The following is a 115,343-nucleotide window of genomic DNA, read 5'->3' as shown; positions in this document are numbered from 1 at the left end:
GCAAATCGCCAGGGCTCGTTTGGGGGTCAAACAGGTGATCAGCGACTTGGAAACCACGGCTGCGGAAGAGGCTGCCGACGAAGCGGCCGAAGCCGGTGCGGTTGACGTTGCTGCCGTAGCGGCCGGCACCAGCGAGGTGGAGATGGTGGAGGCCAAGCAGGGCTTGTTGGAAGATGTCAATGTGCTTCAGGAGGAGCGGACGGCTTTGAGCGACCGCTTGGAAGTCGTCTTGAATTCTCTTGAACGCAAGGGGGGCGAGGCCGAGGAGTATCGCATTTACATCGCCGCGGTCTCGGGAATCGAACTGGATACGTCCGATGTGCAAACCGCGTGGTCCGGATTTGTGGGCTGGTTGATGTCACGGGAGGGAGGTCAGCGTTGGGCTTGGAATCTGGCCAAGTTTGTTGCCATCTTGGTGATCACGTCCATCATCGCGCGGATCATCGCCAAAATCGTCAACTGGTTGCTCGATCGGAAAGTCAGACTCTCTCAGCTGGCCGAACGGATGATTTCCAATTCGATCAAGAACGTGGTGTTTGTGGTCGGTTTCGCCGTCGCGCTGACGGCCTTGGAGATCGACATCACGCCGATCGTGGCGGCGATCGGGGCGACCGGTTTGGTCATCGGTCTGGCCTTGCAAGGGACACTCAGTAACTTTGCCAGTGGATTGATGATCCTGGTCAATCGACCCTTCGATATCGGCAACGTGGTCACCGCCGGCGGTATCACGGGGACCGTCGACAAGATGAATCTGATTTCCACGACGTTTCGGACGTTCGACAATCAAACGATCCATGTGCCCAATAACTCGATCTGGAACAACGTCATCACCAACATCACGGCCAACGAGAACCGACGCGTCGACATGGAGTTTGGAATCGGCTACGGCGATGATTTCGAGCAAGCCGAACAGATCATTCTGGAGGTCGTCAAGTCGCACGAGTTGGTCTTAGAGGATCCCGCGCCGGTCGTCGTGACTCACGCGTTGGCGGATTCGTCGGTCAACATCGTCTGCCGACCCTGGGCCAAGACGAGCGATTGGTGGCAGGTCAAAACCGACGTCACGCGAGCGGTCAAACAACGCTTTGACGAAGCCGGCATCTCGATCCCGTTCCCCCAACGCGATATCTACGTGCATCAAGTCGGTGCGCCGGCGGAGAAGTCGTGAGAGCTGATCGGCCGGATGGTGCAATCAGAAACGGTTGAGTCAACGGTGAGCCGCTGGCCGTAAGGCCTCGGGCGGGCGCCGAAGTGCCCGGCCGCTTACGCGCCCGCGGCCCACTCAATCAACGGGGGTACGCATCGGGCCCGTTCCAAGCCGACATCATCGGATCCGGTTACATCGAATCGACGGCGCTAAGGAAATGACCCTCAGGCGAAATCTGGGTGGCAAGCTCGGGATACGCTCTCGTTTTCAATTGCGTGTAAACGGAATCATTGTCATCAACCAACGAATTCAAAAACGTCTGCCGCGTTGATTCAAAAACATCCTGAGTCCCGTCGGTGACCGACCAGCCGGACCTGATGAACATGTAGTAGCGAGCCAGTAATCGAAGGTTTTTCAATTGGGCTCGCGTCAGTTGACTATTCGAGACGTCAGAGCCTTGTTGATGGATTCGCGCAATCCATTTCAATCGTTTCGCGTCCTTTCCAAACCGAACGATGTCACGGCGCAACGTGTAGTTGACGCCGTCGGCTTCCTCGCGTCCCCAAATGTCGAACCGTTGGTCAGACCGATCAGGGCGAATCCGCTGTTTCAGCAAGGCACCGGTGATCTCTGTTGCAAGTCGAACGAAATCCGACGCCTGTTGTGCGGTCACCGAATCGGGGGACACTCGCACAATGGCTTGGAGTGCGATTCTTGCACCGCGCGGATCATCGGCGACACCGTCGTATCCGCTCTCGCCACCGTCGGCATAGTCCTTCAAGTGGACCACTAGCTGATCAGTCGTCAATCGAGACAGATCGTGATGGGCACGCTGGAGCGCGACGTCGACAAACCAATCGATGCCGGGGCCATCGGGCACCGACTGTTCGTATTCCCGCAACACATGCATGATTCGTTGGCTGCCGGCGAGTTCGGGTTGATCGGTCAGTTGCACCAGCGCGTTGGGAAGCATGCTCATCAGATGACGCGCCGTTTCGGCCTGATCTTCACGGGGGTTTTTGGCGGCATACTCGCTGACCGCGTCTTTCAGCGTCAGCCCAAAGCATCGCTGACGCAGTGCCACCAAGTCGTCGCCGGCGATCGGCGGCGCAACATACGGCCGGCTGCCGGAGATCGCGGCCCGGTAGAACGCGTCGTCGCTAGACAATTGCCACGACGCCGTTTCGCCGTCGACGGTCGCATCGACATGATGGAAGATCTCGTGATGAAACGTCAGCGCCAACTGTCCCTCGCTGTACAGCGCCGCGGCGATCGCGTCGGTGCCGTTGTAGACGCCAAAGTATCGGTAGCCCCCAAGCTGTTTGTCATAGGGTCGATTTCGGTCCGACGTTCTCTTCGACGCACAGGCGGCAAAGACCCCGACGGTCTTGAGACCGACTTCTTCCAGATACCTCGGCGGATACATCTTTGCTTCCTGCAGACAAATCGCCGCGGCGAGTGCCTTCCCGGACTCGTCGAGCGGTTTGAGCACGTCGTGGTAGCGTCCGGGAGGGAGTTCGTCGCGGTGAAAGACGAGGGTCGCGCCGGAGTACTCGTGGAACGTTTGCAGCAGAGTATCGAGCGTTGGTTCGCTCGCGATCGTCGACTGAAACGTCAGCAATGCAATCAGGATCACAAGAAAACAGCGTCGCATCATCGTTGTCTCGGCAGCCGGAATCCAACAGGTCACTTCAAGTTTCCAATGCATGCACCCTCAGTCCGCTGAAAATTATAGCCGATCTTTGATGCTCCAAACCGTGCATCAGGCAGCTGTTACGTCGACGTGCTGAATCGATTTGGACATTGCCGCTGGATTATTGGCCGCACACAGTCGATAAGTGTTATAGTGAATCGTGTCGTGATTTATGGCGAAGCGCGAAGTGCGGTTTGCACTGACTTCCCTCCGCGACCCAGGAAGATTGAGAGAGCTTTGGAAAAGTAGTTTCGGATAGTTGTTGTTACGGATGAGTTGGATTTTCGTTCCGGGCCGAGCTTTTTAAAGTTCTCTGTGATTGATCCTTTCGATTCTTCTGGCGCTCGCGGCTGGAAATATTTGGTGCCTCGCACCACCTTGCGTCCCCGATCCATCGATCGTGGGCCTCTCTTTTGACTCCTGTTTTGTTTCCGTGAACACGGAATCACCTCAAAAAGGAGTTCAATTATGAACATTTATGTTGGAAATCTAAGCTTTGACGCGACCGAAAATGACGTCGAAACCGCCTTCGGCGAGTACGGCGACGTGAAGTCGGTCAACGTGATCAAAGACCGCGACACCGGTCGTTCACGCGGATTCGGGTTTGTCGAAATGAGAGACCGTGAAGCCGGCCTGGAAGCGATCAGCGGAATCGACCAAAAATCGATCTGCGGCCGCGACGTGACGGTCAACGAAGCCAAACCGCGCGAAGAGCGTAGCAATGGCGGTGGCGGACGTTGGTAACGACCGCTGTAGGAAAATTGAACGCGATTTGAACGTCGCGTGGCATTCACGTTTTGGGCGCCGCTGGCGAAAGCCGCCGCCCACCACGTGTGCCGACCGCCTGATCACAACGGTGTGCATCGGCGGATTTCTTTTGTCAGCCCCGGTGCCGCCTTGGTGCACCGTCGCGACAACGAACGATCGCCGAGCCCGTCGTCCATCGACGCCTCCATCGCGACGTTTGACGGGCGTCTCCGATCGATCGCCCGCGACTTTTCCGTCATGGCTCGTGAGCCGGCGGATCTACCCGAACGAGAATCTTGGTCATGGCAAAATACCGCCACCGAACGTTTGAAATGTTTGAGTTCCACGACGAGGCCGCCGCCGCCCTGGCGCTTAAGCCGCGTGAACCGGTGCGTCCCCTGGGAAATCTGGATGGAGACCATCTGGAGAGCCTGAACATCACGGTGCTGGAGCAGATTCTCCATGTCCGTTTCGATCCCGACGTTTTGGGCGGCGAAGAAGAATCGGAGAGCCAATTGCGCGGCGACCTGACGCGGCTTGCCAAATGGCTGCAGAACGACAGCCGCGTGATCGTTGATTTTGAAGGGATCAGCCAATTCACTCCCGGGTCGATCGAAGCCCTGGAAACGTTTTATCAACGGCTGAAAGCCAAGGGCAGCCGACTGGTGCTCTGCAATCTGGACGCCGACGTGAAAGCCTCGTTTTATCCATCGCGTCTCCCACGCTGATGTCGATCCCGATCGAGTTGCCGGCGCGGCTGAGAAGGGTCTGCTAAAATCGGTTCTTGCTTTGAGTCCGATTTCCTTCGATTTGCTGTCCGTTATGGCAACTGGTACCCCATCCCAGGCGTTACTGTGTTTCAGGCTGCGAGATTTCTGGAATACTGCCGCGTGTCTTCTGCTCTGGTGCGTCTCGACACTCGGTGCCGCCGACGTCGTCGCCCAGGGACCCTCGATTCCCCAAGCACAGATCGTTCTGTTTACGCCGAGCGATGTTCAGCCGCCACCGCGGGCAGGCTATTTGGATCGGCTGAATCAATTCGGTTTATACGCCGAACAGTTTTTTCATGACGGGCTGACCGATTGGGGGTATTCGCCGGCTCGGAAGGAAATCTTTCATCGCGGTGACGACGGCAACCTCTCGGTGATTCACGTCAAAGGCGATCTGCCGGCCGCCGGTGGCGCCTACAAGAAGCAGTGGATCAGCCGGCAGGTGCACGACAAGCTGAAACGTGATCATGGCATCAAGATTGCCGGCAACCTGTATTGGATCTTTGTCTACGTTGGTGATCCGCCCGTCAGGCATGACAGCTATCGCGGTTCGGGGAACTCCAAAGACGGCGGCTGGGCCGTGCTGAACTACACCAACCTGCCGGGGAAAATTTCACCGCGCAGCCAAATGGTCACGCCGCTCAACGACAAGCTGACGCTGAAGGGGTGTATCCACGAGTTCGGTCATGGACTGGGCTTGCCGCACATCGGACCAAAAGTGGAACTGGGCAAGGGGAATACGTTGATGGGACCGGTCAATCGGATTTATCGATTTCACAAGATGCCCGACAGGACGAAGGCGTATCTGTCCGAAGCCAGCGCCGCAATTCTTTCCGCCCATCCAGTCTTTACCGGGGACCCGACGGCACGAAACAAGCTGCCCACGACGAGTTTCCGGCAAGTGACGGCGGACTACGATCGTAAGTCCCACGCGATCATCGTTCGCGGGAAACTGGAAATCGATTTCCCGGTTCACCGTGTCGTGGTGATCGATGATCGTGATGACAAAATTGGCGGCTACTGGGTCAAGGGCTTTGTCGCCCAAGTCGACTCGCAATCGCGTTTCTCACTCTCGATTCCCAATCCGGGTCGCAAGGGACAACTGAAGATCCTGGCCGTTTACAAAAATGGGGCCTTCACCGGTAACGGGACCAAACGCGGGATCGACAGCGCAACGCTCGTGCCCTATCGCTTTTAGCAACGCACGGAAACGAAGTGGGATAGGCTTCCAGCCTGTCGACGCTGGAATGACGAGCCTGGAAGCCTATCCCACTCGCTAGGTTGATTGGATCGGTCGATGGACGCGAGCCGAGTGCACCCGGCAGGTTGCAAGCTTGTCATCTCGCACGTTGTAGACGAAGTGTCTTGATCGTCGGTCGTGGAGCGGGTAGGTTGAGTTTCGAGCCGTCTGACTCTTGAATCAGAATTTTTCTATCCAGCCGGAGTTACGCATGCATCAAACACTATCGCCGTGGTTCGTGTCGGCCGGAGGTGTGGGGACTGGGCTGTGGGTCTTGGTCTTGGCGGTTTGCACGACTGGTCCTGTGAAAGCGGAAAATCCGAACAGCGATGCATCGGGGACCGAGGATCGCGTTGCCGATGCGCTGCAGATCACCACGGACGCGGCTCGCCAGTACGACTTTCAGGTCGCCGGGACGCCGCCGCGGAGCTTGCGATTGCATGACGAGTCAATTTTGAAATGGTCGAATCCGATTGCCGGAGAGGTCTACGGCAATGTGTTTCTGTGGACCGATCAAGGGCGTCCGCAGGTGATCGGGTCGATTTTTCAGTGGTACTCGCCGATGACGCACGGTTCTCACGAGTTTCATTCACTTGCGAGCGAGCCGCTCACGGGTGCGCGCGACGGGACCCTTGTTTGGAAGTCGCCGGGCGCGGGCATTCGCTGGCAACCGGTACCCGATTCAACCCCGCCGGCGGAATCAGCGGCGGTGCGTTTGCGGCAAGCTCGGGCGATTTCCCGCGCCGTGCAAATTGAAAAGACCGATCGGGCGGGCGTGTCGCGACGTTTGCGACTACTCGCCCAGCCCCTGTTCCGTTACAGCGATGCGAGTTCCAACGTTCGTGACGGCATGCTGTTTGTGTTCGTCCAAGGCACCGATCCGGAAGTGTTTTTGATGGTCGAGGCGATCGAGGCCAAAGCAAAACTGCAGTGGCAGTTTGCTCTCGTGCGAATGAACAGCGTGAAGTTTGTTGCGACCTATCGAGACCAGGAAGTCTGGCGGACTGAGATTTGGCCGTGGAACAAGGTCCGGAACAGGCGAGAAACGTACACCAGTCTCGGTCCCTTTGAACGTGAAACCGCCGGCAGGTGAGCGGACGCGGGAATACGAGGGGGCGCGGATCGACTTGGCGACGTCTGCGATCGGTTGTCGTTTCGTGCCGTTGTCGCCGCGCATGCGGAATTCGCATTCGGTATCGCCGTGCGTTAGATTGAAAGCGAGTCGCGGCTTTCTCTGGCTGCGAAAACTGCTGTTGCGAGACGGGTTTCGAACTCATTCCGGAGAAGAACGATGCAGTGCAACGATCGCCGTCGGTTTTTGGCCAAGGTTGGAAGCGGGATGTTGGTGGGCAGCCTGGGAGCGTCGCTCGCCGGGGACTTGGGGATCTCGTCGGCCTATGCGGAGGACCGCGATGACCGTCTGACCTTCGGCGACATGGAGCCGTTGGTCGCACTGATGCAGGAGACGCCGCTGAATCGATTGCAACGCGTGCTCCTTGATCGGATCAACGGGGGAACGGATTTGCCGACGTTGATTGCGGCGGGATCACTGGCCAATGCGCGCACGTTTGGCGGTCACGACTACGTCGGTTTTCATACCTTCATGGCGCTCTCACCGGCGCTTGAAATGTCGGCGGAGTTGGCTTCGGAACGACGTGCACTGCCGATTTTGAAAGTTCTGTATCGCAATACGGATCGGATTCAACAATTCGGAGGATCAAGCCGCGAAGTGCTCAAGCGTCTCGATGCAGTCAAGCACGAAGGGGCACGCGTTTCGGCAAAGGCATTGCAAGCGGCGACGCGGCAGGCGGACGTAGTGAACGCGGAGCGGATCATGGCATCGATCTCGGATCAGCCTGCCAAACAAATCTTCAACAAGGTCCAGTTCCCTGTCCAAGACGACGCAAACGTTCACCGCGTGGTGTTGGCGTGGCGGGCGTGGCTTGCAATTGATCTGCTTGGCCAGCAACATGCCGGCACACTACTGCGACAGTCGGTGCGATTCTGTTTGCAGGACTCAAAGAATCGTCTCGAAAAAGGGCGACCCGATCCTGAACTGTGGACATTGCTGCCGAAGTTACTCGACCAGTACAAGCTGCCTGGCAAAGCGATCGGAGCGCGTCAAGGAGACGACCAGTGGATCGACGAAATGGCGTGGACGTTGTTCCGAAGCGATCGTCGTCAGGCTGCCGATGCCGCCGCCCAAGCGCTGGCCGACGGATACGCGCCGGACCAGATTGGTGAAGCGATGTCGATCGCCGCCAACTTGCTGTTGCTGCACGACCCGGGGCGGTCCAACGATCAAGACGGCGACAAAGTCAAGGGCTCGGTGCACGGCGCATCGGTCGGAGTCCACGCGTCGGATGCCGCCAACGCATGGCGCAACATTGCCGCGGTCAGCAATCGTCGCAATACGGTCGCCAGTGTGATCGTCGGTGCCTACCACACCGCCGGTCAGAGCCCGCATGTTCGGCCCGATCGATGGCCGCTTGAGAACGACGCGGTGGAAGCGATCAATGATCCGTCAGAGCTTTTAAAAACGGCCGAGGCTGCGGTCCGCGACCGTGATCAGGCACTCGCGGCCGCTGCCACACAACGGTACGGAGAACTTGGCGGTTCCCCGCGGCCGATGTTCGATGTGCTGCTCTCCTTCGCAACCAGCCAAGACGGAGCGTTGCATGCGGAAAAGTATTATCGCACGGTGACCGAAGAGTTTGCGAAGACGCGACCGTCGATGCGGTGGCGTCACTTGGTGGGGTTGGCCAGGGTCTCAGCCAGCGAATACGGGACACCCGCACCGGGCTATCAGGAAGCTTGTGAACTGATGAATGTCGACGCCTGATGCTTTGTGGCCAGGGATTCAGCAAACGTTGGTGTATAGCCTTGAGGCGAGTTCGGGTCGCTGCCAAGCAGCGGCACTGGGCGGCTAAAGCCTGCACACCAACACTTACACCTGTGCCGCTTGGGCCTGACCCCAATTCAGCGACGCGTTGGTGTTGTCGCAATCCTACCAGTCGCAATGCGGCATTCCGAAGGCGTTGGCGACGGCCGCGTTGGTGATGGTGCGTTGGTGGACATTGACGGACTCTCGCAACGGGCCGGCGGCGTCGATCGCCCCCTGGCCGCCCAGTTCGGCCAATCGGATCACCCAGGGCGTCGTCGCGTTGCACAGGGCGAACGTGCTGGTGCGGCCCACGGCGCCGGGCATGTTGGCGACGCAGTAGTGGACGACGTCATCGACGATGAAGGTCGGGTTGCCGTGGGTCGTCGGGCGAGTGGTTTCGATGCAGCCGCCCTGATCGACGGCGACATCGATCACCACGCTTCCCGGTTTCATCAGTCGCAGGTCTTCCTTGCGCACCAGTTGCGGTGCTTTGGCGCCCGGGATCAGCACCGAACCGACGACCAGATCGGCCCGTTGGATTTGCTCCAGGATCGTGTGGCGATCGCTGTACAACGTGTTGACGTTGGCCGGCATGATGTCATCGAGATAACGCAACCGGTCCAGGTCGACATCCAGAATCGCGACGTCGGCTTGGAAGCCAGCCGCGATCTTTGCCGCGTTGGATCCGACGATCCCGCCGCCGAGAATCGTGATGTGTGCCGGCGGAACACCGGGCACTCCGCCGAGCAAAATCCCGCGGCCCATCTGGGGGCGTTCCAGGTACTTGGCACCTTGCTGAATACTCATCCGCCCGGCCACTTCGCTCATCGGCGTCAACAGCGGCAACCGCCCTTTCGCGTCACGCAAGGTTTCGTACGCGAAGCACGTCGCGCCGGAGTCGATCATCGCATCGGTCAACTCGCGGCTGGCGGCGAGGTGAAAGTAGGTGAACAGCAATTGGCCCGAGCGAATCAGTGCAAACTCTTCCGGTTGCGGTTCCTTGACTTTCACGATCAGGTCGGCCTGCTCGAACACGTCCGCACCCGACGCGGCCAATTCCGCTCCGGCCCGAAGGTAGTCTTCATCGGGCAGACCCGACCCGACTCCCGCAGACGATTCCACGATCACACGGTGACCGCGGGCTACCAGTTCTTCGACGCCGACCGGCAGCAGGGCGACACGGTATTCATCGGATTTCACTTCCTTGGGAACGCCAATAATCATCTATCGTCTCTGGAAAGAGTTGTCCATCACGCACGCCGCTACGAAAGGGGATCGCGGCAAGTAGTTTACACGACCCCAACCTCGTTCCCAGGCGGGAGCCTGGGAACAAGACCGCAGTGGGGTAAGCATCTTGCTTGCCACCCTCGACGGCTTCGCCGGCGACCTTTTGAGGCGGGAGCCTCCGAGGCAGTGTGTTCCCAGGCGGGAGCCTGGGAACAAGATCGCAGTGGGGTAAGCATCTTGCTTGCCACCCTCGACGGCTTCGCCGGCGACCTATTGCGGCGGGAGCCTCCATGGCAGTGTGTTCTCAGGCGGGAGCCTGGGAACAAGATCGCAGTGGGGTAAGCATCTTGCTTGCCACCCTCGACGGCTTCGCCGGCAACCTTTTGAGGCAGGAGCCTCCATGGCAGTGTGTTCCCAGGCGGGAGCCTGGGAACAAGACCGCAGTGGGGTAAGCATCTTGCTTGCCACCCTCGACGGCTTCGCCGGCGACCTATTGAGGCAGGAGCCTCCATGGCAGTGTGTTCTCAGGCGGGAGCCTGGGAACAAGATCGCAGTGGGGTAAGCATCTTGCTTGCCACCCTCGACGGCTTCGCCGGCGACCTTTTGAGGCAGGAGCCTCCGAGCCAGTGTGTTCCCAGGCGGGAGCCTGGGAACAAGATCGCAGTGGGGTAAGCATCTTGCTTGCCACCCTCGACGGCTTCGCCGGCGACCTTTTGAGGCAGGAGCCTCCATGGCAGTGTGTTCCCAGGCGGGAGCCTGGGAACAAGGCCGCAGTGGGGTAAGCATCTTGCTTGCCACCCTCGACGGCTTCGCCGGCGACCTTTTGAGGCGGGAGCCTCCATGGCAGTGTGTTCTCAGGCGGGAGCCTGGGAACAAGATCGCAGTGGGGTAAGCATCTTGCTTGCCACCCTCGACGGCTCCGCCGGCGACCTTTTGAGGCGGGAGCCTCCATGGCAGTGTGTTCCCAGGCGGGAGCCTGGGAACAAGATCGCTGCGTGATGTACGGCAAGCTGGAAGCTTACCCCACACTTCACTCCACCACTTGCCAGCGGACGAGCATGGCCAGGTGCGGCAGGGCTTCGCCGGAGGTGATGCTGGAGGTGGGACTGGTGACGGCCACGCTTCCGGCCAAGGTCCACTTGTCGGCAACGGTGGCGATGGATGTGGCGAGCTGGGCGGTTTCCAGCTCCACGCGGTCCATCGACTGTCCGGTGCCGAACGTCGCCGCGACGACTTCTTCGGGGCCCGAGGCGAGTTGGATTCCCAGGTGCAGTCGTCCTTTCTTGCCCTCCGCATCGATCTCCGGTTTGATTCTCCCGAACAGTCCCAGCAGCGGCGAATAGGTCTCGGGACGGTAGGCCGTCTGATTGCCGGTGTTGACGTCGATGGTTCCGTTGGACCCCACCACGGGAGTCAGTGAGACAACGTAGCTACGGCGCAATCCCGAGGAAACCTTGGCAACACGATGGTTATCGCAGCGGAGTGACAAACGTGCGGCGGAGGGATCATTGGCAAGTTTTTCCAGCGACGCTGCGTCCGAGGCGAGCGACGAGGCCGACTGGTCGGACGCGACTTCCACGATCCGCACGTCGACTTGAACCGTCGGGCTGGTGTTGTTGCCGACGCGTAACAGGTCCAGCAGCTGTGTCACCCTGGTGTGGACCGCTTGCGTGTGCGTGACGATCATCATTGAGGCGACGATCGACAGCTTGCCCCCTTCGCCGTCAAGGTGCAGCCACCGGGTGTCATCATCGGACAGATGGTCTAGCACCACTTGTTCCAGCGCTTCGCGGGTCATGCGGCTGGGGAGATACGTTTGCGCGGCTCCCGCAAGCCCTTCGCCCATGCCACCCATCCCTCCGTCGAGTTGCGGAAGGATATTGTCGGGGATTCGGAAGAAGCCCCCCATGCCTCCGGCTGCACCGCCCATGCCACCCATGCCACCGCCCATGCCACCCATGCCGCCACCAAAACCACCGGCGGACGTCCGGATGGTCTTGCCGGCTTCTTCCGCGTCATCGTCCAGCATGCTGGGGGCGTCCAGCAAATCGGCGATGTTGTAGACCTTGGTCACCAACGGTGCCGAGGGGCCATCCCCAACCGGTTGGGCGTCAGCCGATGTCGTTGCGAGTGTCAGCCCGGCGAGCACAGCGGTAGCTGTCCAGAGCATCCGTGAAGCGTTGTTGCGAAGTGTCAGAGCGTTCATGAGGGGTTCCTTTGGAATCTGCGATCCATTGTTGAAGAGTGGGTTGAATGTTGGCAAAGTGCATGCGGGCCGAAACCAACGCCGGGGTCAAATCCTGACGCGATGCGGCTTGTGCCAGAAACGCTCGGGCTTGCGGCGTATTTCGCGACAGCAGCACCAGGTAGGCGGGCTGGCGAAACCGGCCGCGCAAGATCATGGATGCGAGGACTTGATCGAGTTGCTCGCCCGGGACCGACGCCAAAACGAAGGCCGCTGCGGTTCGTACCGGCGCGTTTCGGTCTCGCATGCGCATGATCAATGTTTGGATGTGCGACGGGTTCAGTTCTCTCGATGCCGACCCGATCGCGGCCCTCCAACGTGCGTTGTGGGCCAGTTCCAGCAGTACCTCGACGCTTTGGGAGTCCGGCGAGGCCGCAAGCTGACGGCACAACAACGTTCGTTCGGGATCGTTCTGTGCACGTTGAATCAACTCGATGGTTTGTTCCAAGGTTGCCTCGGCGGCCAAGCGTTCGAATGCCATCGCACGGAGCGACGGATGCGAAAGCCAATGCAGCAGAACCGTTCGTTGCGAATCGGCGGCCGCGGCGCACACCAAGTCGAACGCCTTTTTCTTTTGCTGCGGGTCGGCCAGTTGTGGCACCAGCATGATCACCGTGCGCTGCGAGCGGGGATCTTGACGTGCCAGATAGTCGCATGATTGACGCCAAGTATTGCTATCGACCTTCCCTGCACGATCGACGAACGCGGCCAACTCGGCCAGTTGCTCAGCGTGATCGATGACGGGCTGGCTGGGGCGAGCGGTCGGACGAGCGAGTTTTGCAGGTGCCGGCACCGGTTTCGGTCGGGGCGGGACCGAGTCAGCCAGTTTGCCTGTGGGGCGCGGTGACTGAGACGGTGAAACCATGTCAGCTTCTGCCTTGGGTTCGTTCGGCACGACGATCGGACTCGGCCGTCGCTGCCGGGGCGCCGCGTCGGCCAAGTTCTTCGGGGCGCGATCGGTCGTCGAATCCGCCGCGGTGACGACGGCGAAGTGGGCGTCGTTTTGCCGGGGATGCATCTGGACCCACATCGCCGATCCACCCAGGATGGCAAACAGACCGATCGCGGCCAAGCAGAGTGTGAGACGCTTTCGCAGCACGACACGCCGCCGGGACAATACCGACCATTGTTGTTCGAATTGATCCAGCAACGGATCGACACTGTCGGATCGGTTGGGGGCGTCTGCCGGATCGCTGCCCCGAATCAGCTGGTCAAGTTTATCTGGATTCATGGTGGTCAATCCTGATCATCGCTAACGAAGGGGCCGAGCAATTCACGCAGTCGTTTTCGCGCGGCATGCAGATTGGCGTGAACGGTTTGCGGCGTGATGTCCAGCAACTGGCCGACGTCTCGCGCCGTCATGCTTTGCCAAATCATCAAACTAAAAACTTCCCGTTGTCGATCCGGAAGCTCTCGCACCGCCGCCGCGACGGCGTTTCGGATTTCTGCATCGAGCACTTGCTGGGACGGCCCGCGTTCCGGATCAACCAGGTTTTCGCACTGCCGCTCCGATGGGGCCTGTGGTTTGGGTTCGTTGTGTTCCAAATGCCGTCGCTGGGATGCCATTCCATCGCGAACGGCGTGAATCACGATTTTGGTGAGCCACGTGTCGACATGCGATTGGCCTCGAAACTTTCGCCATGATTTGGATGCTTTCAGCAATGCGTTTTGGACCGCCTCGGCCGCGATGTCCTCATCTCCGGACAACCGCCGTGCGATCGCGATCAGTTTTGGCAGCCCCGCCGAGACCGCTCGGGCAAATTCGGGTTGGGTCAATGATTTTTCCATCGACGCCCGCCGCGTGGATGTGCGTTGATAGACCCGACGATCTTCGAACAGACTGTCAAACGCGGCATCCATCATGAAACTCGGTGGTTAGCGACATACCCTTAGACCGGTCCGGGCGGGGAAACCTCAAAAAGAAAATCGACAACTCTGAATTTTATCGGATCTCCACGGCGAACGGATCCAACCAACGATCCCCGGTATCTCAGCAACGGGGAACACCCACGGATGGCAGCGCGAACCCACGGATGAAATGCAGCCAGGGATCCGTGGGTTCGCGCTGCCATCGGTGGGGTCATTCGAATCGGGCACGGCTAGGTAGGGCATGCTGTGCATGCCAACCGGGCTTTCCCTCTGAAGCTGTTAGCGGAACGACGCGAGCCGTCCGGTTTCACCGTGAAAGACCGGAGGGCTCGCGCCCTACCGCTAATAAAAAACATCCCGCTTGGCATCAAAGCAAGTGGCGTTGGGCGTGCGCCCCACCTTCAAACGTCAACCACTCTGGGCCAAACGCCGCCAGATCAGTACGACCAGCCAGAACGAAAAGACAACGGTCGGGGCGTCCCATTCGGACGTCAGGAGGTTGATCTTGCCGCGGCGGGTCAAGGGATGATTGGGCCGCATCGTGGCGATCGATTCTTCGCCGCGACGTAGCGTGTAGCAGCGAGTAAACGGCGTATCCGTGGCCAGCAACAGCGGACCGCCGGGCGCATCGATGTCAAAGGTTCGCCAGAAGACCGATTGCTTTTGCGCCGACGCGACTTCGTTTCCACCATGCTCCAAGGTCCACTGTCCGCTGAACACGCCCTGTTTCTTGACCGTGAATGCGATGCCGTCGACGACGATTGAACCCTGCTCGCTGGACACTCTCAGTGCGGTTTCACCATTGAAGGCTTCTCCCGATAGATGGTAGTTCCACGAGCAAATGCCTTGCGGCAGACATTGAATCATCGTGCTCGTCTGGTTTGAAATCGTGCTGGACATGGGCAACGCGCCGGCAGGGATGGATAACAAATGAGATTCAATATCGAGTTTTTGTCGACCGGCTGTTCTCGCTGGGGCCGATTCCGATCGGAAAGGGGGCGCAACATCGCAATGTAGCCGGGAATTCACTGCGCGATCAACCGCAGCGTGCAAGGCTGCGCCGGCACGCTCACGCCGTTAGAATGGTTCGGATACCAATCTATCGAATCGACCGTCGCAAAGCTGGTTGCCCCCATGGCGTCTGACGCATCACCAAAGTCATCATCAACAAGCAATCGAACCTTCATGGTGCTGATGGTCTGTCTCGGACTCGGCGTCTTGTTGTGCGGCGGTCCGCTGACGTGGTGGGCCGCACGACGTTCGGCCGCCAGCGGCGAGGTCGCCGATCGCCGTGAGGCAATCCGCGCGCGGGGGCTGCCGATTGACGACGCATCGATGGAAGCCTTTCGCGTCCAAACGATGGGGCACGAAAAATCGGAGCGTTGGATGAACGTCTTGGAGGAAATCGAGTCGACGGCGTTTCAGAATTCCTGTCGTGGCGTCCCCGTGGTTGGCGTCACCGAAGACGACGCCGATTACGTTTATGGGCAACCCTATCGGTATGACGATGAAGTGCGACAGTTTCTTGACCGGTGGGCGCCGCTACGTGAAGAGATTCACGACATCACCGAAGGCACGGGCCCGATTTGGACCGAAGTCCAGATGGACTCCTTCAACACCCTGTTGCCCTATGTCCAGTCATCGCGCAGCGTGGCGAGATTGCTGTCACTGGAGTTCGAAGATGCGCTGCGGCGCGATGATCGCCGCCAAGCGTTCGGCAGCCTGATGGCCATGCTCGGCGTCGCTCGGGCGCTCGAAAAAGAGCCGCTCATCATTTCGCAACTCGTCGTGACGGCGATTCATTCGATGACACTCAAACACCTGAAAGTGGCGGTCGAGCAGGATCTCTTCGATGATGTCCAACTGAAGTCAATGCTTGAGCAATTGCGCGCCCTGGACGACTTCGGGACTCGCTACCGGCTTGCGATCGTGGGGGAACGCGCCATGTCGCAACCGGTGTTCGATGATTTTCAGCGTATCGGGGAAGACATCAAGGTGCCCGCAGGAGTATTTCGTCAACGGCCGATCGATGCCCTCGCCTCTTTGGAGATCATGGAAAAAGCCGAATCGGTCACGACCGAGAACCTGTCTGACTTCTTTATTCAAACGGCCGCACTCGATTCGGATTTCAATCAGCAAATCCAACAGGCCGGCTGGCTGAAAAAGCTGGAAACGGTTGTGACCAGCTTGACCGTTCCGGCGCTCGGTGCGGCCGGCAAAGCGTTCGTGCGGTCGGCGATGGAAAATCGGATCGCCAAGATCGGCATCGGGCTTCGACTGTTCGAAAAACGTCATGATCGCTGGCCCGCCAGCTTGGACGAACTGACTGACGCGGACTCAGACGCGAGCTTGGGCCCGATCGATCCGGCCGGCAACCTGCCCTTCGGCTACCGTGTGGTCGACGGCAAGGCACAGGTTTGGGGCTTTGACCCGCAAAGCCCCGGCGACAGCACGCCGTCCGAGCCGATCGACGTCGACCAACTCGGTGAGCATGAGCAACACCTGAAATACTGGTCTTGGGAATTGCCCCCGGCCGAGTCACCTTAAATGCTGGGTGTTGATCCCATAGACTCGGATCGCATTGTCTCGCATGCCCTTCTTGAGCGCCGAGTCTCCCTTGGACGCTAAGAACTCTTTCACGATCCGAACCACATCGTCGACGCTGCCGAAGTGCGTGCTGACGCCCCAGTTGGTCGCAAAGATCACACGGTCTTCTCCGAAAGCCGCAAAGCAGGGTTCCAGCACCGGCAGATACGTTTTCAGGTCCGACGGTGCGGTTTCGACGAACGGCTTGGTGCCGGCGAAGTTGACGATACTGGAAATCTTCATGAAGACGTTCTCAAACTTTGCACAACTGGCAACCGCCTGTGTCCATTGTTCGCTCACCTTGCCGTCGACCATCGTCGCGCGAAAGCAATGATTGATCACGATCTTTAGCCGTGGAAATGCGGCGGCCAACTCGGCGACATCGTCTGCGTGGCTCGGTTCGATCAGCAGATCAACGACCATGCCATCCGTTTGAAGCGTTGCAAGGTTCTTTCGGGCGGTGGCATTGTCGAGGTAGCCGGCGAGTTCATCGAACCGAAACCGGTAACCGTTCAGGTAGCCCGTCTGTTTGTAGCGTTGATAGTGCGTTTGGAAATCATCGGACGCCAAATCGCCGCGCGCAACATAGCCGCAAACCAGATCCGATTGGGCTTGGTCGAGCAGCCAATCGTTGAATTGCGGCTGGTCCTGGTCGACGGCCTCGACGACCAAGGTGGATTGGATGCCCAGTCGATCGGCCAGTTCACGGTAGTCCTCGGGAACGACGACATGTCCGAGCGTGTTCTGGGGTTCGCGTTTGACCGTTTGGTTCTCCAAGGCGATCTGTTCGCGACCCTTGAAGTGCGTGTGCGGGTCGATGATCCAAGGCTGTTCGGCGATTGCAATGGTCGAAGCAAAGGTCAGCAGGAGTGCCGTGATTTTCGGTCGCAGAGATTTCATGGGAGGGCCCAGTTTTCGGATACATGCAAGACAATTGAGTTGTGACAGACGTCATCGTCACGCGAATTCGATGACGACTTGTCGACTCGTCAGCCGGACGCAATTCTACGGAACCTCAGCAGACCTATGGTGTTCTATCTTTAGAAGACCGCCTATCCAAACGAGCATGAAATGACTGTTTTGAGCCGATATTTAGGTTGTTCAACACTGATTCTGGCGTTGATTGCCGGATCGGGCATGGATTGCAACAAGGCTTGGGCGGAGGACCAGCGGCAGCCTTCGTCGACGGTTGCCAAGCTGCAAACACACCGGATTCCCGACGGATTCCCCGAGGACGTCTTGGCCCAATTTGGATCTGTCGTCCCTACCGAGAAAATGATGTATTTTCCCGAACGACGCCAATTGGTGGTCTATGGGAAACCAGAATTGCACTTGCAGGTGATGAAACGGATCGTTGCCGTTCCCCTCCAACAGCGTGCGCCGATGGTTGCCGCTGCGGAGCCTCGTGGTCATGTCAGGCCGCTGCCGCTGCCGCGCCGCCCCGTGAAAATCGTCCATCTGAAAGAACTGGATCTCTTGCTGATTCGTTTCGGTCGTTGACCACTCGCACCACCGGAGGGCTTGCGCCCGGCCGCTAAGGACCGTCTGAAGAATAAGTGGCGGGGATTGAATGTGGGATAGGCTTCCAGCCTGTCGTTTTCGCCATGACAGGCTGGAAGCCTATCCCACTTGTTCTTCCGATGGTCCTAAACGATCGTTCACGGCGTAGTGACAGCGGCATGCACAGCATGCCCTACTCGACTAGCCGCCCGATCGGCGATCGTTCACAATTGCGTTCATGCACGAAACATTTCGAATTGATCCGGATGTGTCCGAACAGGGACTCTGTGAGCAGATCGCCGCCGCTTGCGAGCAGATGGAGGAAACCTATGCCGACGGTTTCTATTCCAAGTTGACCGTTTATCGGCATTGGTCCAAGCACAATCCGGAGTTGTCCGGCAAGATCGCCAGGCCGCGCGCCTATCGCTGGTACTTGCGCCGCGAGCTTTTAAAACTGGCCCGCCGTGGTGCGGAGATCACGATCGCGCGGTCACGACCGCGGGTCGATCTGAATTCTCCACAGTTGTTGGAGATGATCGACGAGACCGATTTCGATTTGACTCGCAAGAAAGTCTTTTTGTTCGGCCCCGAACGCAGCGAGCTTTCGATCAAGCGGCTAGAGCATTACACCGGGACCGACGCGGAGGATTTCCAACGGTATGTGTTGTTGACCAATTACAACATGCACATCGCGGCGTTCATTCGCCAGTTTCCCGATTGCGAGCGGTCCAAGCGTGACGACGTGCAGATGCCGACGTTGCATCATCGGGAACCAGACAATCGCGGCATCAGCATCGTCAACATCGGGGTCGGGCCGTCCAACGCCAAGAACCTGACCGATCATTTGGCGGTCCTGCGGCCGGATGCGATGTTGATGGTGGGGCACTGTGCGGGCGTGCGGAACCATCAAGAGATCGGTGATTTTGTGTTGGCATCGGGCTACATGCGCGGCGATCACTTGTTGGACGAAGCCTTGCCGCCGTCGGTGCCGATCACGCCCAGCTTTTTGCTCAATCGCGCGCTCGCCAGCGCGCTCGGCGAAGCGGAATTGCCTTACCGGATCGGTGCGGTCTACACGACGGCGGATCGGAATTGGGAGCTTTCGCTGCGCAAAGCGGTGGAACATTTGCGGGTCAGCCGCAGCATCGCCGTCGACATGGAATCGGCCACGGTCGCCGCCAACGGTTTTCGATACCGAATTCCCAATGCCACGCTGTTGTGCGTTTCTGATAAACCCCTGCACGGCCAACCCAAATTGCCCGGCGCGGCGAGGGCCTTTTATGACGAGACGAAAAAGCAGCACTTGGCCGTCGCAACCCATGCCATCACCCGGATCAAGCAGGACTATCCCGATGGGTTGCCCAACAGTGACATCCGCGCGCCCGAAGAGTCGTTGCTGGAAGGTCCCGACGGGAATTCCAAGGAATGCTGGTGAGGAAGCCGCTCACTTGCGATTCTGGGCGACGGCCAAGTAACCCGCTGCGACCTGCAGACCGATGATGCTCCAGTTGAAATTCCGAAACGCTCGGGCCAGCGGGACACCGCTGTCTTGCGCGACCGATTGAACGACACCGTAGACCGGCAGCAGTCCGACCAGCAGCCCCAGTCCGCCGATCAACAGACCGCGTTGGGTGGTCGGCATCGCAAACGCGGCGGTGACGGGGACGCACATCAACGTCCAGTAGAACGCGACCACGGCGGCGGCAAACCAGCCGCCGATCGCGATCGAGTAAATCGCACCGCCGCCGGCGCAGATCAAACACGATGCCACCAGATTGGATCGCCAGATCATGCGGGACGTCAGCAGGTGGCGTCCGAAATGGTGGAAACGCAGCAACGTGTTGAAGATCGCGTCAGAGGTCCACGTCAGGACGGCAAAGACCATGTACGCCATCAAGATCAGCGGAATGAACGGCCGAATCCAGGGCACGCTGTCCCCGGCACCGCTGAGCACTTGGATCAACAGCCAGGCACCGAAGATGATCGCGAATTGATGTTTCCGTGAAAGTCGGCTGAGCGCGATGTGGAATTTCCGAACCGAGCGAAACAGCAGGCTGCGGCTGCTGATCGCGTCGATCATGCCTTCGCGGGCAAGTTCGTTGCTGGGGTCCAGTCGCAGCGCTTCGCGGAACGCATTTTGGGCTTCCTGGTATTTGCCGGAATTCAGCAGTGCCCAGCCGTGCGATGAATGCGCATAAGAATCTTCGGGGCTGTTCTGCAGGTTTTTGGCGGCCGATTGAAGCGCTTCCCCGGTGCGGCCCAGGCGTTCCAGCGCGATCGTGCGGATGTTGTTGCAGCCGGCAGCTTCCGGGTCGATGGCAAGGCCCTGTTCAGACAGACGCAGCGCGGTCGGCCAGTCGCGGATTGCCAATTTGATTTGTGCGGCTTGTGCGAAATAGTCGGCGTCGTAGGGATCCAGTCGAATGGCTTGGGAGATCGCCTCGTAGGCTTCGTCGAAATGGTTGCGTTTCCAAAGCACGCGGCTGCGGACGAAATGAACGAACGGGGCGTCCGGTTCGGCCGCGACGGCCAACTCGGCTTCGCGGGTTGCTTCCTCGTAGCGTGATTCGTCGGTGGCGGCGCAGATCGCCAACAATGCATGGGCGAGTCCGTCATCGGGATTGTCGGCCAGCACCTGACGGATCTCACGCTCGGCCATTTCAAATCGCCCTTGGCCGATCAGCAGTTGGGCGCGGTCGTAGCGTTGTGTCATCGCTTGATCTTCAGGTAATCCAGAATCGGGTCGTACGCACCGCCTTCGTTGGAATACAGCGCGTGGTTCCGTGCGGTGGAAAACCATTCGCCGGTGCTCGGTCGACAGCGTTTGACGGCCGTCATCAGATCACTCGTTGTGATCGGTTTGGGCAATCCCGTTTTCACCGCGTCCTTCAATTTGGTTTCGACCGCGGTGTCGACGACCGAGTTCAAATCTGCACCGGAAAAGTCGACGGTTTTCGCGGCGAGTTTTTCCAGGTTGATCTTCTCGGTCGGCTTTCCGGCGAGTGCCAGTTTCAAAATTTCGATGCGGGCTTCCGCGTCCGGCGGCGGGACAAACACGATTCGATCGAATCGACCGGGGCGGCGAAACGCGCTATCCAAATGCCACGGTGCGTTCGTGGCGGCCAGAAACAAGACGCCGTCATTGTCCGTCTCCACACCGTCTAGCTCGGACAAAAACTGGTTGATCAAGTGTCGACCGCTGCTGCGACGCATGTCCGATCGGCTGGCACCGAGCGCGTCGACTTCGTCAAAAAACACGACACAGGGGCGGTTGCGGCGGGCTTGTTGGAACAGGTTGTGGAGGTTCTTTTCGCTGTTGCCGACCCACATGTCCAAGACATCGCTGATTCCGACACTCAAGAACCCCGCCTCGATTTCTCCGGCCGTTGCCCGCGCGAGCATCGTCTTGCCACAGCCGGGCGGTCCGTACATCAAAATGCCTCCGCCGACTTTTTTCCCATAGGCGGCGAACATCTCGGCATGTTGCAGCGGATAGATGATTTTGACGCGGATGTCCTCTTTCACCTCGGTCATGCCACCGACATCGTCGAACTTGATCGACGGGGTTTCCAGATCCGCGAACGAATCGTCGTCGTCCATGTCCTGCTGGTCGAACCCCGATTCGGGAGCGTCTTCCATCCAACTGGCCGGTGTGCGCTCGGCGAAGTCGTCGGACTCGGATTCGAAATTCAATCCGAGCAGGCTTTCGAAGGCCGCATCGGATAGATCGGGGTTGGCATCGATCGCGTCTTTGTATTGATTGATGGCCGAACGGGTCTCGCCCTGGCCGTGCAGCACACGGGCGTGCAGCAGCAACGCCTCGGCGGGCGGTTTTTTCTCAGCGACCAACGTTTCAAGGATCGCCAGGGCGTGCGAGAGCCGATTGGCGCGTCGGTAGCTGTCGGCCAGCCCCAGTTGCAGCGGGGTGTTGCCGGGATGGTGATGGAGCGCATCCCGATAGACCTGGGCGGCTTCCTCGGGCCGAGACATTTGCAGCAGCGTTTTGGCAAGGTGGTCGGCCAACGCAATGTTCTCCGGTGCCAAGCCGACGGCTTGACGCAAGGCATCCAATGCGACTTGGTTGGGGTCATTCATGACGGTTTCCTTTGTGGTAGCGACGAAAGGAATATAACTGTCGGATCTCTTGAAGTGGGATCGGCTTCCGGACTGTCATTTCCGCATCGACAGGCTGGAAGCCCTATCCCACTTCGTTTCCGTGCGTTGCTCATTCACCCAGGCCGGCGATCGAGTGCACACAGGCGATCGTGGCAATCAATCCGATCAGGGACAGCACGATGATCGGCAGCCATGACGGGCCGGCTTTTTCGAATCGATCGAAGAGTCTTTGGGAAGCGTTCATGGATCGTCAGCGTCGGGAAGTTGCCGAGGAAAGGAAACTCGGTCCACGACATGCTATCAGTTGAGGATGCCAAGGACGACCGGCGGATCGCGGGATCGTCGATCCCAGGCGACGGTTCGACCGTTTTCCAGCTGCTGCCCATTTCGCGCTTGAGGGCGGCGGTTAGAATGACACGCCGGCAGTGCCCTTTCACTCGGTCCTGAAGTCTTCGAAGCGGCGCTGCGAACCAAGGTCGCTGATCGCCCCATGATTTATCAACGTCTCGTTCGTCCGCTGTTGTTTCGCTTCGATCCGGAGTGGACGCACGATCAGGCGATCGCCTGGGGGGCGGCGGCAACGCGAATCCCCGGTTTGCTTCGCTGGGCGTCACGGATGCATGGCGTCGATGACACGCGGCTGAACATCGACGTTGCCGGCATCCCGTTCAAGAATCCTCTCGGTCTGGCTGCCGGGTACGACAAATCGGGACGCGCGGTCGCGGCGATGGCGTCCTTGGGGTTCGGCCACGTCGAAATCGGTTCGGTCTCGGCGATGCCCTCGGCGGGAAATCCTAAACCGCGTTTATGGCGACTGCCGATCGATGATGCGATTTGCGTGCACTACGGATTGCCCAACGAGGGTGCCGCCGCGGTCGCGAAACGATTGCAGGGGCAGCGGATCGACGTGCCGCTGGGGATCAACTTGGTGAACACCAATCATGGCGTGTGTTCAGATGCGATCAGCCCCGATGAGATTCTCCAGGACTACGTCACCGCGGCCGAAACGCTGCGAGGGTGTGCGTCGTATTTCATGCTGAATCTGAGCTGTCCCAACACTTCCGACGGCCGCGAATTTTTTGATGCGCCGGGACACCTCGGCGAGCTGCTTGAGCGACTGGCATCGATTCCCATCGACGTTCCACTGTTGCTGAAGCTCTCGCCGGATTGGGACGACGCGGCGATCGATCGAATGTTGCAGACGGTGGATGGCTACGCATCGGTCGCCGGGTTCATGTTCAACCTATCGTCGCGGCGTCGGTCGGGGTTGGCAACGCCATGTGAGATTTGGAACGATTGGCCCGGCGCGATTTCGGGATCGCCGACGAAGGATTGGATGGACCGGCGAATCGTCAGCTTGTACCGGCAAATGGATCGTCGGCGTTATCGGATCATCGCAGCCGGCGGAGTGGCGACCGCCGAGGACGCCTACCGCAAACTTCGCGCGGGCGCGTCGTTGGTTCAATTGCTGACCGCGCTGGTGTACCAGGGCCCGCGCGTGGTCCGCCGGATCAATCGCGGACTGTTGGAATTGTTGGAGCGGGACGGCGTCTCACACGTGCAAGACATCGTGGGGGCGGATGTCAGCGGTGTGTAGAAGCTATGAAAAGCCGCGGCGATTAAGCTCTGAGAGTCAACATCACTCAACTTCAGAGGCTTAATCATGACCGCGACCGGTATTCAGTCTACTTCAATTTCCTCCACTTTGTTTGTCGCTTTGGAACTCAGCAAATCCGTTTGGAAGCTTGGTTTTGCTTGCGCCGAGCATCCGAGCCTTCGGATTCGAAATGTTGCCGCCGGCGACCTCCGGCAATTTGAATCCGAATTATTAGCCGCAAAACGCAAGTTCGCACTCGAGGACGACGCAGGGACCGTAACCTGCTACGAAGCCGGACGCGATGGTTTCTGGATTCATCGGGCGTTGGAAGCGATTGGGCTGACCAATCACGTGATCGAATCGGCATCTCTTGAAGTCGATCGACGCAGCAAGCAGCGCAAGACCGATCGTCTGGACGTCCAAAAAATGGTCCACGCGTTGCTACGGTATTACCGTGGCGAACGTGGAGCACTACGGCCGATTCACGTCCCGTTGATGGAAGACGAAGACATTCGCAATCTGCAGCGAGGCCTGCAGTCAATCCGCAAGGACAAACGGCGATTAACCAACCGGATCAAAGGTCTGCTGTTCGCCCAAGGCATTGTGCTCGGAACGATCGATTCTGAGTTCGAAGCAATACTTGAAACGCTAAAAACGGGTGACGGTCAACCGATCGGAGCGTATCTCCGAAAACGATTGCAGCTGGAGTTCACTCGGCTGAAGCTTTGTGTTTGCCAGATTCGAGAATTGGAAGAGCAACGAGCCGAGTTGTTTCGTCAGGCGAACGCTGCGGCCGATCAATGTGCCTCGCGTCAACAGATTGCAGATCGCCTGGTCGAACTCTGCGGGATCGGAGTGGAATGTGCGTGGACGCTTTCGACGGAGCTGTTTTCATGGCGTGAATTCCGGAATCGTCGTCAACTCGGAGCGGTCGTTGGACTCGCGCCAACGCCTTACAGCAGCGGTGCACTGAATCGTGAGCAGGGCATCAGCAAGGCGGGTCGCGGTGATGTGCGAAGCTTACTTGTTGAGGTTGGATGGTTGTGGCTGCGTTATCAACCTCAAAGCGACTTAGCTCGGTGGTTCCGGGAAAAAGCGGGGGGACAGAGCAGCCGCATGCGTCGAATCGCGATTGTGGCATTGGCCCGCAAGTTGGTCATCGCGCTTTGGAAGTATGCGATGCAAGGGGAACTACCACGCGGAGCGAAATTCAAATCACCCGCACAAAAACGTCGTCTGCGTAAGACCGCAAGTCTAGGCGCAGTGAACTTGCAGGAGGTTGCGATGGCATAATTTTCAATTCAGGCTCTCGTTGCTCTATTTGCGGGTGTCGACGAGCAGTGACGATCGATCAGATCGCTGGACCGAGCATGCCCTGGGCTCACTTCCAGTGAGACCGACCTTGTAGAAGGGTTTTGGCGATCTGTTCGACGTTTCCCCCTGATTCGGCTATCGAAGCATGCAGCTTTAGGTTCCCGGCCAGACCGGAACGGATAGAAGGTGGTTGCATAACGTTCACTGGGGAAACGTTGATCGGTTCACTACCTCGGAGCCTCCCCAACAAAGGCAACCGCTGCCGTCGTCTTCGTCCGGCCCTCGGTCGCCATTCGCTCCGCTCGTTCCTCGCTGCGCCGGGGTGAGCGACCGAGGGCCGACTCCGACGAAGGCAGCTAGACCGACTTTTTTGCAAAATTTAAAATCAGGGCTTGCAGACCGCGGCCTCATAGAAGGGCATGCTGTGCATGCCATCCGTCACGCACAGCGTGACCTACTGGTTCGTCTATCGACAAAAACCGACTGACGGAACCTACAAACGTCTACGAATCTTCAACTCACTTCATTCGCACCCAGCGCAGTCCGTTGAACATCTCGACCTGATGTGGTTTGACTCGCAGCAGCCAGCGTCCGTCGCGAAAGACAACGGTCGATCGCGTGCGGCTGATCGGTTCGTCAAAGGTATTCGTCTTGGTCGTCGTAAAAGAAACCCAGTCACCTCGACGGTTGGCCTTACAGACTTCCACTCGGACTCCCCGGCTCACTCGAAACGATTGCATCGCACATTCCTCCCTGGTTGATTGACGCGGCAATCATCCGACAGGTGTGCGACACCCTTGGTCAACCGCTATGATTTGGGCCGTAAAATGCACGCGATCTCCTTCTTTGGTTCTCAAATCATCACGATCAACCCATGACGCAAAGCGAATCCTCTCGGCCGTCGGCTGAATCCTCTGGCGGCGCCCGACGTTCCGGGCGAAAACGAGTCACGCGTTTGACCGTCTTGATTCGCCGGGTCCACTTGTACGCGGGGCTGTTTCTGCTCCCGTGGGTGTTTCTCTATGGCGTGACCGGTGCGATGTACAACCACAAGGGATTGCTGCCGGAGTTGGAAATCCATTCCGTCGGCGCGGCGGTCACTGAAGCGACACCGCTGGCGTCGTTTCCCACCGCCGATGAGTTGGCAAGTCGAGTGATCAAAAAGCTCCGTGAGGCGGCGCCGGATTCGGAGATTGAGTTGTCCGAGGAAAGTACTCCGCAATTCAACAACAATTTGATCATTGAGGCTGTCGGCGGCGAGCAGAAGCGGTCGGTGGAAATCGATCCGGTCCGTCGGACGGCTTGTGTGATGTTGTATCCGGAGAACGAGGAAGTGCTGGAGCCGATGCTCAAGGATGTCCGCAGCATCGCGCTGGATGAAAATCCGTATTTGCTGGCCAGGCAGGCGGTGCCGGAGATCGTGTCCGCCGCCGGATTTGACGCTCCGTCGTCTACCCAGCCGATGGGTTGGTGCAAGCTGAATTTCATTGCGACGGTCGACGGAGAACCGGCACGCGTGACCTACGTGCTCCGCGACGGGCACATCGATATCACTCGCTACGAAGGGCAGGATGGGATGTCGCCACGGCAGTTCTTTATGCGTCTGCACACGTCGCACGGTCAGCCGCCGCATTGGAACGGCAGGATGTATTGGTCCTTGATCCTGGATGCGATGGCCATCGCGATGGTCACTTGGGGATTGAGCGGGTTGGTCATGTGGTGGCAACTCAAACGTACCCGTCTGATCGGTTCACTCGTGATCCTCGCCAGTGTGCTTACCGCCTCGGGGCTGTATCTCAGCATGCTGGATTTCTACGCGACGACGAAGTTGTGATTCGGTGGCGTGCCCTTCGATGTTATACTGTTGCGACGGGAAACGAGTGTGTCCGCAAAGACGTCCAACAGGGCCGATCGATGAATGGTTTTCGCTTGCTTGTACTGGTTGTCTTGTGCGCAACGCGCGCCGCCGCGGATGAGCGACCCAATATTCTATTCATTTACACCGACGACCAGTCGTCACGAACCGTTGGTTGCTATCCCGATTCATTTGACTGGGTGAAAACGCCGAATCTGGATCAACTCGCCAAAGCCGGAGTCCGGTTCTCCCATGCCTACATCGGGTCCTGGTGCATGCCGTCACGGGCCACCCTGTTGACCGGATTGCACCAGCATGGCATCGAGTCGATGCGGATGGTCGGCCGATATCCCGGCAGCGACTACGACCCGAAGCAGTGTCGGTTCTGGCCCAGCGTGTTTCGTGCCAACGGCTACACGACCGCCCAGATCGGTAAATGGCACACCGGCATCGACCCCGGTTACGGCCGCGATTGGGATTATCAAATCGTTTGGAACCGGCCACGACATCCCGACAATGCGCCAAACTATTACGACAACCAGTTGATCAGCAAAAACGGCGGCCCGCCGACGATGACCAACGGGTACAGCACCGACAACTACACCGACTGGGCGATCGACTACATTCATGGCGAAGGCCGCGCGGCGGACAAACCCTGGTACTTGTGGCTCTGTTACGGAGCCGTGCACGGTCCGTTCACGCCGGCCGACCGCCATTTGGACGAATATCCCGATGTCGAGGTCCCGTTTCCAACCGATGTCTTTCCTCCGCGACCGGGCAAGCCGAAGTACGTGCGTGAAATGGAGTTCTGGGAACCCGGCCCCAACGGCGTTCCGGTTGAACGTAAGGTCCGCGACTTAGGCCCCGTCGGCATGAAGGACATTCCCGGACGTCCGCTGGCCGATTGGATCCGCCAATATCATCAAGGTGTGTTGGCCATCGACGAGGGTGTCGGCCGCCTGATGAAGGCACTCAGGGAATCCGGACAGGATGAAAACACGCTGGTCGTTTATACGTCCGACCAGGGATTTGCGTGGGGGCAAAAGGGTTTCAAATCGAAAGTCGCTCCGTATCAAGGCACGGTCGCAGCGCCGTTGATCATCCGTCCGCCGGGCAAGGTTGCCGCGCGCTGTGCCGGCCGTGTTATCGAGCAACCGGTCAGCGGCGTCGACTTGCCGCCGACGTTCTTCCGATTTGCCGGGATCGAGTTGCCTTGGGACATGCACGGCTTTGATCTTAGTGAATTGTTTCGATCCAAGGCGGAAAACTGGAACCATCACGCGATGCTGGTCCATACCGCCAAACAATACGGATCGGCGACCGATCAAATTCCGGCAAACGATGACCCCGACTTGTACCACGGCCCCGGAGTCCCCTGGTACGTGATGTTGTGTGAAGGACGCTACAAGTACATCCGCAATCTGGTTGCCGGTGAAACCGAAGAGTTGTACGACATCGAAAACGACCGCGAGGAATTGATCAACCTCGCGCACGACCCGGCAAACGATCACTTGTTAGAGCGATTGCGAAACGCGACGGTCGATGAATTGAAACGCACCGAAGCAGGTTTCGTCGATCAACTGCCGCCCGTCGGGACCGAGCAAGTCCGTCAATGATGAAAGGAGACCCGGAATGAAATGTAGTGTGTTGGGTGATCGATGCGGTGCCGGATTGTGGATGGTGCTGGTGATCTGTGGATTGGGACGTTCAGCGATCGCACAGGATTATCATCCGCCCCGATGCGAGATCGTGCCGCTGGCCAATCATGAAGTCTCCTTGCGAATCGATGGTCGCGAAAAGCTGCGTTGGCACTATGGACCACAGTACCCGCGACCGTTTTTTTATCCGTTCAACGGACCGTCGGGAGAAACGTTGACGCGGATGGGGCACCCGGGCGCCCAGAATCATGACCACCATCGATCCGTCTGGTTTGCCCACCACAAAGTCGACGGCGTGAATTTTTGGGCCGACGGCACCGGATCCGTCATCCGACAAACCCACTGGTATCGTTACCGTGACGGGGATGATGAAGCCGTCATGGCGACGCACCTGGTCTGGATCGACGGCGAGGGCGTCGAGCGAATGCAACAGGATGTCGTCGTCGCGTTGATGGGGATCGAGAACGACGCGGAAACCGCCGAGCACGCGGTCGAGTTTCAATTGACGTTTCGTCCGGGCGAGGGAAGAGGCAAGGTGACGTTGGAGCAGACCAATTTCGGCGTTTTGGCCGTCCGCGTGGCCGCCAGTCTGTCCGCCTATTTCGGAGGCGGACGATTGACCAACGACGCCGGTGTTCAGGGCGAACCGAGCCTGCACGAGAAACAGTCACGGTGGATGGATTATTCCGGCCCGATCGCCGTACCGGCCGCTGGGGGACGCAAGCTGGTCGAAGAAGGGATCACGTATTTTGATCATCCGAGCAATCCCGGCTTTCCGACGCATTGGCATGTCCGCCAAGACGGCTGGATGGGGGCGTCACCCGGGATGAAGACCGCGATCGAGATTACCGATGAAAATCCGCTGGTGCTTCGCTATCTGCTGTACGCCCATTCCGGAGCTGTTGATCTGGAACGCGCCGAATCGGTTCACGAAGCGTTTGAGAATCGTCCGGGGTTTCGAATCCGCAAGCCGAATCAAGAGGAACCGCACCGGCAGTATGAGGTGGAGCGGATGCGGTAGTAGAAGGTGTTGGGCAGAACGATGGGGGCAGAACGATGGGGGCAGAACGATGGGGGCAGAACGATGGGGGCAGAACGATGGGGGCAGAACGATGGGGTGGCAGGTGTGCCGGGATAAAACCGGTTTGGAATAGGAATTGAAAGTGTTCTACGAAAAAGGTTTAGCCTACCATTTCGGCCTCCAGCGGAGGTGCGACCGCGGTAACAACGTCCTGCTGAGCGTCCGCCCCGGAGGGAAACGCAGGCCAGAAATAGAGCTCCGAAATCAATGTAGTCTCGTGTGTCGACCTTGTCTGCCTATGGGGAAGACAACATCCGGTGCGTCGTTATCTCCGGCGAGACGCAACGGAACACGGCGGAGTCTGCGAACCTGTGCATGCGTGGATATTCCAAACGCGAGAACCGGGAGCTCCCAACAGTTCCTTGGTCCGCCCACGGGCGAACACAAGGACGGTCAGTTAACCTTTCCGAGGGTACGGCTGACATGAACGCTGATGGGAAGTCGGATGAGGGAAGGGATCTCACTGAAGGGAAGTATTGCCGAATTGTTACCGATGCTCCGGACTCAGAGTCGGGCCAAGCATCAATTAGAGTAACACGGGAAATCACGACGGGTTGCAACGTTCTGCGCTGTGATCGTTTGACCCAACGGAGGAGCCGTATGAGGTAGTTCTTCATGTACGGATCTGTGCGGGGGGCGGCTGGCAACAGCCGTCCCTACCGCGACAATGACACCGGGCAGGGTGGTGCGGTGGGGGAATGAGATTGTTTTGCCCCCATTGTTTTGCCCCGCCTTCGATTGAATCATTATTCTGCCCCGAATGATTCTGCCATTCCTCCTCCGCTGGTTCGCGATGCTGGAGACACGGGCCAAGTTTCCGCGACCGAAATTGTGGGCGCCGTTCACGATTTATGGGGTCGGGCATTAGCGGCTCGTTGGTGACGACGAGGATCGCAAGCTGGAAGCTTACGCCACTGGTTGGGGATCGTTGGCAAACGTGTTAAAAGAATGGCCGGTCGGATGGTCTGTCTTTTTTTCAGTGAGCACTTTGATGCAGCAACGTAGACTTGGACGCAGTGGAATCGTCGTCAGCGATATTTGTATGGGCACGATGACGTTTGGGCTTCAGTGTGATGAAGCCACCAGTCATCGCATTTGCGACACGGCCTTCGACGCCGGCATCGATTTTTTCGACGCCGCGGAAGTCTATCCCGTGCCGCCGTCGGCCGAACGATTCGGGGTGACCGAAGAGATCGTGGGGCGATGGTTGAGCAGCAAACCGCGCGAGTCGGTGATCGTGGCGACAAAGGTAACCGGTCCCGGGCACGGATGGTTCAAACCGCCGGTCCGCCACGGAAAAACCGCCCTGGATCGCAATCAAATCGTCCGCGCGTGTGAAGATTCGCTGCGCCGGTTGGGGACCGATTACATCGATTTGTACCAGACGCACTGGCCCGATCACGGGATGCCCTATGAAGAGGTGTTGGGCGTGCTGACGGAACTGCGCGATGAAGGAAAAATCCGTGTCATCGGTGCCAGCAACGAAACCAGTTGGGGCATGATGAAGGCCTGTTGGGCGGCGGACGTTTGCGATGTCGATCGCTATCAGACGGTGCAGAATAATTTCAGTCTGATCAACCGTCGCTGTGAAAGTGAGTTGGCGCAGGTCTGTCGCCGCGAAGGCATTTCGTTGCTGCCCTATTCGCCGCTCGGTGGGGGCGTGCTGACGGGCAAGTACCAGGATGGACCGCCACCGGGGGCGCGTTTTACCGACTACCTGACCGGCGACGGTGAACGTCAGAAACGGATGGCCAAGCGCTTCGTCAATGATCGCACGCTGGAAACCACGCGACGTCTGAGCGAGATCGCGGGCAGCATCGGTGTCAGTGTGACCGCGTTGGCGGTGGCCTGGAGTCGCCAGCATGACTTCGTCGCGTCAACGATCATCGGCGCCACTTCTGTCGAGCAACTAAACGAATCGCTGGAAGCACGTGATCTGATTCTGTCCGACGAGACCCTGGCTCGCATCGACGAGGTCGACTTTGAGATTCCCACGCCGATGACCGAAGACGGCCTGCGGCGTCTCTAGCGCTTCGTCAACTTTTCGATTGAGGGTGCCGCGGTCAGCGGACCGTTGTACGACGTCCTTTCTAGGTCGTCGTCGGGAGTCCCACGGACGACGGCCCGGAAGGGCCATCGTACATCAGAAAAGCGATCGCCTTAAGCTGGACGGTCTCTCAAGGCGAAACACCAACGATTGCTGATGCCCTTTTCCGCTCAATTCTCGAACGCGCCGTAGGACCAGGTGACCGTGGTCGGCGGATGAAGCACGGTCTGGCCGATGCCTTGATTGGCGAATGCTCCGTCGACTTTGAATGTCCATCCTTGACCGGCATCGGTTTTGACTTCGCCGATCGAATCGACAAACGCGGTCGAGCCGCTACCGGAAACGCTGACGGGGACTTGCTCCACCATCCGCATCACGGCCTCCAGTGTCGTGCCGTCGGCAACATCGGGGACCTGGATCGTTTCGCTGATCGAATCGTCTGGTTGAATTTCAAGAGTCACCTCGCCGACAGCCGCATCGGCGGCCGGTGGTGGTGGTGTTTGGCCGCAACCGATGGCGATCAACCCGATCAACAGGCAGATCGAAGACATGAAACAGGATCGCACGAAAACAAACTCGCTCATTCAGATGCCAGGGATACCGGTGACCGACTGGCGCAGACTTTAGCACATCTCAGCACGCCGCGTTAGCCAGTGGCGCGTGGTGCATGCGCGGTAACTTCAACGCGCCGCTCGCTAACTGGGCTGTTGATTTCGTGAGCCGCGAACGCGTAAGCGGCCGGGCATTCGGCGCCCGCCCAAGGCCTTACGGCCGGCGGCTCACCATTGACTCAGCAGGTCCCGAATCAATCAACAGGCCGCGGGCGCTTCCCGCTGGGGTGTCGCGTCAGTTCGTGTGAATCGAGCTTCCGTCGGAGAGTTTGCTGAGGAAATCGGGCAAGATGCCGACATAGCAATTGCAGTGTTTGCAAACACTGGCGGCGGCGCTGATGGCAACGCCACAGCGAGAACAGGGCCGCAGTTTGGGTTCACGCTCCGTCGCGGGGGCGGGGGGCGTGGGGCCGTCACCGAGAATCCGCACCACGGCCGTGTCCGTCACATCCTGACGCACTTGATAGCCGAATACGAATTTCTCGCTGCATCGCGGGCAACGCACCGTTTCGCCGATCAGATTCATGCCGCCGCGCAGCTTGTGTCCACGCGGGCATCGGCAGGTGATTCGTTCTTGATCGTCTTGTTTCATCTTTTTCATTTCCCCTCGTTGATGATGCGATTCCCTTCACACTCTTTACAAACCCCGATGACCCAGGCGGGTTCCGAAACAATTCGGGGCGCGAGCGATTTCGTCTTTCGCGTCGTCTTCTTGGCGGATTCAACCAAAACACACTGACAGCCTGCAAACCCCCGCTCGGGGGCCAGTTGCCCCTTTCTGTTATCGGTCGTTCGGCACTGGATTCTTTGTGGTGCTAAACTGAATTAAACTGACGGAAACTACCCTGCCATTGCACCAGCCGAGTCACGTGATGAAGACCCGAAATCGCACTTTACCCGTCGCCATCATGCTGGGTGGTTCGGTGCTCGTTTCTGCTCATTCGTACATTGCGTTGGGCGAAGAAAAACGTGCCCCGGCGCCAAAATTTTCTGCCGACGCGACCAAGGGCGTCTTCTTTGATTCGGTCGGGGATGCGATTCGCGGAGAGCGACCGACGTTGCAAGCGTTGCGAAAGAAGAATGCTCAGGCGTCGAAAGTGGTTGTCGACACGCCCCAGGACGGGGGTGATGCGAAGGCCGGCCCCTGGGACAAGTTGATTTCCCCGACCTCGATCGAAGACGAAATCAAACGGGTGAAATTGCACTACGACTCCGTTGTCACCCAGCCGGGACCGTTCAAGAGCGGAGGCTATGAGGAGGCTCGGTTGGATCTGATGGTGATGAGCAGTTTGTTTGCGATCATCAGCGAATACGACGGCGATGTTCGCTGGAAAAAGGATGCGGCGGTCGCACGTGACCTGCTGGGGCGAACGGCGTTCAACTGCAACGCGGGCACGAACCAGGTGTTCAACGAAGCACGGGCGCGAAAGGACGATTTGCAAGACCTGCTTTCGGGCACCGGTCTAAGAGGCGGCAAGGCCGCCGAGACCAACGACTGGGCTTCGATCGCCGACCGCGCCCCGTTGATGGAATACGCCGAGTTGCTCAAGGAGCAATTGCGGAACGCGACCAGCAACGCCGATGACGTCAAAGCGGAACCGAACGATGTCCGCCGCCCCGCCGAACTGCTGGCGATCTTGGGCCGAATCCTGGTCAAGGAAGGCATGGACGACTCGGACGACGCCGACTACGTGGCGCTCAGTGAAGCGATGGCCAAAGCCGCGCAGGGAGTGACGCGAGGGTTAGAACTGGACGATTACGACGCGATCGGCAGAGCCGTCGGTGCGGTCACCCAGTCATGCGACGATTGTCACGGCCAATACCGTTGATCAGCTTTTCTTCTTCAACGTCATCATGTATTCCACGATGTCGATCAAGCCTTGCTGGCCGGTGATGTGGTGCAGGTTTTCCGGCATGATGGATTTCTCGCTTTTCTTGATCGTCACGACATCTTCGGATGGAATGTTGCGATTGATCGCATCGGCCGTTCGGATCACCACTTCGTCGTCGGTCTGAGAAATCTTTAGCCCCGTGATCACCTGGCCTTCTTCGGTCAACACGCTGAAGTTTTCGTAGTTGTGGCTGATGCCCGCACTGGGCGCCAACACGGCCGTCAACATCGCTTCGCGCGAAAGCTTGGTTCCGATTTCCGACAGATTCGGGCCGACGTCCTTGCCATAGTTGTCGACGATGTGACAGTTGGCGCAGGTCGCCTCACCGCGAAACAGTTTCTGGCCTGCGGCGGCATTCCCGGACATCTTGGCCAACTCGTCGATCGGCGGTAACGGTTGGGAATTCTTTTGGGCCGGTTGCGGCAACACGCTCGCGGCGGCTTTGCGAATACCGGCGTCCTTGCTGCGCGACAACAACGCACCGGCAACCAGAAAGGTATCGCCGACGAGTGTTTTCTCAGTCGCACAATCGATCAACCGTTTCTCTCCGCCCTTGGATCGGGCCAACCCGGCGACCGCGGCACGACGCTGATCGTAAGGACGCTCGGCATCGGTCACGATCTCGGACAGAAAATGATTGGCGCGTCCGTTGCCGAGTAACCCCAGTGTTTCGATCACGCCGCGCGCCTGATCGGGCGAGGCAAGCAGCTTGCGGATGGCTTTTCGTCCGGCATCAAGTTCCAACAACAATTCCGCCGATTCCACGGATGCCGATCGGTCGTCACCGATCAGCGTTACCGTCAGCTGCGATTCAATGCCATCGGGTTTGAAACGTTTGACCAATTTCATGAACTCCGGTGTGCCCTGGCTGCGCCGGATCTGCCGCATCACGGCGTCCACGACCGCGGGATTGGAGCGGTAGTCGTAGCCACCGATCCGCTCGACCGCCCGCACGACGACGGCGTCTCGGCGAGCCAGCGCGGGGTTGTCGGCCGCCTGTGAAGCATTGTCGGCAGCCTGTGAACTCGTATGCGGGGTGAGGGGGACCAGACAGCTGACGGTCAGGATCAACGCGTGAAGTTTCATCGGGGGTGGGCAAAGTGGTGGAATGAATCGGGGATCAGCGAGGCCGGGGGCGTTTAGGGGAGCAGGCGTTTCAGTGCGGCGTTTCGAACGTCCGCATCATGGAATTCGAGACTGCGAAAGTAGCGATCCGTTTCACGCAGCGGTCGGTTCGGATCGGCGATCAACGAGACCATGGCGTCCGCTGCTTTGGGAGCCCGGATTCGCCACACGAGATCCCGGCCGGACGGCGTATCCCAGCGACCGTTGACGGCGTCCAGGTAGGCGTCGAAGCAGGCTTCGGGGCGAACGTCGCTGCCGATCCCGAGGGCTTCCAGGTACCAGCGATCCCGGCCGTCGTAGGCCGACGCCAGTTCGGCCCACAGCGCCGGCATGGCGTCGCTGGTGTCGTAGCGGAGCGCGACGGCCAACTCGCGACGCACCGCCACCGATTCATCGTCGGCCGCGTCGGCCAACCACCGTGACGGTTGGTCGGTCAGCTGTTTGGCCAAACGGATCGCCGTGATGCGAAGGTTCGGATCGGAATCGGCCAGTGCCATGCTCACATAGTGCTCTCCGCGTCCGTCGATCTTGCCGAGCAACCACAGCGCGCGGGCTCGCAACCGTGGATTGGAATCGGCATACAGCTCCAACAACTCGGCTTCGGCATCGCGGCCCATCGCGTGCAACGATCGCCAGGCTCGCGCGCGCACGGCCGAGTTCGGGTTTCGTAGCGCTTCGACCGCACCGCCGGCGGTGGTGAAGTCGAACGTCGGGACGGTGTAGTCGGAACCGGGAGGTGCGAGTCGAAACAGCCGTCCGCGATCCGAGTCGCCTTGATTGTGTCCTCCCACGCCGGGATCGTACCAATCGGTCACGAACAGCGATCCGTCCGGTGCCGTGCAGACATCGGCCGGTCGGAACCAGCGATCGGTCGTTCCCGTCATCAGCGGTTCGATCGTCGCGGTGTATCCGGCGCCGTCGGGTGTCGCGGGATAGGCGCGGACCATGTTGGGGCCGGGGTCACAGTGGATGATCTGGTCCCAAAAACGTTGCGGCAACAAACGGCCTTCGTAAAAGCAGATGCCGCTGGGCGACCCGGCGCCGGTTTGCAGCATGTTGGGGACGACACCGGGATCGTTCAGGTGCCAATGGCGGTGCATGATTTCGGCTTCTTGATTGATCCGTTCTTCGCGCCAGCCGCCGCCGGTGACTTCATCGCGATAGCCGTAGTTGCCGTGTTCCATGACAAAGTTGATGCGCGTGCCGCGGTTGCCGTCATCGTCGTTGTCGCTTTGCCAGAGCGTGCCGAACGAATCGACGGTGGTTTCCCAGTTGTTGCGAAAGTTGTGCGCCAGGACTTCGAAATTGGAACCGTCCAGATCGCATCGAAACGGCATGCCGCCGTACAGCGGTGCCCCGTTGTCGATGACGGGTCGGCCGTGAATGTCGATGACCGTTTCGCCATTGGGGTCTTTGACTTGTTCGCCCGTGTTGCCGAAGTTCCAGTAGAGTTTTCCGTCGGGGCCGAACAGGAAAGAGTGGCCCGAGTGGTCGTGTTGGGGATTGCCGACGCCGGTGAACATGGCGGTCTTGCTGTCCGGCACGTCATCGCCATCGGTGTCGACGAAACGCCAGACGTTGGGCGAGGCGGTGACGATGACGTCGGTGCCGGTTGCATTTTCAAGCACGCAGATGCCCATCGCCGAATCGATGTCGCGGCCCTGATAAAAGGTCTTCGCGTCGTCCATGACTCCATCCCCATCGGTGTCCTCCAGGATCATGATCCGATCGCCTTCGGGGCGCGCGCCTTGATTGCGGCGATAGTTCATCACGTCACAGACCCAGACGCGTCCGCGCGAGTCGATATCCAAGTTGGTCAGGCTGCGGAGCATCGGCTCGCTGGCCGCCAGGGTCGCTTCCAGACCTTCGGCGATCGTGATGCCGCTGATCGCGTTGGCGGGATCCCGTGGGTCGCCCGCGTTGGTGAGGGCGGTCGGCTCGGCGGACTCAGTTATCTTTTTTTTTTGCGCCGTCAATTGAAACCGCTTGGCGGTTGCTTGTTCATCAAAGTCTTTAGGGCGTTCATAGTCTTGGTCTTCCAGCAGACGCTTGATCCCGATCGGTTCGTCACCCAGTGAGGATCCGTCCGGGCCGATGGATTCGCCCGCGGTCCAGAGGATCGCGTTGGTCACCAAACGTCGCACGTCGTCGTTGCCCCAGTTCCAATGGTAGTGCCCGCCGGTGAAGCCGAAGGAACGGCCGCCGTCGGGTCGATCGTAAGCCCAGGCGACCGTTTGGGGTTCGCCCGCGGCAACACTCTTGCGAACATGGGGGTTGCCATGGTGTGGCCCGTCGGGACGTTTCATGGTGTGATCGGGGGCGACCGCGGAGAGGATCGGCGTGACTTTTCCGAGTTCCGTGAAACGCAGGTGAAAGTACCACTCGTCGTCGGTGGCGAAGGGCTCAACGCCACGTGTGATGGGGTGATCGGGCAGTGATTTGAAGTCCGCCACCCAGTGTGGATTGACGCTGTAGTTGATTTCGAAGTGGCCGCCGAGAAGCTCTTCCCAGTCTTTGCCCGATTCCCCTGGAAGCATCTCGACCGCGTAGTGCAAACACACCAATCCGGTCCCCTCGGCGAGACGTTTCCGCAGTTGGTCGCGATGGTTCATTGCGACGTGCCGCCCGCCGCCGTCGCTGTAAATCACGATCGTGTCGGCGGCGGCGATTTGTTCGTCCGAAGGCCAACCGCGCACGACGGTGACCCGGGCGTTGTCGCTGCTCTGTTGGATCGCGTCTTGCAGGATTCGAAGCCCCGCAAAGTGTTCGTGTGCGCCGTAGCGGTGCGAGGGCGGGCCGGCGACCATCAGGATCTGTTTGATCTCCGCATCCGCCGCGTCCGCCGGGGCGGCGGCCAGGCCGAGGGCAAGACAAAACGTCAAGGGTGCCAGGACGGGAACGAGCCATGATCGATGTCGACGCAGCATTACGAAAGGCCTCACGAGGCGGGCGGGGCAGGAAGTGGGCAGAGGGGAGCGATCCGACGACGCCGAATTAACGGCGCCGCAACCGCCCTAGTCTAGCAGCAACGGTCGGGGCCGGGGAGCCAGTTGAGAGTACTGAGTACCCAGTACCCAGTACCCAGTACCCAGTACCCAGAAACCAGAAACCTGAAACCAGAAACCAGAAACCAGAAACCAGAAACCAGAAACCAGAAACCAGAAACCAGAAACCAGAAACCTGAAACCTGAAACCTGAAACCTGAAACCCGAAACCCGAAACCCGAAACCCGAAACCTGTCTTGTGGTTGACTTGGGTGGCTTGATGGGTTCGAACTAATGCATGGAAATCGATCGACAACGCATTCAAGACGACTTGCGGGGCATCGTGCGCGGCGACGTGCTGTGCGATGCCGTGTCGACGACGTTGTACGCGACCGACGCGAGCATCTATGAAATCCAGCCGGTCGGCGTGGTTCGGCCGCGTTCGGCGGCCGATGTGGTCGCGTTGGTGCAGTACGCCGGCGAGCAGGATTTGCCGATCCACCCGCGGGGCAGCGGCAGCGGGGTGGCGGGGGAGTCGGTCGGGCCTGGATTGGTGGTCGATTTTTCGCGTTACATGCGACGGATGCAGTTCGATCCGCTCAAGTCGCTCGCGACCGTGCAGGCGGGCTTGCCGATCGCCGAGCTCAATCGCAATCTCAAACCACTGGGCCGCTGGTACGGACCGGACCCGGCGACCCGCAGCATCACGACGATGGGCAGTGTGCTGGCGATCAACGCCTCGGGCAGCCACTACTTGCGCAGCGGTTCGGCCCGCGACAACATCGAATCGTTGCGTTTCGTCACCGTGGACGGCGAATTGTTGGACGTCTCGAAGCATCATCCCGACGATCCGGGAACGGTGGGCCGACTGGCCCGCGGGTTGATGGAGATCCAGACGCAATATCAGGACTGTTTGGAAAAACTGAACGACGCACCCCCGGCCCGCGGCGGCTATCGATTTGATGGCCTGGTCGACGACCTGGGCCGAGTCGATTTGGCGAAGTTTCTGGTGGGGACCCAAGGAACGCTCGGGCTGATCGTGGACGCCACGGTTCAGACGGAGCCGATTCCGAAGCATCGCGGGGTCGTGATGCTGTTCTTCCATCGTTTGGAATCGGCGGCCCGGTGCGCCGTGCGGTCGCTCGGTTATGGACCGGTCGCGTGCGACCTGATGGGGCGACGGCTGCTGGGGATCGCGCGCGAAACCGAGCGGCAATTTGAAGCGGTCTTGCCGCAGGAGGCCGAAGCGATGTTGTTGCTGGAGCTTCAGGGAGACTCGCTTACCGAACTGACCGATCGGATTGAGATTCTGCGCGATGATTTGTCGCGTGGGCCCGACGCCGCATTCGTCGCCCATTCGGCGACCGATCAGGCCACCCGAGATCAGTTCTGGGCGTTGTGTCGTCGCGTCACGCCGCGGCTGAGCCGATTGAAGGGGCCGGGGATGCCGATCCCGTTCACCGAGGACATCGCGGTGCCGGCGGAGATGTTGCCCGAGGCGTTGGCGGCGATTCAAAAGACGTTGCGGGACAACCAATGCACGGCGACGGTGTTTGCTCATGCCGGCCACGGTCATCTGCATGTGCGGCCGTTTGTCGATTTGTCGTCCGCCGACGAACGCAAGAAGATCCGTCGGGTCGCCGAACAGGTGGCCGAAGTCGTATGGCGATTCAAGGGGCACGTCAGTGTCGAGCATGCCGCCGGGCTCAGTCGCAGCGCGTTGTTGCCCAAACAGTTCGGTGAGTTTTGGCCGGCGATGGGGCAGATCAAACGGCTGTTTGATCCCCATCATCGGTTGAACCCGGGAAAGCTGTTCGGGGCCGTCCTGCAACAGCCCAACGAAAACATTCGCCCGATCGGTGAGACCATCGAGGTCACGTCGGAGACGCGAACGCTGATCAAGGCCGCCGACCGAATCGTCCAGGCGGCGCGGATTCAAAATACCGCCGTCCCCGAGTTGCCGGTCCTGCAGCAGTGGTCGCCCAGCGAGATGATCGACGTGGTGGCCGAGTCGTGTAACGGCTGCGCCCGCTGCAGAACGACGGCGAGTTCCGAGCGGCAATGTCCCGTGTTTCGCACCACGCGTAGCGAAGAGGCGTCGCCACGCGCCAAGGCGAACTTGTTGCGCGGCGTGTTGAGCGGAAAAATTGATCCCGAAACCCTCACCGGCGATCGGGCCAAAGCCGTCGCGGACTTGTGTTTCAATTGCCATCAGTGCCGTTTGGAATGTCCCGCCAGCGTCGACATTCCGAAAATTGTCGGTGAATTGAAGGCTCAATATGTTGCGACCAATGGGCAACCGCTGTCCGACCGATTGATCTGCCGGCTCGATCTCATCGCGGCGATCGGCTCTCGGATTCCTTGGTTTTCCAATCGGTTGATCCGCAATGGACTCACCCGCTGGCTGGCCGACAAGTTGTTCGGATTGACGTCATCGCGCGAATTACCGCCGATCGCATCGAGCAGCTTCATGCGTTATTCCGCGCGCCGCCGCTGGACCAAGCAACCGGCCGGCGAAGGCGCCAAGGTGCTTTATTTTGTCGACCACTATGCAAACTATCACGATCCCGACCTCGGTCGCGCATTGGCCGAGATCTTGCAACAGAACGGGATCGCGATTTACGTCCCGACGTCGCAGTCCGGCAGCGGGATGGCGCGGATCACGGCGGGGGATTTGAAAGGCGCACGCCGCATCGCACGCAGGAATGTGCGGATGTTGGCCGAGGCGGTTCGATCGGGCTACCAAATCGTTGCCACCGAACCGGCGGCCGTACTTTGCTTGAAACATGAGTACCCCAATCTGCTGGACGACGAAGACGCCCATCTGGTGGCCAAAAACTCTTTCGAAGCCTGCGAGTTTCTACGCGGCCTGCACGCCGACGGAAAACTCGATCGCGAGTTTCAAGCCGTCGACCTGGATTTCGCCTACCACCGGCCCTGCCATTTGCGGGTCTTGGATCCGGACATCGCGTCGATCGAATTGTTGAAATTGATTCCGGGATTGAGTGTTCAACATGTCGAAGCCGGATGCAGCGGGATGGCCGGGACCTGGGGATTGCAGCGAAAGAACTATCGCAATAGTCTGCGAATCGGTTGGCCGATGATTTCGGCCCTGCGGCATAGCGGGGCGCAGCTTGCGTGCACCGAATGCAGCGCCTGTAAAATGCAGATCCAACACGGGACCGACCTGCAAACCCTTCACCCCCTCAAGCTGCTCGCGTTCGCCTATGGCCGATTGCCGAAGGTCGGCGAGGAGCTCGGATTGCCACCCGGATGACGTCCACCGCACCGTTGCGTATTCTGCTGTTTGCCGGTGTCCGTGATGCCGCCGGTTGCGACGTCGCGAACGTCGCGGTCGATCACCCGGTGACCGCGGCAAAGGTCATCGAGTCCGTGGCGGCACAGATCCCCGCGGCGGCCCCGTTGATCGGCGTCAGCCGGTTGGCCGTCGATGGCCGCTACGTCGGCCCGGATCATGTGATCCGACACGCCGATGTGGAACTCGCGTTGATCCCACCGGTCAGTGGTGGTTAGGTCGTGGCGGCTAGGTCGTGGTGGTTAGGCCAGTGGCGGCTTTTCATTCCCGGAAACGTGTTGATGATATTCATTCGCCTTGTCCAGACGCCGATCGAGCTTGCCGATTGGTCATCCAAAATCGATGATCCCGATACGGGGGCGCACGCCTGGTTCGCCGGAGTGACGCGTCGAAAAACGACGACGGCTGCGGGGGCCGTCCGCATCACCAAGACGCTTCATTACCAGGCTCATGAATCGATGGCGGAGGCTCAGTTGTTCCAGCTCGCCGAAGAAGCGAAACAGCGGTATTCCTTGGCCGCGGTGGTGATCGTGCATCGCTTGGGTGAAGTGCCGATCGGTCAGGCAAGTGTCTTGGTCGGATGCAGCAGCGCCCACCGTCGCGACGCCTTTGCCGCCCTGCCCTGGATGATGGACCGGTTGAAAGCCGACGTGCCGATTTGGAAACGCGAAACCTACCTGGACGAATCGACCGAGTGGATTCATCCATGAATCGCCGTATCTACCTGGACCATGCCGCGACGTGTTTTCCCAAGTCAGCGGTCGTGCTCGATGCGATGCACGCGTTCTCGGTGCGGGAGGAAGCCGCCGCCGGCCGGGGAGCCTATCGGGCCTCGCGAAACGCCGGAGAGATCATCGCTCGGTTGCGGCGTGAGATTGCAACCTGGATCGGCGCCGCCAGCGACCAAGAGATCTCACTTCACGCCGGCGGCACGGCAGCCTTGAACGCGGCGCTGTTGGGGATCTTGCGACCCGGCGATCACGTCGTCACCACGGCGGCCGAACACAACAGTGTGCTCCGTCCCCTGCAACACCTGGTCGCCAACCAGACGGTCACGTGGACCGTCGTGCCGGTCGATCCGCACGGTCAAGTCGACGCAGCGGATGTCATCGCGGCCATCACGCCCCAGACACGGATGGTGTCGATCGTTCATGCCGCCAATGTCAATGGAGCGCTGCAGCCGGTCGAGGCAATCGGGCGTCGGCTACACGCCCAGTTCGCCGACGCCGACAAACCGCTGTTGATGAGCGATGCGGCGCAAACGTTTGGCCATGTACCGCTTTCCGTCTCTCAGGCTCACCTCGACGTGCTGGCCGCTCCCGGGCACAAGGGAGGCGCCGGACCGCTCGGAACCGGGTTCTTGTACGTCCGTCGCGAGGTCCAGGATCGGATTCGTCCGACGGTGTTTGGTGGCACCGGGACGCGCTCCGAATCGCTGGAAATGCCGCACGATTACCCGGCCAGTTTCGAGGCCGGCAACATGAACGTGCCGGCCTATGCCGGATGGTTGGCCGGGCTGCGTGACCGTTGTGATGGCTCCTCGCCGCCACAGGCACTCGAGCGTTCGCGGACTCTGATGGCGGAGCTGTCGTCCGAACTCTATCGGGGACTGGAATCGATCCCCGGCGTTCGCATGATCGGTCGTCCCCACGCACCTGTGTTGCCGGTGGCCAGCATCGCGATCGATGGTCTTCCGGCCAGCGACGTCGCAATGATTCTAGACAGTGAATTCGGCATCGAAGTCCGTTCGGGATTGCACTGCGCGGCGTTGATCCACGGGGCGATCGATTCACCGTCCGATGGAACCGTGCGGATCAGCTGCGCCGAATCGACGACGACGGAGGAGTTGGAATGTTTGTTCAACGCGTTGGCGGAACTGTGTAGGTGATGCTGTGCATCACACAACGGCGGTCTCCCGTCACCGCCGGCCTGGATTGGCCGAAAAATGACGGGCAGAAAAATTCCGGCGTGGGGCACCAGACAAGAAAATAGATGACAAGAAAATGGAGTCCGAGAGTCTGACGAAGCCGGGATCGGATCCACGTCTATTTTCTTGTCAGCCATTTTCCTGTCGATTTCCTTCCTGTCCGGCGGGGCTCCGGTCACTCGCCGAACACGACGGCTTGGTACAGGTGGAAGGTGCCTTTGCCGTCCAAGCCGATCCGGATGTATTGCGCCTTGGTGTCGGCGGGGAAATCGATCATCCACTCGCCCTTGAGTTTGTCGGCTTTCCAAACTTGCTCGTACGTTTGGCCGTCCATGCTGACCCAGACCGTCAGCCCCTTGGCGCGGGAATGGAATTGGCTGGACAAACGGTTTCGCAGCAACAGGTGCTTGAGCGTCGCCGGTTCGTTCAACCGAATGGTGACCTCAGGCGACTGCACCTCGTGGTCGCTGTGGAAGGCAAAATCAAAGTCTTCGCGGCCGACGGCAGTGAGCAACAAGTGGGGGTCGGAGTTCCAGGTGCCGTTGCCGAAATGCCGGCCCAGCTTGATCGCCGCGTCATGGGAGATTTCCGTCACCCCTTGGTGCGACCGCAGTTTCGGCTCGGTGCGGTATTTGGCGCTGGTCCATCCGCGACGCGACACCTTGCTGATCGCACGTTGCGAGGAGAGGTAGGCGAGCAAGTCCAGCACTTGGATCGGCGCGATTTGTTTGACCAGTCCTTCGGGCATCGAGCTGGCCTTCATCGGTTTTTCGATTTCGATGTCATCGAGCGGGATATCGATCTGTTTTCCATTGGCGATCCCCAGCGAAAGGGTGTCATCGGTTTTGGCGATCACAAATCCGTTAAAGGTATCACCGTCGACGGTCAAGATATTGACCGTCTCGTAGCCTTTGCTGATCTCGGCATTGGGCATCACGATCGAACGGATGATTTTTTCTTTGTCGAATCGCGATCCGATATCGGACAGGTCGGGGCCGAACTTTTTGCCCAGCTCACCGATCTGGTGACAGGCCGAACAGACTTGTTTGAACACGTCTTCCCCGCGACCGGCGTTTCCGCCTCGCAGCCCGGCCAGGGTTTTGATGGCCGCGGTTCGGTCCGCGTCGGATGCATCGACGTCGTCGGCGATTTCGAGCGGGATGACGGCCGCGCCGCCAGGGCCGGACATGCGTTTAAATCGCAAGAAGTAATTCTTGGCTTGCTCGGTACTGTTGGCCAGGAAGTTGTCGGATGTTTGAGCTTCCGACCACGCGGGCTCCAACGCGTGCAAGGTGTGTTCGAGGGTGTAATCGATCCAGTAATCGACCGGATGATCGGTCACCGCCAACGCCAATTCGGTCGCGTCGGGGGTTTCCAGGAAGCTGATGCCACGCAGGGCTTCCAGCCGAACGCGCGGGTGCGGATCGGAGGTTGCCGCGGCCAGATAGTCGTGGGCGGCATCGATCCGCAGGATTTCGTTGGTGACAGTATGAATGGCCGCGGCACGGGCTCGGTAGTCGTCTGAGGCCAAGATGCGGTCGATCAAATCCGTGTCGACGCTGCGAAAGCTTTCTTGAATCCACATCGCTTCGCACAGCCGTTGCGGATCCTCCGTGTCGGCGATCCAAGTTGCGACCGCTGCACGCACTTTGTCTTGCGGGCGGTCACGCAAAACACGTCGCACGCGATAGCGGGTTCGCAGCTCGGGCACCAACAGTTGGTCCAGCAATTCGGCTTCGCTAAGTTGGGTTAAATCGACGATCGGCAACAGCGGTTTGTGTTTGTTGACCAGACGATAGACACGTCCGTGCGTGTGGTCTCGGTTCGGGTCACGTTGGGAGTATTGCATGTGACCGATCAACGCGTTGCACCAATCGCCGAACCAAACCGCTCCATCGGGTCCGATTTTGGGATCGACGGGGCGAAAGATCATGTCGGTCGAGGACAGCAGGTCGGTGATCCGTTCACCCTCGTAGCCGGCACCGTCGCTCTCGTCGCGAAGATTGAATCGCGGCATGCCGTGCATGTTGATCACGCAGGCATAGATGAATTGTCCTTGCATCTCGTCGGGCAGATGTCGTGACAACAGAAACTCGTTGCCGACGGCCGGACGCATGCCTTCGTTGTCAAAGACCGGTCGGAGCGTCTTGCGGGTATCGACCTCTTTGCCGGCCAAGGGGGCGATCCAATGTTGTTTCGCGTTCGTGCCGTCGCCGACGATCCCGTTGCCCCAGGGGTCAAAGACCAGGCACCAGGGGTTACCGTAACCCGGTGTGCGATAGTGGAGGACCCGTTGCGAGATCGGGTCAAAGACATAGGCACCGGCGGTGCTTTTGTTGCGGAACGGACCCCAGGGCGTTTCCAGCGTCGTCGACAGCGAGACGCCTTCGAGCATGTGCAGCAGGCCGCCGTGGGAAAATTCCCAGGCGCCCATCGTGTGGTGGGTGTCGTCGGTGGCGATGCCGTCGAGCAACTGAATCACTTCGTCGGCTTGATCATCGCCGTCGGTGTCTTTGAGAAACAGAATTCGTGGTTCGTCGACCACCAGAACGCCGCCGTCGTAAAACTCGAATCCGGTCGGACAGATCAGTTTGTCGTAGAACGTTTTGCAGACGTCCGCTTTGCCGTCGCCGTCGGTGTCTTCGAAAATCAACAGCCGGTCGTTCGGCGGCGCCGCGCCCGGTTGCCATTGCGGGTAGTTGGCCATGCACGACACCCACAAGCGGCCCTGGGCGTCGAAGGCGATTTGATTGGGGTTGGCCAGTTCGGGGAATTCACGTTCGGACGCGAATAGTTGGACTTCCATCCCATCGGGAATGGTCATCATGTCGATCGATTCTTCGGGCGTCGGGTAAACGAGTTCCTCGGGTTCGCGCATCTTGCGAAAATTCTCGTCGCGCGTCCCGAACATCGTTTCGGGAATGACCACCTCGCCGGTGCCCGAATCGTCCGGCCGGTCGGCGACCGGTTTGCCCTGGGCCAGGTCCCAGATGTACTGATCACGTCTGGCGACCATCTCCCGAATCTTGCGGTATTCGCTCGGAAAGGTCTCGGTGTCCCAGGTCCGGCGACCGCCGTACACGTACCAGCCGTTGAGCATGCGGTAGTCTTGCAGGTGCAGCCACGATTTGTCGTTGACCCACTTTTGCACCCTCCGGAACCGGTCGTCGTCAAACGTTTGCGAATCGCTGAACAGTGCCCGATCGAGCAACTGCGAGACCCAACGGTCACCGCGCTGATTCAGATGCAGTCCGTTGATCGTGTATTGGGTTCCCGGTTCGGCGTCGAAAGCTGCTTTGGATTCGGTGAACAGGTCGACGAAAGGCAGGTTTTCTTCGGCAGCCAGTTTTTCGATGGCGTCGCGATAGATCTTTAGCGCCGCGTTGCGTTCGCCGGCGTCGGGATGCAGGGGATGGCCGGTGGATTCAAACGCGATCGGGCTGACGAGCACGAATTGTGCGTTGCCGCCGGAATAGGTCGCGTTGGTCTGGGACAGATAGTCGCGGTAGGCGGCGATGAAGGCGGCGACGGTCGCGTCGTCCGTGCCGGCGTACGACTCGTTGGCGCCGAAGAAACACAGGTAGGCTTCGGGGCCAAAGACGGCGAGCGGGTCGTCGATCTTGGTGTAGCTGCCCGGCCGCTGGCGGTTGCCGACTTCATCGGCCGGCCAACAGAAATTGCGGAACCGGATGTTCGTTCCGGCGTGTCGCAACTGCAGTCGGGTTTCAAAATTCCCGTACAAATTCATCCGCTCGCCGAGCGAGTTGCCGACCAGTGCCAGCTTGATGCCCTCACGCAGCTGCAGTGCGGGCGAGTCCGCCGATGCGACCGGGGACGTGGCAAGAAGCTGGCATGCCGCCAGGAGGACGAAAAGGGATGCCGAGAGATAGCCGAGACGTCTCATGGGGTACCTGGATAGGAGTGCTAGGACGGGAATCGATCGCGAAAACGAAATGGAACGCGTTTCGGATCGGCCCCGATCAGGAGGCGGGATTCAACAGAACGGACAGACATCCACGTTCCGGACCCACAGTATAACCCGCCGCCGAGTAAAAACGTCACCCGGTATTTGTCGCCCTGCCGCCAACAAACGCTTCACCGTGTTGTCCACGGGGGTTGCGGCGAAGCCAACTGTCCAAGCCGAACGACGCCGGCGGCGGAGATTCTTGCGGGGCGAACATTGTCATGGATCCGGCGGCGCGGATCGGCATGAAAAATTTAAAGTCACCAACGCTAAGCAGCAGCTATGCTTGGCGCGACCGACCCGAAACGACCATTGATCCTCGAACAGAGAACACCACCAAGCATGGGCTCGCATGATGAACCCTCCGACCCGCCGGGGCCGCCGGATTCGTTGGCAAAGCCGAATGGGCGGTCAATGTCGAGCGGATGGATCAGGGCTTGGGCGGTTGGTATCGCCGCCGCCGGCGTGTTGGCATTGCTGCTGATCGTCTGGACGGGAGTGGACGGGGGAAGGTCGCCGGCGGAGCGTGCCGCAACCAGCCTGGCCATGCCGGTCGCGCTGATCTGGCTGCTGTTGTTCGCCGGCACGATCGCTGGTGGGATCCGCAGGCAAACGCGGTTGACGACCTTGTTCGCGATCGCTTGGTTGACCGTGGGAATCACGTTCAATGGCTCGGTCGCCGGGCGGTTTTTACGTTCGCATGAGTATCCGGCGGCAACGGATCCGGCGGCCGGTCTGAATGCCAGATTGGATGCGGTGGTCTTGCTCGGTGGCTACGCGGCCGACAACCGCTTCGGCGTTCCCCAGCTCGGCAGCGACGGCCAGCGGCTGCTGCTTGCGGCCCAGCTATGGCATGCGGGGAAGACAAAAACGCTGATCAGCACCGGAACGGCAGCCGGGGATGCCCGGGACCCGTCGCGGATCGGGCGTGAGCTGTTGACGTCCATCGGTGTTCCCGATCACGTCATTTTCGAGGTGCCGGGTTTAAACACCGACGCGGAAATGGTGCAGTTGAAGGCTTTTTTTGAGGACCCGCCGGATGACTGGCGACAGCTGGTCGGTTGGACGAGGGGTGGATCTCAGATGGAACCGCGTTCGGGTGGTCCCTCGATCGGGTTGGTCACTTCGGCTGTCCATCTGTCCCGGGCGATGCGATTGGCCGAGAAGAGGGGGCTGGCGTTTTTGCCGTTGGGTTGCGATTTCAATGGCCGGCCGGCCGGCCGGTTCGAGCCCCGCAGTTTGATCCCCTCCGCGGGCGCAGGCAAAACGTTTGCGATCGCATTAAAGGAGCAACTGGCGCGAATTGTGGGAAGGTGAAAGGGGGGGGAGTAATGCCCGCAAAACTCGTGATGACGCGAGATTTCGATTGGGAATTCACTTGTCACACCCGTAGAATGAGGTAGCAACAAACCATTGGGGCCTCTCGCGAGGTGTCATGGATCCGCTCAGTGAGTTTTTTAGCAAATTGAGCCGGCGGAGAGCCGCCAAAACAGATTTTTTGTTTCACCAAGTTGACATGATTTCGAGTTTAGAGTGAGAAATCGACGATTTTTGGGTACTTCGGTGACAAATGTCGTCCATTTTCTCCCTTTGGGGGTGTGACAAGACCGTCCAGACGTGGTGACCGACTCTATGTCTGTGTGCGAATATCGGTCATACTCCCGGCCACTCGTAATTAGTAGCAAAGCACGCTCCAGGATGGATCGAGTTCCAAACTGGTGGTGTGGGGGCGGTGAATGGCTGCAAGCCGACATTGTTGTTCTGGAGACGAATGTTCCTGGAGGAACCGAGGAAAGACGATGGTGCGGCAGGATGCCGAGTGGTCAGGACGTTGTCCGGTTCGCCAGCCGAGTGCAGGCGAGACGAGCAGCACGTAAGAGGAAGGGGTGTGGTTGGATAACAACCAAGGCGCCCAAGCATTTGTAATTTCACATTTCTTGCCTTGCGAATTGAATTCCCCCTATCGGGTCGTGATAGTTTTCGCGGGGTACAGAAAACCCAAACCCCTGGAATCAGAAAGGAGATTCTATGAGTAAGAATCTATTAGTTGTTGACGACCATTTGGTCATTCGGATGGGCCTGAAGTCGATGTTGGAAGGGACCGATTTGGTGGTCGCCGAAGAAGCCTGTAACGCGGCGGAAGCCTTGGCTGCCGTCGAGCGATCGGTACCGGATTGTGTGCTGATGGACATTCGCATGGACGGCGGCGATGGCCTGAACACGTTGGGACGATTGAAACTCGATCACCCCGATCTGCCGATCGTCCTGTATTCGGCTTACGACAATCCGACCTACATCGCCCGTGCGGTCGCCCTCGGGGCAGCCGGCTACGTGCTCAAATCGGCACCGCGTGACCGATTGATCGATGCCTTGAACACGGCCGCGAGCGGTGAATCGGCATGGACCCGCGAAGAACTGCGACGCGTCACCGGTGCACTGGCGACCCCGCGATTGAGCCAAGAATTGGACGTCCCGTTGACGCATCGCGAAAGCGAAGTGCTTCGTCAGATGGCTCAAGGCTTGACCAACAAAGAGATCGCCAAGATGCTCGGCATCAGCTACGAGACGGTCAAGGAACACGTCCAGCACATCTTGCGCAAGATCGGCGTGACCGACCGCACGCAAGCGGCTGTCTGGGCCGTGCGAAAGAACTTGGTTTGACCCCGACGTCGAACCATCGAGCCCCAAACGGCCGTCTTTGCCGATGCAAGACGGCCGTTTTTTTATTTGCGGTTTCGCCAGCGATGGCTCGCCGCGCGGTACACCGTCTTTGCACCCAACTGTTGCGAGAGCTGGTCGACGACTTGATCGACCTTTCGTTCGGCTTGCTTCTGCTGTTGGTCATCGAACAGGGAAAGCTGCACCGGTCGGTCCCAGGCAACCAGCGATCCGAGTGACACCCCCAGCAGCCGCACCGCACGCGGTTCGCTGCGTCGCATCTGATCGAGTAGCTCCGAAGCGATTTGGATGACGTCGGCCGTCTGGTCGGTCGGTGATCCGGTGCTGCGTGATTTCGTGAACGTCTTAAAATCTTCACGCCGGTACTTTAGCGTGATCGTGGCCGCTTTTTGTTTGCTCATCCGCAGTCGCATCGTCGTCTGTTCGCACAGAAAGCAGACGACCGCGTGCAGCAGTTCGGCATCGGTCTGGTCATCTGAAAACGTCCGCTCGTGGCTGATCTGTTTGGCATGGCGGTCCGGCACGACGGCGCGGGAGTCGATGCCGTTGGCCAATTTCCAGAGATGGTTTCCCCAATCACCGAGATGGGACGCCAGCAACGCGGGATCGTAGCGGCGGATGTCGCGAATCGTTCTCAGTCCCAAGCGGTGCAGCCGATGCTGCCCGACCGAGCCGACTCCCCAGAGTTTTTCAACCGGCAGCGGGTCCAAGAACGAAATCAATTCCGACTCGTCGACGACGACAAAGCCGTTCGGCTTGTCCAGATCACTGGCAATCTTGGCGACAAACTTTCGCGGCGCGATGCCGACGCTGGCGGTCAGTCTCAGTTCGTCTTGAATCGCATCCTTGATGCGACGCCCGATCGTTTCGGCATCGCCATGCAAACGCTCGGTGCCGGAAACATCCAGAAACGCTTCGTCCAGTGACAACGGTTGGATGACGGGTGTGAACCGTCCAAAAATGTCACGAACCTGTCGGCCCACGTCGACATAGTGAGACATCCGTCCGCGGACGAACACGGCATGGGGGCAAAGCTCGGCGGCGCGACGGCCCGGCATCGCGCTGTGAATCCCGTACTCGCGGGCTTCATAGCTGGCCGCCGCCACGACGCCACGCCCGGTCTTGCTGCCCCCGACGACCACCGGTTGGCCTTTCAGTTCCGGATGATCACGCTGTTCGATCGACGCATAAAAAGCGTCCATGTCGATGTGCAAGATCATGAGGCGGATGCCGAAGAATATCGCATGCGACCACGCAGAATCGTCGTCTTGATCCAGCGATCGTCCCAGGCAAACATCAACGTCGACAGCGGCTGGGGCGAGTCCAACCAGGGCGTGTCCGGTCGGATGACCAGCAGATCGGCGGAGCAACCGACAGCGACGCGACCGCTGTCGTTCCATCCCAAGGCTTCCGCATTCCCGGCGGTGATCTGGTGCCAAGCCTGAGCCGCTGTCGGGATCCACGCTGAATCATCGACCCCGCGACCGGCGTCCATCGAAACACGTACTGCCGTTTCAATCATCGCGCGGCCGACGCGAACCATGCTGCGTTCGAAACCCGCGCCGATGTCGCTGCCGAGCGTCAACGTGATCCCACGGGAAAGGTGCGAATGACGGTTCATCATCCCGCTGCCGAGAAAGGAATTGGCCGTCGGGCAGTGGGCGATCATGCCGCCCAGTTGTGCCAGACGTTTTTGAGACGCCGAATCGAGGTAAATGCCATGGCCGAAAATGCTGCGTCGCGTCACCAGTCCGGCGGCGGCGTAAACGTCAAGATAATCTCTGCCGCCAAAACGCTGGGCGACGGCGTCGCATTCGGCGACCGTTTCCGCCAAATGAGTTTGGATGATGGCTCCGTGCGATGCGGCCAGGCTGCCCGCATGCTCTAGCAGGGTTTCGCTGCACGAGAGCGCAAAGCGGGGTGTGACGGCGGCCGCCATCCGCTGGTCGGCCGGAAATTGCTCCAGCGTGCGAGCCACTTCGTCGGCCAACTGTTCCGGCGGACGCAACAATTCCGGCGGCGCGTCCCGGTCCATCATCACTTGGCCGATCACGCCGCGAAATCCAATCTCACGAAATGCTTTCAAAGCCGTCATCGCCGCGTCATGGGCCACGGTGGCGTAGGCACAAACGCCGGTGGTTCCGACGGCCAGGCATTGTCGCGCCACCCGATCGATCATCGCTTGAGCAAAACCGAGATCGTTCCAGCATCGTTCGGCAGGGAAAATCACTTCCCGCAGCCAGGGCAACAATCGCAATCCGGCCGCACCGATGGCGTCAAACTGGGGCAGATGAAGGTGGGTGTCGATGAATCCGGGGCAAATCAGGGTGTCAAAATCACCATGATCGACCGTGCCGGGCACGTTTCCGAATTCGACGCCGACGATCCGGTCCTCGGCAATCTCGACGACTCCCGGTCGGATCGTGGCATGCCCGTCGGGCCCGGACTGCAGGATTTGGCCGCCAAGCGTGATCATCGTGACCGGATTTTTCAGTTGAGTTGGACGTTTGGGAGGGGGAATGCCGGACGCGAAGTTTTCCGAATCGGAATATCTTGCCAGGCTTGCCGAGACTTTGGGGTCGTTACTTGTTGTGGCAATCATGCCTGATGGACGGATTCGATGCCAGTATCGCGGTCAGTTTGACTGTAGGGGATGCAACGGGGGCGACGATCACCAGGGATGAGCGGAGGAAGCGCTCTTGGAGTTCCGTTCTGTTTGCCGTTGACCTATGTACGCCTAAAGGTGTTGCCCGTGCACCGTTTGAAAACCGTTGTCACCCCCGTCGCCGTCGGTCTCAGACGAGCTCTGAGTCTAAAGCTGGTCGCGGCGATTGCCGTTTCGACCGCATGTGCCCAAACGCCCCAGTATCGTCCGTCTCAGGCCGTCCCCGGCACTGCGCCGTCGCGAATGCCGTCGATGGACGCCGAAGCCTACCAGCGGTATGTGCAGGGGACGACCGGCACTGCTGCCAATTCGATGATTCGCACGGTTGCCGCGACGTCCCCAGCCACTTCGATCGGCGATTCCCCGCAACTGCGTAAACTGGCCGTGCCGGCCGCCCACGCCGACGCGATCGCGACGACGCTCAGTCTACGCTATCAAGATTTGCCCGGCGTCACGATTTCGCCCGATCCGGCGAACAGCCAATTGGTGATCATGGCGCCGGCCAACACCCAGGCGGTGATCGCATCGCAAGTCAAAACGCTGGTCGCCGGCGCGGTGCGCCAGGCATCCTCGGTGACGGCCAGCCCCGTCAGCGTGCGACTGCAGAACATCTCCTGGCGTGAATTCGAACGCGACTTGAAACAGGCCGCCGGACAAGATGTTCCGATGACGACCCGCAACAACGGCAACCAGGTCACGTTCCAGATGAACGTGCCGCTGATGCAGGGGACGCTGGTCGAAGTCGACCGCCGGCAAAACCAAGTCACCGTCCGGGCACCCGATCCCGCCATCCCCGGCTGGGAGAAAATGATCAGCGCTTTGGATCGAGTTCCCAATCGTTACGACGACGTCACCCAAGTGCACCGGCTGCAAAAAGCCGACATGGCACCGGTGCAACGGACCATGCGATTGCTCCGCGCCCTCCGCGGCGACGGGATGTCCAATCCCAACCCCAGCGTGTTCCGCAACGCGGTGATGCAAGCCGATCAAGGCAGTGCACCGGGTGCGGGTGACCAAGGCGGATTGCCCGCCGGCGGTGATGCCGCCGCTGAAGGGGCTGGACCGCTGGGCGATGTGCAAATCGAATACGTTCCCGAACTGGGCCAGATCATCGTCAAGGGTGCGACCCGAGACGTTCAACGTGTGATGGAATTGATCAAAGAGATCGAATCCAAGGCAGAACTGACCCAGCCCGATTCGAAGGTCGTCGCGCTCAAGCACGCCGATGCTAACGCGGTCGCCGAGCTGTTGACACAGCTCTACGACGACGTGCTGTCGACGCGCCAAGGCGACGTCAGCATCACCTCGCTGGACAGCCCCAACGCGTTGTTGTTGATCGGTCGCGCCGAAGCGATTGCGTCGTTGGAAGAACTGATCAACAAGATCGACCAGCCTGTGGAAGAAGCCAGCCGGCTGCGTGTGTTCCGACTTCAGAACGCCTCGGCCGTGGATGCTCAAGATGCCATTTTGACCTTCTTTAGCAATCGGCCCGGGATCGAAGAAGACGTCCGCAACGGTCTGGGACCGCGTGTCCGGATTTCGGCCGACTATCGCACCAACTCGCTGATTGTTAGTGCCGCGCCGCGTGACATGACCGAGGTGACTCGGCTGATCAACGAGCTGGACGTCGAAAAGACTCCGGCGACCAGTGAACTGCGAGTCTTCCCGCTCAACAACGCCGTTGCCGAAGACTTGGCCACCACGTTGCAAGACGCCTTCGCGGCCGGTGAAGTCGCCACCGCGGGCGATGCCACCGCACCGTCGACCTCGCTTTCGATCTTGACGGTCGACAGCGACGAGCGACGGATGGTGGAATCCGGCATCTTGGCCGGAGCGACGATCACGGCGGAAACGAATTCCAACTCGATCGTCGTTCGTGCCCCTTCGTCGAGCATGCCGTTGATCGCCGAACTGATCCGTCAATTGGACAAAGCCCCCGGCATCGATTCGCTGGTGAAAGTGTTCACGATCGAAAACGGTGACGCGGCTCAGTTGGCCGCCTCGCTGGAGACCCTGTTTGGATCGGACGCGGCCACCAGCGGAACCAGTGTCGGTGGCGCCAACGCCGCCGGATTGCCATCGGCCACCGCATCATCGGACAGTTCGCTCGTGCCGCTGCGTTTCTCGACCGACATCCGCACCAACAGCATCGTGGCCAGCGGATCGTCGTCGGACCTGGAAGTCGTCGAAAGCATCTTGCTGCGACTCGATAGCGAAGGGTTCGCCGAACGGATCACCGAAGTGATTTGGCTGAAGAACAACGAAGCGACGTTGGTCGCCGCGGCGATCACCAACTACGTCAACGAACGTCAGCAATCGCAAACCACGATCCAGCAATACCAGCAAGGCCTGGGCCCCTACGATCTTCTCGATCGCGACATCGTGGCGATCGCCGAAGAGAACTTCAACAGCATCCTGTTGAGCGTCTCGCCGCGACTGTACGAAGAAGTTCGATTGCTGATCGAGCGGCTGGACCGTCGACGCCCGATGGTGTTGATCAAGGTGTTGCTAGCCGAGGTCACTTTGGAAGATGCGTTTGAGATCGGCACCGAACTCGGTTTGCAGGACTCGCTGGCCTTCAGCCGCGGTCAAGCTGTTTCGGATGTTCCCGGCAGCGCGGCGGCCGGAACGCCTGGTTTTAACTTCAACGATGCAGGCGTGCCGAACATCAACGATTTGAACCAGAGTAGTCTCGCCGCCAGTACCGTGTCCACATTCGGACTCGGCCAAAGCAACCCGGCCATCGGCTACGGTGGATTCGTGCTTAACGCAGCCAGCGAGTCGGTCAGTCTGCTGTTCCGCACCTTGCAAGACGCCGGTCGGGCACAGATTCTCAGCCGGCCGCAACTGATGACGGCCGACAATACAGAGTCGCTGATCAATGTCGGTCGACAGATCGCACGGTTCCGTGGCAGCACGGTGACCAACAACACGGTGACGCAAAACATCGAAGACATCACCGTCGGTTTGATCTTGAACATTCGCCCGCGTGTCGGAAGCGACGGAACGATTCTGATGGAAGTCAACATCACACGGTCTGACCGCGATACCGCCAACGGAACGACCGTGCCTGATGGCGACGGAGGAACCGTTGTGATTGACGACATTGTTGACACCACGGCCCAAGTCACACTGTCGACGATGAGCGGCCAAACCGTGATCATGGGTGGACTGATTCAGAAGCTTCGCGCCAACAGAAGTCGCCGTCTTCCCTACCTGTCGAACATTCCGCTGTTGGGCAATCTGTTCAAGTACGACTTTGAGGCCGAGGAACGTCGTGAGACCTTGATCGTGTTGACACCGATGCTGGTCACCGGCGAACAGGACTTGGAGTACATCAAGCAAACCGAATCGAGTCGAATGAGTTGGTGCTTGGCCGACGTGGTGGAAGCTCACGGTGACGTCGGCTTGAGCGGCGGCTACGGATTGTGGGGACCGGCCATCGGCCCGACGATCTACCCCGACGTGCACCCGACGATCGACGGAGAAGTCGTCGTCAGCGAACTGCCCCCGGGCGTGATCACCGACCAGAAAAAGCCTGTTGTCGGTCAGCCGGCCGGCGAGTCGATTTTGAATCCGAGTTTCGATGCAGGGAATCTGGCACCGGCCGACCGCAGCAATTCACTGCCCGCACCGCGGCCCGATGTGAACCAGTCTTCGTTCCAAATGCCGGCAGGCATGATCGGAAGTGAAGCCGATCAGACGCTACCGGCCGGTTGGGTCAACCAAGCCCGGCAGTAAGCGATATCAATCAGCGGAAAAAGAGTGGGAGAGGCTTCCAGCCTGTCGAACCTGACCTGTCAGGTCGGAAGCCTCTCCCACTGCTTGGACCCACAACACCATTACCACCCGATCCTTCACGAACGATCTGAATCGATATGTCACACACAGCACGCAGCACCAAAGCATTGGCCGTCGCCGTTCTCGCTGCCGGGTCGCTCGTCGCCGGCGGATGCACCAGCCCGGCGACTCGGGGCGATTCAAAACTCGCCAACTTTTTCGAAACGCCTCAGTGGATGAAAAAGGCTCCCTGGTCCAAGAGCGAGGACGAGCCGCCGACTCCTTATCCCGGTCCGGTCAAGATGGCGACGACCTGGTCGCCCGATGTGCTGGTCCAAACCGGCAAGACGCCGACGCGTGGTTTCGGCGGACGTTTGTTCTTCTTTGATGAAAAGACGAAAGCGGTTCCGGTCGAGGGGACGCTGACGGTGCACGGTTTCGAAATCGGGACCGACGGCAACGATTCGCAAGTCAAGCCGTTTAAATTCACGCCGGAACAATTCACCAAGCATTTTAGCCAAAGTGATTTCGGGGCCAGCTATAGCATCTGGATTCCCTGGGACGCCGCCGGCGGCGAAGAAAAGCGAATTTCACTGGTTCCCACCTTCCAAACCACCGAAGGCAAGATCGTCCAAGGCAGTCCGACCAAGGTGATTCTGCCCGGTCGCAAGCCCCATCACGAAGCCGGCGTGGCAAAAAGTTATCTGTCGCCCCAGTACCGCGGACACCAAGATGCGATCGCGCAGCATGCGACGCGTCCGAGCGGTCTGGTGACCACGACGATTCGGCGTCATTCCACATCGCCGGATGCAACGACCACGCTGCCCAGCGGATCGTTGCAGGACCGCGTCAACGCGATCGCGGCGACGTATCGAAGTGCGACCAGCGACGGCAGCACACCGTTCATCGATGTCCCGTCGACGGCCCCGACATTCGCTTCACCAACACCCGACGTGATGCCGGCCAGTGCGGTGATGTCGGGCCAGGGAAGCAACCCGGTGCGATCGGCCGGCGCGGCGGTGACCGCACCGCGTCGCATCCAATCGCCCGTCACGGAAAGCGACAGGTAACCGATGAGCCGACGTCGATCAAAAGCCGAACAGCGTCCCGAAGGGCCGCCCTGGCGCGTGCTGATGCACGACGTCATCTTTGAATCGGACACGCCCGCCGGTTGGGCGTTCGACGTCGGACTATTGCTGGCCATTTTGACGAGCGTCACACTGGTGGCGGTCGAAACGATCCCCTCGGTCGCCCAGCGGAACTGGTTGATTCTGGGCCGGTTCGAATGGTTTCTGACGATCCTGTTTACGATCGAGTACGGCGCGCGGCTGGCCTGTGCCAAACACCCGCTGCGGTACGCCGTCAGTTTCTGGGGCGTGATCGATCTGCTCAGCGTGTTGCCGACCTATGTCGGGTTCTTTTTCGTCGAAAGCGACGCGAATTCGTTCGTCATCCTCCGCAGCATTCGACTGCTCCGTGCGTTCCGCGTGCTGAAGCTGTGGCGGATGATGGACGACGCCGAGGAACTGTCGCAAGCGATTTGGAAAGCCCGGCACAAGATCATCGTGTTCTTGATCGTGGTCTTGGTCGCCGTGACCATCAGCGGCACGTTGATGTATTTTGTCGAAAACGTCATCCCGCGGATGACACGGGGAGAATCGCCGCTGGACGATTCGGAATTCGTCGCCAGCCAATTTGATTCCATTCCCCAAGCGATGTACTGGGCCATCGTGACGATGACGACGGTCGGCTATGGCGACATCGTGCCCAAAACGACGATCGGTAAGTTTATCTCCGCGACACTGATTCTGCTCGGTTACAGTCTGATCATCGTGCCCAGCGGGTTTGTCACCGCCGAGTTGACCTCCAGAAAGTCCAGCGAACCCGACGACGAAACGGCCTGTCCCCGCTGTGCGACCGTCGAACACCCTGGCGAAGCGGTCTACTGCTATCGCTGCGGCGAAAGGCTGGCGGCAGAGGGCTGATCGGTTGCGTGCGTCTCACGATCGGTCTGGCGTCCGGGCACCCCGGTGCCATCGGAACGTGGATGCCCTGATTCATGTCACCCTCCCTGCCAGGAGGGTGACTTTAAAACTGCAAAACCATCGCTGGACATCTTGGTAAACTGCTGCTTTACCGACGCGTCGCATCCATTGATACCGATCCTATGAAATCCGCTTTCCGAACCCTCGCCACGATTCCGTTGCTGTTCTGTTTTTGCAGCCTTGCGTCATGCGATCAGCCGCAGGCGAAATCCACCACCGGTGAGACGCCTGTTGCAACCGCGGCGATTCCCCTGATGGAACTCGGCGATGTGGATTGGCCACGCTTGCTGGGGAAGAACTTTGACGGTGTCGCCGAAGTTTCCGGCGTCGCATTTGACTGGAGCAGACCGCCGGAGATTGCCTGGCGGCTGCCCGTCGGCGATGGGTACGGGCTCGGGTGCGTCGTCGACGGACGTTACTATCACGCCGACGCCGTCCGCAGCGACCAACCGTCCGGCGGGCGGCAGATGGTGGAGCGGTTGCGGGCGTTTGATTTAAACGATGCCAGCTTGATCTGGTCGGTCGAGCGTCCGCTGGAGTACCGAGACCTGTACGGTTACGAAACCGGTCCGCGGGGGACGCCGACCAGCGACGGCAAATCGATCGTCACCTTCGGATGTGACGGCGAATTGTGCTGTCGCGATCTCACCGACGGCACGCTGAAATGGAGTGTCTCGACCAACAAACAATACGGCGTGGTCCAAAATTTCTTCGGCGTCGGATCCTCGCCGTTGCTGTTGGATTCGATGGTGATCGTTCCGGTCGGCGGCAGTCCCCCGGAAGACCAACAGATCGCCCCAGGACGACTCGATCGCGTGATCCCCAACGGATCGGCGCTGGTCGCGTTTGATTTGGCCAGCGGCGACGAGGTTTGGAAATGCGGTGATGACCTGGCCAGCTACAGCAGCCCCCGTACGATGAAGATCGGCGATCAAACGGTCGTGCTGCTGTATGCCCGCAATCAGTTGTTGGCCGTCGACCCGTCGGCCGGCAAGGTGTTGTGGACGGTGCCGCATCGTGCGGACATGCTGGAAAGTGTCAACGCGATGATGCCGGTGGTCGACGGCGATCGGGTCTTCATCAGCGAGTGTTATCAGGTCGGCAGCCGGTTGTTGAGGGTATCAGCAGAGGAGCCGACCACGCTCTGGCTGGATCCGCCCAAAAATCGTCGCGCCCAGGCGATGCGCTGCCATTGGTCGACGCCGATCTTGGTGGACGGTTTTTTGTATGGTTGCAGCGGACGCAACAATCCGGACAGCGATTTTCGTTGTATCGAATTGGCCAGCGGCGAGCTGCAATGGAGCGACGATCGGGGGATGCGAACGTCTCTCACCCGCGTCGGCGAGCACTTGATCGTGTGGGACGAATACGGGCGGATGGAAATCGTCCGTCCCAATCCCGACAAGCTGGAGATCGTCGCCGAATACGATTTCAGCGACACGCTTCGGACCCCCTGCTGGGCGGCACCGATGGTCGTCGGCAATCGAATGCTGGTCCGCGGCGACCGTCACGTGTTGTGCTTGGCGATTCCCACCCGGTGACTCGCTACACCAATCGAGTTGGGCATGTTAGGATCGGCAGGGAACGCCGCGAGAATGCGGGCGGTGACCGTTGGTGTCTAGCCTTCAGGGACCGTCCAGCTTAAGGCGATCGCGTTTCCGGGTACGATGGCCCTTCCGGGCCGTCGTCCGTTGGACTCCCGACGACGACCTGGAAAGGACGTCGTACAACGGTCCGCTGACCACATCACACTCAATCGACCAGATCATTAGGATTCGTCGCGTTTCGCATCGTTCCCCGCCCTGCCCGAGCATTCATGTCAACCCACGAAGAACACGTCCTGGTCATTCCCGCATCGGTCATCGACGAGATCGGTGTGATCGACGGATTTGAATCCGACATCGATCGCTTTCTCGGACCGATCTTGCAAAGCGACCTGCTGTCCTATCGGCCACGTTCGGCGATGGAAGTCGATCCCCGTTTCAAACAATTGATCCCCTACGTCGTCTTGGAATGGACCGACGCGTCGGGCCGGCCCCATGTGTTTGCCTACACCCGCGGCGGCGGTGGCGGCGAAGAACGGTTGCACGCCAAACGAAGTATCGGGATCGGTGGACACATCAGCCGCGAAGACGCCGCCGACGGCAAAGACGCCTATGCCACCGGCATGCAACGCGAGCTGGCCGAAGAGATTCAGTTGGATGCCCAGTACACCGAGACCCGCGAAGGTTTGATCTACGATCCGTCCAACGAAGTCGGACAGGTTCACCTGGGCGTGGTGCACCGGTTTGTGCTCGATTCACCCCAAGTCGCCAGTAACGAAGTCGATTTGGCCGAGGGCGGATTTGTCTCGATTGACGCGTTGCGCGAGCAGCATGAACAACTCGAGACGTGGAGTCAGTTGGCGCTTGACGCCCTGTATGGACATGTGGGGTAAGCTTCTAGCTTGCCTCGCAAGCTGGAAGCTTACGCCACGGATCGCAAGCTGGAAGCTTACGCCACGGTTGGAAGCTTATGCCACTTTGGAGGGGCGATGATTTATTTGGACAATCACGCGACGACGCCCTGTGATCCACGCGTCGCCCAACAGATGATGCCGTGGCTGGTCGAGCACTTTGGCAACCCCCACAGCACCTCGCACGAAATGGGACGTCAGGCAAAATCGGCGATGGATGCCGCGTTGGCGAGCGTCGCTTCGCAGCTCGCGGTCGCGGCCGACGCCGTGTTGATCACCAGCGGGGCGACCGAGAGCAATAACTTGGCGATCGACGGAGTTTGCCGCCACCCGCGCCAGCGAAGGCGTCATGTCGTGACGAGCACGATCGAGCATCCCGCCGTTTTGGATGTCGTCGCCAGGCTGGAAAAGGATGGGTTTCGGGTCACGCGTGTTCCGGTGCATCCGCAGGATCACCCACTCGCCGGACAGATCGATCTGGAACCATTGGCTGCGGCGGTCGACGACGACACCGCACTGGTTTCGGTGCATTGGGCGAACAACGAAATCGGCGTGATCCAACCGATGTCGCAGATCGCCGCGCTCGCCCACCAGGCCGGCGCGCTCGTCCACAGCGATGCGACCCAAGCGGTCGGACGAATCGCGGTTGATTTACAACGCGTCGATGTGGATTTGATCAGCGCGTCGGCGCACAAGTTCTATGGCCCCAAGGGTGTCGGCCTGTTGACGACGGCCGGTGGGGTTCCCAGACGCCGAGTGCGATTGAAGCCGATGATCGTCGGCGGAGGCCAACAACGAAACCTGCGCAGCGGGACGATGGCTCCGGCCAACGTGATCGCGCTGGCCACCGCGCTCGACTTGGCCGTCGCGGAATCATCCCAGGTCGCCCGGCGGGTCGGTGAATTGCAGCTGCGACTTTGGGACGGATTGCAGCAGGGCATCGACGGCATCTGCCTGAACGGACCGACGCTCGAATCGTCGATGCGACTGGAGGGCAATCTGAACTGCCGGTTGCCGGGGATCGAAGGCGAATCGTGGATGGCCGCCTGCAGCGAGGTCGCCTTCAGCAGCGGGTCGGCCTGCAGCAGCGTCGACGCCAAACCCAGTCACGTGTTGACGGGATTGGGGTTGAGCGAAAGTGAAGCTCGGCGAAGCGTCCGATTCGGAATCGGGAAATTCAACACGTCCGAGCAGATCGACCGTGCGATCGAGATCCTGGTCGCCGGTTATCGAAGCCTGGCGTGAGTGGGGGCGTCGGCGTTGGGGACGCCGCAAAGGCATTTGCGTCGTTGGGAAAGTCTTTTGCGTCACTCCGGTGACGGGGCATCGCGTGGGTGTCACAAAACGCGACGGATTATCGCCTAATCGCCACGAGAATCTTCGATACTCCGTGCAACCCACGGATTCTTCGCTACCGTCTCGGGGGGCGGCGATGCATAATATCACGCCGTGCTTATCGGACCTTTTCCCACCCCAAGCTTCCCACCAACCGATCACCCTACCGACAATGAATCGACCCATCCGGATGTTTGCTTTGGCCGCTTCGGCGGCGCTGGCCTGTCTGCTGTTTTCCAACGTTACCCTGGCCGCCGATCTGAAACTGCAAAAAGGCGACCACCTCTGTCTGGTCGGCAACGCTCTGGGTGAGCGAATGCAGGTCCAAAACGAATGGGAAACGTTGCTGCACACCCGTTTTCCCGAGCTGGAACTGGTGGTGCGAAATCTATGTTTTCCCGGCGACGAACCCTACACCCGAATTCGGTCGAAGAATTTCGGCGATCCGACCAGCCACCTGACGCACAGCCAGGCTTCGGTGGTCATGTATTTCTTCGGATACAACGAATCCTTCGCCGGTGAAAAAGGCGTCACGCAGTACAAGTCCGACCTGACCAAACTGGTCTCGGAAACCCTGGCGGCGGACTACGGCAAGGGGCGCCCGCAAGTCGTCTTGGTGTCGCCGATCGCGTTCGAAGGCTCGGACGATCCGAATCTTTCCGACGGCGTCGAGCAAAACAAGAACTTGGCGCTGTACACCGAAGCGATGTCCGACGTCGCTTCGCAAACCGATGTCGTCTTTGTCGATCTGTTCACGCCGACCCGGGCGTTGTTTGAATCGTCACCACAACGTTTGACGATCAATGGATTTCACTTAAGCGACATCGGATACGACGCGCTGGCACCGATCTTGGATCAGGCCCTGTTCGGCAACAAGCTTTCCACACCGATCAACCCGGATCTGAAAAACGAAATCGACGACAAAAACTTTCACTGGTTCCATCGCTATCGCGCCGTCAACGGGTTTTCCATCTACGGTGACCGTGGCTTGGCGGGTCAAGACGGAGACCGCAAGTACAACAACCGCGTGGTGATGGAACGTGAACGCGCGATTTTGGACGAGATGACGGCGAATCGCGACGCCCGCGTTTGGGCGGTCGCCGCCGGCAAGCCGGTCCCGAAGACCATCGATGACTCCAATACACTGCCGTTCCTCAACCCGACCACGAACGTCGGCACGCCGAACGACCGGAATGCCAAAGCCGGCAAGCTCGGATCGCTGGAGTACCTGCCCGCCGCCGAGCAAATCAAATTGTTCGATTTGGCCGACGGTTATGAAATCCAATTGGTCGCATCGGAAGAACAATTCCCCGAATTGTCCAACCCGGTCGCGCTGAATTTCGATAGCAAGGGACGATTGTGGGTCGCGACGATGAAGTCGTATCCGCACTGGAAACCCAAATCCCCGATGAACGACAAACTGTTGATCTTTGAAGACAACGACGGCGACCATGCGGCCGATGTCTGCAAAGTGTTTGCCGAGGGTTTGCATCAACCCACCGGATTCGAACTCGGTCACGGCGGCGCGTACGTGTCTCGCCAGCCCGACATCTGGTTCATCAAAGACACCGACGGTGATGACAAAGCCGATGTGGTGACGCGGCAACTGGTCGGATTCGATTCGGCCGACTCGCACCACGGCATTGCGGCATTTGAATGGGGCCCCGGTGGCAATCTGTACTTCGAAGAAGGCACCTTCAAGTTCTCGGCCGTTGAATCACCCTACGGCGTGCGTCGATTGGCCGAGGCCGGGATTTGGAAATACAATCCCCGAACCGAACGGATGGACGTCCACGCCTCGTTCGCGTTTGCCAACCCCTGGGGCTACTGCTACGACAAATGGGGCCAAGACTTCATCGGCGACGCATCGCCCGGCAACGCGTACTGGGCCGCACCGATCAGCGGTCATGTCGAGTATCCCAACAAGCACCCCGGCGGAAGCCAACATCGACGCGTCGCCGCGCTCGCCGGCGGCGACCCCAAGTACAAGTTCCCGACGTTCTACCCCAAACGGATTCGACCGTTGGCCGGATGCGCGATCGTCTCCAGTCGCCATTTTCCCGATGACATGCAAGGCAACTTCCTGGTCACCAACGTGATCGGTGAACGCGCGATTTTGAACCACAAGATCACGCCCGCCGAAAATGGCAGCGGTTTTGTCGGCGAGGAAGTCGAAATGCTGCTTTCCTGCCGCGACGGAAACTTCCGACCCGTCGACGTTCAGTTCGCCCCGGACGGTTCGCTGTATATCGTCGACTGGCACAACGCGTTGATCGGCCATTTGCAACACAACCTGCGTGACCCCAGTCGTGATCATTCCCACGGTCGGATCTGGCGTGTCACGCACAAGGATCGCCCGTTGCTCCAACCCGCCAAGATCGATGGTGCGACGATTCCCCAGTTGCTGGAATTGCTGAAGTCACCCGAAGACCGAACGCGCTATCGGGCACGTCGCGAATTGGCCGCACGCGACAGCGGTTCCGTGTTGGAAGCGCTCGACAGCTGGGTGGCCGGTTTGGACGCCTCGGATCCCAACGTCGAACATCAGCAAATGGAAGCCTTGTGGATGTATCAGACGCACAACCGAGTGCGGACCGATTTGCTGGACAAACTGTCGGCGTCGGACAACGATCGGGCACGTGCCGCATGCGTCCGGCTGACGTCACACATGATGCACGCGATCCCCGATCACGCCGATCGCTTCGCAAAAGCCGTTCATGATGAGCATCCGACGGTTCGCTTGGAAGCCGTTCGCGCGATCAGTTTCCTGGAAGGAGACGAAGCGATCGAAATGGCCCTCGGCGTGTTGGAATACGACATGGACGACTACTTGCAGTACACGCTCGATGAAACGATGCGCCAACTGGAACAGTAGGTCTCGGGCCTGAATTGATGCACCCCGAGAGGGGTGAAAGCGAGTAGCCGGTGGTCGCCTTGCGCACCGCCGGATCCGTTCGAAGACAAGTGGATTGACCCCGAATTAGGTCAAAGCAAATTCTGCGACCCCGTTGGGACGTCGCTTGTATTACTGACGGGGAATTAATAACAAACGGGCTCCCTTCTCCCCCACAAATCGTTAACAAGCTTGCTTGTCGATTTGTGGGGGAGAAGGGCTGGGGATGAGGGGGCTGGGGAATCGACGTTGGAACCCGCATCGCTCGTCGCCGAGCATACGACTGGGAGGCTGTCCTCGATGCCATTGCGGCCCAGGTGTGTTGCATCTCACCCCCAATCTCTCTCTCCAAAAAACTCTCGACGCTTCGCGACTTCGGCGTGTTTTGGGGAGAGTGGAGCCAGTGTATTTGTTAGATATCCGTCAGTCATCCAATCGACGTCCCTTCGGGATCCAGGGCTCACGCCAAAATACCACCCCATACCACCTCCACCCTTCCAAATTAAACCATGCGTTCGCTCTCACGCCTGTTACTCTTTGCCGTCGCTGCCCAAATCACCTTCGTCGCACCATGTCTGGCAAAGGACGCGGAGCCGCCGACAATCTTTCTGGACAAGTCGCCACGCATCGTCGCGTATCAATTGGGGCGGCTGAACGACGAACGCTTGTTGCTCGTGCCCCGGTCCACGGATGACAAAAAGTACATCCCGGTTTACGAAGCCATCGTGGGACGGCCGGCGATGGCGGCGGGCATTCGCGACGAAGCGTTCCAGGCGTTGGCGAAACTGAAGGACAGTTCGGTTGCGGCGGAAATGTTGGCGGCGATCACCAAGTCGAAAATGGATACCCCGGATGCGAAGCGGTTGGTCGATCTGTTGACCGGGCTGATGTTGAAACGTCCCGCGGCGGAATTGACGGCGCTCAAGCCCGTGCTGTCAGAGGTGGCCGGCGATGACGATCCCGCGCTGCGTCCGATCGCGCTGGCGGGACTGATCACCGCCGGCGACACCGCCGCGGCGCGATCGATCGCCGAATCGGACGCCGATGCCACGATCGCGCTGCTGGCCGCCATCCGAAAACTGCCCAACAAAAAACTGAAAGTGGCGCAGCGCGACTACGCGGTCAACCAACTCGAATCCGCGGACTCGCTAGACGTCAAGCTGGCCGCCATCGACGCGTTGTCCCGCATTCCCGCCGATCAAGCCGACACGTACCAGCGGTTGATCACGCAAGTTGAGGATGCGGCAACACGAACGGCCGCCAGCCGTGGTTTGATGCGTTTGCCGCCGGGCGTTTTTCAAACCGACAGCTCACTCGCAGCGGCCCAGGCACTGGTCGCGTTCGCCGAAGCCACCCCGGCCGCCGCGCGGACGACCGATGCGTTCATCGATGCGATGCAGTTGGTCGATCGTTTGTTGACGAAGATCCCGCCGCAGCAATCCAGGGCCTTGCGGAGCCGGTTGCGTGAAGTCACCGTTCGGGTTGTGAAGATCGGGACGGTCGAAGAAGAGATGCGATACGACGTTCCGTACTTCGCGGTCGAAGCCGGACGTCCGGTGCAGATCCTGTTGGAGAACCATGACCTGATGCCGCACAACCTGGTGATCACCCAGCCGGGCGCGCTCAAGGGAGTCGCCATGGCGGGGTTGGCGGCCGGTCCCCAAGGCACCGGCGGACTGCCGTACGTTCCCGATTCACCCAACGTCATCGCGGCAAGCGAGATGGTCGCGCCAGACAGTGCGACACGGATCACCCTGACCGCTCCGTCGGCGCCCGGCGAGTATCCCTATGTCTGTACTTTCCCCCAACACTGGTACCGCATGTACGGCGTGATGGTCGTGGTCGAAGACCTGGATGCCTGGAACCAGAATCCGGTCGAACCGGCCAATCCCCTCGGCAGCACCCGATCATTCGTCCAAGCGTGGACGCTGGAAGATTTCGCCGGAGACTTTGACTCGGACCTTCGCGGTCGCACACCGGAGATCGGCGAAAAAGTGTTTAACGAAGCGTCTTGCGTGGGATGCCACAAAATCAAGGGCGTCGGCGGCGCGGTCGGACCCGAGTTGACCGACACGTACACCAAATGGAAGTCCGATCACATGGGGATCCTGCGCGAGATCCTAGTCCCCTCGCACAAGATCGACAGCAAGTACGCGATGCAAATCATTCTGACGGTGGATGGCCAAACCCTGTCGGGAATCGTTGTGGATGAAAATGACGACACCGTCACGTTGCTGACCAACCCGGAAGCAAAAGAACCGGTGATCATCCTGCAAGACGACATCGAAGTCATCAAACGCAGTGCAACCTCGATGATGCCCAAAGCGTTGATGGACCAGTACACCAAAGACGAAGTGCTGGATTTGATGGCGTACTTGAAATCGGTCGACGAGGCGCAGGAGAAGTAGTCGGCGGTCGAGCGTCGCTGCAGTAGGGCATGCTGTGCATGCCAACGGGCCTGGAAGCCCCAACCTGAGGACAGCCCCCAGTGCCCGATTGGAATGGACCCACGGATGGCAGCGCGAACCCACGGATGAAAAGCAGCCAGGGATCCGTGGGTTCGCGCTGCCATCCGTGGGTGTTCTCCGTCCCTGTGGCACCGGAGATCGTTTGTTCGATCCGATCGATCCTGGGAAGCCGATTGCGAGACAGTCCATGGCTCCCCCGCACGACATCGATCGACAGACGCTGCAGTAAGGCATGCTGTGTATACCATCGGGCCGTCAGGCACAGTCTGCCCTACGCTCGGACGGTCTCTCTTCGGTTATAGTTGACCAATGGCCACCGACAAATCCAATTCGAACGAGACGCCGGTCGACGGCGACGACGCCTTGGACGAGATTCTGGCGGAGTATCTGGAACGTCTCGAAGACGGACAGTCGCCCGACCCGGCGGATTATTTGGCACGCTACCCGCAGCACGCCGATGAGCTGTGTAGCTTTTTTCGGAACCATCACTGGATGGGCGAGGCCCCCGCGCCGCAGATCGTGTCGCTGTGCGGTCAGGAGATCGGGTCGTACCAGATCGAATCCGAGATCGCCCGCGGAGGCATGGGGGTCGTCTATCGCGCACGTCAATCGGGACTCGATCGCCCGGTCGCGGTGAAGTTGATCAGCAGCGGGGTGCTGGCCAGCGAAGAAGAACGCAAACGGTTTCGCATGGAAGCCGAGTCGGCGGCGCGGTTGGATCATCCGGGGATCATATCGATTCACGAGATCGGGACGTGGAACGGCCACGAGTACTTTTCGATGACGTTGGTCGACGGGCCGACGTTGCAACAGTTCGTCGAAGACCAATCCCTGAGTGATACCCGGGCCGCCGAAATGGTCCGCGAGATCGCACGGGCCGTCGCGTATGCGCATCGGGCGGGCATCGTGCATCGCGACCTCAAACCGGACAACATTCTGATCAACCAGGAAGGCCGGCCGTTGGTGGCCGATTTCGGGCTGGCCAAGTGGAGTCGTGAGGGGACGATGCTGACGCGGACGGGGCAAGTGTTGGGGACACCCAATTACATGAGTCCGGAACAGGCGTCCGGCAATGCCGGATCGGGAGTCACGTCGGACGTGTATTCTCTCGGCGCGATTCTGTACGCGCTGATCACCGGCGTGCCGCCGCACGAGGGCTCCAATCCGGCCGAAGTGATCCGCAGTGTGTTGCAAGATGAACCGAGTTTGCCACGCAGTTACCGCCCGCAATTGTCACGCGATCTGGAAAACGTTTGCCTGAAAGCGATTCGCTATGAACCCGAGTGCCGCTACCAATCCGCCGACGATCTGGCCGACGATCTGGATCGTTATCTCGCCGGTGACACCATCAAGGCGGCCGGCAGCGGATTGATCGAACGGGTGGCCCGCGAGATCGGCCGCGACCAGCACCAAGATCATTTCCTGCATTGGCACGAGACGTTGCTGTTGCTGGGGTTGATCATCTTCGTCACGCACGTGTTGATTTTTGTGTTGCTGAGGATGAATTTTCCTCCCTCGATCGCGTATTGGATTCCGCGATTGACGATGTTTGCGCTGATTTTTGGCACCATTTATCGGGCCCGTGACGGATCGTTGTCCCCCCGCAGCATTGCCGAACGCCCGGTTTGGTCGATTTGGCTGGGCTACCTGAGCGCCCTGGCGGTCGTGAATGTCTTGCTGTTCATCGGGGATATCAACCAGTCCGCGTTGTTTCCGCTCGCCTCGGCGCTCAGCGGATTCGCCTTTGTGGCGATGGCCGGTCACATTTGGGGCGGTTCGGCACTGGCGGGCATCGCGTTTTTTCTGGTCGCCCCGCTGATGGCCTGGTGGCCGGGGATTGCCCCGCTGCTGTTCGGGGCGATGTACCTGGTTTCGATCCTCGCGATCAGCCAGCACTATCGCCGCCGCAACAAATGAATTGGGCTACCGCCCGGGTGGCACGGCCCTGTAGTGTGTATCGCAAGCTGGAGCTTAGGCCACGGATCGCAAGCTGGAAGCTTACGCCACTTGATGGGATGGAAGATGGACGCACGAATCAATCGACGATGCCTTTGTGGCGGTGTTTGGCTCGCCCTGGCGATGACCGGCTTGATGGGTTGCCAAAGCTTGGTCAACCGCGGCTGGGTGGCTCCGCCGGGGCCGATGAATTACCAGCAAGCCAACGCGGTCGTGCACGACCCGTTTCCACAAGCCGACATCGGTCCGGACGACAACTCGATGCGTCCGCCGGACTATCAAAACCCGTTGGCGCTTCCGGTGCGGAACCAGATGAAAAACCAGGTCACGCCCTGGTTGCTGCCGTAGGGCATGCTGTGCATGCCGCAAGAACTTGTTCCCAGGCTCCGCCTGGGGACACACTGTCTCGGAGGCTCCGCCTCGCATTCGGCCGGCGGAGCCGGCGGTCGATGGCGTTCCCAGGCGGGAGCCTGGGAACGAGTTGCTCGCATCGGTTGTTGCCGTAGGGCATGCTGTGCATGCCGCAAGAACGACCGATTCAGCGCGTCGAGAACTTAAAGATCGTTTTGGTGACGTACTCGTCGTCCGGTTTCAGGATCGTCGAGGGGAAGTTCGGCTGATTGGGACTGTCGGGATAGTGTTGGGTTTCCAGACAAAAGCCGCCGCGGTGGACGTAGCTCTTTCCCGATTTTCCGGTCAGTCGTCCGTCGAGAAAATTCCCGCAGTAGAACTGCAGGCCCGGTTCGGTGGTCGAGACTTCGAGCACGCGTCCGGTCTTGGGTTCGTAAACGGATGCGGCCAGCGTCATCTCGCCGGTTTGGCCGCCCTTGTCCAGGACCCAGTTGTGGTCATAGCCGCCGCCGAATTTTAATTGTTCGTTTTCCGCCGCGATGTCGCGGCCGATCGGTTTTGCGGTCGTGAAATCGAACGGGGTTCCCTGGACCGCCTGTGTCTTGCCGGTCGGGATCAGCGTTTCATCGACGGGGGTGAAACGGCGGGCGTTGATCATCAGTTCGTGGCCCAGAATCGTGCCTTCACCCTCGCCCTTGAGATTGAAATACGTGTGCTGGGTCAGGTTGACCGGGGTCGCTTTGTCGGTCGTGGCCAGGTAATCGATTTCGATCGCATTGTCGTCGGTCAACCGATAGGTGACCGAACAATTCAGATTTCCCGGGTACCCTTCTTCACCATCGTTGGCCAGGTAGGACAACGTCACCGCGTTGGCTTCGTCGTCGACGCTTCCGTTCCAGATGACTTTGTCAAAGCCGATGATTCCGCCGTGCAGGCTGTTCGGCGGGTTGTTGATCGCCAGCGAGTACTCTTGGTCGTCGATGGTGAACTTTCCTTTCGCGATCCGATTCCCGTAACGACCGACGACGGCACCAAAATAGGGTTTGTCGACGGCGTTGGTGTAGCTGGCGATGTCGTTGTACCCGAGTGCCACGTCGGCCATGTTGCCGTCGCGATCGGGGACAACGATGGACATGATGATCGCACCATAGTTGGTGATTCGCACCGTCATGCCGTTGGCATTGTTCAGCGTGTAGAACTGGATGTCATCGGCCGTTTCGACTTCCACCGCTTTGCCGACATGCGGAAGCAGCAGGACCGTCGTCAGGGCGAGGCCGAAACAGGGCCAGAGGAGCGCGGAGATTCGTTTCATGATCGGAAAAATTGGGAGGGATAATTTGGGGGACAGGCTACGCCGACACGCCCGGTTGAATGACCACCTTCATCGCACCTTTCTCACCGGCATAAAGACGTGAGAACCATTCGGGGCCTTCTTCGAGTGTTGCCGTCGCGGTAATCAGCGGTGCGACCTGAATGGCGCCGCTCCGCATCAATTCGATGCACGCAGGGTACTCGCCGCACGAGGCGCATGTACCAAAAACGTTTAATTCTCGGGTGACGATCGCTTGCAGGGGGACTTCGACGCGCGGCGCCAGGTTTCCGACCAGCGTGATCGAGCCGCCCTTGCGCAGGCAGGCGATGGCGGTGTCGATCGTGGCGCTGGCGCCGACGACTTCCAACGCCACATCGGCGCCGCGGCCGGCGGTCAGTTTTCGAACCTCTTCGGCGACATCGACCTCGTCGGCCTTGAGCGCCACGTCGGCCCCCAGCGACAATGCCGCGTCCAGGCGGTCCTGGTCCAAATCCACCGCGATCACTTTGGCGCATCCGGCCAGTCGGATCGCTTGGATGGTCAACAATCCGATCATGCCGCTGCCGACGACCACCGCCGTATCACCCAGTTGGACCGGCGTTCGGTTGGCCGCGTGCACGGCCACCGAGACCGCTTCGATCAAGGCGGCGTGTTCGAACGGCATCTCTTCGGGCAATCGGTAACAGATGTGTTGGGGCACCGAGACCAGTTCGGCGAACGCACCGTGACGACGATACTCGCCACACGAGACGCCCAGGACGGTGCGGTTGTCGCACAGGTTGATTTCGCCGCGGCGGCAGTGAAAACAATCGCCACAGGAAACGGTGGAATCGAAGGTCACGTGATCGCCGACGGCAAAACCGGTCACTTCGCTGCCGATTTCGGCAACGACTCCGGACGCTTCGTGCCCCATCACCAAGGGCGGAATTCGACGCCCGCTGCTGCCGTCGTACCCGTGGATGTCGCTGCCGCAGATGCCACACGCTTTCACTTGAACCAGCAGATCTTTCGGGCCGACCGTGGGGTTGTCCACTTCGGTGACTTCCAGGTGTTTGTACTCGGTCAACAACATCGCTTTCATGCGTCAAGATCTCGGTCAGGGGGAGAGGTGAAACGGATTCGAACCGTTAGCCTAAAAGATAACGGATTTAACGCAATGAGATGCAGCTTGCCGCGTTTGCGAGCCTTATCCAAACAGAATCGCGATCACGACCGAAATCGTGATCAACAGGGCGCCGCCGAGACGAAAGACCATCTTTTTTCGTGATAAATCAGCTTCGCTGCCGCCCCAGATCAACGCCGCCCCCCAGGCAAGTAGGACGCCCCAGATGCCCCGCATCGAATAAACCACGTTCACCCGCGGTGCGTCCCCGAAGGCGGACAGAGTGAAGACGATGCAGAGCGCCTGTAAACCGATCAGCAATCCGCCGATCAGCAGGGAACGCCGGACCGCGGGGAGCGCAAATTTTTCCCGCTGGAAGCCGACCAAAAAGACGGTGGAGAAGCCGGCGACGAACCAGAACATGATCGGCAAAAAACGTCCCGTGGACCACGCCGCAATCGGCGAAGCGCAAAACCGCTGGACCAAAACGTCAAAGATCGAAAACGACGTGCTGGCAGCCATCGCGCTCAGAATCGTGTAGCCGATGCGGCTGTGGGTACCCGACCCCGTCCACTGAACCAGTGCGATGCCGACGGTCGCCAGCGTGGCCGCCAACCAAATCGCCGCAGGCAGACTTTGGCCACCGATCAACGTCGCCAGAATCGCCACCAGCAACACTTTAATACCGAACAGCGGGGCCGCGATCGAGACGTCGCCGTGCGTGATCGCAAAAAACGTCCCCATCTGACCGCTGATGTAAAATACCGCCACCAGCGCCGGTTGCCAGAGCAGCCAGACGTTGACCGGTTCGCTCTCGAGAAACCAAAACCCCGAAAACAGCGTCGCCGCCCACAGATTGGCGACCAACGACACCGTCCACGGATTCGCCCCTTCGAGGGTTGCCCGTTTCAAAAAAAGCAGGCCACAAGCGAATAGAACGCTGGCGGCGAGAGGAAACAGCAGGTGGTACGAGTCTTCGAGCACGGCAGGCTGGGGGTGGCGGAGGGACCGATAGCCTAGCGAAGTTGCCACAAAGCGGAAGTGACGCTTTGGCGCAGGACCGGCATCGAGTCGGGCAACGGGGCGGGCAATGATTTGCTACTGCAGTACAATCGATCCATGAAACGCATCACCACCACCGGATTCGCCGTCGCTTGGACTGCCGTGGCGGCGACTACGTTGCTCGGCGGTTTGGGCTGCGGCAAATCCACGCCGCCGGCCCCGGTCGTCGTCATCGATACGCAGACCGATTTACGGCACGATCACAAACATTTGCACGGTGATCCGCATCGTCATGACCACGACCATGGCGACAACTTCAGCGGCGCCCACGCCCATCCCCATGCGCACGGTCACCGCCACTGGCCGGCTCCCCATGGTGGAACGATCGTGAGCTTGCGCTGGAAGGGCGAGCTGGCTTCGGCGCCCCAACCAACCAAGCGTCCCGTTCCATTGGGTCCACACGTTGAGATCGTCGAGGGGTTTCCGGATCGATTGACGGTTTATTTTCTCTCGGAATCCGAGGAAGGTCCGTGGGAACGCTGGGACGTCGGTCCGGCGCCGCCGGTCCTTCGGCTGACCGTCGAATCCGCCGGGCTGACGCTGAGTTTGGATCTGGAGAAAAACGGTCAGGAAGGCGGATATGAAGCAACGTTGCCACCCCAAATACAAACGCTGTTCGCGGAGCAAGGCAGCGAAATCCGGTTCACGGACTGGGCGATGGACGCGGCGGGCCACGCGTTTGATGTTTCAGAGAATGTCGTCTACCGAATGGGTGAACTGGACGTGGTTGTAGAGTAATCTGTCCAGGCCGATGAGAAAATTCAGCCACTAGATCCTCCGTCCTTGTCCAGCCCTGCGATTGAAACGCCATGACTCACGCCTCGCCCCGCCGGTCCGCCTTTACCCTTGTCGAATTACTGGTCGTGATCGCGATTATCGGGATCCTGGTCGGGTTGTTGCTGCCGGCGGTCCAGGCGGCGCGGGAAGCCGCCCGTCGAATGTCTTGTCAGAACAATCTGAAACAGCTGGCCCTTGGGCTTCACAATTACGAAGCGACGTTCAAAGTGTTTCCATCGGGCTACTTGCACAAGCCCGGTCCCCAGGGAACTCCCATGCGGCCGGCCAACCACATGGGACTGGCTTGGGGAGCGGCGATGTTGCCACAGCTTGAACAAGGGCAAGTCGCGGTGTTGTTTGATTACAACCGGCCGGTTTGGGCGCCGGAAAATCAGCAGGCACGCGAGCTTCCGTTAGAAGTTTTCTTGTGCCCCAGCGATACGTATTCCGCGGATGCCTTTGTGATTCGCGACGAGTCGTCCGACCCGATCGAGCAGTACGCGGCGGCCAGTTATGCGGCCAACTGGGGACCCGCCGACCCGTCGACGAACTTGGACGACACCCCGACCGCAAGCCGAGGCGTGTTTTATCGCAACAGTCGGACGCGGGTCGCGGCGATCGTTGATGGGCTGTCCAACACCCTGGCGTTCGGCGAGCGGCACAACGGACCGATCCCGTTGAGCCAAACCACCGCCGGCGGGCACAGTTCATTTGAGAACGCGTGGAGTGCGGCGGTTCGCGATATCGACGAACTGGACGACGACCACGGACACATGGTGCTGTTTGAAACCCAATTTCGACCGAACCAGAAAGACGGCGATGACAAAGGTCTCGCCGCTCCCCACGTGGGGCTCTGCCAGTTCGCCCTTTGCGACGGTTCCGTCCGCGCGATCACCGAGAACATCGACGCCGAACTCTACGACGCCCTGGCGACACGTCACGGCAACGAGATTGTCGGAGAATTTTAGATTTCCGCCGTTCTGGTACAGGGCCTTGATTGTCAGCGGCGGTCCGTCAACACTCTCGGCGAGCGGAAAAGGGGTCAAGCGGAAAAGGGGTCAGGCCCCAAAAAACAAATGGCCCATAGGGTGCTGCGCATTTTTGGGGCCTGACCCCTTTTCCGCGTAGATTTCTGCGGCTGTTCGTTTTTCCGCTTTCATGAAACGTTGACGATCCGAGGGAGTTGATGGAGACCTTGATCAGGCTCGCCGAGGAATCCGACGCGACCGCCATTTGCGACATCTACAATCACTACGTTCGCACTTCCACGTGCACGTTTCACACCGAACCTGAATCGATCCCGGATCGGCTCGCCTGGCTGAGGGCACATGGCGAGCGGCATCCGGTGACGGTTTATTGCGTCGACGGGACCGTCGTCGGTTGGGCTTCGCTGAGCCAGTGGCATCCCCGTCCGGCCTATTCCGAAACCGCCGAGGTTTCCTTTTATATCGACAACCAGTGGCATCGACGTGGGATCGGACGCGCGCTGTTGACCGATCTGATCGAACGAGCGTCAGCACTCGGGTTTCATGTCTTGATCGGTGGGGTCTGCACCGAACACCTCGCCAGCATGGAACTTCAAAAGTCGCTCGGCTTTACCGAGGTCGCCCGGTTCACCGAAGTCGGTCGCAAATTTGATCGCTGGTTGGATGTCGCTTACTTTCAATTGACCCTGCGTACCTGAAGCACGCACGTATCGGGGCATTGCGTCACGGGCCACTGGCTGTTGATTGAGTGAGCTGTGACGCGTAAGCGGCCGGGCATCGTGGCGCCTGCCCGAGGCCTTACGGCCAGCGGCTCACCATTGACGCGTCGGATCCCGATTGAGCATCGGCCGGTCGGCGAGCGGCGCGTGTGCTAGACCGGTGACTCCCAGCCCTGGCGATAATCGCGGCGGACCAAGTTGCTCAGGTCATCGCGTCCCCGGATGGTCATCGATTGGGAATCCCACTGCAGCGTTTCATCGGGATTGCGCTGGGCGATGACGCCTAACAAGATCATCTCGGTCATGGGGCCGGAGTGGCCGAAGTGCGATTGGGCTTGATCGATATTGCCGGTCACCGCGTCCATCCATTCGACGTAGCTGTTTTGTTGGTTGGCACGCGGCAGCGATTCGTCTGGCCAATCGAACCGGTCGATCGACGCGCCCGTTTCCAACACCCAATTGTTGCGTGCTCGATTGAAGAACAGTTTGCCGGCGTCTCCGATGATCACGCTTCCATAGCGTGAAAAATCGACGTCCCCCAAGACCTCTTTGTCGGGATGGTTGTACTCGTCACCGTTCTTGATCAATTGCCAACTCTGGCGATCAAATTTGGCATCGATGTAGCCGTCGTACCAGTGAAACGCGAATCCGTCTTTGGCGGAATAAGGCGTCGCATCGAATTCCCATTTCAAGACCGAGTTGATCGGCGGGGACAGATCGGTCGCGCCGGCTTGGGTGGCACGAACACTGCGCGCCGATTTGGCATCCATGGCCCAGAAACCCATGTCCATGATGTGGCAGGCCATGTCGCCAAGGGCGCCGGTTCCATAATCCCACCAACCGCGCCACGCGAAGGGCGCGATGCGTGAACTGTAATCGACAAACGGGGCCGGTCCGCACCATTGTTGCCAATCGATCGCATCGGGAACGGGTTCTTTTTCAGGCGGTTTGGCAAAGCCTTGCGGCCAGATCGGTCGGTTGGTCCAGGCATGGATTTCTCGGACCTTGCCGACGATTCCTGCGCGGACCAGTTCGACGCAGCGTCGCATGTGGTCGTTGGCGTGGGCCTGATTGCCCATTTGCGTCTTGGCGCCGGTTTTGGCGGCGAGTTCGCTGAGCATCCGCGCCTCCCAAATCCCATGCGTCAAGGGTTTTTGGCAATAGACATGTTTCCCCGCCAGCATCGCCATCGCGGAGGCGTGGAAGTGGTGATGGTCGGGTGTCGAGACGGTCACGGCGTCGACCTTGTCGCCCGTGTCGGCCAACATCTCGCGGTAGTCGCGGTAAAACGAGGCATCGTCGTATTGCTCGCGCACGCCGGAGAGTTTCTTCAAACGCGAGACGGCTTTGCGGTCACCTGGCGGATTACCGAGTCGTCGGGCATCGACGACGTCCACCAGCGAGACGACTTGGAATCCGGCCTTGGCCGCACCGTTGATATCCGACAGCCCCTTGCCGCCGGCGCCGATCGCCGCCAGCGTCGGTTTCTCAAGTTTCTTGTCCGCCAACGCGGGAAAGAAGTGAAAGCCGGCGGCGGCCCCGAACGTCGCCGCCGCGGCCCGATGAAACGTCCGCCGAGAGACACGCGAGGGCTTGGGATTCTGTGGCGACGTCATGGGGCAATCCTGTGGATAGGGAGGGGGCCTTGAAGATAACAAATGCCGGTAGGTGGCATTGCCCTACCACTGTCCGGCGGGTTTTAACCCTTCGGTTTGCCAGACGTGCACGGTGCCGGTTTGGCCGGTGGCAAACACGCCGCTGGCGTCGGCGCTGATTCCGAGTGTGAACAGGAAATCGCCCGGGGCCGCGGCCGCCGCGACCGACCCGCCGTTGTTGGTTTCGTGAATCCGCAATTGTCCGTCGGCGCAGCTGCTGGCTACGCGTGTGCTGTCGCCCAAAAACTCCACTGCGGTGACTTCATCGGGGAATCCGCCGATGGTGCGTTTTTGTTGGCCGGTTTCCACGTCCCATGTCTTGATCGTTCCGTCAGCGCTTCCGCTGGCGATCAGTCGACCGTCGCGTTTCCAGGCGACCGACAGGACATGATGGGTGTGTCCATCGAGCGCACCGACGACCTCTTCGGTCTGCACGTCCAACAAACGGATGGTCTTGTCGGCCGAAGCGGTCGCGAGCAGTCGGCCGTCGGGTGAAAAGCGAACACACAACACCGAATCGCTGTGCAGATCGTCAAACTGACGCAACACGTCGCCGTTGGACGTGGCGACGATCAAGACCTGTCCTTGACGGCTGGGCGTCCCGCTGCCGATCGCGATCGATTGCCCGTCGCCGCGAAAATCCAGTGACGTCACGCGGTCGGAGATCAGGTCGGACTCAAGCCCACCGATCGTCCGCTCGAGAACCCACCGCTGCCGTGAATCAATCGTCAGGGGAGGTCCGCTGTGACGATGGACGACCAGCTGGTGTTGATCCAGGAAGTAGGCGTCGGCGAAAACGTTGGAGCCTGTGGCGTCGGAAAGCTGGAATCGTTCCAGCGGCGTCGCATCAGTCAATTGAAACGTCCGCACGCCGCCTTCGACATCGACCACGGCGAGCGACGCCTCGTCGTCGGACAACGCGATCGATGAGATCGCCGGCGATTGATTTTGGCGATCCACGAGGTTGGCGTGGTGATGTTTTAGATCCGCCAGGTGATTGTTTCGCTGCCGCAGGGTCTCTTGGTGCTCGGGCAGATTCGCAGACGCACGATCACGCGTTTTTTGCGCCGTCACCAGTGCTTGTTCGCGTTCGGCTGCGTCGGCCTGCTTCTTTTCAACCTCTTTCTCCACCGCGGCAAGGGACTCGCGCTGTTTGGTGAGTGTTGCTTTGGCGGATTCGAGTTGCTTGGCCGCTTCAGCCGCCGCGGCTTTGGATTTCGCCAGGGTTTCACCAGCGGCCGCACTGGTTTGGGTGACGCTCGCCAGTTGTGTTTTCTTCGCCTCCACTTGCTTTGCCAGAAGCTCGGCCGACTGTTTCGCAGCGGCCAGCATTCGATTGGCTTCATCGACTTTTGCCTGGGCCAGTTGCACTTGCGAGACGGCGGTCGCGGACTGTTTTTCTAACGGTTGCAACTCGGTCTTCAACGACTCCATTTGAGCCTGGTTCTTGGCGATCAAGGACTCCGCATCCGCGGCGGCCCGCGTCGATGTGTCGATCTTCGCTTGGGCGTCGACGATGGTTTGTTCGGTGCCCGCAATCATTTTGGCCGTGTCGTCACGCTGTTTGGCTTTTTCATCGAGTTCCTTGACGGCTTTTTCCCGAGCCTCGGTCACTTTCGCCAGCGCCGCTTCCTCTTTTTCGAGCAACTGATTGAGTTCCTTCGTCTTGCCCTCCAACGTTTGCAGCCACGACTGTTCGCGTTTGACGTCCCGGTCCAGCGAGGCGATCCGAAGCTGTGATTGGCTGTCGCCGAGAAACGTTTGCAACAGCTTTCCGTCTTCGGTGTTCCATCGTTTTGCAATCCCATCGCTGCCACCGGTCACGAGGGTCTTTCCCGCTTTGTCGATGGCGAGCGCTGGAACACTTGATCCATGAGCAAGTTCACGCACCACTTTGTCAGCTGCCGGATCGATCAGTTTGCAAACGCCCGACGCGGTGCCAACGACCAACGTGCCGGGAGCGGAAAACGCGATCGAGGTGGCGTCGTTGAGCGCGTCGACGATTTGCGAGGGATGCGGTTGGTCGCCGTTAAACAGCCGGACTTGACCGTTCGTGCCGAGCGAGGCGACAAAGTTTCCGTCGCTGCTCTGCGCGACCGTTGCGATGGCATGGTCCAGCTTCATGCGTCGGATGGACGTTCCGTCGTGAGCACCATAAATGCCGATGTCTCCGCTTTCGTATCCCACCACCAATTGTTCGGGGTGCGACCAGGCGATCCCGGCGACCGGTCCAAGACTGGGGAGGGTGACCCGCAATTCCTGGGAAGCCGTCGTCCGGATTTCGACGTCACCGATGGCATTGACCACCGCGACCGCAGCCCGGTCGGGGCTGACGGTGGTGGGCCCCGACGCGTGGCGAAGGGCGAGCGGAACGGAGGGCTCGGTCGATTGTCGTTTCCAGATGCGAACGGTTCGGTAGCCGCCGGTGGCAATCCGATCGGCCCACGGGGAAAATGCGATGGCCTGGACGACGTCAAAGTCTGCGACGCCGGATTGGGGCAGGCTTTCGTCGATCAAATTTCCTAGGTGTTGACCGGAATGCGCGTCGCGCAGTTCGACCCGATTGGCGTGCCCGATCGCGATCATGCGGTTGTCCGGTGCAACGGCGATCGAATAACTGTTGCGAACCGATTCGGGGATGGGTTGCCAAGCGATCTCATCGTCGTCGACCTGCCCGTCCAGGATCGCGCCCTGGTTGATCCAGGTCCGCAGCAACGCGAGTTCCTCTGCCGTCAACCGTTTGGCGCCCACCGTGTTGTCGTCCGGTGGCATCGGATCGTCGTCATCGCTCGCCCGCAGATACAGCACGCTCGAGTCGGGCTGCTTGGCAACGAGCAACGATCCGCTGTCGCCGCCGGCCTGGATCGCCTGGTGTGTCTCCAGCGACAGCCCACCCTCGGCTTGTTTGGCGCGGTGACAGGCGACGCAGTTGCGTTGCAAGATCGGTGCAATGTCACGGGCGTAGCTGAGCGGCTCGTTCGGATCGGTTTGCTCGGCCACCGCGGTGGGTGCAAGGAAGCAGAGCATCAAGACGATGGGAAGCGATCGGTCACGCATCATTGCAACGGGGTGGGAGGGAGGAAGGGATTCGTCCAAGGGACTTGCGCAACATCAATCTCAATTCGTAAGCAACGCACGGAAATAAGTGGGATAGGCTTCCAGCCTGTCGACGCCGGAATGACAGGCTGGAAGCCTATCCCACTCTCGACTCACTGGACTTCCAGTGTGATCAAACTCATCGGGACGTAGATCGTCAAATCTTTGGCGGCGACTTGTTTTTTGATCGCTTCGATCCGCTTTTCCGTTTCCGCGATCGCCTTGTCGATTTCCTGATGGTCGCCGGAGCGGTTGGGATCGGCACGGATGGTTTTTAACGCATCGCGGTATTGGGTTTCACGAGTGAGCCCCTGCGGGTTGACGGAAAACTTGACCTTCGTTTCGCCCTGACCCCAGAACGAGTAGCTGCCCACGGCGGCGTTGTTTTTCACGTCGATCGTCCACTCGGCTTCCGATTTGTCTTTGGCGATCGTCAGATCAGCGGCGCCGACACCTGGCGGCAGGTGTTGAGCCCTCAGGACGATGGCTTCCGATCCTCCCCCGCGACGCGTCACCTTGATCGGGACCGTGACCTTGGTTCCTTTTTTCGCCACCACCACGTCTTGGCTGGTCGGTTCGATGCTGATCGGACAGGTGTCCAGATCGGATGATCCGACCATCAGTTGATCGGTCAACCGCGTGTGTGCGGTGGGGCGATAGCCGTCTCGTTGCCAGATGACCGATGCCGCACGTGCCTGTCGCGTTTGGTTCTCACCGTCATGGGTCGCTTCGCCGACGACCTGCAACGGGCTGTGTCGGGTCGGTGCCTGGTCCGAAGCGGTGATCACCAAATCGGTGTGGTTTTGGTTGGCCGCGATCCACGCTGGACGACAAACCAGTCCCGGCGGCAATTGGGGGATCGAAACCCGAATCGGCGCCGACATCTGGTTTCGGATCACGAACACACGAATCGTTCTCGCCCCGCCACGCATCAGATGCGTTCCCGAGGGCTGAGACGTGTTGGGATCTTTGTGGGGATAGACGTGATAGGCCAGCAATTGCCAATCCTTGTGGGGCGGGCCGATGGCAAGTTGATACCGTTGACGTTCGCCGAGCGATCGGCCGGTATCCAAATCCGCGACCGTGATTCGATAGTCGCCGTCTTCGGGTGGTTGGAAACGCAGCACGGGATCGCCGGTGACAAGTCGAATGACGGAGTCCGAGAGATTGGGGCCGTCTTCGGCGGTTGCAACCCGTTGCCAGGTCTGCGTTCCCGATGCGTCGACCACTGATCGATCGATGATCAAACGCGCATCGGTCGGCTGGCCGATCCGATCGGAAATCACTTCGATCAATACCGGTTTGCCTTTGGATAACTTGCAAAGGTATTGATCGGTATCGCTGCTGGAATCAAAACTGGCTTCCACGCACGCCGGAACCGTCAGTTCGACGGGCACATCGGTTTCGTCGACCGCGACCGGATCCCGCGTTACCACGCTGACTGATTTGGGGAACTCGGTTCGCAAGTGGGGCAGTGTCGACATGCCTTCGGTCACCAGCAAGCCGTAGCGATAGGCCGCACCGCCGCGGAACAGGGCGTCGTGCACCGCGACGGTCAGCGGGCCGCTATCGGTCGCCGTCAACGTGAGCTGCACGTCCGAATGGTCGCTGCCGATCGCACTGTCCAACGTGCGCCCTTTGGCATCGGTGATTGAAACGGCGCCGATCAGTTGGGAATCGATGGCTTGCGCGATCACCCGCACGCTGTATTGCTTACCGGCGGTTGCGTCGAACGAATAAAAATCGCGTCGCTGCGGTGAAACGCGTCGACAATGCGTCAGACCCAGTTGCAAGGGAGTGGGCGTCGACGCGTCAGCGCCCACCGAGGGCACGATTCGAATTTCTTTCTGAACGACGATCGAGCGCGGGTTGGAGATCCCGAAGCGGCCGACCGCACGGGCTTCATAGCGTCCTTCGGGAACCTCGGGGGCAACCTTTACACTGAAGCTGCCGTAACGCGGCGCTTCGATCTTGGTCAGCGGTCTGGCCGGGCCGCTCAACAACGTCGCCGTGATGCCCGGATGCGAAAAAACAAGTTCGCGAACCTCTTCCGTGTTCGCACCTTCGGCGATGGAGACTTCGTAGGACTCGCCGGGGGCAACGAACGATTGGGAAAGCGCCCTGAGCCCGATCTCGGGCAGCTGTGCGTGAACGCTGCCGCCGGCCATGCAGATCATGGCGGATACGGCGACGAGCACATCGCGAACATCGAGTCTGTCGCCGCGCGACCGACCAGCGGGGAAAGGGTGGGATGGGTGGGGCATCAGTGGTTGAACAAAAACTCTTTGGAGTTCACTAAGGCCCAGATCAAATCTTCCCAGGGCTCTTTTTGATTGTGGCGATCCCCCAAATAGCTCAGCGTCGACTTGAGTTCAGCGTCGGTCGGTTCACGGCTCAACGCCAACTTGTACAGTTCTCGAATCTTGGCTTCGGTCGGTCGTGAGGCGTCGGCGGCAAACGCGGCGGCTCGTCCCTGGTCATGCGTCAGTTTCTTCTGCATCTCTTCCGAGTTGAGCAGGTGCAGACTTTGCGCAAGGTTGGCCTCCGAGGATCGTTCACACTCGCAGGCCGTCTTCGAATCGGGTTGACCAAACACGGACAAGAAATACGAATTGAATCCGGTGTCGGGCAATTCCACGGCGCGCGTTCCGGCCGGCATGCCGGCGAACGTTGTGGACGCTCCGGTGACGACATCGATCGAATCGAGCAGCGTTTCGGCTTGCAAACGTTTGGGGTAGTAACGCGAGTGGCTGCGACGATCGATCACGTTGTCGGCCAGCGCGTCGGAGGAGGCGCCGTAGACGTCGGAGTTGCAGATCAGCCGAATCAGCGCTTTGACGTCGTATTTCGATTCGACAAAGGATGCCGCCAACGCGTCCATCAATTCAGGATTCGAGGGCGGATTGGTGACCCGCATGTCGTCTTCCGGTTCGACCAATCCGCGTCCCAAAAAGTGTTTCCAGTATCGATTGACGAGTGCTTTGGCAAAGAACGGATTTTCTGGCGACGTGACCCAGTCGCTCAGGGCACGACGCGGGTCGGTCGCCGCATCGGGCTGAATCGCTTCGGCATCGAGTCCGGCCGGTGATACGTTTTGGCCCGTTTTGGGATGCTTGGCCGACGGGGCGGCGACGCGGGTCACGAACGTCACGTCGGTGCCCTGCGTCTTCTTTGAAATCGTCGAGAAGAACGCCGACATTCTCGCGTAGTCTTCCTGGCTCCACTTCTCGTACGGGTGGTGGTGGCAACGGGCACACTGAATCCGCTGTCCCAGGAACAATTGGCTGATGTCTTCGACACGTTCGTTCTGGTCGGTGACTTGCGACAGCCAGGCGGTCGCCGGATTGCTAAACAGCGAGCCGCTGGCGGTCAGCAATTCATCGACAAGTTGGTCGTACGGTTTGTTGTCGCGGAACGATTCCTTCAACCAATGATGAAACAACATGTTCGAGACTTGCAGCGAACCGCCGGTGCGTCGGTTGCGCAGGATCACGCCCCACTTGCGGGCAAAGAACGAGGCGTAATCGTCGCTCGCCAACAGGCGTTCGACCCACTGGGCACGTTTGTCGACAGCGTCGTCGGCAAGGAACGCGTTGGTTTCATCCAGGGTGGGAAGCCGACCGGTCAGGTCCAGCGTCACGCGTCGAAGAAACGTCGCATCATCGCATGGGGGCGACGCGGGAATTCCCAACGAGTGGAGTTTCTTGCCGACGAACCGGTCCACCACGTTGTCCGATTCAAGTGCGGTCGGATCACCATCGGCGGCGATCCTCTCGGCCGGCACATCAATCCGCAGCGGGATTTCGGCGCGGAACACCGTCACGTGACCTTGGTAGCGGGCCATCACGGCGACATCGCCGACCAGCTGGCCGGTTTGAACCAGTCCCGTGTCACTGACCTCTGCCATTTGCGTGTCGTTGGATTCGTAAACCGCCGCTCGGGTGACGTCTTCGACCGAACCATCGCTGTACGTGGCGATCACCGAGAGTTGTTGCTCGCCGCCACCGGCCATCCGCCGAACCTCGGGATAACAGCGGATGGAACGGACCGTCCGGATTTCGCCCTCGTCGTAGGGCATGCCCTGTGAGATCCATCGCCGCAGGACGCGGTACTCGTGTGAGTCGCGATCGGTCCGGGCTCCGCCACCGTGCGGCATCGCATTGATCGTTTTCATCAACAACAGACTTCGATCGGGCGAGGCCAACGAAACACGACGTCCGCGTGATTCGGCCACCAATCGTTTGTGATCTTCGCCAGGTTCAAACCCGAGCAACGAAAGTCGAAACCCGTTTTGACCGGCGATCTTCCCGTGGCACCCGCCGCCGTTGCATCCCAACTTGGTAAAGATCGGAACGACTTGCCCGCAAAAGCTGACCGGTTGGGCTTGGCCGGTGCCGGAAACGACCAGCGTCGCGGTGGCGCTCGCGCCATCGTCGCTGGTCGCCGACAGCGTGACGGTTCCGTCGGCAAGCGGAGTGACCAATCCGGTGGGATCGATCGAAATCAGCTCTTCGGGCGACGCGGTGAAGGTGACCCGCCGCGTCCAATCGGTCGTCATCCCGTTGGACTCGGATCGAGAAACGATCAGTTGCAGCCGGGCGTCGGTTCCGACCAAGTCGGTGGCCGCAGCGCCTTCGGTGTTGTCGATGCGCAGCGCGTTGTCGGCAACCGAGTGGGTGCAGGCAAGGCAGACCAGTGCGAGGAAGGTGAGAATCTTGGACGTAAGCTGGAAGCTTACGGGGGTCGCAAGCTGGAAGCTTACGCCACTTTTGTGATCGGTTTGGTTCATGCGATCAACTCGGCGATCGGATCGCTGTCGACCAGGAACTGGGGGCGTCCGGTCGGATCGGCGATGGTGGTCGAGTGGGTGTCGATGCCCAGGGTGTGGTACAGGGTTGCGACGACCTCTTGCATGTCGACCGGTCGCTCGACCGCTTCTTCACCCATTCGATTGGTCGCACCGATGGCTTGACCGGTTTTCAACCCGCCGCCGGCCAGCCACGCGCAACTGACTTTGGTCCAGTGATCGCGTCCGGCGTTGGCGTTGATTTTGGGGGTGCGTCCGAATTCACCCCAGACGGCGATCGCGACATCGTCCAACATGCCCCGCTCGTCCAAGTCATTGACCAGCGCGCTCAAGCACTGGTCGAGTTTGCCGCCGTGGTCACGGACCAAGTCAAAGTTTTGGCCGTGGCTGTCCCAACGACCGTAACTGAGGCTGACGACGCGGACGCCGGCTTCGACCAGACGACGCGCGATCAGCAATTGATCGTTGCACGTCGGGGCCCCGTCGTACTGATAGTTGTACGGTTTGCCGTCGCCGTAGCGGGCAACGATTTTGGGGTCTTCCTTGGACAGGTCCAACGCATCGACCAGCTTGCTGCTGGTGAGCACGTCGAGTGCACGCTGGCCGAACGCATCCATGCCTTCCATCGCACCGCTGATGTCGATGTCTCGTCGCATCGTGTCCAGTTCGTTCAACAACCGGCGGCGATCTTGCAAACGATCAAACGAGATTCCTTTCAGCGTCATGTTCTGCATGCCCGGCCCGTCGGGCTTGAAGGGCGAATAGGCCGACCCCAGGAATCCGGCTTGACCGGAGTCGGACCAGGGGACGTGACGTGTCGGCGCGGCCAGCCCGACAAAGGGCGGCACCGAGGGATCGACGGGGCCGAACAACCGAGCCGCGGCCGCACCGATGGAAGGCCGTCCGCCGAGGTTCTTCAACGAGTTGCCTTCCCAGCCGGTAAAGCACTGCATCCCGTCGTGTCCGCCGCGGCAACCGACGACGCTGCGAATGACCGCCGACTTGTCCATCAGCGCGGCAAGTTTGGGGAACACCTCGCAAATCTGGATGCCGGGCACGTTGGTGTTGATCGGCTGGAACTCGCCGCGGACTTCACTGGGCGCCTCGGTCTTGATGTCCCACATGTCCTGGTGCGGTGGACCGCCGGCCAAGAAAATGTTGATCACCGATTTGTGTGATCGCGGCGAGGAAGACGAAGCTTCGGCGCGGTACAGGTCCGCTAGCGAGAGGCCGCCCATGCCGAAGGACAGGCCGCCGATCTTCAAAAAGCTACGCCGGTTGCGCCCGTCGCAATAGCGACTGGAGGGACCCTTGATCGTCAACATGATCAGGCCGGGGTGAGGGGGGGGATGATTCAGGTGGGACCCGGGCGGGTGCATTCCATTCGCCCGAGCGATGCATCGATTTGCAGTATAGCCGTGTAACGGGGGTTTATGCAACCTTTTTGATGTCGGCACCTCTTCCGTCGACCTCCAAAGAGAGTTCGTGCCGTTTCAAGTCACCCTCCCTGTGGGATGTCGATTCTTTTACTGCAGGATCTGGCAACTGATTTAGATTCTCTCCCCCTGGGAGAGACGGCGTTTGCGCAGCAAGCAAACGCCAGAGAGGGCCGGCGCAGCGAAAGTCTTGGCGTCTTCCGCTAGACTCCGCCACTTATACAATCGACGTCCTGTGGGAGGGACGCGGAGGAGTTGAGGAGTTTACGCTCGGAGCGGGGAGGGGTCTGTGGCTCGAAATAGTTCAGCGACGACCGCTCGACCCTCCCTCGCTGCGCTCGACCCTCCCTGCCAGGGAGGGTGACTGAAGTGGTGTCGACACCGATGCCCAGGACGAGAGTGACGCAAACCGTTGACTCTCGACAACTTTAAAACTGCAAGACCTCCGGCGGGGAGGGGCATCCGATCCGCTTGCTTCTCAACGGGTGGGCAGGTGAAGGAACGGTGCGCCGCGTTGATAGGAATCGGCTTTATTCTCCGCCGGGCTTTCGATCGGCATGGTTTCGGTCATCCAGCTCATGTCTTGGACTTCTTGGATCGACGTGATTTTGTCACGGACCTTCATCAAGGCGTCTCGTACCAAGCCGGCCCCACCGGCGCGGATGATCGATCGGATCTCCGATTCCTGTTTGCGTTTCTGGATCGCGTCGATCAATTCATCATCGATCACGACGGCTTCAAAGACACCGATCCGGCCTTTGTATCCGGTGCCGTGACAGTGCTGGCAGGATCTGGGTCGCGCGACGGTCGTCGGCACGACCAAGTTGTGGGCTTCAAAGAGCGTTTGTTCCTGCTTCGTCACCGGACTGATCTGACAACAATGCGTGCACAGTCGGCGGACCAGTCGCTGAGTGATCACCCCGGCCAGATTGCTGGCCAACGCGGTCGGATCGATCTCGAAATCTTGCATCGCCGAGAGCGTCGAGGAGACGTCGCGTCGGTGGATCGTGCTGAACGCGCGTTTTCCGCAGGAGGCCGCATGCATCGCGACCTTGGCACCTTCCCGATCGCGAATCTCGCCGACGAAGACGACGTCGGGGTCCATCCGCAAGATGGTCGACAGTCCCGCCTGCATCGTGAATCCGTGCCGCTGATCGACGTCGATTTGTCTCATGAAGGGAACGATCAATTCCACCGGGTCTTCGATCGAAATGATGTTTTGTTTTTCCGAGAACAGGACATTCAGCATCGAGTACGCCGTCGTCGTCTTGCCGGCGCCCGTCGGGCCGCTAATCAAAACGACTCCGGACCGCCGATGCAGCATGCGGTACACCGAGGCGAAGGAGTTTTGGGAGAGCCCCAACTCGCTGAGCGGTTTGCGCGACTGCTCGTAGTCGATCAATCGCAACGCGATGGCTTCGCCCTGGGCGACCGGTGCCGTCGTGATGCGGACCTCGTGTGTCGAGATCGAATCGGGCAACTCCAGGCGGCTTTCGGCGGGCCGGAACGGGTCCGACAAGCTGACGTTGGCCATCAGTTTGAGTTGCTTCATTGCTTGCGAAGCGATGTTGTGATGCATGGTGCAGAACTGTTGCATCTTTCCGTCGACACGAAAGTGGACGACGTATTCATGTTTGGAGAGCGGGTCGAGATGGATGTCGGTGGCCTCGGCTTCGATCGCCCGACGCAGCAAACTGATCGCCGTGGTGGAGTCGGCGAAGTCTTCGGCAGCCTCGGCCGACGGGGGGGCGTCCTCGGCTTTGTCTAAGTCAACCTGCCAGTGGCCGTGATCCGCTTCCTGGTCGTCGTCTGCGGCCGATTCCGTCCAGGTCAAGATGCCTCGCATTTCCATTTGCGCGACCAGGCGTTCGGCTTGTTCGCGGGGCAATTGCAATTCCGCTTCGACTGCGTCACGCAGCTGCGTGAGGGTCTGGTCGTGCTGTCCGGTCCGGGGCTCGTCGCCGAGCGCGTCGACCGCCTCGGCGGCCCGATGGATTTGATCCGATTCGACTTGATTCTCGAAGGGTTTGATCAAAACCGGGATGGTCAGCACGTCGAGCACGCGATGGACGATCGAGCGAAACTCCTTTTTGTCTGCTGCGCCGACGCCTTCCGGGGCGAGGTAGAGCATGTTGATGCCGTGATCGCGGACATAGCCGGAGACACAATCGATGAGCGTTCCGCGTCGAATGTCGCGTTTGACCGCGACTTGTTCGTTGGGGATTTGCAGGCCAGAGAGTTTCTCGCGGGCCTGTTGTAAACGTTTCTCGCTGCCGAAGCGGGGGATCGCGTGCTTGGCCACGACGTGCAGCAGGTGCAATTCCGCTTGGTTGCGTCCCGCCAGGGCCAATGCATCGGTGAGCGGTGATTCCGCGGACGTCTCAACATCAATCACGGTGAGGATTCGGCGCAGCTTGATCATCGGCATCACTTCGGTCGGATGATTGGGGTTCAGCACATCGGGTGGATCGATCGACTTCTCTCGGGTTGGCTATCCGTCGGCGGTGGATCGAAAGTCTCTCATGAGCGTGACCTCGTTGCCCTTGGCATTGAAGGACACCTTGTCCATGAACGAACGCATCAATCGAATGCCGCGGCCGATGCCGCCGTCAAAGGGTGTCAGATCGTTTTCATCGGGGAGTTGAGCGACATCAAAACCGGGGCCTTCATCTCGGATGACAAAGGTCATCGCGCCGCCGGCGACACGGAGTTGGACAAAGATGATTCGATCACAGTAGGGCGGCTCGTTGGAGCGGTTGCAGAACACGTCGCTGGACGGGTTGATGCCGTTGCTGGCCACCTCCGCGGTCAATTCAAAATTGCCGTGCACCAACGCGTTCAACAATGCCTCTTCGAGTGCCAGGCTGATGCGGATCGCTTCGGTCGCGTCGCAAATGGCCAGCCCCGAAGTCGTTCGTTGAACCAGGTCGACGAACTGGGGGATCAGATCGATGTCGCTGCGCAAATGAAACGTCAACTCGGCGTCGGCTAAACAACGGACGACGCCGCCGTAGGGATGGACGGCGTGCTTGAGCATCAGCACTTGCCGGACGGTATCGGACAGTCGTTCGGTCAACTGCAATTTGGGCACGAAACTCGCCGCGCCGACTTCTAACGCTTCGACGGCGTTGGTCGCCGACCCCATTGCCGTCATCACGATCACCGGGATTTCGGGGCGGTCCTGTCGAATGCGACGGACCAATTGCAAGCCATCCATTTCAGGCATCATCAGATCGGTGACAACCAGATCGGGGGCCTGCTGTTGGATCGATTGCATCGCCTCGGCGCCGTGGTTGGCAAAACGCAGGTCCAGATCGTGATGATTCGACAAGATCCCCTGGACCAGCGTCTGATCGACACGTGAATCGTCCACGACCAAAATAGTTGTCATCTTCAATCTGCGCGTTTCAGGATCTCGATGGTGAACGTCAGGATGGTTCCGCTTCCCTCGTGGGCGGTCCCCGATGCCCTGGCGGGCGGTCCACGTCATGATTCAGTTTATCGATCTGCACGCCCTGGTGCGGGCTCGGTTGCCCGATCAGCAGATAGAATTGAAGAATCGCGGGCCGGTCTTCCGCGGGGCGATGGCTGGTTCCCGGACCGCGTCACAGACGGCCAATGCGGAGACCGCTCGGACCCCTCATTGGATCCCCTGCTGATGGACCGCTGGTTAGTTGACAGCAGCGCTGAAGTAATCAATATTAGAAGTCCTCGATTCCACCCGTCCGCTTTGGTCTGGTTACTGGAGACGACCAAAGGATGGAAGAAATAAACATTAAATCCGTGGGCCGATTTGAGCTGAAACAATTGCTCAAACGCGAAGGGCGTCAGTCCGTCTATTTGGCATTTGACCCGCACCTGGATCGCAACTTGACGGTCCGAATCGCAGATTTTTCCGGATTGGATGCAGCGGTTCGGGGCGAATTTGACGCCCGCGCGCAGGTGTTGGCGGGTCTGCGGAACGCGCATCTGTCGGCCGTTTTAGATTTCGGCCAATCCGATGGTGTGGATTACCTGGCGACGACCCTCGTCGAGGGTCCGAATCTGAGAGAAATCACCGCCCAGAATGCGACGGTCGAGCCGAAGCGAGCGGCACTGATCGAACCCCGGCAGGTTGCCTTGCTGGTCGGGAAGCTGGCGCTGGGCGTAAGTCAAATGCACGCGGCCGGTCTGGTCCACGGATACCTTTCTCCGGAATGCGTGGTGCTGGAAAAGAACGGCGAACCGGTCATCGCCGACCTCGGCATGCCCGGGATGTTGCTGTCCGAGGAGGACGGTGAATTGGCGGACTTTCGCAACGAGTTTGCCGCACCCGAGGTATCGGTCGGTTCCGGCGACGCGATCCGGCCGCAGTCGGATGTCTACTCGTTGGCAGCGATCGGATTCTTTGTGCTGACCGGGCACGCGCCCCAATCCGCCGAGGAAGTGTTTCAAAATGCACTGTACGAAGGCTTGGACAGTGGTGCGGCGGATCAGTTCAAGGAGACGTTCGCCAAGGCTTTGTCCTTCGGGGCCAGCGAGCGTTACGCGTCGGCGCGTGAATTGGCCGAGGCGATGGACAGTCTGTTTCGGATGACGCCCTTGACGCAGCCGCGCGATTCAAAAGTCGCCGAGGTGGTCGCGTTTGACGAAGTGGCGGAACCGGACTACGAACAGTTCGATCTCCAGGAAATCGAAGACGCCCATGTCGTGCATCTTCACGATGCCAGCGTGCTGTCGACCGAATCGCTCGTGCAGACCAAGCGTGAGTTGTTTGCGATGGTAGAGCAATGCGAACCGAAACGCTTGATCGTCAATTTCGCTTCCGTACGATTTTGCTCGTCCGAAACCGTCGGAATCCTGATTCAGTTGCACACCGAGCTCAAGCCCCGCGACACACATCTGTATCTTTGTGGGATGCGCGATTCGATTCGAGAGGTGTTCCGGGTGTTAAACTTGGACGGAACGGTTTTCGAAATCCGCGGCACCGTCACCAACGCACTCAAGAGCGCCGAATGATCCGGCCATCGCGATGACGGTGCGTGGTTTCAACACGCCGCTCGGATTTGCATTTCTGTCGATCGATCAACGTGTCTCTGGATGATGGGAACTCTACCAACCGAATCGGGTGCAGCGGGCGGGGACCAATTTCGGATTCTGGTCGTCGAAGATTCCGTCGTTGATGCGATGGTCGTGAGAGAACGCTTGGAACGCGACGGGCGTTTCGCCGTCACCCACGTTGCGACCTTGGCCGACACGTTGCGGCGGTTGTCCGAAGACGTCTTGCCCGATGCCGTGATCTTGGATTTGAACCTGTCGGATTCAGCGGGGCTGGAGACGTTCTGTCAGATTCACGATCCGTTTCCCAATCAGCCGATCATCATCTTGACCGGTGATCATGACGAGTCGCTCGGCATCAAGGCGATGCGGTTGGGCGCCCAGGACTACGTCGGCAAATCCTATCTGGACGGACAGGTCTTGGTGCGATCGCTGCTGTACGCGATCGAACGAAACAAGCGGCGAATGGTCGAGCACCGTCAACGGATCGTGGACCGTGAGCTGCAGTTCGCCAAGCAGATTCAAGAGTATTTGTTGCCCAATGATTCCCCGGAAATCCCTGGGTTTGACGTCGCGGGCCGTTGCGTGGCGATCGATTCGACGTCCGGTGATTTCTTTGATTTCATCGACCACGGAGACGGCAAGTGGGACATCGTTCTGGCAGATGTCTGCGGGCACGGAATCGGACCGGCCATGATCACCGTCGGAACGCGTCGATTGTTGAGGTCGACCGCCGAACTGTATGAAGACGTGGGCCAATTGATCACGATCGCCAACCGCGGGATTTGCGAAGACACGTTCCAGTCACTCTTCGTCACGCTGTTCTTTGCCAGACTGGACCCGAAAGCAAGGCGATTGACGTATGTCGGTGCCGGGCATTTGGGGTTCATGATCGATTCCAATGGCGACGCCTTTGAATTGACGACCCGAGGGATTCCGACCGGGGTTGATCCGGATTACACCTATCAGGTGGACGGATCGATCGAGATCTCGGGCGGACAGATCGTGTTGCTGATGACCGACGGCATTTGGGAGGCTCGCGGAGACGATCACGTTGCGTTCGGCAAAGATCGCGCCGTGGATGTCGTTCATCGCAACCGCAGCAAGCCGGCGTCGGAAATCGTTGCCGAATTGATCTCCTCGGTGACGTCCTTTTGCGATCCCCATCCGCTCAAAGACGATATGACCGCGGTCGTCATCAAATCGTGTTGAGATCCGCATCGTTGGGCAGCGTCAGCGAAAATCGGGCGCCTCCCAGTTCACTTTCGGTCACGCTCACCCGGCCTCCGTTCCGCTCGGCGATGCGTTTGACCAATGCCAAGCCGAGCCCCGTGCCGGGCTGGTCCGCCTTCGGATCGGTCCCTCCGGCGAGCCGTTGAAAGGGTTCGAAGACCGCCTCACGATCCTCCGGGGCGATGCCGCGACCGTCATCGTCAATCCGAATGCAGAGTCCGTGATCGGAGTCAGCGGCGGAAACGATGACTGTCGATGCGGCGTATTTTCCGGCATTGCTGATCAGATTGCCGATCGCTCGTGAGATGGCCGCTCGGTCGCCGGACAGATCACTGCCGGACAGATCACTGCCGGCCAGGTCACTGCCGGACAGATCACTGCCGGACAGGTCACTGCCGGCCAGGTCACTGCCGGACAGATCACTGCCGGACATTGCAATCGCATTGCGAAATTCGATCTTGCGATACAGCGGCCCGTGCAACTCGATCAGTTCATCGACCAGTTCCCGGACATCAAAGGTTTCCATCTTATTGGAGACGCTGTCCGGTTCGGAGTATTGCGCATCCAGCCGCACATAGGTCAGCAGTTCGCCGACCAGGGCATCCAACTGATCGGTGGCGGCCTCGATCGCCGTCAGGCGTTGCTTTCGCTGGTGGTCGTCGTCGGCCGTCTCGATCAGTTCCGTGGCAAATCGGATGCGAGCCAAGGGGGTGCGCAGCTCATGCGAAACGGTCTGCAGCAATTCCCGTTGGGACCGGAGCAGTTTTTCGACGCGGTCCGCCATGGTGTTGAATGCCTCGGCCAGTGGACCGCTGTGCCGAAATCTTCCGTAATCGATGCGCGCCCCCAAGTCACCGCCGGCGATGGCGAGTGCGGTTTTTTCGACGCCGCGAAGCTGCTTGCTGACCGGGTGCAACAGGATCGCGATACCGATCGCGGTCAACAAAAAGACGCCCCCCAACGCAAACGACAACTCGGCTTGGCTCGGTTCGTCAAATCGGGGCAACGGTCCCAATTCCACCAGGAAGGGCGTGTCTGGAATGGCCGTTTCCAGTCGATCGTAATACAAAATGCTCTCACCGCGGTCCAAGCGATCGGTCGACGCTTGGTCCATCGGGCGCTCGTCTCGCGTCACCACGCGGATCGGATAATCGAATTGATTTTCCAGGTACTCCATCGTTTCAGAAAACTCGTCTTCGCCACCGTCGACGATTTGATCGCGAGCCAATCGTCCACTGCCGGCATAGATGTCTTCGATCACGGGGATGTTTTCCTGGATCGAGCTTTTCCGGAACACAGAGGTCTGAATCAACCAGGCCGCGATCAGGATGGCGATGACGCCCAAGTAGAAGCGCAGAAACAATCGCGTCATGTCGTCACATCATTTGGCAAAGAGATAGCCGACGCCGCGAACCGATTTGATGCGGGTCGGCTTGTGGGGATCATCACCCAATTTGCGTCGCAGTCGTGAGACACGCAGATCGAGCGATCGGTCCATGCCATCATAGGGGATTTCCAGCAAATCGACGTACAGTTCCTTGCGAGAAACCACGCTGCCGGCGCGGCGGGCTAGGTACTCGATCAAGTCGAATTCGGCGGTCGTCAACTCGATCGGTTGATCGCCGACCACGACGCTGCGGCTGCCAAGACTGATGCTCAGGTCACCGACAACGATGTCAGCCGGTTGGACGCTCGAATCAGCAGGGTGCAAGTCGAATCGGCGAAGGTGAATTTTTAAACGTGCCAGCAGGGCGTTGGGACGCACGGGTTTGCTCATGAAGTCATCCGCCCCGGCTTCCAAGGCGACGACTTCATCCATCTCCTCCCCCCGCGCCGTGAGCACAATGATCGGGCCTTTGAAATGCGGCCTGACACTTTTGCAAACACTGAATCCGTCCGTCCCCGGAAGACCGATGTCCAAGATCACCGCGTCGTAGGCTTCGGATGCAATCCGCCTGATCGCCGACAAACCGTCCGCCTCGATCGTGACTTGGTATCCCTTGCCGGTCAAAAAATCTTTCATCATGCCGGACAATTCGGCGTCGTCTTCGACCAGCAGCAAATGATGCGGTTTGTCACTCATGCGACACTTCCTTCGGCTCTCTGGGGACGCCCGGCGGGTGTGGTTGGTTCAGAATCCGTTGCGACCGAATCCGTTCTGTCTGACGCAGCTTTCGGGCGAGTCCGTTTGCCGTTCAATAAGGTTCCGATCGGCGTGTAGCGGATCAATAGCTGATAGCTGACTAGCAGTACGATGCTCGTGAACACGCAAACGATTAGAAACTTTAAAAACGGCGGCAGCGGATAATCGCGAACCCAGTACTGCGCGTAAATGATAAGCGGGATGTGGGCCAAATACAGCCAGTAGGATGAATCGGACAAATAACGCATGGTTTGGCTCTGCCGGGAGAGCAGCTGTCGAAACACGCCCATCATGCCGAAGGTCATCAACCACGCATAGCTGGCTTGGACAAACAGAGACGCGAGATTGCCGAGTCCGGCGTGCTGCGAACGGATCGCCAGTCCGATCGGGAACAGCACCAGCAACGATGCCAGTACCGCAAACCAGGATCGCCAGCCGACCGGTTCGACGTCGGACTGCATTCCGGTCGCGTCAAAGTAGATCGCGCCGAAGCCAAAAAACACGGCGTAATACGCCAGCACCGATGGCATCGGTAACAGGCCAATCGAGGTGTCCGGTCCAAAGCCCGCCCCGTCACCCGACATCAATGCCTGGGGAATCATCGTCAACGGAATCAGCCAAACGTAACGAAACGCGGACGCGGAGAGCCAGCGCGCCGGGCGCGGAATCCGCAACAAGCGACCTGCGGAAACGCACAACGCAAATCCGGCGACCAGCCAGCACAGAAACCACAAGAACCACAGGTGCCCGGTGACGGGGAATTGGAAGAGTGCAAACTGTAATTTGTCGGAGACCGATCCACGCGTCGGAATGTGGATCGTTGCGGCAAGGTCCAGCGATTCGGCGATTCGTTTTCGGCCGCCCAGCACGTCTTCCTCCTCGGCGGAAACCTGGACCAAACCGGCGACGTAGGACGTGATGCCCCAGGGGGCGCTCAGCATGTCGATGCAGCTTTCACCACGGTGATTCTTTACCTCCGGGTCCGCCCCGGCGTTGATCAAAAGCTCGGCGGTTTCAAAGCGGCCGAATAAGAACGCGCCGTGCAACGCCGTCGATCCGTCGTCTTCGGCGTGTGCGACGTCGCCGCCTCGGTCCAGCCAATTCTCAACCGCTTCAACGTCCCCGTTGGCGGCGGCAATCCAAATCGATTCGTCAACGGTTGCGTCCGTTTTTACATTGTCGTGATCCGTTGCCGCAGCCGCAGCCTTGGTCGTGGCGGTGGAGGACTGGGGCTGCATGCCGACGTAAATCGTGACCGCCCAGACGGCGGGAATGATCGTGAACATCCCCAGCACAAGCGGCAAAAAGATTCGCAGGAAGCGTTGTTTGAGCAGTGCCGCCATCCCGCGTTTGCGAAGCATCATCATCGTGAAAAATCCGCTGATCAAAAAGAACAGCGGCATTCGAAAGCCATGGATCGCAGCCATCGCGACGCCGAACATGACATTCGTTTGAGTGTCTTGAACCGCCCAGCCGCCGCCACCCCCGGGTATGAAGGAGATCAGCCCGTGCAGGGCAATGCCCAGCAACATCGCTATCGCACGGAGCGCGTCGAGATCATGCCGTCGGGGAATCGACGGAGCGGGAGTGGTCGACATGTTGAAAGTTCAGTTTGCGAATCGCGGTCGGATGAGCATCGATTGTCCATTCTCAGGGGCTCAACGGACCTTGGCTTCTGACCCGTATCGATTTGTAAACAGGTGACGCGTCGGATCTTACCAGTGGGATAGGCTTCCAGCCTGTCATCGAGCATCGGCGGGCTTTGCCTGACGGCCCGTCGGCATGCACAGCATGCCCTACGCGGCTACGCATCGAGATCATGGTGTCGGGGGCCTCGGCTATTCCTCATTGGTGACGCAAGCCAGCTTGGTCAGCGTGCGAATCAGCAAACGTCCGTCGGCGATGCTCGGGGTTGCGATGCAAAGTTCGTCGAGCGGATTGGTTTGCAGAATCTCGAAGTCGCGGCCCGCTTTGACCACATAGGTCAACCCGTCTTCGCTGAGGCAAAACACGTTGCCTCCGTAGGCCCATGGCGATGCGGTGAACGAACCCGACGGCGAGAACCGTCGTTTGCCATAGACCTCCTCGCCGGTCTTGGCGTCGTGACAGGTCATGAATCCTTGATCGTAAACGGTATACAAGTAATCGCCGTAGACGATTTGGGAGGTGTTGTAGGGCGATGCGGTGGGCTGGTACCACTGAATGAACTCGCTGTCGGCAAAGTCGCCTTCGGGCGTGATGTCGCCGCTGGCGCCCGGACGAATCGCAAACGTCGGGCGGTGGGAATCACCGACATATCCCGAGGCGAGGTAACAAAGCCCGTGTGCGGCAAAGGGCGATGGAATCACCAGCACCGACATGTCGCCATCAAATTCCCACAACAGATCACCTTCGAGCGAGTAGCTGCGGTTCTTCTTTCGACCGGTCACGACGATTTCGGTCCGTTGATCATGTTCCCAGATCAACGGTGTGGCCCAGGAGTGGGTTTCCTCGCGCGGTGTCCGCCAGTTCTCATCCCCTGTTTCGGCGTCAAAGGATGCGATCCACGACGATTCCAAGTTGTCGTAAACGACAATCACCTGCCCATCGTGAACTACCGGAGAGGCTGCGGCGCCATAATCGAGATTGGTCTTGCGGGGTTCGATGTCGCGGGACCAAAGCGGTTCGCCATCCAGGCTGTAGCAATACAGTCCGACATCACCGAATAAAACGTACAGCCGCTGGCCGTCGGTTGTCGGTGTTTCGGCGGCGTAAGAACTCTTGGGGTGCCGCGGTACCACCGGACGTCCCGTCTTGGCTTCGTGTTTCCACCGTTGTGATCCGCTCTTGAGATCAAAACAATAGACCATCCAGTGGTGGATGCCCTTGGCCGGATCACGAACACCCTTACCGAGATAAAGCCCTTTTTGTGGCTGGATGTTTTCTTCGTCGGCAACGACCGAAGACACAAACACGCGCTCGCCGACGACGATCGGACTGCCCCAGCCCTGGCCGGGAACGTCGATCGACCACGCCACGTTTTCGGTCTGGTCCCACCGGGTCGGCAAACGCGGGTCGTCGGGCACCACGCCGGTCGCATCCGGCCCGCGAAACCGACTCCAATGATCACCCGCATCACCGGTCGCGCCGAAGAGGAACCCCGTCCCGATCAGCAGAACGCTCGTCAAGAAAGGTCGATGCATCAAAGATTTCGTCATAGAAGACCACTCGAAGGCGATTTGCGAGGAGAAAAGCGGAGACGCGTCGACCGCATTCTGAGGGACGCCCACCACCGTTGCTACGCTAGAAACAGAAGCGTTCCGTATCAATGTGTAACGGAGCCCAAAGTGGAGTAAGCTTCCAGCTTGCCAATCCCAAGCGACAGGTAAGCTTCCAGCTTGCCAATCCAATGCCGATGGCAAGCTGGAAGCTTACCCCACTTGATCAATGCCATGCTGAAACTCGTTCGATCTGTTTTCCTTTTGTTGACGCTTTCGGTCGCCCTTGATTGCGGCGCCGAACCCCCGATTACTTCCGTCGTGTTTGCTCCCGATGGATCCTCGTTGGTCGCGTGTTCTCAATCCGGAATCGCGGTGTACCGCTGGCCGGATCTGGACCTGCAGACAAGCTTCAAGGCGTCGTCCCCAAATCTTCACGACCTGGCATTTTCTCCCGGCGGCGATCGTCTGGCCGTCGCCGGTGGGGCGCCCGCGGAAGACGGCACCGTCGAAATCCTGTCCTGGCCCGATGGCAAATCGCTCCGCATCCTGGATGGGCATTTTGATTCGGTGATGGCCGTCGACTGGTTGGACGAAACCACCTTGGTCTCGGCCAGCCTGGACCACCAAGTCTTGATCTGGGACACCTCGAAGGGCGAGAAATCGGTGACGCTCAATGGGCACTCCCGCGGCGTTTGGACGATCGGTCATCTGCACGACACGCGGCTGCTGGTCAGCGCCGGCGGCGACCAGAGTCTTCGCGTCTGGGAAACCGAGACCGGAACGCTGGTTCGCAGCATGGCGATCCATCTCCAAGGGGTCGGAAGCGTTGCGGTGCGTCCCCCACGCGACGGCCTGCCGATGATCGCTTCGGCCAGCGACGATCGAACGGTACGGTTTTGGCAGCCGACGATCGGACGCATGGTGCGATTCGCCAGATTGCCGTCCCAGCCTCGCCAGATCCAGTGGCTCCCGGATGGTTCACGGATCGCCGCGTGCTGCAACGATGGGCGGGTCTATTTGGTCAACCCGGAAACCGTCGAGGTTTCCGACGGGATCGCGGCGATTCAGGGTCGGGCCTACACGATCGCCGTCGATCCGTCCGGCGGAAACGCCGTCGTCGGCGGCAGCGACGGTGCGCTGCAACGGATCGCGCTGCAACGGATCGCGCTGCAACGGATCGCGCTGCCGTAGATGGCCGTCGATCGATCCATGTCATGCGACGCTCATCGGCATGCAATTTGGGGCCGACCGGCTGGCAGACTCTCCCACAGAATTTGCATCCCAATCCGAGCAGCGTTATGTTCGCGTGTTGCGGGAGCTTCGATCCACCGGCCACGACTTCTCCTCAGGAGACCTTCCATGACCCTCTTTCTCAGCGCGTCGGTCGGGCACCGCGGAGCCAATCAGCACAAAGATGTGTTGGGGGTGCAAGACGCCATCAACAAGGTTCCCTTGGACGAAGGCGGTTCGCCGGTACCATTGAAACTCGATGGTAAATGCGGGCCAAAGACGATCAAAGCGATTCAGCGTTTCCAGCTTCATCATTTTGGCTGGGGTGGATGTGACGGTTTGATCGAGGTGGGGAAACAAACGTATTTGAAGTTGGTGCTCTACACGCTGCCGGAACTCAAACTTCCACCTCCGCCCGCCAGGCGAATCGAACCGAAGTCACTGAAGTTCATCATCATGCGTGAAAACGCAAACGACTCATTTGGGGCCAAGAATCGGGATCACTATTTCGAGATTCGATCGGTCCCACACAACTTCGCCAGCGTTTATTTTTTGGGACGTCAGCAAGGCATGCACCCGCGTCCGATCCCGAATCGCTTCGACGGTCATTTCAGTATCTTTAAGACGAAACGCGCGATCACGACGAAGGAATTTGAATGCCAGGCGGTCTACTTCACGCGAGAGAAAGCGGGCAACACCTCCGACAGCCACCTGACGCTGATTCTTGAATCCGGCACGATCCAAATCCCAATGGACGCGCATTTGATCGGTCCGCATGGCATCATCTCGGGCGGTCATCCCGGCACCAGCACATTCCGATCGGGGATCTTTGATTTCGTCAAGTGAAATGGGCCGTCGCACATCAATCGATGCCCTGCCCCCCTTATTCTTCTCCCCTTGTTCTGCCCCCCATCATTCTGCCCCGAATCATTCTGCCCCGAATCATTCTGCCACACCTCCCCTCGACACCGTTCCCCCATCCCAACGCACCGAGGACCCGAGGCATCCTATCATGCGTCGCTAAGTTGAAGTGCCGCTGAGTGCGTTTTGACCTGTTTGCCTCCCCCATCGCGAGAATCGCCATGCGAGTTGTCCCCGGTCTTGGCTGCCAAGCCTGAGTTTGAGCAACTCGCCCACAACCGACTCGACGATCGCAGTACCTTCAACGCCAGCCCGATCGTCGCCGACGGCAAACTGTACTTGCGCAGCGACAAGTACTTGTATTGCATTGGTGAGTAAGTCACGGTTTGGCCGCGTCGTTCAAGTCACGGCTTCGCGGCGCCCGCTTGATGGCGGCGAGTTCGTCGCGCAGTGATTCGACCAGCTTCGGATGTTGATCGACCAGATTGTTCGTCTCCCCAAGGTCTTCGGCCAGGTTGTAAAGTTGGCCTTTGGGGTTCTTGGGCTTGCCCTTGCCTCCACGATCGCTGAACCCTCCCGATCCGTCTCCGTCGATGAGCTTCCAGTCCCCGCGGCGAATCGTCATCAGGCCCTTGCCGCTTTGAAGTACCAGCGAGGGACGTTGGGGCGCCGTGGAGGGTTTTCCGGTCAGTTCGCCGAGGAAGCTGAAACTGTCCGGCCCGACATCGGTCTTGTCTTGCTGTTGATAGACCTTTGATCCGGTCAGTTCGTCGGCGGTGGCGAGGAAATCGACGAAGCTGATCGTTTTGTCGCTGACCGAACCGGCCGCAACGGTTCCCGGCCAACGCACGATCATCGGCATCCGATGGCCGCATTCCCAGGCGTCCGCTTTCATGCCGCGCAGCCCGCCCGAGCTGTCGTGTCCGAAACGTTCGACGTCGGTTTCGTACCAGACCGGTCCGTTGTCGCTGGTGAAGATCACCAGGGTCTCGTCGGTCATGTTTGCCGCATCGAGCTGCTTGAGGATCTTGCCGATCATCGCATCGACCATCATCGCGAAATCACCATACATCCCGGCGCCGGACTTGCCCAAGAACGCTTCCGAAGGCAACCAAGGCGTATGGGGCGCCGGGTAGGCCACGTACAACATCAGCGGATCGTCTCGGCCGGCGTGTGACTCGATGACCTGGCACGCTTCGTCGGTGAATTTCGGCAGCACATTTTTCAGTTCCAACCCCAGAGCGATCCCACCGGCACGCCAAAACGCACCTTGGATCGGCGACCATCCTTCGCTCTGATTGGCGTCGATCGAATCCGACGGCGGCGCGACCGCCATCCGGTCTCGGATGTAAAAGTACGGTGGAATATCGGTCGACGCCCGGATGCCGAAGAATGAATCGAACCCACGATCGACGGGACCACCGGGCAAGGGTTTGTCGTAGCCGTCTTCATTGAACCCCACATGCCACTTGCCGACCATGGCCGTTCGGTAACCGGCATTCCGCAGCAGCGACGGCAACGTGACTTCATCGGGATCGATCAACGCCTGTTTGGGCCAGCGCCCCACGTTGATTCGAAACGGATAGCGCCCCGTCATCAGCCCGTAGCGCGACATGTGACACAGCGGCCCCGAAGCATGGGCATCGGTAAAACGCATCCCCTCGGCGGCGAGGGAATCGATGTTCGGCGTCGGGATCTTGCTGTCGGGATTGAAGCACCCGGGATCCCCGTACCCCATGTCGTCGACCAAGATCAGAACGATGTTCGGCAACTCGGCCGATTGAATCTCGCCCCGGGAGGCAAAGATCGACAAGGCGACAATCGCCAGAGACGCGATTGATTTTGGAGACACAGTCATCGTTGAAATCTACGTGCTAAGAAGGCGGCGGGGAGCATCCCGTTAGGGAGGGGACAGTCGCCGCATTCTAATCGACTCGTCGTGTCGAGAATCGGTCAGCGGAGTAAGGCAAACTTTACCGAACGATACTCAGCCGAGAGATCACCTCTTGGAGCGGTAGGTCAGGCTGTGCCTGACGGCCCAGAGAATGGCATGCACAGCATGCCCTACAGGACTGCCCGAGCGTTAGCGCCGGTACTCGTTCAGAAATCCGCCGCGGGACGCGGTCTCGGTGCGGGGATTAAAAATCTTTCGCGTGCGATGGGGCGCGTAGGGTTGGACGTTGGTGGGGATCGCAGCCTGCTCGGGTGACTCGATGATGTATTCACCCGGCGGCGGTCCGTAGCTGTCGGTCATCACGCCGCCACAGCTGCAGCCGCCTTCGCAGCCACAAGCCGGTTCGCAACTGCAGGGGCCTTCGCAACCGCAGGCTGGCTCGAAGCCGCAGCCGGGTTCAATCCCACATCCGGGTTCAATCCCACAGGCCGGTTCGAAGCCGCAGCCGGGTTCAAGGATGCCGCAGTCACAGGGGCCTTCGCAACCGCACGCCGGTTCGACGATGCAACTGTCACAGCCATCGCATCCGCTTGCACACGTCGGGGCGAAGCCACGTGAGGTGGTGGAGATCGGTCCCGGGTCGCAGCCGCAGCGGTAGCCCCACAGGGTTCGAAATCCCGCGAACACACTGCGGCACTTGCCACAGCTTTGGCCGTTGTAGTTGCCACAGGAATCGCAGGGATCGACGCAGTCGGCCGGATGGTTGATCCAGGGATCGACGTACAGCTCGCCGCATCCGGTGCAGGAGTTACAGCTGCCGCAGGAGGAGTCGCTGCAGCCGGCATCGCAACTGCCGCCGAATCCTGGTCCGAGCGAGGTGCCGCAACAGCCGGCTCCCATCGGTCCCACGCATCCGGTCAGCGCGACGGTGATCCATCCAACGAGTAACAAGCCAAACACGCGTGACATCGTGATTCATCCCTGAAACGAAATCGCTTGCGAATTCCTTTGCAAAAAGCTTTCGCACGCCTTGTGATCTAATCCAACAACAGGCGACCGGGACGCCTTGCCTGCCGGCACGCCCTGTCTACCGTCGTCATCGTCAACGCAATCGTCAAAGTTGACTAAAACTGCTCAAACGGATCGTTTCGATGGGTGGCCTGTACGGAAAAGGGACTGCCCAGCTGAGGACCGTCGGAAGAATAAGTGGCGGGGATTGATTGTGGGATCGGCTTCCAGCCTGTCGTTTTCGCCATGACAGGCTGGAAGCCGATCCCACTTATTCTTCCGACGGTCGTTAAAAGAGACGTGAAACGCGACAAAGACGAACGATTTCATCGATTACGTGTGATGCGGTCAGCGGATCGTTGGACAAGGTCCTTTTCAGGTCGTCGAGGAGAGTCCTGCCGACGACGGCCCGGAAGGGCCGTCGTACCCGGAATAGCAGTCGCCGTGAGCTGGACAGTCGCGAAAATGCGTCTTTCATTCTCGCCGCTGATTTCGTTAGTGTCCGGCGTTGAACGTGGATTGCCGGTCGCGACTCGGTTGGAACGCGGCAATCCTGTTTCACGCACCGATGTTTCACGGACACCGCTCAACGCCCGAGAGTTGCCTTCCTCATGCGATCTGCAGCACCACTCCACGAGACCCCCAGCGGCGATGAACGCTGCGTCGATGAAACCCGCGGCGATGAAACCGGCCGGACGACACCGCGGTGTGAACCCGGGGGGGCCGATGCGAGCTTGCGTTTGGTCTATCCGCCGACCGAGGGTACGGGGGCGTCGTTTCGGGTCAGCGCGTTACTGTGGTTCGCCGGCATGCTGTTGCTGTCGGTGCCGATGATCACGCTGATCGACATCTCCGTTGCGCGGTGGTTTTCGGGTGATCCGTTGCCACGCGAGTTTCGCAGCGGATTGGAGCTGATGCAGATCTTCTCGCACGGCAGCGGTGTGTTTCTGGTGCTGTTCGGGATCTTTTTGATGGCTCCCCAGTGTCGTTGGCATTTGCCTCGACTGGCCACGTTGGCGATCGGTGCCGGAGCGATTGCGACGTTGGCCAAGATGTTTGTGTTGCGTCCGCGTCCGACGGGATTGAACTTGGACGTCGCGTCAATCGATTCGGCGTGGCTGTGGGCGTTCGATTGGACGCTTTCTCAGGTCGCCACGTTCGATGCCAGCACGCGGGCGTTTCCCAGTGGCAACATGGCGACGGCCATGGCATTGACGGTCGGGTTGTGGATCGTGTTGCCGCGAGGCCGCTGGCTGTTTGCGGCGATCTGCTTGGGGACCGGGCTGCAGCGGCTGGCGAGCATGGCGCACTTTCCCAGCGATATCCTGGGTGGTGCGGCATTCGGATTGATCTGGGCGTTCGTGTGTTTGCACCCCCGGCTGCTGGGCAACTTGTTTGACAAGATGCAACCCGAATCGGAACCACGCCGCCGCCGGCGACCGGTCGGCGATGGTGGGGACGTTGCCGAGCAGGACACGTCGAGCGCAGCGGCATAGAGCCCGATGCCATCTATTTTGGCTCTAAAGGTGTTAGCGGAACGGCGCGAGCCGTCCGGTCGCGCTTCAAAAACATCGTGAAAAACCGGAGGGCTCGCGCCCTACCGCTAACAAAAAACACCCCGCTTGTCGCGATGCGTTACTCTTTGAACCGGTAACCGACACCGCGGACGGTTTCGATCAAGTCGGCTGCGGTTCCCATCTTTTTGCGGAGTGCGCGGACATGGACATCGATGGTGCGGTCCAACACGACGGTGTCTTCGCCCAAGGCCGCGTCGACCAATTCGCTGCGGCCGAAGGCGCGTCCGGGTTGTCGGATCAAGGCGTCGAGCAGTCGGAATTCGCTCTTGGTCAACTTCAGCGGTGACTCCTCGACCGTGACCACGAAACGTCGTCGGTCGACGGTCACGTTTTGATGGCTGACCGATTCATGGTCGTCCAGGATCGGCTCGCGTCGACGCAGCAACGCTTTGATTCGTTGCAGCAGCACCTTGTAGCTTTCGACGGGTTTGACGACGTAGTCATCGGCTCCGACGGCGAACCCGACCACCTGATCTGATTCTTCGCCCATGGCGGTCAGCATCAAAATCAGCGCTTCCCGGGTCTTGGAATCGGCACGCAATTGTTTGCAAACCTCGATGCCTCCCAGGATCGGCAGATCGATGTCCAGGATGACGAGATCGGGAAGATAGAGTTTCGCCTGATCGACACCCTCGCGTCCGTCGCTGGCGCGATAGACTTCGTAGCCGGCTCGTTTGAGTTGGTACTCGAGCGACTCCGCTAACGGGCTGTAATCTTCGACGACCAAAACCTTGGTATTGGTGGACATGCCTCAGCGCTTGACTGGATCCATGCGGACAATTTTCGAAAGGATGCTGGCCGCCGTTTCCCGTGTGGTGATCGGTCTGTGGGCGGACAGCTCGCAAAACGACATCCTGGTGAAATTACCTGAAAAGTACACCCTACTGAAGCACTTTTTCACGATGAAGCTTTGGTGAAGGCCTGGTGGTGATCAGGGTTTGGGCAACCAGACTTCGAACGTCGCCCCCTCTCCGGGGCTGCTGGTCACCGAGACCGTGCCCCCCAGGGACCGGGTCAGGTTCTTGACGATCGCCAAGCCGATTCCGGTCCCCCCGTCGGCCGCCTTACGGGCCCGTTTGACGCGATAGAACCGTTCAAAGATCCGCTCCTGGAACTCCGGCGCGATGCCGACGCCGTCGTCTTCGACGGCCATCATCCAACCCTCGTTCACCTGGCGGCAGGACACGCCGACGTGCCCCCCGGCATCGGTGTGCCGGATCGCATTGCTGATCAGGTTCTGGGTGATCGCCAAGGCGGCTTCTTCGTCGGCCAGGACGTGAACCGGAGCATCGCTGGGACGCAGGGTCAATTCGATTTGCTTGGCCGCGGCGACCGGCAGAAACGAGCTGAAGGCCTGCCGGATCACATTTTCCAGGTCGATGGTCTGGACCATCAACGTGCCCTTGCCGGACTGGGCGCGGGCCAGTCGCATCATGTCCGCGATCAGGTCTTCCAGTCTCAAGCATTGCGTGTCGATCTGGGCGATGAAGTGCTTGGCCGCTTCGGGGTCGTCCTCGATCGCCAGTTCAACGGTTTCGGCATAGCCCTTGATCGCCGCCAGCGGCGTCTTCAGTTCGTGCGAGACGTTGGCGATGAATTCGCGCCGAATCGCTTCGACACGTTGGGCATCGGTTTCGTCTCGCAAGACCAGCAACAGGTATGGCGGATCGGCATCGTGGATCCGGCTGATGCGAACCGCGACCGGTCGCACAACGGAGCCGCCCACGATTTCGACGGAGAGGCTTTGATCCACCTTGTCACTTTGAGCCCGTCGAGTGGCATGAATGATCTCTGGCACGCGAACCAGTTCCGCCAGTCGTCGGCCCAAGTAAACGCCATCGCCCGGGATCGCCAGCAAACGTGCCGCCGCTTCGTTGATCAGCAAGATCTCGGTTTTGGGGGACAGCATCACGATCCCATCGATCATGTGGGACAAGACCGCGGCGGTGCGTGTCGATTCAGAATGCAGCTTTCGAAACCGCGCGTTCCAGGTCTCCGCACTCAAGCGTTGTTTCTCATAGGCGTTGTCCGCGTTCTCCCAGCGAAGCAGGTTGTTGATGACCAGCGCGGTGCCGACCAAAAAACAGCTCGCGGCGGTCGCGACGAGTGTTTCGGTCGTGCCCGCATCCAACAGCGTGGTCAACCACACGGTGGCGAACACGAACGCCATGCCGGTCACGATCATGCCCGAACGCGGTTGAAAGCCGATGCGGGGGAGCGAGGCTCCCGACGGTCTGGAGCGTGCGGATTGATCGTTTGCGGATTGTTCTTCCGCGGACTGTGCGTTCGCGGACTGTGCGTTCGCGGGCGCAACGGAGACGCCAGCGGAACGCGTCGGCGCCGCAGGCGACACTGCGCTGTTTGGCGATGCGCTGTTTGGCGATGCGCTGTTTGGGGCGCCGCGTGTGCCGGCAGGGGAGCTGTCCGCGGCGCCGTCTGGTGAAGCGTTACTCATCACTCCGGTTGATCGCCGGGTTTCGGCGTGTTGAGAGGTTCGGCGGGGAGGGGCAGTTCCACTTCCACTCGACCGCGTTTGGTGATCAATCGGTGGACGAACTTGAATGAATCGGCGACGAACAGCAAAAACGCCGCCGCCGGGACTCGCCGGCGGAACCCCTTTTTGTCCACTTGGATGATCTCATTGGTGGCCACGTTCATGCCGGTCAAAAAACCGTTGCCGAAGCAATAGGTGTCGACGCAGACCAGGTAGCCTAGATCGAGCACCACGCCGCTGGGCTGAGGCGTATGCCCGACGAAGACTTTTTTGCCCGAAAAGTGCGGGCCCGGCGTGGTATTGAGGTGGGTCCAGTAACGCAGCTCTTCGGGCTGTTGGTCCATCGGCGTTTGCGCATCGTAACAGGCGTGGACGAAGATCGACTCTCGTGTTTCATAATGTGGAAGCAGCGACAGCAGAAACTTTTTGTGGGCGGCGGGGATCTTGTCGAGCGATCCGCCGTAGCTGGTCACGGTCGCCTTGCCACCAGCGGTCAACCACATCTCTCCGTCGAGCCCACCGAAGGCCACGCCGCAGAGCATGATTTCATGGTTCCCACGCAGCGCGACGACGCGGCAACGCGATTGCAGTTCGATCAACTGGTCGATCACGCCACGGCTGTCCGGGCCGCGGTCGACGTAATCGCCCAGGAAGATCAACTCGTCGTCAGGCTCCGGCGCGATGCATTCGATCAGCGTTCGTAGAGCCTTGTCGCAGCCGTGAATGTCTCCGATTACAAAACGCCGCATTCGCCCGACCGCTTTAATTCACCGACGGATCGTTGAAACGTAATCCGGGCGAGAGTGATGAAAGGATTTCGTGGCCGCAACGTTTGACCGCCGTCTCCCAAACCTGTTCCGGGTCATCGAACACAACGTCGGCGTTGGCCACCCCGACCAACCAGCCCCCACACTGCATTTCGTGATCCAATTGTCCCGGGCCCCAACCGGAATACTGCGAGACGAATCGGACGCGGGCATCGACACGCGACAACAGCAACCGCAGATGGTCTTCGTCGCCGGTCAGCCACAGCCCCGACGAATCTTGGCCGACCGGTGAACCGATTCCGACCAAATCGTGCAACGCCAACAGCGGCCCGTCGACCGGACCGCCTTCGAAGATCAAGTCATCCTCGCGGACCGAACCCTGCGGCATCGACAGCTCCACGATCTGGCTGAGCCGTTGGTCGGTGGGCCGGTTCAGCGACAGACCGAACGCCCCCTCCTCGTCATGGCTGACGATCAAGACGACGCTGCGCAGGAAATTCGGGTCGTTTAAATACGGCGACGCGATCAGCAGTTTTCCGCTTAAGAATTCGACCATGGTTGGATGCTACCTGTTCAGTCGGACCCGATGCTGCGTGGACCAGACATCGTCGCTTCTCGGGTGACGGTCCGGACGCCATTGTTCAGCCCGCCATTGTTCAGCCCGCCATTGTTCAACCCGCCATTGTTCAACCCGCCGTCTCGCCCGCCAGATCTTGCCACAGGCAGCCGGCCCAGGACAGGCCGACGCCGAAGCCGATCAGCATGTTAACGGATTCGCGGTCCAGTCGGCCAGACTTTCGCAGCTGGTCGATCAGGATCGGCAGTGTGCACGAGACGGTGTTGCCGATCTCCGCCAACTCGATCGGAAGCCGCTCGGGTTCCAGCTCCAGCCGAATCCGCAGTTCGTCGAGCATTTTCCAGGTCGCCTGGTGCATCAAGTATTGCGAAATATCGGCGTCGGTCAGCTGTTCCTGTTGCAAAATTTGGTCGATCAATTGGGGCACGGCGTCGACGGTGAAATTGATCAGACTCGGTCCGTCCATGTAGAGACGGCTTTTCCAGCGTTTGCGATGTCGCGGTGGGATCGCGTCTTCGGGGGCTCGGGCGCCGCCGTCGCCGACGATCAACATGTCCGCACCGCTGCCGTCACTGCCGAATTTGAACCCCCGCAATGAAGGCATGTCGCCGGCGGTCACCAACGTGGCCGCGGCCCCGTCGGCAAAAATCGTACGCAAACTGCGGTCCGCCCGGTCGATGTATTTGGTGTACGTCTCTGCAGTCAGAAACAGGATTCGCTTGGCCACCCCGCTCTGGATCAGACCATCGGCGACGGCCAATCCGTACACGTAACCGCTGCAGCCGAGGTTGAAATCCAATGCCCCACAATGCGTCGGAAGCCCGAGCCGATCCTGGATCAGACAGCTGGTCGTCGGCAGCGGATAGTCGGGCGTTTGCGTGCAAAAAAGCAGGAAATCGATGGAGTTCGGGTCGATTTGCTGGTCCGCAAACAGTTTCTCGGCCGCGGCCACGGCCAGATCGCTCGATGTCTCGCCCTCGGCGGCGATGTAGCGCTGGCGAATTCCCGTTTTCTCTTCAATCAGGGCCAAATCCCACCTCGGGAATTCCCGCTGAAGCTCCTCGTTGGTTTCTACCTTTTCCGGGAAATGAACGGCGATAGGGCCAATTTGGGCGTACGGCACAGACGGCATCCTAAAATTGCCAAGTGAATAAAGACGTTCAAAAGGAAAGCCTACCAATGTTCGTCCCCAGCGCGGACCCGGGGACCGCCCTCGCAGTCAATCAATCGCTGTTCGGTGACCACCCAATCCATCGAGACGTCATGGTCGTCCAGGGGGACGTGCGGCACGATCTGGCACTCAAAGGCCACGCCGACGAGCACGGTTTCAGCCCGCACGCGGGCGAGCAGCCGATCGTAGAACCCGCGACCGTGCCCCAATCGCCCGCCCTTGGGGTCAAAGGCAACGCCCGGGACCACAATCAAATCCAGTTCCGCCGCCGCAACCGAACGGTCTGCACCGCCGCGTCGCTCGGCACGGGGTTCCAGGATTCCGAATGCCCCGGGTGACAGATCGTCCCACCCCCGCAAATCGAACAGATGCAGATCCTCGCCGACACAATACGGCACCACGATCTTCCTGTCTGACGGCGGCGTCTCCTGCAACGCCCCCCGCAAGGCGCCTTCGGTGCGGACTTCGTCCCGAACGTGGACGTACCACAGCACGCAGCCGGCCGCGGCATACTGCGGCATCGATTGCAGTCGGTCGGTGATCTGGCGGCTGAGCCGTTCTTTGTCACCTTGATCGCGTCGTGCAGCGGCTGTCGCGCGGCGGATCGAGGCTTTCCTGGGGCCGCCCATCGGCTGGTTCTCCCGCGGGGCCGGATGCATCAATCGACCAAGCCGACGAATCGCTCGGCGGGCTCGTCCCACTCTGCGGCGTTTTGTGGCGTGTAGGTCTTGACCGCAAAACTCTCTCGCACCAGTCTGCGGGACTGACGCACGGCGCTGGTCAGCTCCTCGGGGTTGCCGCTGCCGATCACCCCGGTGCCCACCATTTGCATCAGCAAATTCCCGATCGCAGTCGCTTCGACCGGACCGGTGATCACGGTTCGATTGCAGGCATCGGCGGTCATCTGGCACAGCAACTCATTCATCGTTCCGCCGCCGACGATATGAATCGTCTCGATCCGGTTGTCGACGAGCTGCTCCAGCATTCCCAGACAAACTCGATATCGCAACGCCAAGCCTTCCAGCGAGGCGCGATAGTAGCCGCCCTCGGCACCCGGTTTCGGTTGTCCCGTTTTCGCCGCAAACGCTTCGATCGCATCGAGCATGTCGGTCGGGGCGGCAAAATCGGGGTGGTCCGGGTCGATCAACAACTGGAACGGTGCCGCCGATTCGGCTTGAGAGACCATCGATTCCCAGGTCACCTCGTTTCCGCGGCGTTGCATCGATTTGCGAAGCTGTTGAAAGATCCACAAGCCGCCGAGGTTTTTCAACAAACGGGTGCTGCCGCCCACGCCACCTTCGTTGGTGAAGTTGAATTCCGAACACAGTTCGGTGACCCGTGGTGACGCCAATTCGCAACCCATCAGTGACCAGGTTCCGGAACTGATGTAGCACCAGTCGGGCTTTTCGGGTGCGAAACCGTCGACGGGCACCGCCAGTACCGCCGACGCGGTGTCGTGCGTGGCCGGTAAGACGACGGAAACATCTTTCAGCCCCGTCGCTTCGGCGACCGAGGGTTGAACATTGCCCAGGGTGGTTGCGGGCAATGAAACGGGACCGAGCAGCTTGGTCGGAATGCCGAGGGCCTCGATCATTTCCATCTGCCACTGACCCGTTCTGGGATCCAACATTTGGCTGGTGGAAGCGTTGGTGGCTTCGATGCTGCGTTTTCCCGACAGCAACCAGTGAAAGAAGTCGCCCATCATCATGAAGCCGTCGGCAATTTGCAGCGATCGCTCCTTGTGGGTGACGGCCGAGAGTAATTGAAAGACCGAATTGATTTGCATGAACTGCAATCCGGTCGCTTCGAACATCCGTCGACGCCCTTGCTGGGCACCGCCGAGAATCTCAAACGCGCGTTCGACCATGCCGTTGTTGCGGGCATCGCGGTAGTGACGAATCGGTGACGCGATCTGGTCGTTTTCGTCCACCAAGACATAGTCGACGCCCCAGGTATCGACACCGACCGATCGAATCGACTCGAAACGAGTCGCCGCGATCCGCAGCCCTTCCAGGATTTCGGCCCACAAGCCGTGAACGTTCCACTGCAGAGAATCTTGAATCATCACCGGATCGTTGGCGAAACGATGCATCTCTTCCAGCTGCAGCCTTCCGTCGTCGATGCGTCCGGCAATCACGCGGCCGCTGGAGGCCCCCAAGTCAACGGCCAGATGAACGGGTGTGTTGGGCATGCGAGCGTCTCAGAGGGAAAAGAGGGAGTAGGATGAAAATTCCAGTTTCCAGAAGGCTGGAATCCGGATCCGGTGTGTGGATCGTGATCAATATAAATCTTCGCGGGCGCTCCGAGTAGCAGTCTCCGGACACAAGCCATTTCTGTCCGACGGCCCTTCCGGACCGTCGCACGTCTCTGTGTACGACGGCCCTTCCGGACCGTCGCAGAATGATTCTCGACGACCTGGAAAGGTCGTCGTACGATGGCTGTTTTTTTGACGCTCTTTTGATCGTCTCGCCGGAACCGGCAAGAAAATGTTCGCGTTTTTCCGCCCCATCCGAGACAATTGGGTGCCGGGAAATCAGTGGATCAACCGCGGCCAATTCGCCGACGTGTTGACTTCGAACCACGTCAGTCATGGGTCGAGCGATGAAAATTCTTGCCAATACCGGTCGCGAGTGTGTCGAGCATTGTTTCGAAGGGGGCGTTTCGGCTTGGGAAATCGGCGCGTCGGTCGGACAGGGCGGTCGAAATGATCGCGACGACGTCCGCACGATTCAACGGCTGCTCAACTTAATTGGCCCGCAGGACGGCGGTCCGGTGGTCGCGTTGGACGAGGACGGTTGGATCGGTCCGAAAACGAACAAGGCGATTCTTGATTTCCAACGCTTTCAACGGACCGGCAGCGATGGTCGTGTCGACCCGCATGGCCCGACGCTCAAACGGATGAATGAGATTCCCAAACATCGCATGAAAGCTCAAAATGCCGCGCTGCTCGCCAGGGTCGTCACTGCGATGCCGGATTTGAATCAAATGTCGCTCAAGGCGCGGCGTACGATCGAAGGCGCGATCGACTACGTGCGTCTCGGGGAGGGATTGTTTACGTCCAAACGCGATTACGAGATGGCCGATCTCTATTTCGACTTCAGCAAACTTTCAAGCTCCGAAACACTCAGCGAACTCGGCCTGATTCGAACCACGCTGCGGCGGGCCTACGCTGCGCTTCAGGTTCCCCCGATCCCACTGACTGGCTCGAATCCCGTCGGAGTCTCGATCTTCACCATCGATCCGCTCGGCAAGAACTATTTTGCGTATGTTCCCCGCACCGAAAGCAAGAGCAGCAAACGCAATTCTGTAACCGATCCGGCACACATCTACCTGTGCCAAAAAATGAGCGAACCGAAGAAGGATAAGTTTATGCACATTCTGATGCACGAGTTGTTTCATTTCATCGACGATGAAACCTTTCTGTACATCAAAGACCATTGTTACCGAGACAAGATTTTTCGACTGACGCACAAGCAACGCATGCGCAATGCGGACAACTACGCGGTTTTTTCTTCGCACGTGCATATCGGACGACAACGACTCGTCGATAGCCAACCGAAGCTCGGGCCGCACATTCCGGCGCATCTGTAAGTAGAAGTTTAGTTTCCCGGCGTACTCGGGTTTGAACTTTTCTACCTTCAGCTCGATCACGACGTAGCAGTGCAGCCGTAGGTGGTAGAACAGCAGGTCGATGCTGTACTCGTCGCCGTCGACGGTAATTTTGTATTGCCGGCCGACGAAGGCAAAACCGGCGCCCAGTTCGAGCAGAAATTTAGTCAGGTGCTCGATCAGGCCGTCCTCCAGTTCCCGTTCGTTGTGCCGCTCAGTCAGGGTCAGGAAATCAAAGTTGTACGGGTCGCGGAGCAGCTGCCGGGCGAGATCACTCTCGGGGTAACAGTTTAGTTGAATGACCTGGGGGACGGTGGTGTCGGACCATCGCTCGAACTGCGCATCGCCGAAGGATTGGATTCAGCTCTCCCCGCAGTCTGTCATGGGGCGTGCCGATTGGTTTACCATCAGCGCAGCATTCAACGTCGTTTCACCGGAATCGTCCAGCGAACGTGACTACAGGTGAGTCGCTCGGCTGAGAATTTCGCTCGCTGCTTCTTCCGGAGTCGCAGCTTGTCTCTTCCTATGAAGAGGCGACACGATCGCCTGCACCGGCGTAGCCGCTACGCCGGTGCATAAAGCGAACGCAGTACTTCGTCCGGAGGTCGCGTGAAAAGACCGTAGTAGATGTCGCTGGCACGGTGCCCATGACGCCGCGCTGTCTCTGCAACGCTCATCAGATCTGCCATCCGCTCACCACCTTCCCGACTTCGGCTGCCGAAGCAGATCTTGCGCAACACGACTAGTGGGCGAATAGCACGTTCTGCAAGGTTGTTCGTCGGCGAAACTCGTGGATCGTCGATGAACACCAACCACTCTGAGAGGTGACGAAGAATTCGCCCTTGAAGTTGGATCGCTTTTTCGTCTTCGACATCAGTCAACGAAAGGCGTTCCAATTCGTTTCGCAGCCACAAGATCTCAGACTCAAGTGCAGCTCCTTTTAGCTTACCGGCTTTTCGTCGGCGGTGGAGGCGAGTACCGCGTTGGACGAATTGCTTGACATCTTCGAAGAACTGATAGTCGGCTGATACCGGAGCAACGAGCTTTTGCCAATCACGCGAGGTTCGAGCAAGATGTGCCAAACATTTTTGCTTCGCGCCAGCGACCTGAGCATTGTAGCCACCGTAGCAGTCCGTTACCAAAGTGCCGCAAAAGTCAGGGCCAAGAACGTCGCGTGAAACGAACCCCGCACGCGTCGTTTCAAAAGTGAAATGGATGAACTGTTCGTTGCCGTGTACCCAAAAGTAGGCGCGATCGCCGTCTAAGGTCCAGTAGGTTTCATCCGCATAGACTGGCCCGTCAGTGCTGGCAAGCTTCTTGGCGATATCGTCGACAACCGGTTCGGCAAGCTTCGCAAGAGCCTTTTCGAAACCGATCAGTGCTGCCGCTGTGAACGTGATTCCAAATAACTCTTCAATCGCTCGTGGGACCTTGCGGTAGGTAATGCCAATGACATTGCGGAGATAGATCGCCTTGCTGCGCAACCCTGGTCCTATGCGACTTCCCAGAACCTCTCCCGGACCAGCTTTTTGCACAAGCGTATCACAGGCGATGCATTTGGCGACCAC

At 59.6% G+C, this 115,343-nt stretch carries 86 protein-coding genes and 1 pseudogene (2 of these 87 running past the window's edge); 43 read left to right on the top strand and 44 right to left on the bottom strand.

What is annotated here, in order from left to right; all coding sequences use genetic code 11:
- Positions 1-1,168, top strand: partial view of a mechanosensitive ion channel family protein gene (locus Enr13x_RS29725; RefSeq protein WP_145390462.1) — the 3' portion only. Its footprint begins 233 nt before the window's first position; only the last 1,168 of its 1,401 coding nucleotides appear in the window; the start codon falls outside the window, past its left edge; it ends in the stop codon at positions 1,166-1,168.
- A 169-nt stretch (positions 1,169-1,337) separates the two neighbouring features.
- Here Enr13x_RS29725 and Enr13x_RS29720 read toward each other — a convergent pair whose 3' ends face one another.
- The gene (locus Enr13x_RS29720; RefSeq protein ID WP_145390461.1) at positions 1,338-2,855 is read right to left on the bottom strand and encodes a hypothetical protein; all 1,518 of its coding nucleotides are present in this window, start codon (positions 2,853-2,855) and stop codon (positions 1,338-1,340) included.
- Between the two features lie 453 nt (positions 2,856-3,308).
- Between Enr13x_RS29720 and Enr13x_RS29715 the strand changes: the two genes are divergently transcribed.
- From Enr13x_RS29715 to Enr13x_RS29695, 5 genes are all read left to right on the top strand, one after another.
- Positions 3,309-3,584, top strand: coding sequence for an RNA recognition motif domain-containing protein (locus tag Enr13x_RS29715; RefSeq protein WP_145390460.1), 276 nt, complete (start codon positions 3,309-3,311; stop codon positions 3,582-3,584).
- 305 nt (positions 3,585-3,889) lie between these two features.
- Positions 3,890-4,315: an STAS domain-containing protein gene (locus Enr13x_RS29710; RefSeq protein WP_145390459.1), complete on the top strand. Its 426-nt coding sequence runs from the start codon at positions 3,890-3,892 to the stop codon at positions 4,313-4,315.
- A 94-nt stretch (positions 4,316-4,409) separates the two neighbouring features.
- A complete protein-coding gene (locus Enr13x_RS29705; RefSeq protein WP_145390458.1) occupies positions 4,410-5,555 on the top strand; it encodes a hypothetical protein in 1,146 nt (381 codons plus the stop codon).
- 253 nt (positions 5,556-5,808) lie between these two features.
- Positions 5,809-6,690 (top strand): hypothetical protein, encoded by an 882-nt coding sequence (locus Enr13x_RS29700; protein ID WP_145390457.1) that lies wholly within the window; start codon positions 5,809-5,811, stop codon positions 6,688-6,690.
- Between the two features lie 198 nt (positions 6,691-6,888).
- Positions 6,889-8,439: a hypothetical protein gene (locus Enr13x_RS29695; protein ID WP_145390456.1), complete on the top strand. Its 1,551-nt coding sequence runs from the start codon at positions 6,889-6,891 to the stop codon at positions 8,437-8,439.
- 165 nt (positions 8,440-8,604) lie between these two features.
- Here Enr13x_RS29695 and ald read toward each other — a convergent pair whose 3' ends face one another.
- The 6 genes from ald to Enr13x_RS38380 form a co-directional block, all read right to left on the bottom strand.
- The gene (gene ald / locus Enr13x_RS29690; RefSeq protein ID WP_145390455.1) at positions 8,605-9,705 is read right to left on the bottom strand and encodes an alanine dehydrogenase; all 1,101 of its coding nucleotides are present in this window, start codon (positions 9,703-9,705) and stop codon (positions 8,605-8,607) included.
- Positions 9,706-10,738: 1,033 nt separating this feature from the next.
- Positions 10,739-11,878: a hypothetical protein gene (locus Enr13x_RS29685; RefSeq protein ID WP_231743853.1), complete on the bottom strand. Its 1,140-nt coding sequence runs from the start codon at positions 11,876-11,878 to the stop codon at positions 10,739-10,741.
- A complete protein-coding gene (locus Enr13x_RS29680) occupies positions 11,820-13,184 on the bottom strand; it encodes a hypothetical protein (protein WP_145390453.1) in 1,365 nt (454 codons plus the stop codon). Before Enr13x_RS29680 ends, Enr13x_RS29685 begins: the two co-directional genes overlap by 59 nt.
- 5 nt (positions 13,185-13,189) lie before the next feature.
- Positions 13,190-13,816 (bottom strand): RNA polymerase sigma factor, encoded by a 627-nt coding sequence (locus tag Enr13x_RS29675; RefSeq protein WP_145390452.1) that lies wholly within the window; start codon positions 13,814-13,816, stop codon positions 13,190-13,192.
- Between the two features lie 414 nt (positions 13,817-14,230).
- Positions 14,231-14,722, bottom strand: coding sequence for a hypothetical protein (locus Enr13x_RS29670; RefSeq protein WP_145390451.1), 492 nt, complete (start codon positions 14,720-14,722; stop codon positions 14,231-14,233).
- Positions 14,723-14,847: 125 nt separating this feature from the next.
- Positions 14,848-15,009, bottom strand: a complete 162-nt coding sequence (locus tag Enr13x_RS38380) for a hypothetical protein (RefSeq protein ID WP_197455451.1) — start codon at positions 15,007-15,009, stop codon at positions 14,848-14,850.
- Between Enr13x_RS38380 and Enr13x_RS29665 the strand changes: the two genes are divergently transcribed.
- On the top strand, positions 15,008-16,369 hold the full coding sequence (locus Enr13x_RS29665) for a hypothetical protein (RefSeq protein ID WP_145390450.1): 1,362 nt from the start codon (positions 15,008-15,010) through the stop codon (positions 16,367-16,369). The genes Enr13x_RS38380 and Enr13x_RS29665 overlap by 2 nt on opposite strands.
- On the opposite strand, the gene Enr13x_RS29660 is transcribed toward Enr13x_RS29665, so the two are convergent.
- Positions 16,361-17,308, bottom strand: a complete 948-nt coding sequence (locus Enr13x_RS29660) for an amidohydrolase family protein (protein ID WP_145390449.1) — start codon at positions 17,306-17,308, stop codon at positions 16,361-16,363. The two genes, Enr13x_RS29665 and Enr13x_RS29660, sit on opposite strands and share 9 nt — an antisense overlap.
- Positions 17,309-17,479: 171 nt before the next feature.
- On the opposite strand from Enr13x_RS29660, the gene Enr13x_RS29655 reads away from it, so the two are divergent.
- A complete protein-coding gene (locus Enr13x_RS29655) occupies positions 17,480-17,908 on the top strand; it encodes a hypothetical protein (RefSeq protein WP_145390448.1) in 429 nt (142 codons plus the stop codon).
- Between the two features lie 238 nt (positions 17,909-18,146).
- Positions 18,147-19,343: a phosphorylase family protein gene (locus Enr13x_RS29650; protein WP_145390447.1), complete on the top strand. Its 1,197-nt coding sequence runs from the start codon at positions 18,147-18,149 to the stop codon at positions 19,341-19,343.
- Positions 19,344-19,352: 9 nt separating this feature from the next.
- On the opposite strand, the gene Enr13x_RS29645 is transcribed toward Enr13x_RS29650, so the two are convergent.
- From Enr13x_RS29645 to Enr13x_RS39490, 3 genes are all read right to left on the bottom strand, one after another.
- A complete protein-coding gene (locus Enr13x_RS29645; RefSeq protein WP_197455450.1) occupies positions 19,353-20,621 on the bottom strand; it encodes a tetratricopeptide repeat protein in 1,269 nt (422 codons plus the stop codon).
- Complete coding sequence (locus Enr13x_RS29640; RefSeq protein ID WP_145390445.1) at positions 20,618-22,003, bottom strand: ATP-binding protein; 1,386 nt, start codon at positions 22,001-22,003, stop codon at positions 20,618-20,620. Before Enr13x_RS29640 ends, Enr13x_RS29645 begins: the two co-directional genes overlap by 4 nt.
- A gap of 130 nt (positions 22,004-22,133) precedes the next feature.
- Positions 22,134-22,268, bottom strand: a complete 135-nt coding sequence (locus Enr13x_RS39490) for a hypothetical protein (protein ID WP_261344156.1) — start codon at positions 22,266-22,268, stop codon at positions 22,134-22,136.
- Positions 22,269-22,514: 246 nt separating this feature from the next.
- Between Enr13x_RS39490 and Enr13x_RS29635 the strand changes: the two genes are divergently transcribed.
- Together Enr13x_RS29635 and Enr13x_RS29630 are read left to right on the top strand one after the other, a co-directional pair.
- Entirely contained in the window at positions 22,515-23,621 is a 1,107-nt protein-coding gene (locus tag Enr13x_RS29635; RefSeq protein ID WP_145390444.1) for a quinone-dependent dihydroorotate dehydrogenase, read from the top strand.
- A gap of 66 nt (positions 23,622-23,687) precedes the next feature.
- Entirely contained in the window at positions 23,688-24,914 is a 1,227-nt protein-coding gene (locus Enr13x_RS29630) for an IS110 family RNA-guided transposase (protein WP_095739234.1), read from the top strand.
- A gap of 539 nt (positions 24,915-25,453) precedes the next feature.
- On the opposite strand, the gene Enr13x_RS29625 is transcribed toward Enr13x_RS29630, so the two are convergent.
- Complete coding sequence (locus Enr13x_RS29625; RefSeq protein WP_145390443.1) at positions 25,454-25,675, bottom strand: hypothetical protein; 222 nt, start codon at positions 25,673-25,675, stop codon at positions 25,454-25,456.
- 134 nt (positions 25,676-25,809) lie between these two features.
- On the opposite strand from Enr13x_RS29625, the gene Enr13x_RS29620 reads away from it, so the two are divergent.
- The 4 genes from Enr13x_RS29620 (at position 25,810) to Enr13x_RS29605 (ending at position 31,558) form a co-directional block, all read left to right on the top strand.
- Positions 25,810-26,769, top strand: coding sequence for a PepSY domain-containing protein (locus Enr13x_RS29620; protein ID WP_145390442.1), 960 nt, complete (start codon positions 25,810-25,812; stop codon positions 26,767-26,769).
- A gap of 80 nt (positions 26,770-26,849) precedes the next feature.
- Positions 26,850-28,406: a sulfatase-like hydrolase/transferase gene (locus Enr13x_RS29615; RefSeq protein ID WP_145390441.1), complete on the top strand. Its 1,557-nt coding sequence runs from the start codon at positions 26,850-26,852 to the stop codon at positions 28,404-28,406.
- A 16-nt stretch (positions 28,407-28,422) separates the two neighbouring features.
- Positions 28,423-29,469, top strand: coding sequence for a DUF6807 domain-containing protein (locus Enr13x_RS29610; RefSeq protein ID WP_231743852.1), 1,047 nt, complete (start codon positions 28,423-28,425; stop codon positions 29,467-29,469).
- A gap of 1,051 nt (positions 29,470-30,520) precedes the next feature.
- On the top strand, positions 30,521-31,558 hold the full coding sequence (locus tag Enr13x_RS29605) for an aldo/keto reductase (RefSeq protein WP_145390440.1): 1,038 nt from the start codon (positions 30,521-30,523) through the stop codon (positions 31,556-31,558).
- A gap of 188 nt (positions 31,559-31,746) precedes the next feature.
- Here the strand turns inward: Enr13x_RS29605 and Enr13x_RS29600 are convergent, their stop codons facing one another.
- Together Enr13x_RS29600 and Enr13x_RS29595 are read right to left on the bottom strand one after the other, a co-directional pair.
- Positions 31,747-32,127 carry a DUF4430 domain-containing protein gene (locus Enr13x_RS29600; protein WP_197455449.1) on the bottom strand — a complete coding sequence of 127 codons (381 nt, stop codon included), beginning with the start codon at positions 32,125-32,127 and terminating at the stop codon, positions 31,747-31,749.
- 295 nt (positions 32,128-32,422) lie between these two features.
- Positions 32,423-32,788: a hypothetical protein gene (locus Enr13x_RS29595; RefSeq protein WP_145390438.1), complete on the bottom strand. Its 366-nt coding sequence runs from the start codon at positions 32,786-32,788 to the stop codon at positions 32,423-32,425.
- Between the two features lie 271 nt (positions 32,789-33,059).
- Here Enr13x_RS29595 and Enr13x_RS29590 point away from each other — a divergent pair, with 271 nt between their 5' ends.
- Entirely contained in the window at positions 33,060-34,016 is a 957-nt protein-coding gene (locus Enr13x_RS29590; RefSeq protein ID WP_145390437.1) for a cytochrome c, read from the top strand.
- Here the strand turns inward: Enr13x_RS29590 and Enr13x_RS29585 are convergent, their stop codons facing one another.
- Both Enr13x_RS29585 and Enr13x_RS29580 read right to left on the bottom strand, forming a co-directional pair.
- Positions 34,017-35,165, bottom strand: coding sequence for a c-type cytochrome (locus Enr13x_RS29585; protein WP_145390436.1), 1,149 nt, complete (start codon positions 35,163-35,165; stop codon positions 34,017-34,019).
- A 53-nt stretch (positions 35,166-35,218) separates the two neighbouring features.
- Complete coding sequence (locus tag Enr13x_RS29580; protein ID WP_145390435.1) at positions 35,219-38,131, bottom strand: PVC-type heme-binding CxxCH protein; 2,913 nt, start codon at positions 38,129-38,131, stop codon at positions 35,219-35,221.
- A gap of 355 nt (positions 38,132-38,486) precedes the next feature.
- Between Enr13x_RS29580 and Enr13x_RS29575 the strand changes: the two genes are divergently transcribed.
- The 4 genes from Enr13x_RS29575 to Enr13x_RS29560 all read left to right on the top strand — a co-directional run bounded on the left by Enr13x_RS29575 (position 38,487) and on the right by Enr13x_RS29560 (position 43,392).
- Positions 38,487-41,465: an anaerobic glycerol-3-phosphate dehydrogenase subunit C gene (locus Enr13x_RS29575; protein WP_145390434.1), complete on the top strand. Its 2,979-nt coding sequence runs from the start codon at positions 38,487-38,489 to the stop codon at positions 41,463-41,465.
- A complete protein-coding gene (locus Enr13x_RS29570) occupies positions 41,462-41,722 on the top strand; it encodes a MoaD/ThiS family protein (RefSeq protein WP_145390433.1) in 261 nt (86 codons plus the stop codon). Before Enr13x_RS29575 ends, Enr13x_RS29570 begins: the two co-directional genes overlap by 4 nt.
- A 63-nt stretch (positions 41,723-41,785) precedes the next feature.
- The gene (locus Enr13x_RS29565; protein WP_145392756.1) at positions 41,786-42,214 is read left to right on the top strand and encodes a molybdenum cofactor biosynthesis protein MoaE; all 429 of its coding nucleotides are present in this window, start codon (positions 41,786-41,788) and stop codon (positions 42,212-42,214) included.
- Complete coding sequence (locus tag Enr13x_RS29560; protein ID WP_145390432.1) at positions 42,211-43,392, top strand: aminotransferase class V-fold PLP-dependent enzyme; 1,182 nt, start codon at positions 42,211-42,213, stop codon at positions 43,390-43,392. The genes Enr13x_RS29565 and Enr13x_RS29560 overlap by 4 nt, the downstream gene beginning before the upstream one ends.
- Before the next feature lie 214 nt (positions 43,393-43,606).
- Here Enr13x_RS29560 and Enr13x_RS29555 read toward each other — a convergent pair whose 3' ends face one another.
- Entirely contained in the window at positions 43,607-47,335 is a 3,729-nt protein-coding gene (locus Enr13x_RS29555; protein ID WP_145390431.1) for a PVC-type heme-binding CxxCH protein, read from the bottom strand.
- 474 nt (positions 47,336-47,809) lie between these two features.
- On the opposite strand from Enr13x_RS29555, the gene Enr13x_RS29550 reads away from it, so the two are divergent.
- Together Enr13x_RS29550 and Enr13x_RS29545 are read left to right on the top strand one after the other, a co-directional pair.
- A complete protein-coding gene (locus Enr13x_RS29550) occupies positions 47,810-48,712 on the top strand; it encodes a YdcF family protein (protein WP_197455448.1) in 903 nt (300 codons plus the stop codon).
- A 711-nt stretch (positions 48,713-49,423) separates the two neighbouring features.
- A complete protein-coding gene (locus Enr13x_RS29545) occupies positions 49,424-50,056 on the top strand; it encodes a response regulator (RefSeq protein ID WP_145390429.1) in 633 nt (210 codons plus the stop codon).
- 62 nt (positions 50,057-50,118) lie between these two features.
- Here the strand turns inward: Enr13x_RS29545 and dinB are convergent, their stop codons facing one another.
- Entirely contained in the window at positions 50,119-51,294 is a 1,176-nt protein-coding gene (gene dinB / locus Enr13x_RS29540; protein ID WP_145390428.1) for a DNA polymerase IV, read from the bottom strand.
- Complete coding sequence (locus tag Enr13x_RS29535) at positions 51,291-52,676, bottom strand: amidohydrolase family protein (protein ID WP_145390427.1); 1,386 nt, start codon at positions 52,674-52,676, stop codon at positions 51,291-51,293. The genes dinB and Enr13x_RS29535 overlap by 4 nt, the downstream gene beginning before the upstream one ends.
- Before the next feature lie 150 nt (positions 52,677-52,826).
- On the opposite strand from Enr13x_RS29535, the gene Enr13x_RS29530 reads away from it, so the two are divergent.
- The 10 genes from Enr13x_RS29530 to Enr13x_RS29485 all read left to right on the top strand — a co-directional run bounded on the left by Enr13x_RS29530 (position 52,827) and on the right by Enr13x_RS29485 (position 70,019).
- Complete coding sequence (locus Enr13x_RS29530; protein WP_231743850.1) at positions 52,827-56,480, top strand: secretin N-terminal domain-containing protein; 3,654 nt, start codon at positions 52,827-52,829, stop codon at positions 56,478-56,480.
- A 137-nt stretch (positions 56,481-56,617) separates the two neighbouring features.
- Positions 56,618-57,589 (top strand): hypothetical protein, encoded by a 972-nt coding sequence (locus tag Enr13x_RS29525; protein ID WP_145390426.1) that lies wholly within the window; start codon positions 56,618-56,620, stop codon positions 57,587-57,589.
- Between the two features lie 3 nt (positions 57,590-57,592).
- Positions 57,593-58,504 (top strand): ion transporter, encoded by a 912-nt coding sequence (locus Enr13x_RS29520; RefSeq protein ID WP_145390425.1) that lies wholly within the window; start codon positions 57,593-57,595, stop codon positions 58,502-58,504.
- A gap of 182 nt (positions 58,505-58,686) precedes the next feature.
- The gene (locus Enr13x_RS29515) at positions 58,687-60,105 is read left to right on the top strand and encodes a PQQ-binding-like beta-propeller repeat protein (RefSeq protein WP_231743849.1); all 1,419 of its coding nucleotides are present in this window, start codon (positions 58,687-58,689) and stop codon (positions 60,103-60,105) included.
- A gap of 275 nt (positions 60,106-60,380) precedes the next feature.
- Positions 60,381-61,001 (top strand): phosphoesterase, encoded by a 621-nt coding sequence (locus tag Enr13x_RS29510; RefSeq protein WP_145390424.1) that lies wholly within the window; start codon positions 60,381-60,383, stop codon positions 60,999-61,001.
- A gap of 96 nt (positions 61,002-61,097) precedes the next feature.
- Positions 61,098-62,264 carry a cysteine desulfurase family protein gene (locus Enr13x_RS29505; RefSeq protein ID WP_145390423.1) on the top strand — a complete coding sequence of 389 codons (1,167 nt, stop codon included), beginning with the start codon at positions 61,098-61,100 and terminating at the stop codon, positions 62,262-62,264.
- Between the two features lie 262 nt (positions 62,265-62,526).
- A complete protein-coding gene (locus Enr13x_RS29500) occupies positions 62,527-65,229 on the top strand; it encodes a PVC-type heme-binding CxxCH protein (RefSeq protein WP_197455447.1) in 2,703 nt (900 codons plus the stop codon).
- Positions 65,230-65,756: 527 nt separating this feature from the next.
- On the top strand, positions 65,757-67,655 hold the full coding sequence (locus tag Enr13x_RS29495) for a c-type cytochrome (protein ID WP_145390422.1): 1,899 nt from the start codon (positions 65,757-65,759) through the stop codon (positions 67,653-67,655).
- A 369-nt stretch (positions 67,656-68,024) separates the two neighbouring features.
- Positions 68,025-69,632, top strand: coding sequence for a serine/threonine-protein kinase (locus Enr13x_RS29490; RefSeq protein WP_145390421.1), 1,608 nt, complete (start codon positions 68,025-68,027; stop codon positions 69,630-69,632).
- A 105-nt stretch (positions 69,633-69,737) separates the two neighbouring features.
- On the top strand, positions 69,738-70,019 hold the full coding sequence (locus Enr13x_RS29485; protein ID WP_231743848.1) for a membrane or secreted protein: 282 nt from the start codon (positions 69,738-69,740) through the stop codon (positions 70,017-70,019).
- 190 nt (positions 70,020-70,209) lie between these two features.
- Here Enr13x_RS29485 and Enr13x_RS29480 read toward each other — a convergent pair whose 3' ends face one another.
- The 3 genes from Enr13x_RS29480 to Enr13x_RS29470 form a co-directional block, all read right to left on the bottom strand.
- Positions 70,210-71,334 carry an aldose epimerase family protein gene (locus tag Enr13x_RS29480; RefSeq protein WP_145390420.1) on the bottom strand — a complete coding sequence of 375 codons (1,125 nt, stop codon included), beginning with the start codon at positions 71,332-71,334 and terminating at the stop codon, positions 70,210-70,212.
- A gap of 37 nt (positions 71,335-71,371) precedes the next feature.
- The gene (locus tag Enr13x_RS29475) at positions 71,372-72,415 is read right to left on the bottom strand and encodes a galactitol-1-phosphate 5-dehydrogenase (protein ID WP_145390419.1); all 1,044 of its coding nucleotides are present in this window, start codon (positions 72,413-72,415) and stop codon (positions 71,372-71,374) included.
- Between the two features lie 105 nt (positions 72,416-72,520).
- Positions 72,521-73,420: a DMT family transporter gene (locus Enr13x_RS29470; protein WP_145390418.1), complete on the bottom strand. Its 900-nt coding sequence runs from the start codon at positions 73,418-73,420 to the stop codon at positions 72,521-72,523.
- 135 nt (positions 73,421-73,555) lie between these two features.
- On the opposite strand from Enr13x_RS29470, the gene Enr13x_RS29465 reads away from it, so the two are divergent.
- The 3 genes from Enr13x_RS29465 to Enr13x_RS29455 all read left to right on the top strand — a co-directional run bounded on the left by Enr13x_RS29465 (position 73,556) and on the right by Enr13x_RS29455 (position 75,959).
- Complete coding sequence (locus Enr13x_RS29465) at positions 73,556-74,236, top strand: hypothetical protein (protein WP_145390417.1); 681 nt, start codon at positions 73,556-73,558, stop codon at positions 74,234-74,236.
- 71 nt (positions 74,237-74,307) lie between these two features.
- On the top strand, positions 74,308-75,243 hold the full coding sequence (locus tag Enr13x_RS29460) for a DUF1559 domain-containing protein (protein ID WP_145390416.1): 936 nt from the start codon (positions 74,308-74,310) through the stop codon (positions 75,241-75,243).
- Positions 75,244-75,461: 218 nt separating this feature from the next.
- Positions 75,462-75,959: a GNAT family N-acetyltransferase gene (locus Enr13x_RS29455; RefSeq protein ID WP_145390415.1), complete on the top strand. Its 498-nt coding sequence runs from the start codon at positions 75,462-75,464 to the stop codon at positions 75,957-75,959.
- 173 nt (positions 75,960-76,132) lie between these two features.
- Here the strand turns inward: Enr13x_RS29455 and Enr13x_RS29450 are convergent, their stop codons facing one another.
- The 7 genes from Enr13x_RS29450 to Enr13x_RS29420 all read right to left on the bottom strand — a co-directional run bounded on the left by Enr13x_RS29450 (position 76,133) and on the right by Enr13x_RS29420 (position 90,365).
- The gene (locus tag Enr13x_RS29450) at positions 76,133-77,596 is read right to left on the bottom strand and encodes a Gfo/Idh/MocA family protein (protein ID WP_145390414.1); all 1,464 of its coding nucleotides are present in this window, start codon (positions 77,594-77,596) and stop codon (positions 76,133-76,135) included.
- A 63-nt stretch (positions 77,597-77,659) separates the two neighbouring features.
- Positions 77,660-80,695, bottom strand: coding sequence for a WD40 domain-containing protein (locus tag Enr13x_RS29445; protein WP_145390413.1), 3,036 nt, complete (start codon positions 80,693-80,695; stop codon positions 77,660-77,662).
- A gap of 149 nt (positions 80,696-80,844) precedes the next feature.
- A complete protein-coding gene (locus Enr13x_RS29440) occupies positions 80,845-82,995 on the bottom strand; it encodes a hypothetical protein (protein WP_145390412.1) in 2,151 nt (716 codons plus the stop codon).
- On the bottom strand, positions 82,995-85,520 hold the full coding sequence (locus Enr13x_RS29435) for a DUF1549 domain-containing protein (protein WP_145390411.1): 2,526 nt from the start codon (positions 85,518-85,520) through the stop codon (positions 82,995-82,997). The genes Enr13x_RS29440 and Enr13x_RS29435 overlap by 1 nt, the downstream gene beginning before the upstream one ends.
- A complete protein-coding gene (locus Enr13x_RS29430; protein WP_145390410.1) occupies positions 85,517-86,863 on the bottom strand; it encodes a DUF1501 domain-containing protein in 1,347 nt (448 codons plus the stop codon). Before Enr13x_RS29430 ends, Enr13x_RS29435 begins: the two co-directional genes overlap by 4 nt.
- Before the next feature lie 589 nt (positions 86,864-87,452).
- Positions 87,453-89,432, bottom strand: a complete 1,980-nt coding sequence (locus Enr13x_RS29425) for an ATPase, T2SS/T4P/T4SS family (protein WP_145390409.1) — start codon at positions 89,430-89,432, stop codon at positions 87,453-87,455.
- A gap of 33 nt (positions 89,433-89,465) precedes the next feature.
- Positions 89,466-90,365 (bottom strand): ATP-binding response regulator, encoded by a 900-nt coding sequence (locus tag Enr13x_RS29420; RefSeq protein WP_197455446.1) that lies wholly within the window; start codon positions 90,363-90,365, stop codon positions 89,466-89,468.
- 392 nt (positions 90,366-90,757) lie between these two features.
- On the opposite strand from Enr13x_RS29420, the gene Enr13x_RS29415 reads away from it, so the two are divergent.
- Together Enr13x_RS29415 and Enr13x_RS29410 are read left to right on the top strand one after the other, a co-directional pair.
- Complete coding sequence (locus tag Enr13x_RS29415; RefSeq protein WP_197455445.1) at positions 90,758-91,972, top strand: protein kinase domain-containing protein; 1,215 nt, start codon at positions 90,758-90,760, stop codon at positions 91,970-91,972.
- Between the two features lie 81 nt (positions 91,973-92,053).
- The gene (locus tag Enr13x_RS29410) at positions 92,054-93,223 is read left to right on the top strand and encodes a PP2C family protein-serine/threonine phosphatase (protein ID WP_145390406.1); all 1,170 of its coding nucleotides are present in this window, start codon (positions 92,054-92,056) and stop codon (positions 93,221-93,223) included.
- Here Enr13x_RS29410 and Enr13x_RS29405 read toward each other — a convergent pair.
- From Enr13x_RS29405 to Enr13x_RS29390, 4 genes are all read right to left on the bottom strand, one after another.
- The gene (locus Enr13x_RS29405) at positions 93,210-94,616 is read right to left on the bottom strand and encodes an ATP-binding protein (protein ID WP_145390405.1); all 1,407 of its coding nucleotides are present in this window, start codon (positions 94,614-94,616) and stop codon (positions 93,210-93,212) included. The genes Enr13x_RS29410 and Enr13x_RS29405 overlap by 14 nt on opposite strands.
- A 9-nt stretch (positions 94,617-94,625) precedes the next feature.
- A complete protein-coding gene (locus Enr13x_RS29400) occupies positions 94,626-95,327 on the bottom strand; it encodes a response regulator transcription factor (RefSeq protein WP_145390404.1) in 702 nt (233 codons plus the stop codon).
- Positions 95,324-96,985 carry an acyltransferase family protein gene (locus tag Enr13x_RS29395; RefSeq protein ID WP_145390403.1) on the bottom strand — a complete coding sequence of 554 codons (1,662 nt, stop codon included), beginning with the start codon at positions 96,983-96,985 and terminating at the stop codon, positions 95,324-95,326. The genes Enr13x_RS29400 and Enr13x_RS29395 overlap by 4 nt, the downstream gene beginning before the upstream one ends.
- 240 nt (positions 96,986-97,225) lie before the next feature.
- Positions 97,226-98,569, bottom strand: a complete 1,344-nt coding sequence (locus Enr13x_RS29390; protein ID WP_145390402.1) for an outer membrane protein assembly factor BamB family protein — start codon at positions 98,567-98,569, stop codon at positions 97,226-97,228.
- Between the two features lie 249 nt (positions 98,570-98,818).
- Here Enr13x_RS29390 and Enr13x_RS29385 point away from each other — a divergent pair, with 249 nt between their 5' ends.
- The 3 genes from Enr13x_RS29385 to Enr13x_RS38375 all read left to right on the top strand — a co-directional run bounded on the left by Enr13x_RS29385 (position 98,819) and on the right by Enr13x_RS38375 (position 101,056).
- Complete coding sequence (locus Enr13x_RS29385; protein WP_145390401.1) at positions 98,819-99,778, top strand: WD40 repeat domain-containing protein; 960 nt, start codon at positions 98,819-98,821, stop codon at positions 99,776-99,778.
- Between the two features lie 168 nt (positions 99,779-99,946).
- On the top strand, positions 99,947-100,663 hold the full coding sequence (locus Enr13x_RS29380; protein WP_145390400.1) for a peptidoglycan-binding domain-containing protein: 717 nt from the start codon (positions 99,947-99,949) through the stop codon (positions 100,661-100,663).
- Positions 100,664-100,918: 255 nt separating this feature from the next.
- Positions 100,919-101,056, top strand: coding sequence for a hypothetical protein (locus Enr13x_RS38375; protein ID WP_197455444.1), 138 nt, complete (start codon positions 100,919-100,921; stop codon positions 101,054-101,056).
- Between the two features lies 1 nt (position 101,057).
- On the opposite strand, the gene Enr13x_RS29375 is transcribed toward Enr13x_RS38375, so the two are convergent.
- Both Enr13x_RS29375 and Enr13x_RS39145 read right to left on the bottom strand, forming a co-directional pair.
- Entirely contained in the window at positions 101,058-102,536 is a 1,479-nt protein-coding gene (locus Enr13x_RS29375; protein ID WP_145390399.1) for a sulfatase family protein, read from the bottom strand.
- Between the two features lie 225 nt (positions 102,537-102,761).
- The gene (locus tag Enr13x_RS39145; RefSeq protein WP_231743847.1) at positions 102,762-103,541 is read right to left on the bottom strand and encodes a hypothetical protein; all 780 of its coding nucleotides are present in this window, start codon (positions 103,539-103,541) and stop codon (positions 102,762-102,764) included.
- Between the two features lie 650 nt (positions 103,542-104,191).
- Between Enr13x_RS39145 and Enr13x_RS29360 the strand changes: the two genes are divergently transcribed.
- Positions 104,192-105,076 carry a phosphatase PAP2 family protein gene (locus Enr13x_RS29360; protein WP_145390398.1) on the top strand — a complete coding sequence of 295 codons (885 nt, stop codon included), beginning with the start codon at positions 104,192-104,194 and terminating at the stop codon, positions 105,074-105,076.
- A 139-nt stretch (positions 105,077-105,215) separates the two neighbouring features.
- On the opposite strand, the gene Enr13x_RS29355 is transcribed toward Enr13x_RS29360, so the two are convergent.
- Entirely contained in the window at positions 105,216-105,905 is a 690-nt protein-coding gene (locus Enr13x_RS29355; protein WP_145390397.1) for a winged helix-turn-helix domain-containing protein, read from the bottom strand.
- A 22-nt stretch (positions 105,906-105,927) separates the two neighbouring features.
- On the opposite strand from Enr13x_RS29355, the gene Enr13x_RS38370 reads away from it, so the two are divergent.
- On the top strand, positions 105,928-106,074 hold the full coding sequence (locus tag Enr13x_RS38370; protein ID WP_197455443.1) for a hypothetical protein: 147 nt from the start codon (positions 105,928-105,930) through the stop codon (positions 106,072-106,074).
- Positions 106,075-106,088: 14 nt separating this feature from the next.
- Here Enr13x_RS38370 and Enr13x_RS29350 read toward each other — a convergent pair whose 3' ends face one another.
- The 6 genes from Enr13x_RS29350 to Enr13x_RS29325 all read right to left on the bottom strand — a co-directional run bounded on the left by Enr13x_RS29350 (position 106,089) and on the right by Enr13x_RS29325 (position 112,357).
- A complete protein-coding gene (locus Enr13x_RS29350; RefSeq protein WP_197455442.1) occupies positions 106,089-107,342 on the bottom strand; it encodes a sensor histidine kinase in 1,254 nt (417 codons plus the stop codon).
- Positions 107,343-107,611: 269 nt separating this feature from the next.
- Positions 107,612-108,400 carry a metallophosphoesterase family protein gene (locus Enr13x_RS29345; protein ID WP_145390395.1) on the bottom strand — a complete coding sequence of 263 codons (789 nt, stop codon included), beginning with the start codon at positions 108,398-108,400 and terminating at the stop codon, positions 107,612-107,614.
- A 13-nt stretch (positions 108,401-108,413) separates the two neighbouring features.
- Positions 108,414-108,974: a YqgE/AlgH family protein gene (locus Enr13x_RS29340; RefSeq protein WP_145390394.1), complete on the bottom strand. Its 561-nt coding sequence runs from the start codon at positions 108,972-108,974 to the stop codon at positions 108,414-108,416.
- A gap of 130 nt (positions 108,975-109,104) precedes the next feature.
- Entirely contained in the window at positions 109,105-110,118 is a 1,014-nt protein-coding gene (locus Enr13x_RS29335) for a ketoacyl-ACP synthase III (RefSeq protein WP_145392751.1), read from the bottom strand.
- Between the two features lie 50 nt (positions 110,119-110,168).
- Positions 110,169-110,795, bottom strand: coding sequence for a 5-formyltetrahydrofolate cyclo-ligase (locus Enr13x_RS29330; RefSeq protein ID WP_145390393.1), 627 nt, complete (start codon positions 110,793-110,795; stop codon positions 110,169-110,171).
- Positions 110,796-110,824: 29 nt separating this feature from the next.
- The gene (locus Enr13x_RS29325) at positions 110,825-112,357 is read right to left on the bottom strand and encodes a rhamnulokinase (protein ID WP_145390392.1); all 1,533 of its coding nucleotides are present in this window, start codon (positions 112,355-112,357) and stop codon (positions 110,825-110,827) included.
- Positions 112,358-112,767: 410 nt separating this feature from the next.
- Between Enr13x_RS29325 and Enr13x_RS29320 the strand changes: the two genes are divergently transcribed.
- Positions 112,768-113,757, top strand: coding sequence for a peptidoglycan-binding protein (locus Enr13x_RS29320; RefSeq protein ID WP_145390391.1), 990 nt, complete (start codon positions 112,768-112,770; stop codon positions 113,755-113,757).
- A gap of 42 nt (positions 113,758-113,799) precedes the next feature.
- Here the strand turns inward: Enr13x_RS29320 and Enr13x_RS39140 are convergent.
- Both Enr13x_RS39140 and tnpC read right to left on the bottom strand, forming a co-directional pair.
- Positions 113,800-113,997, bottom strand: a pseudogene (locus tag Enr13x_RS39140) (PDDEXK nuclease domain-containing protein); the annotation flags it as partial.
- A 341-nt stretch (positions 113,998-114,338) separates the two neighbouring features.
- Positions 114,339-115,343, bottom strand: the 3' portion of a protein-coding gene (tnpC, locus tag Enr13x_RS29310) for an IS66 family transposase (RefSeq protein ID WP_145385599.1). Its footprint extends 552 nt past the window's final position; the window shows 1,005 of its 1,557 coding nt (coding positions 553-1,557); its start codon lies off the right edge, out of view; its stop codon occupies positions 114,339-114,341.

It is taken from the genome of Stieleria neptunia (assembly GCF_007754155.1).
Classification (GTDB): Bacteria; Planctomycetota; Planctomycetia; order Pirellulales; family Pirellulaceae; genus Stieleria; species Stieleria neptunia.
The sequence above is the reverse complement of the archived record's forward strand: the minus strand, read 5'-3'. Positions and strand labels throughout refer to the sequence as shown.

Coding starts and splice junctions, on each gene's coding strand:
- Enr13x_RS29720 (WP_145390461.1), bottom strand. CDS start 2,855: ATGCATTGGAAACTTGAAGTGACCTGTTGGATTCCGGCTGCCGAGACA.
- Enr13x_RS29715 (WP_145390460.1), top strand. CDS start 3,309: ATGAACATTTATGTTGGAAATCTAAGCTTTGACGCGACCGAAAATGAC.
- Enr13x_RS29710 (WP_145390459.1), top strand. CDS start 3,890: ATGGCAAAATACCGCCACCGAACGTTTGAAATGTTTGAGTTCCACGAC.
- Enr13x_RS29705 (WP_145390458.1), top strand. CDS start 4,410: ATGGCAACTGGTACCCCATCCCAGGCGTTACTGTGTTTCAGGCTGCGA.
- Enr13x_RS29700 (WP_145390457.1), top strand. CDS start 5,809: ATGCATCAAACACTATCGCCGTGGTTCGTGTCGGCCGGAGGTGTGGGG.
- Enr13x_RS29695 (WP_145390456.1), top strand. CDS start 6,889: ATGCAGTGCAACGATCGCCGTCGGTTTTTGGCCAAGGTTGGAAGCGGG.
- ald (WP_145390455.1), bottom strand. CDS start 9,705: ATGATTATTGGCGTTCCCAAGGAAGTGAAATCCGATGAATACCGTGTC.
- Enr13x_RS29685 (WP_231743853.1), bottom strand. CDS start 11,878: ATGCTCTGGACAGCTACCGCTGTGCTCGCCGGGCTGACACTCGCAACG.
- Enr13x_RS29680 (WP_145390453.1), bottom strand. CDS start 13,184: ATGAATCCAGATAAACTTGACCAGCTGATTCGGGGCAGCGATCCGGCA.
- Enr13x_RS29675 (WP_145390452.1), bottom strand. CDS start 13,816: ATGATGGATGCCGCGTTTGACAGTCTGTTCGAAGATCGTCGGGTCTAT.
- Enr13x_RS29670 (WP_145390451.1), bottom strand. CDS start 14,722: ATGTCCAGCACGATTTCAAACCAGACGAGCACGATGATTCAATGTCTG.
- Enr13x_RS29665 (WP_145390450.1), top strand. CDS start 15,008: ATGGTGCTGATGGTCTGTCTCGGACTCGGCGTCTTGTTGTGCGGCGGT.
- Enr13x_RS38380 (WP_197455451.1), bottom strand. CDS start 15,009: ATGAAGGTTCGATTGCTTGTTGATGATGACTTTGGTGATGCGTCAGAC.
- Enr13x_RS29660 (WP_145390449.1), bottom strand. CDS start 17,308: ATGAAATCTCTGCGACCGAAAATCACGGCACTCCTGCTGACCTTTGCT.
- Enr13x_RS29655 (WP_145390448.1), top strand. CDS start 17,480: ATGACTGTTTTGAGCCGATATTTAGGTTGTTCAACACTGATTCTGGCG.
- Enr13x_RS29650 (WP_145390447.1), top strand. CDS start 18,147: ATGCACGAAACATTTCGAATTGATCCGGATGTGTCCGAACAGGGACTC.
- Enr13x_RS29645 (WP_197455450.1), bottom strand. CDS start 20,621: ATGACACAACGCTACGACCGCGCCCAACTGCTGATCGGCCAAGGGCGA.
- Enr13x_RS29640 (WP_145390445.1), bottom strand. CDS start 22,003: ATGAATGACCCCAACCAAGTCGCATTGGATGCCTTGCGTCAAGCCGTC.
- Enr13x_RS39490 (WP_261344156.1), bottom strand. CDS start 22,268: ATGAACGCTTCCCAAAGACTCTTCGATCGATTCGAAAAAGCCGGCCCG.
- Enr13x_RS29635 (WP_145390444.1), top strand. CDS start 22,515: ATGATTTATCAACGTCTCGTTCGTCCGCTGTTGTTTCGCTTCGATCCG.
- Enr13x_RS29630 (WP_095739234.1), top strand. CDS start 23,688: ATGACCGCGACCGGTATTCAGTCTACTTCAATTTCCTCCACTTTGTTT.
- Enr13x_RS29625 (WP_145390443.1), bottom strand. CDS start 25,675: ATGCAATCGTTTCGAGTGAGCCGGGGAGTCCGAGTGGAAGTCTGTAAG.
- Enr13x_RS29620 (WP_145390442.1), top strand. CDS start 25,810: ATGACGCAAAGCGAATCCTCTCGGCCGTCGGCTGAATCCTCTGGCGGC.
- Enr13x_RS29615 (WP_145390441.1), top strand. CDS start 26,850: ATGAATGGTTTTCGCTTGCTTGTACTGGTTGTCTTGTGCGCAACGCGC.
- Enr13x_RS29610 (WP_231743852.1), top strand. CDS start 28,423: ATGAAATGTAGTGTGTTGGGTGATCGATGCGGTGCCGGATTGTGGATG.
- Enr13x_RS29605 (WP_145390440.1), top strand. CDS start 30,521: ATGCAGCAACGTAGACTTGGACGCAGTGGAATCGTCGTCAGCGATATT.
- Enr13x_RS29600 (WP_197455449.1), bottom strand. CDS start 32,127: ATGTCTTCGATCTGCCTGTTGATCGGGTTGATCGCCATCGGTTGCGGC.
- Enr13x_RS29595 (WP_145390438.1), bottom strand. CDS start 32,788: ATGAAAAAGATGAAACAAGACGATCAAGAACGAATCACCTGCCGATGC.
- Enr13x_RS29590 (WP_145390437.1), top strand. CDS start 33,060: ATGAAGACCCGAAATCGCACTTTACCCGTCGCCATCATGCTGGGTGGT.
- Enr13x_RS29585 (WP_145390436.1), bottom strand. CDS start 35,165: ATGAAACTTCACGCGTTGATCCTGACCGTCAGCTGTCTGGTCCCCCTC.
- Enr13x_RS29580 (WP_145390435.1), bottom strand. CDS start 38,131: ATGCTGCGTCGACATCGATCATGGCTCGTTCCCGTCCTGGCACCCTTG.
- Enr13x_RS29575 (WP_145390434.1), top strand. CDS start 38,487: ATGGAAATCGATCGACAACGCATTCAAGACGACTTGCGGGGCATCGTG.
- Enr13x_RS29570 (WP_145390433.1), top strand. CDS start 41,462: ATGACGTCCACCGCACCGTTGCGTATTCTGCTGTTTGCCGGTGTCCGT.
- Enr13x_RS29565 (WP_145392756.1), top strand. CDS start 41,786: ATGATATTCATTCGCCTTGTCCAGACGCCGATCGAGCTTGCCGATTGG.
- Enr13x_RS29560 (WP_145390432.1), top strand. CDS start 42,211: ATGAATCGCCGTATCTACCTGGACCATGCCGCGACGTGTTTTCCCAAG.
- Enr13x_RS29555 (WP_145390431.1), bottom strand. CDS start 47,335: ATGAGACGTCTCGGCTATCTCTCGGCATCCCTTTTCGTCCTCCTGGCG.
- Enr13x_RS29550 (WP_197455448.1), top strand. CDS start 47,810: ATGTCGAGCGGATGGATCAGGGCTTGGGCGGTTGGTATCGCCGCCGCC.
- Enr13x_RS29545 (WP_145390429.1), top strand. CDS start 49,424: ATGAGTAAGAATCTATTAGTTGTTGACGACCATTTGGTCATTCGGATG.
- dinB (WP_145390428.1), bottom strand. CDS start 51,294: ATGATCTTGCACATCGACATGGACGCTTTTTATGCGTCGATCGAACAG.
- Enr13x_RS29535 (WP_145390427.1), bottom strand. CDS start 52,676: ATGATTGCCACAACAAGTAACGACCCCAAAGTCTCGGCAAGCCTGGCA.
- Enr13x_RS29525 (WP_145390426.1), top strand. CDS start 56,618: ATGTCACACACAGCACGCAGCACCAAAGCATTGGCCGTCGCCGTTCTC.
- Enr13x_RS29520 (WP_145390425.1), top strand. CDS start 57,593: ATGAGCCGACGTCGATCAAAAGCCGAACAGCGTCCCGAAGGGCCGCCC.
- Enr13x_RS29515 (WP_231743849.1), top strand. CDS start 58,687: ATGAAATCCGCTTTCCGAACCCTCGCCACGATTCCGTTGCTGTTCTGT.
- Enr13x_RS29510 (WP_145390424.1), top strand. CDS start 60,381: ATGTCAACCCACGAAGAACACGTCCTGGTCATTCCCGCATCGGTCATC.
- Enr13x_RS29505 (WP_145390423.1), top strand. CDS start 61,098: ATGATTTATTTGGACAATCACGCGACGACGCCCTGTGATCCACGCGTC.
- Enr13x_RS29500 (WP_197455447.1), top strand. CDS start 62,527: ATGAATCGACCCATCCGGATGTTTGCTTTGGCCGCTTCGGCGGCGCTG.
- Enr13x_RS29495 (WP_145390422.1), top strand. CDS start 65,757: ATGCGTTCGCTCTCACGCCTGTTACTCTTTGCCGTCGCTGCCCAAATC.
- Enr13x_RS29490 (WP_145390421.1), top strand. CDS start 68,025: ATGGCCACCGACAAATCCAATTCGAACGAGACGCCGGTCGACGGCGAC.
- Enr13x_RS29485 (WP_231743848.1), top strand. CDS start 69,738: ATGGACGCACGAATCAATCGACGATGCCTTTGTGGCGGTGTTTGGCTC.
- Enr13x_RS29480 (WP_145390420.1), bottom strand. CDS start 71,334: ATGAAACGAATCTCCGCGCTCCTCTGGCCCTGTTTCGGCCTCGCCCTG.
- Enr13x_RS29475 (WP_145390419.1), bottom strand. CDS start 72,415: ATGAAAGCGATGTTGTTGACCGAGTACAAACACCTGGAAGTCACCGAA.
- Enr13x_RS29465 (WP_145390417.1), top strand. CDS start 73,556: ATGAAACGCATCACCACCACCGGATTCGCCGTCGCTTGGACTGCCGTG.
- Enr13x_RS29460 (WP_145390416.1), top strand. CDS start 74,308: ATGACTCACGCCTCGCCCCGCCGGTCCGCCTTTACCCTTGTCGAATTA.
- Enr13x_RS29455 (WP_145390415.1), top strand. CDS start 75,462: ATGGAGACCTTGATCAGGCTCGCCGAGGAATCCGACGCGACCGCCATT.
- Enr13x_RS29450 (WP_145390414.1), bottom strand. CDS start 77,596: ATGACGTCGCCACAGAATCCCAAGCCCTCGCGTGTCTCTCGGCGGACG.
- Enr13x_RS29445 (WP_145390413.1), bottom strand. CDS start 80,695: ATGATGCGTGACCGATCGCTTCCCATCGTCTTGATGCTCTGCTTCCTT.
- Enr13x_RS29440 (WP_145390412.1), bottom strand. CDS start 82,995: ATGCCCCACCCATCCCACCCTTTCCCCGCTGGTCGGTCGCGCGGCGAC.
- Enr13x_RS29435 (WP_145390411.1), bottom strand. CDS start 85,520: ATGAACCAAACCGATCACAAAAGTGGCGTAAGCTTCCAGCTTGCGACC.
- Enr13x_RS29430 (WP_145390410.1), bottom strand. CDS start 86,863: ATGTTGACGATCAAGGGTCCCTCCAGTCGCTATTGCGACGGGCGCAAC.
- Enr13x_RS29420 (WP_197455446.1), bottom strand. CDS start 90,365: ATGACAACTATTTTGGTCGTGGACGATTCACGTGTCGATCAGACGCTG.
- Enr13x_RS29410 (WP_145390406.1), top strand. CDS start 92,054: ATGATGGGAACTCTACCAACCGAATCGGGTGCAGCGGGCGGGGACCAA.
- Enr13x_RS29405 (WP_145390405.1), bottom strand. CDS start 94,616: ATGACGCGATTGTTTCTGCGCTTCTACTTGGGCGTCATCGCCATCCTG.
- Enr13x_RS29400 (WP_145390404.1), bottom strand. CDS start 95,327: ATGAGTGACAAACCGCATCATTTGCTGCTGGTCGAAGACGACGCCGAA.
- Enr13x_RS29395 (WP_145390403.1), bottom strand. CDS start 96,985: ATGTCGACCACTCCCGCTCCGTCGATTCCCCGACGGCATGATCTCGAC.
- Enr13x_RS29390 (WP_145390402.1), bottom strand. CDS start 98,569: ATGCATCGACCTTTCTTGACGAGCGTTCTGCTGATCGGGACGGGGTTC.
- Enr13x_RS29385 (WP_145390401.1), top strand. CDS start 98,819: ATGCTGAAACTCGTTCGATCTGTTTTCCTTTTGTTGACGCTTTCGGTC.
- Enr13x_RS29380 (WP_145390400.1), top strand. CDS start 99,947: ATGACCCTCTTTCTCAGCGCGTCGGTCGGGCACCGCGGAGCCAATCAG.
- Enr13x_RS29375 (WP_145390399.1), bottom strand. CDS start 102,536: ATGACTGTGTCTCCAAAATCAATCGCGTCTCTGGCGATTGTCGCCTTG.
- Enr13x_RS39145 (WP_231743847.1), bottom strand. CDS start 103,541: ATGTCACGCGTGTTTGGCTTGTTACTCGTTGGATGGATCACCGTCGCG.
- Enr13x_RS29360 (WP_145390398.1), top strand. CDS start 104,192: ATGCGATCTGCAGCACCACTCCACGAGACCCCCAGCGGCGATGAACGC.
- Enr13x_RS29355 (WP_145390397.1), bottom strand. CDS start 105,905: ATGTCCACCAATACCAAGGTTTTGGTCGTCGAAGATTACAGCCCGTTA.
- Enr13x_RS38370 (WP_197455443.1), top strand. CDS start 105,928: ATGCGGACAATTTTCGAAAGGATGCTGGCCGCCGTTTCCCGTGTGGTG.
- Enr13x_RS29350 (WP_197455442.1), bottom strand. CDS start 107,342: ATGATCGTGACCGGCATGGCGTTCGTGTTCGCCACCGTGTGGTTGACC.
- Enr13x_RS29345 (WP_145390395.1), bottom strand. CDS start 108,400: ATGCGGCGTTTTGTAATCGGAGACATTCACGGCTGCGACAAGGCTCTA.
- Enr13x_RS29340 (WP_145390394.1), bottom strand. CDS start 108,974: ATGGTCGAATTCTTAAGCGGAAAACTGCTGATCGCGTCGCCGTATTTA.
- Enr13x_RS29330 (WP_145390393.1), bottom strand. CDS start 110,795: ATGGGCGGCCCCAGGAAAGCCTCGATCCGCCGCGCGACAGCCGCTGCA.
- Enr13x_RS29325 (WP_145390392.1), bottom strand. CDS start 112,357: ATGCCCAACACACCCGTTCATCTGGCCGTTGACTTGGGGGCCTCCAGC.
- Enr13x_RS29320 (WP_145390391.1), top strand. CDS start 112,768: ATGAAAATTCTTGCCAATACCGGTCGCGAGTGTGTCGAGCATTGTTTC.